109 protein-coding genes, 1 tRNA gene and 2 pseudogenes (1 of these 112 running past the window's edge) are annotated in these 115,343 nt (G+C 49.0%); 27 read left to right on the top strand and 85 right to left on the bottom strand.

Translation table 11 applies throughout. The features are described 5' to 3' along the window. The 8 genes from H8S80_RS29550 to dnaA form a co-directional block, all read right to left on the bottom strand. On the bottom strand, positions 1-761 hold the 5' portion of the coding sequence (locus tag H8S80_RS29550) for a sodium ion-translocating decarboxylase subunit beta (protein ID WP_002605418.1). The gene continues 376 nt to the left of window position 1, outside the view; the window shows 761 of its 1,137 coding nt (coding positions 1-761); its start codon is at positions 759-761; its stop codon lies off the left edge, out of view. 34 nt (positions 762-795) lie between these two features. Then, positions 796-2,127, bottom strand: coding sequence for a hemolysin family protein (locus H8S80_RS29545; protein WP_002605417.1), 1,332 nt, complete (start codon positions 2,125-2,127; stop codon positions 796-798). 330 nt (positions 2,128-2,457) lie between these two features. After that, positions 2,458-4,980 carry a DNA gyrase subunit A gene (gene gyrA, locus H8S80_RS29540; RefSeq protein WP_117633064.1) on the bottom strand — a complete coding sequence of 841 codons (2,523 nt, stop codon included), beginning with the start codon at positions 4,978-4,980 and terminating at the stop codon, positions 2,458-2,460. Between the two features lie 36 nt (positions 4,981-5,016). Beyond that, positions 5,017-6,927, bottom strand: a complete 1,911-nt coding sequence (gyrB, locus tag H8S80_RS29535) for a DNA topoisomerase (ATP-hydrolyzing) subunit B (protein ID WP_117633065.1) — start codon at positions 6,925-6,927, stop codon at positions 5,017-5,019. Positions 6,928-6,936: 9 nt separating this feature from the next. Further along, entirely contained in the window at positions 6,937-8,022 is a 1,086-nt protein-coding gene (gene recF / locus H8S80_RS29530; protein WP_002605414.1) for a DNA replication/repair protein RecF, read from the bottom strand. Positions 8,023-8,031: 9 nt separating this feature from the next. Beyond that, on the bottom strand, positions 8,032-8,241 hold the full coding sequence (locus H8S80_RS29525; protein WP_002605413.1) for an RNA-binding S4 domain-containing protein: 210 nt from the start codon (positions 8,239-8,241) through the stop codon (positions 8,032-8,034). Positions 8,242-8,269: 28 nt separating this feature from the next. Beyond that, the gene (gene dnaN / locus H8S80_RS29520; RefSeq protein ID WP_002605412.1) at positions 8,270-9,391 is read right to left on the bottom strand and encodes a DNA polymerase III subunit beta; all 1,122 of its coding nucleotides are present in this window, start codon (positions 9,389-9,391) and stop codon (positions 8,270-8,272) included. A gap of 273 nt (positions 9,392-9,664) precedes the next feature. Beyond that, entirely contained in the window at positions 9,665-11,047 is a 1,383-nt protein-coding gene (gene dnaA / locus H8S80_RS29515) for a chromosomal replication initiator protein DnaA (RefSeq protein ID WP_029466959.1), read from the bottom strand. Positions 11,048-11,547: 500 nt separating this feature from the next. On the opposite strand from dnaA, the gene H8S80_RS29510 reads away from it, so the two are divergent. Further along, the gene (locus H8S80_RS29510; RefSeq protein WP_002605410.1) at positions 11,548-12,177 is read left to right on the top strand and encodes an ECF transporter S component; all 630 of its coding nucleotides are present in this window, start codon (positions 11,548-11,550) and stop codon (positions 12,175-12,177) included. Positions 12,178-12,268: 91 nt separating this feature from the next. Here the strand turns inward: H8S80_RS29510 and H8S80_RS29505 are convergent, their stop codons facing one another. Beyond that, positions 12,269-13,279, bottom strand: coding sequence for a Gfo/Idh/MocA family protein (locus H8S80_RS29505; protein ID WP_117633066.1), 1,011 nt, complete (start codon positions 13,277-13,279; stop codon positions 12,269-12,271). Positions 13,280-13,705: 426 nt separating this feature from the next. Here H8S80_RS29505 and H8S80_RS29500 point away from each other — a divergent pair, with 426 nt between their 5' ends. The 10 genes from H8S80_RS29500 (at position 13,706) to H8S80_RS29455 (ending at position 22,748) form a co-directional block, all read left to right on the top strand. After that, on the top strand, positions 13,706-14,605 hold the full coding sequence (locus H8S80_RS29500; protein ID WP_117633067.1) for a hypothetical protein: 900 nt from the start codon (positions 13,706-13,708) through the stop codon (positions 14,603-14,605). Between the two features lie 282 nt (positions 14,606-14,887). Then, entirely contained in the window at positions 14,888-15,022 is a 135-nt protein-coding gene (gene rpmH / locus H8S80_RS29495) for a 50S ribosomal protein L34 (protein WP_039891277.1), read from the top strand. A gap of 202 nt (positions 15,023-15,224) precedes the next feature. After that, positions 15,225-15,572, top strand: coding sequence for a ribonuclease P protein component (gene rnpA / locus H8S80_RS29490; RefSeq protein ID WP_029466960.1), 348 nt, complete (start codon positions 15,225-15,227; stop codon positions 15,570-15,572). Between the two features lie 4 nt (positions 15,573-15,576). Further along, on the top strand, positions 15,577-15,792 hold the full coding sequence (gene yidD / locus H8S80_RS29485) for a membrane protein insertion efficiency factor YidD (RefSeq protein ID WP_080552254.1): 216 nt from the start codon (positions 15,577-15,579) through the stop codon (positions 15,790-15,792). Positions 15,793-15,881: 89 nt separating this feature from the next. Beyond that, on the top strand, positions 15,882-17,168 hold the full coding sequence (locus H8S80_RS29480) for a YidC/Oxa1 family membrane protein insertase (RefSeq protein ID WP_002605406.1): 1,287 nt from the start codon (positions 15,882-15,884) through the stop codon (positions 17,166-17,168). 12 nt (positions 17,169-17,180) lie between these two features. Then, positions 17,181-17,849, top strand: coding sequence for an RNA-binding cell elongation regulator Jag/EloR (gene jag / locus H8S80_RS29475; RefSeq protein ID WP_002605405.1), 669 nt, complete (start codon positions 17,181-17,183; stop codon positions 17,847-17,849). A 69-nt stretch (positions 17,850-17,918) separates the two neighbouring features. Further along, positions 17,919-19,298: a tRNA uridine-5-carboxymethylaminomethyl(34) synthesis GTPase MnmE gene (gene mnmE, locus H8S80_RS29470; RefSeq protein ID WP_187049084.1), complete on the top strand. Its 1,380-nt coding sequence runs from the start codon at positions 17,919-17,921 to the stop codon at positions 19,296-19,298. Between the two features lie 17 nt (positions 19,299-19,315). Next, complete coding sequence (mnmG, locus tag H8S80_RS29465) at positions 19,316-21,316, top strand: tRNA uridine-5-carboxymethylaminomethyl(34) synthesis enzyme MnmG (RefSeq protein ID WP_117633068.1); 2,001 nt, start codon at positions 19,316-19,318, stop codon at positions 21,314-21,316. Beyond that, positions 21,300-22,031, top strand: coding sequence for a 16S rRNA (guanine(527)-N(7))-methyltransferase RsmG (gene rsmG, locus H8S80_RS29460; protein ID WP_117633069.1), 732 nt, complete (start codon positions 21,300-21,302; stop codon positions 22,029-22,031). Before mnmG ends, rsmG begins: the two co-directional genes overlap by 17 nt. Positions 22,032-22,055: 24 nt before the next feature. After that, complete coding sequence (locus tag H8S80_RS29455) at positions 22,056-22,748, top strand: CDP-alcohol phosphatidyltransferase family protein (RefSeq protein WP_243010364.1); 693 nt, start codon at positions 22,056-22,058, stop codon at positions 22,746-22,748. A 1,314-nt stretch (positions 22,749-24,062) separates the two neighbouring features. Here the strand turns inward: H8S80_RS29455 and H8S80_RS29450 are convergent. Beyond that, entirely contained in the window at positions 24,063-25,013 is a 951-nt protein-coding gene (locus H8S80_RS29450; protein WP_117633071.1) for an alpha/beta fold hydrolase, read from the bottom strand. Between the two features lie 242 nt (positions 25,014-25,255). On the opposite strand from H8S80_RS29450, the gene H8S80_RS29445 reads away from it, so the two are divergent. Genes H8S80_RS29445 through H8S80_RS29435 form a run of 3 tightly spaced genes read left to right on the top strand, consistent with a single transcriptional unit; the run spans position 25,256 to position 27,500 of the window. Continuing rightward, positions 25,256-26,026 (top strand): ParA family protein, encoded by a 771-nt coding sequence (locus H8S80_RS29445; RefSeq protein WP_002605400.1) that lies wholly within the window; start codon positions 25,256-25,258, stop codon positions 26,024-26,026. A 2-nt stretch (positions 26,027-26,028) separates the two neighbouring features. Continuing rightward, positions 26,029-26,970, top strand: coding sequence for a ParB/RepB/Spo0J family partition protein (locus tag H8S80_RS29440; RefSeq protein WP_117633072.1), 942 nt, complete (start codon positions 26,029-26,031; stop codon positions 26,968-26,970). 26 nt (positions 26,971-26,996) lie between these two features. Further along, the gene (locus H8S80_RS29435) at positions 26,997-27,500 is read left to right on the top strand and encodes a DUF4446 family protein (protein ID WP_002605398.1); all 504 of its coding nucleotides are present in this window, start codon (positions 26,997-26,999) and stop codon (positions 27,498-27,500) included. A 71-nt stretch (positions 27,501-27,571) separates the two neighbouring features. Here H8S80_RS29435 and coaW read toward each other — a convergent pair whose 3' ends face one another. From coaW to H8S80_RS29405, 6 genes are all read right to left on the bottom strand, one after another. Further along, on the bottom strand, positions 27,572-28,417 hold the full coding sequence (gene coaW / locus H8S80_RS29430) for a type II pantothenate kinase (protein WP_117633073.1): 846 nt from the start codon (positions 28,415-28,417) through the stop codon (positions 27,572-27,574). Between the two features lie 218 nt (positions 28,418-28,635). Further along, positions 28,636-29,424 (bottom strand): sulfite exporter TauE/SafE family protein, encoded by a 789-nt coding sequence (locus H8S80_RS29425; protein WP_117633074.1) that lies wholly within the window; start codon positions 29,422-29,424, stop codon positions 28,636-28,638. Then, positions 29,412-30,761: an amidohydrolase family protein gene (locus H8S80_RS29420; protein WP_117633075.1), complete on the bottom strand. Its 1,350-nt coding sequence runs from the start codon at positions 30,759-30,761 to the stop codon at positions 29,412-29,414. The genes H8S80_RS29425 and H8S80_RS29420 overlap by 13 nt, the downstream gene beginning before the upstream one ends. Positions 30,762-30,857: 96 nt before the next feature. Then, complete coding sequence (locus tag H8S80_RS29415; protein ID WP_002605393.1) at positions 30,858-31,304, bottom strand: hypothetical protein; 447 nt, start codon at positions 31,302-31,304, stop codon at positions 30,858-30,860. A 15-nt stretch (positions 31,305-31,319) separates the two neighbouring features. Beyond that, the gene (locus H8S80_RS29410) at positions 31,320-32,150 is read right to left on the bottom strand and encodes a DUF3100 domain-containing protein (RefSeq protein ID WP_002605392.1); all 831 of its coding nucleotides are present in this window, start codon (positions 32,148-32,150) and stop codon (positions 31,320-31,322) included. Positions 32,151-32,417: 267 nt separating this feature from the next. After that, positions 32,418-32,621, bottom strand: a complete 204-nt coding sequence (locus H8S80_RS29405; RefSeq protein WP_002605391.1) for a cold-shock protein — start codon at positions 32,619-32,621, stop codon at positions 32,418-32,420. 265 nt (positions 32,622-32,886) lie between these two features. Here H8S80_RS29405 and H8S80_RS29400 point away from each other — a divergent pair, with 265 nt between their 5' ends. Next, positions 32,887-33,597, top strand: coding sequence for a Crp/Fnr family transcriptional regulator (locus H8S80_RS29400; RefSeq protein ID WP_002605390.1), 711 nt, complete (start codon positions 32,887-32,889; stop codon positions 33,595-33,597). A gap of 210 nt (positions 33,598-33,807) precedes the next feature. Further along, on the top strand, positions 33,808-36,423 hold the full coding sequence (gene adhE, locus H8S80_RS29395) for a bifunctional acetaldehyde-CoA/alcohol dehydrogenase (protein ID WP_002605389.1): 2,616 nt from the start codon (positions 33,808-33,810) through the stop codon (positions 36,421-36,423). 75 nt (positions 36,424-36,498) lie between these two features. Here the strand turns inward: adhE and nudC are convergent, their stop codons facing one another. Then, complete coding sequence (gene nudC, locus H8S80_RS29390; RefSeq protein WP_117633076.1) at positions 36,499-37,347, bottom strand: NAD(+) diphosphatase; 849 nt, start codon at positions 37,345-37,347, stop codon at positions 36,499-36,501. Positions 37,348-37,459: 112 nt separating this feature from the next. Next, positions 37,460-38,059, bottom strand: coding sequence for a biotin transporter BioY (locus H8S80_RS29385; protein WP_117633077.1), 600 nt, complete (start codon positions 38,057-38,059; stop codon positions 37,460-37,462). 277 nt (positions 38,060-38,336) lie between these two features. Here H8S80_RS29385 and gdhA point away from each other — a divergent pair, with 277 nt between their 5' ends. After that, positions 38,337-39,671, top strand: a complete 1,335-nt coding sequence (gdhA, locus tag H8S80_RS29380) for an NADP-specific glutamate dehydrogenase (RefSeq protein WP_117633078.1) — start codon at positions 38,337-38,339, stop codon at positions 39,669-39,671. A gap of 137 nt (positions 39,672-39,808) precedes the next feature. Here the strand turns inward: gdhA and H8S80_RS29375 are convergent, their stop codons facing one another. The 3 genes and pseudogenes from H8S80_RS29375 to H8S80_RS29370 form a co-directional block, all read right to left on the bottom strand. Continuing rightward, positions 39,809-41,365: a response regulator transcription factor gene (locus tag H8S80_RS29375; RefSeq protein WP_117633079.1), complete on the bottom strand. Its 1,557-nt coding sequence runs from the start codon at positions 41,363-41,365 to the stop codon at positions 39,809-39,811. Next, positions 41,358-41,423, bottom strand: a pseudogene (locus H8S80_RS35205) (DUF6783 domain-containing protein); the annotation flags it as partial. The gene H8S80_RS29375 and the pseudogene H8S80_RS35205, both read right to left, overlap by 8 nt. Then, positions 41,424-43,265, bottom strand: coding sequence for a sensor histidine kinase (locus H8S80_RS29370; protein ID WP_181988026.1), 1,842 nt, complete (start codon positions 43,263-43,265; stop codon positions 41,424-41,426). Between the two features lie 200 nt (positions 43,266-43,465). Here H8S80_RS29370 and H8S80_RS29365 point away from each other — a divergent pair, with 200 nt between their 5' ends. The 8 genes from H8S80_RS29365 to H8S80_RS29330 all read left to right on the top strand — a co-directional run bounded on the left by H8S80_RS29365 (position 43,466) and on the right by H8S80_RS29330 (position 53,349). Next, positions 43,466-44,740: an ABC transporter substrate-binding protein gene (locus H8S80_RS29365; RefSeq protein WP_243007983.1), complete on the top strand. Its 1,275-nt coding sequence runs from the start codon at positions 43,466-43,468 to the stop codon at positions 44,738-44,740. A 131-nt stretch (positions 44,741-44,871) separates the two neighbouring features. Continuing rightward, a complete protein-coding gene (locus tag H8S80_RS29360; RefSeq protein WP_117633082.1) occupies positions 44,872-45,753 on the top strand; it encodes a carbohydrate ABC transporter permease in 882 nt (293 codons plus the stop codon). Positions 45,754-45,765: 12 nt separating this feature from the next. Further along, positions 45,766-46,599, top strand: a complete 834-nt coding sequence (locus H8S80_RS29355) for a carbohydrate ABC transporter permease (protein ID WP_002605381.1) — start codon at positions 45,766-45,768, stop codon at positions 46,597-46,599. A gap of 40 nt (positions 46,600-46,639) precedes the next feature. After that, the gene (locus H8S80_RS29350; RefSeq protein ID WP_002605380.1) at positions 46,640-47,479 is read left to right on the top strand and encodes an MBL fold metallo-hydrolase; all 840 of its coding nucleotides are present in this window, start codon (positions 46,640-46,642) and stop codon (positions 47,477-47,479) included. 22 nt (positions 47,480-47,501) lie between these two features. Next, positions 47,502-48,848 (top strand): MFS transporter, encoded by a 1,347-nt coding sequence (locus tag H8S80_RS29345; protein WP_117633083.1) that lies wholly within the window; start codon positions 47,502-47,504, stop codon positions 48,846-48,848. Further along, on the top strand, positions 48,805-51,738 hold the full coding sequence (gene pgmB, locus H8S80_RS29340; RefSeq protein ID WP_117633084.1) for a beta-phosphoglucomutase: 2,934 nt from the start codon (positions 48,805-48,807) through the stop codon (positions 51,736-51,738). Before H8S80_RS29345 ends, pgmB begins: the two co-directional genes overlap by 44 nt. Positions 51,739-51,948: 210 nt before the next feature. Continuing rightward, positions 51,949-52,836 carry a DUF3881 family protein gene (locus H8S80_RS29335; protein WP_002605377.1) on the top strand — a complete coding sequence of 296 codons (888 nt, stop codon included), beginning with the start codon at positions 51,949-51,951 and terminating at the stop codon, positions 52,834-52,836. A gap of 436 nt (positions 52,837-53,272) precedes the next feature. Continuing rightward, positions 53,273-53,349, top strand: a tRNA-Arg gene (locus tag H8S80_RS29330). A gap of 348 nt (positions 53,350-53,697) precedes the next feature. Here the strand turns inward: H8S80_RS29330 and H8S80_RS29325 are convergent. The 41 genes and pseudogenes from H8S80_RS29325 to H8S80_RS29125 all read right to left on the bottom strand — a co-directional run. Then, a complete protein-coding gene (locus H8S80_RS29325) occupies positions 53,698-55,089 on the bottom strand; it encodes a tyrosine-type recombinase/integrase (RefSeq protein WP_007862346.1) in 1,392 nt (463 codons plus the stop codon). Continuing rightward, positions 55,067-55,504, bottom strand: a complete 438-nt coding sequence (locus H8S80_RS29320) for a helix-turn-helix domain-containing protein (RefSeq protein WP_002569113.1) — start codon at positions 55,502-55,504, stop codon at positions 55,067-55,069. The genes H8S80_RS29325 and H8S80_RS29320 overlap by 23 nt, the downstream gene beginning before the upstream one ends. Before the next feature lie 104 nt (positions 55,505-55,608). After that, positions 55,609-55,836 (bottom strand): helix-turn-helix domain-containing protein, encoded by a 228-nt coding sequence (locus H8S80_RS29315; protein ID WP_002569114.1) that lies wholly within the window; start codon positions 55,834-55,836, stop codon positions 55,609-55,611. 30 nt (positions 55,837-55,866) lie between these two features. Further along, the gene (locus tag H8S80_RS29310) at positions 55,867-56,247 is read right to left on the bottom strand and encodes a type II toxin-antitoxin system PemK/MazF family toxin (protein WP_002569115.1); all 381 of its coding nucleotides are present in this window, start codon (positions 56,245-56,247) and stop codon (positions 55,867-55,869) included. A 487-nt stretch (positions 56,248-56,734) separates the two neighbouring features. Beyond that, positions 56,735-57,283, bottom strand: coding sequence for a sigma-70 family RNA polymerase sigma factor (locus tag H8S80_RS29305; RefSeq protein ID WP_006059623.1), 549 nt, complete (start codon positions 57,281-57,283; stop codon positions 56,735-56,737). A 300-nt stretch (positions 57,284-57,583) separates the two neighbouring features. After that, positions 57,584-58,120 (bottom strand): hypothetical protein, encoded by a 537-nt coding sequence (locus H8S80_RS29300; RefSeq protein WP_187049083.1) that lies wholly within the window; start codon positions 58,118-58,120, stop codon positions 57,584-57,586. A gap of 104 nt (positions 58,121-58,224) precedes the next feature. Next, on the bottom strand, positions 58,225-58,839 hold the full coding sequence (locus H8S80_RS29295) for an ImmA/IrrE family metallo-endopeptidase (RefSeq protein ID WP_117440304.1): 615 nt from the start codon (positions 58,837-58,839) through the stop codon (positions 58,225-58,227). 11 nt (positions 58,840-58,850) lie between these two features. Further along, the gene (locus tag H8S80_RS29290; protein WP_002569119.1) at positions 58,851-59,219 is read right to left on the bottom strand and encodes a helix-turn-helix domain-containing protein; all 369 of its coding nucleotides are present in this window, start codon (positions 59,217-59,219) and stop codon (positions 58,851-58,853) included. A 131-nt stretch (positions 59,220-59,350) separates the two neighbouring features. Beyond that, complete coding sequence (locus H8S80_RS29285; RefSeq protein ID WP_117440303.1) at positions 59,351-60,313, bottom strand: helix-turn-helix transcriptional regulator; 963 nt, start codon at positions 60,311-60,313, stop codon at positions 59,351-59,353. 148 nt (positions 60,314-60,461) lie between these two features. Further along, the gene (locus H8S80_RS29280) at positions 60,462-61,340 is read right to left on the bottom strand and encodes a DUF4261 domain-containing protein (RefSeq protein ID WP_117440302.1); all 879 of its coding nucleotides are present in this window, start codon (positions 61,338-61,340) and stop codon (positions 60,462-60,464) included. After that, positions 61,337-62,212, bottom strand: coding sequence for a spondin (locus H8S80_RS29275; RefSeq protein WP_117440301.1), 876 nt, complete (start codon positions 62,210-62,212; stop codon positions 61,337-61,339). Before H8S80_RS29275 ends, H8S80_RS29280 begins: the two co-directional genes overlap by 4 nt. Before the next feature lie 26 nt (positions 62,213-62,238). Further along, positions 62,239-63,018, bottom strand: coding sequence for a hypothetical protein (locus H8S80_RS29270; protein WP_117440300.1), 780 nt, complete (start codon positions 63,016-63,018; stop codon positions 62,239-62,241). 20 nt (positions 63,019-63,038) lie between these two features. Beyond that, complete coding sequence (locus tag H8S80_RS29265; protein WP_002592908.1) at positions 63,039-63,398, bottom strand: hypothetical protein; 360 nt, start codon at positions 63,396-63,398, stop codon at positions 63,039-63,041. Positions 63,399-63,421: 23 nt separating this feature from the next. Next, entirely contained in the window at positions 63,422-64,171 is a 750-nt protein-coding gene (locus H8S80_RS29260; protein WP_117440299.1) for an SMI1/KNR4 family protein, read from the bottom strand. Positions 64,172-64,207: 36 nt separating this feature from the next. Further along, positions 64,208-64,597, bottom strand: coding sequence for a hypothetical protein (locus H8S80_RS29255; protein WP_002592906.1), 390 nt, complete (start codon positions 64,595-64,597; stop codon positions 64,208-64,210). Between the two features lie 34 nt (positions 64,598-64,631). Then, positions 64,632-65,111 (bottom strand): hypothetical protein, encoded by a 480-nt coding sequence (locus H8S80_RS29250; RefSeq protein WP_002592905.1) that lies wholly within the window; start codon positions 65,109-65,111, stop codon positions 64,632-64,634. Positions 65,112-65,135: 24 nt separating this feature from the next. Beyond that, positions 65,136-71,339 carry an immunity protein Imm33 domain-containing protein gene (locus H8S80_RS29245; RefSeq protein ID WP_117440298.1) on the bottom strand — a complete coding sequence of 2,068 codons (6,204 nt, stop codon included), beginning with the start codon at positions 71,337-71,339 and terminating at the stop codon, positions 65,136-65,138. A gap of 3 nt (positions 71,340-71,342) precedes the next feature. Further along, on the bottom strand, positions 71,343-71,813 hold the full coding sequence (locus tag H8S80_RS29240) for a DUF4259 domain-containing protein (protein ID WP_006059608.1): 471 nt from the start codon (positions 71,811-71,813) through the stop codon (positions 71,343-71,345). 42 nt (positions 71,814-71,855) lie between these two features. After that, entirely contained in the window at positions 71,856-72,833 is a 978-nt protein-coding gene (locus tag H8S80_RS29235) for a hypothetical protein (protein ID WP_117440297.1), read from the bottom strand. An 11-nt stretch (positions 72,834-72,844) separates the two neighbouring features. Then, positions 72,845-73,255, bottom strand: a complete 411-nt coding sequence (locus tag H8S80_RS29230) for a DUF6966 domain-containing protein (protein ID WP_117440296.1) — start codon at positions 73,253-73,255, stop codon at positions 72,845-72,847. Next, complete coding sequence (locus H8S80_RS29225; protein WP_117440295.1) at positions 73,255-73,569, bottom strand: DUF6881 domain-containing protein; 315 nt, start codon at positions 73,567-73,569, stop codon at positions 73,255-73,257. Before H8S80_RS29225 ends, H8S80_RS29230 begins: the two co-directional genes overlap by 1 nt. 10 nt (positions 73,570-73,579) lie before the next feature. Further along, positions 73,580-73,843: a hypothetical protein gene (locus H8S80_RS29220; protein WP_006059604.1), complete on the bottom strand. Its 264-nt coding sequence runs from the start codon at positions 73,841-73,843 to the stop codon at positions 73,580-73,582. After that, the gene (locus H8S80_RS29215; protein WP_020225636.1) at positions 73,840-74,280 is read right to left on the bottom strand and encodes an immunity 51 family protein; all 441 of its coding nucleotides are present in this window, start codon (positions 74,278-74,280) and stop codon (positions 73,840-73,842) included. The genes H8S80_RS29220 and H8S80_RS29215 overlap by 4 nt, the downstream gene beginning before the upstream one ends. A 10-nt stretch (positions 74,281-74,290) precedes the next feature. Continuing rightward, positions 74,291-74,536, bottom strand: a complete 246-nt coding sequence (locus H8S80_RS29210) for a hypothetical protein (protein ID WP_020225637.1) — start codon at positions 74,534-74,536, stop codon at positions 74,291-74,293. 2 nt (positions 74,537-74,538) lie between these two features. Continuing rightward, positions 74,539-75,138: a hypothetical protein gene (locus H8S80_RS29205; RefSeq protein ID WP_117440294.1), complete on the bottom strand. Its 600-nt coding sequence runs from the start codon at positions 75,136-75,138 to the stop codon at positions 74,539-74,541. 29 nt (positions 75,139-75,167) lie between these two features. After that, a complete protein-coding gene (locus H8S80_RS29200; RefSeq protein WP_117440293.1) occupies positions 75,168-75,767 on the bottom strand; it encodes a hypothetical protein in 600 nt (199 codons plus the stop codon). A gap of 13 nt (positions 75,768-75,780) precedes the next feature. Continuing rightward, on the bottom strand, positions 75,781-77,061 hold the full coding sequence (locus H8S80_RS29195) for a hypothetical protein (protein ID WP_243007984.1): 1,281 nt from the start codon (positions 77,059-77,061) through the stop codon (positions 75,781-75,783). Between the two features lie 228 nt (positions 77,062-77,289). After that, complete coding sequence (locus H8S80_RS29190; RefSeq protein WP_117440291.1) at positions 77,290-78,237, bottom strand: DUF4241 domain-containing protein; 948 nt, start codon at positions 78,235-78,237, stop codon at positions 77,290-77,292. A gap of 5 nt (positions 78,238-78,242) precedes the next feature. Then, positions 78,243-78,569, bottom strand: a complete 327-nt coding sequence (locus tag H8S80_RS29185) for a DUF5713 family protein (protein WP_117440290.1) — start codon at positions 78,567-78,569, stop codon at positions 78,243-78,245. 36 nt (positions 78,570-78,605) lie between these two features. Further along, complete coding sequence (locus tag H8S80_RS29180; RefSeq protein ID WP_117440289.1) at positions 78,606-79,109, bottom strand: DUF2004 domain-containing protein; 504 nt, start codon at positions 79,107-79,109, stop codon at positions 78,606-78,608. 13 nt (positions 79,110-79,122) lie between these two features. Beyond that, complete coding sequence (locus H8S80_RS29175; protein ID WP_024739409.1) at positions 79,123-79,962, bottom strand: DUF2262 domain-containing protein; 840 nt, start codon at positions 79,960-79,962, stop codon at positions 79,123-79,125. A 12-nt stretch (positions 79,963-79,974) separates the two neighbouring features. Continuing rightward, positions 79,975-81,054 carry an ankyrin repeat domain-containing protein gene (locus H8S80_RS29170; RefSeq protein WP_117440288.1) on the bottom strand — a complete coding sequence of 360 codons (1,080 nt, stop codon included), beginning with the start codon at positions 81,052-81,054 and terminating at the stop codon, positions 79,975-79,977. A 173-nt stretch (positions 81,055-81,227) separates the two neighbouring features. After that, on the bottom strand, positions 81,228-81,401 hold the full coding sequence (locus H8S80_RS34470) for a hypothetical protein (RefSeq protein WP_243272862.1): 174 nt from the start codon (positions 81,399-81,401) through the stop codon (positions 81,228-81,230). A gap of 41 nt (positions 81,402-81,442) precedes the next feature. Further along, positions 81,443-81,985, bottom strand: a complete 543-nt coding sequence (locus H8S80_RS29160) for a hypothetical protein (protein ID WP_050005812.1) — start codon at positions 81,983-81,985, stop codon at positions 81,443-81,445. 13 nt (positions 81,986-81,998) lie between these two features. Beyond that, positions 81,999-82,232, bottom strand: coding sequence for an immunity 17 family protein (locus tag H8S80_RS29155; protein WP_006773021.1), 234 nt, complete (start codon positions 82,230-82,232; stop codon positions 81,999-82,001). Continuing rightward, positions 82,233-82,742: a hypothetical protein gene (locus H8S80_RS29150; protein ID WP_243007986.1), complete on the bottom strand. Its 510-nt coding sequence runs from the start codon at positions 82,740-82,742 to the stop codon at positions 82,233-82,235. Between the two features lie 18 nt (positions 82,743-82,760). Continuing rightward, on the bottom strand, positions 82,761-83,039 hold the full coding sequence (locus H8S80_RS29145) for a hypothetical protein (RefSeq protein WP_009298997.1): 279 nt from the start codon (positions 83,037-83,039) through the stop codon (positions 82,761-82,763). A gap of 12 nt (positions 83,040-83,051) precedes the next feature. Next, a complete protein-coding gene (locus H8S80_RS29140) occupies positions 83,052-84,434 on the bottom strand; it encodes a DUF6138 family protein (RefSeq protein WP_117440286.1) in 1,383 nt (460 codons plus the stop codon). A 14-nt stretch (positions 84,435-84,448) separates the two neighbouring features. Further along, entirely contained in the window at positions 84,449-85,396 is a 948-nt protein-coding gene (locus H8S80_RS29135; RefSeq protein ID WP_434062754.1) for a hypothetical protein, read from the bottom strand. Between the two features lie 183 nt (positions 85,397-85,579). Continuing rightward, the gene (locus tag H8S80_RS29130; RefSeq protein WP_008723379.1) at positions 85,580-85,750 is read right to left on the bottom strand and encodes a hypothetical protein; all 171 of its coding nucleotides are present in this window, start codon (positions 85,748-85,750) and stop codon (positions 85,580-85,582) included. A 107-nt stretch (positions 85,751-85,857) separates the two neighbouring features. Continuing rightward, positions 85,858-86,331 (bottom strand): annotated as a pseudogene (locus H8S80_RS29125) (SLOG family protein); the annotation flags it as partial. A 226-nt stretch (positions 86,332-86,557) separates the two neighbouring features. Between H8S80_RS29125 and H8S80_RS29120 the strand changes: the two are divergent. Beyond that, positions 86,558-86,872 (top strand): helix-turn-helix domain-containing protein, encoded by a 315-nt coding sequence (locus H8S80_RS29120; protein ID WP_002576937.1) that lies wholly within the window; start codon positions 86,558-86,560, stop codon positions 86,870-86,872. A gap of 188 nt (positions 86,873-87,060) precedes the next feature. On the opposite strand, the gene H8S80_RS29115 is transcribed toward H8S80_RS29120, so the two are convergent. From H8S80_RS29115 to H8S80_RS34465, 9 genes are all read right to left on the bottom strand, one after another. Beyond that, positions 87,061-88,473 (bottom strand): relaxase/mobilization nuclease domain-containing protein, encoded by a 1,413-nt coding sequence (locus H8S80_RS29115; RefSeq protein ID WP_006059595.1) that lies wholly within the window; start codon positions 88,471-88,473, stop codon positions 87,061-87,063. Positions 88,474-88,527: 54 nt separating this feature from the next. After that, complete coding sequence (locus H8S80_RS29110; protein ID WP_006059593.1) at positions 88,528-88,854, bottom strand: hypothetical protein; 327 nt, start codon at positions 88,852-88,854, stop codon at positions 88,528-88,530. After that, a complete protein-coding gene (locus H8S80_RS29105) occupies positions 88,851-89,705 on the bottom strand; it encodes a nucleotidyl transferase AbiEii/AbiGii toxin family protein (protein WP_006059592.1) in 855 nt (284 codons plus the stop codon). Before H8S80_RS29105 ends, H8S80_RS29110 begins: the two co-directional genes overlap by 4 nt. Beyond that, positions 89,702-90,298, bottom strand: coding sequence for a type IV toxin-antitoxin system AbiEi family antitoxin domain-containing protein (locus H8S80_RS29100; RefSeq protein ID WP_002595843.1), 597 nt, complete (start codon positions 90,296-90,298; stop codon positions 89,702-89,704). The genes H8S80_RS29105 and H8S80_RS29100 overlap by 4 nt, the downstream gene beginning before the upstream one ends. Positions 90,299-90,419: 121 nt before the next feature. Then, on the bottom strand, positions 90,420-90,719 hold the full coding sequence (locus H8S80_RS29095; protein WP_008816745.1) for a CD1845 family protein: 300 nt from the start codon (positions 90,717-90,719) through the stop codon (positions 90,420-90,422). Positions 90,720-90,874: 155 nt separating this feature from the next. After that, on the bottom strand, positions 90,875-91,213 hold the full coding sequence (locus H8S80_RS29090) for a plasmid mobilization protein (RefSeq protein ID WP_006773030.1): 339 nt from the start codon (positions 91,211-91,213) through the stop codon (positions 90,875-90,877). Positions 91,214-91,215: 2 nt separating this feature from the next. Continuing rightward, positions 91,216-92,034: a DUF3848 domain-containing protein gene (locus H8S80_RS29085; protein WP_117440284.1), complete on the bottom strand. Its 819-nt coding sequence runs from the start codon at positions 92,032-92,034 to the stop codon at positions 91,216-91,218. A gap of 1 nt (position 92,035) precedes the next feature. After that, positions 92,036-99,580 carry a helicase-like domain-containing protein gene (locus H8S80_RS29080; protein WP_502709022.1) on the bottom strand — a complete coding sequence of 2,515 codons (7,545 nt, stop codon included), beginning with the start codon at positions 99,578-99,580 and terminating at the stop codon, positions 92,036-92,038. A 110-nt stretch (positions 99,581-99,690) separates the two neighbouring features. Then, complete coding sequence (locus tag H8S80_RS34465; RefSeq protein WP_425516118.1) at positions 99,691-100,035, bottom strand: TnpV protein; 345 nt, start codon at positions 100,033-100,035, stop codon at positions 99,691-99,693. Between H8S80_RS34465 and H8S80_RS34460 the strand changes: the two genes are divergently transcribed. Next, positions 100,034-100,801, top strand: a complete 768-nt coding sequence (locus H8S80_RS34460; protein ID WP_118090812.1) for a hypothetical protein — start codon at positions 100,034-100,036, stop codon at positions 100,799-100,801. The genes H8S80_RS34465 and H8S80_RS34460 overlap by 2 nt on opposite strands. A 95-nt stretch (positions 100,802-100,896) precedes the next feature. On the opposite strand, the gene H8S80_RS29075 is transcribed toward H8S80_RS34460, so the two are convergent. The 14 genes from H8S80_RS29075 to H8S80_RS29010 form a co-directional block, all read right to left on the bottom strand. Continuing rightward, positions 100,897-101,112 carry a transposon-transfer assisting family protein gene (locus H8S80_RS29075; RefSeq protein WP_002576226.1) on the bottom strand — a complete coding sequence of 72 codons (216 nt, stop codon included), beginning with the start codon at positions 101,110-101,112 and terminating at the stop codon, positions 100,897-100,899. A 1-nt stretch (position 101,113) separates the two neighbouring features. After that, positions 101,114-104,482 carry an LPD28 domain-containing protein gene (locus H8S80_RS29070; protein WP_117633087.1) on the bottom strand — a complete coding sequence of 1,123 codons (3,369 nt, stop codon included), beginning with the start codon at positions 104,480-104,482 and terminating at the stop codon, positions 101,114-101,116. 6 nt (positions 104,483-104,488) lie between these two features. Next, complete coding sequence (locus H8S80_RS29065) at positions 104,489-104,767, bottom strand: immunoglobulin (protein ID WP_117440281.1); 279 nt, start codon at positions 104,765-104,767, stop codon at positions 104,489-104,491. Continuing rightward, positions 104,764-106,872 carry a type IA DNA topoisomerase gene (locus H8S80_RS29060; protein ID WP_117440280.1) on the bottom strand — a complete coding sequence of 703 codons (2,109 nt, stop codon included), beginning with the start codon at positions 106,870-106,872 and terminating at the stop codon, positions 104,764-104,766. Before H8S80_RS29060 ends, H8S80_RS29065 begins: the two co-directional genes overlap by 4 nt. Further along, on the bottom strand, positions 106,859-107,557 hold the full coding sequence (locus tag H8S80_RS29055; protein WP_117440279.1) for a conjugal transfer protein TraG: 699 nt from the start codon (positions 107,555-107,557) through the stop codon (positions 106,859-106,861). The genes H8S80_RS29060 and H8S80_RS29055 overlap by 14 nt, the downstream gene beginning before the upstream one ends. Positions 107,558-107,704: 147 nt before the next feature. Beyond that, on the bottom strand, positions 107,705-108,457 hold the full coding sequence (locus tag H8S80_RS29050) for a DUF4366 domain-containing protein (protein ID WP_117440278.1): 753 nt from the start codon (positions 108,455-108,457) through the stop codon (positions 107,705-107,707). Beyond that, the gene (locus H8S80_RS29045; protein ID WP_002589133.1) at positions 108,447-108,698 is read right to left on the bottom strand and encodes a DUF4315 family protein; all 252 of its coding nucleotides are present in this window, start codon (positions 108,696-108,698) and stop codon (positions 108,447-108,449) included. Before H8S80_RS29045 ends, H8S80_RS29050 begins: the two co-directional genes overlap by 11 nt. A gap of 29 nt (positions 108,699-108,727) precedes the next feature. Beyond that, positions 108,728-110,437 (bottom strand): CHAP domain-containing protein, encoded by a 1,710-nt coding sequence (locus H8S80_RS29040; protein ID WP_117470827.1) that lies wholly within the window; start codon positions 110,435-110,437, stop codon positions 108,728-108,730. Beyond that, positions 110,430-110,804, bottom strand: coding sequence for a DUF3851 family protein (locus H8S80_RS29035; RefSeq protein WP_002569211.1), 375 nt, complete (start codon positions 110,802-110,804; stop codon positions 110,430-110,432). The genes H8S80_RS29040 and H8S80_RS29035 overlap by 8 nt, the downstream gene beginning before the upstream one ends. Positions 110,805-110,806: 2 nt before the next feature. Further along, entirely contained in the window at positions 110,807-113,206 is a 2,400-nt protein-coding gene (locus H8S80_RS29030) for a VirB4-like conjugal transfer ATPase, CD1110 family (protein ID WP_117633089.1), read from the bottom strand. After that, positions 113,163-113,618: a PrgI family protein gene (locus H8S80_RS29025; RefSeq protein WP_002589059.1), complete on the bottom strand. Its 456-nt coding sequence runs from the start codon at positions 113,616-113,618 to the stop codon at positions 113,163-113,165. Before H8S80_RS29025 ends, H8S80_RS29030 begins: the two co-directional genes overlap by 44 nt. A 14-nt stretch (positions 113,619-113,632) precedes the next feature. Further along, positions 113,633-114,178, bottom strand: a complete 546-nt coding sequence (locus H8S80_RS29020; RefSeq protein ID WP_002589060.1) for an MT-A70 family methyltransferase — start codon at positions 114,176-114,178, stop codon at positions 113,633-113,635. 13 nt (positions 114,179-114,191) lie between these two features. Beyond that, on the bottom strand, positions 114,192-115,061 hold the full coding sequence (locus H8S80_RS29015) for a VirB6/TrbL-like conjugal transfer protein, CD1112 family (protein ID WP_024724981.1): 870 nt from the start codon (positions 115,059-115,061) through the stop codon (positions 114,192-114,194). A 69-nt stretch (positions 115,062-115,130) separates the two neighbouring features. Beyond that, positions 115,131-115,343, bottom strand: coding sequence for a Maff2 family mobile element protein (locus tag H8S80_RS29010; protein WP_347565849.1), 213 nt, complete (start codon positions 115,341-115,343; stop codon positions 115,131-115,133).

Below are 115,343 nucleotides of genomic sequence, written 5' to 3'. Positions count from 1 at the left end.
TGAGCCGTGTCGGAAAGATTGCCGAGAACGCCGCATTCCCTCAACAGGTTGCCAAACATTAAGAATCCCACAAGGGCCACCGACATCGGGGCGATCATACCTACAATAATAGTCACAACGATTGGAAATGCTATCCTCATGGCCTTCGAAACGCCACCAGGCTTATACTCCATATGGATGGTTCTCTCCTTCTTTGTCGTGACCAGCCTGATGGCAAATGGCTGTACAATCGGCACCAGGGCCATGTAGGAGTAGGCGGCCACCGCTATGGCTCCAATATATTTTGAATGGAGAATCTGGGACACGAGGATGGAGGTCGGTCCATCTGCCGCGCCGATGATTCCGATGGATGCTGCGTCTTTCAAATCAAATCCCAGCAGTACCGCCGCACAGATCGCGATAAAGATTCCCAGCTGAGCGGCCGCACCGAATAAGAACATCACCGGCTGGGACAGCAGGGGGCCGAAATCGATCATGGCTCCGATTCCGATAAACAGGAGGATGGGAAGCGCCTCAGACGCTTCAATCCCCACATGAAACAGCCATTCTATAATTCCGTTGGTGTCGCCGACACCGGCCAGCACCTGATTGATGACCCCTGTATTCGGCAGATTCACCAGAATTGCACCGAATCCCATGGGCAGAAGCAGCGCCGGTTCATACTCTTTTTTAATTGCAAGCCATATCAGGATGATTCCCACCAGATACATGAGTATTTGCTGCCAAGTAACAGACATAATTCCCTCTAATAAGAATTCCATTTCCATCCTCCTGTTTTCTCTATTGTCCTAATTTTTATTGTCCCTTTTCTTTCTCCCGGTTCAGTTCTATTTTTACCGTCTTTATCACCTTTTCATTCATCTTGAGGATGGTGTAATGGATGCCATCCTCATACAGCTCTATAGGCATCTGTTTGTCATTCGGTATGTATCCGAGACATTCGATCAGATAGCCTGACAGGGTATCGCAGGAGCTCTCGATCTCCTCGTGAAGAACCTCATTTAAATCGTACAAAAGGATGCTTCCGGCCGCCTGGTACACATGGGGTTCCACCTCCACAAGCTCCGGCTCCACGTCTTCATACTCGTCGTGTAAATCGCCCACAATCTCCTCGATTAAGTCTTCCATGGTCACAATACCCGACACGCCGCCGTACTCGTCGACGAGCACAGCCATCTTCAGCTTGTTCTTCTGCATCTCCTGAAATAATTTATCCGTCTTCCTGTTTTCAGGAATAAAATACGGTTTCTGCATGATAGCGCGAATATCGATTTCCCTGACGGGCTTCTTATTCGCTTCTATGATAAAATCCTTCATAAACAGGATTCCCACTATATTGTCAATCTCATCCTCATAAACCGGGATTCTGGAGTGTCTGCTGCTTAGTATTTCGTCGATGCTGGACAGCAGAGGCGTACTTAAATCCACGGCAATCATATCCTGGCGCGGAGTCATGATTTCTCTCGCCTTCTTATCGTCAAATAAAAAGATGGAGGTTATCATATCCTGTTCAATTTCATTGAACACGCCGCTTTCCCGGCCGGTCTGGAGCATGGAACGGATCTCTTCTTCAGAAACCTCCTCTTCCAGGTTCTCCGTCTTAAGTCCCAGAAGCCTTAATATTCCGTTGGTGGACGCGGACAACAGGGCGATAAACGGGGCCATGATCTTAGAAATGATATAAATCGGCTTAACAGCAAACAGGCTGAAGGCCTCCGCCTTCTGCAGCGCAACCCTTTTCGGCACCAGTTCCCCAAACACCAGATTGAAATAAGACAGGATGATCGTAACCACCACCATCGCTATGCTCTGGCTGTAGGGAATTCCTGACTGCGCCATGCGGTTTCCCAGTATCTGTGAAATACCGGTCGCCGCGGATGCACTGGAAAAAAATCCGGCAAACGTGATTGCTACCTGGATGGTTGACAGAAATCCTGTGGAGTTTTCTGATAGTTTTTGAATCAGGGCCGCCTTTTTATTGCCATTGTCGGCGAGCATCCGGATCTTGTTTTTGTTGACAGATACAACTGCCATTTCTGCCCCTGCGAAAAATGCATTCATCATGGTAAGGGCTATTAATAGTAAAATCTGTGCGGCTATCGCAGCCGCGCCTGGGTCACTGTCCAAGCTTAATTCCTCCTTTAATTGGGTTGGGTATTCCGGCATTTTCCTAAGAAAAAAAAGACTTTTATTACAGCATGGATTACTCCACACTGCAATAAAAGTCTTGCCATTTCAATTCCCAGCGGATTATTTGTTTTTCAATCCACGCCCGGTAATTCGACAGAGTGCGACTACATCTTATCTCACTTGTCTTGTTAAAGCGTTCATTAATCGTACTGACGCACAGGAATCCATAAGGTTATGCCGGCTACTCCCCTTTATTGATGGTATTATTATAATATAAAGAACGGGAAATTTCTATTAAAAAAATGTTAAGTTTTCCGCTGCGGCCTTTTATTCTTCGGTTTCCGGAGCGGTCTCTTCATCTTCCAGATCCAGATCTTCCATGCCTTCGCCCTCTGATTTGCTTCCGTCATCACGGACTTTGGCAATACTTGCCACGCGGATATCGGATTCCTGGTCGATATTCATAAGCTTCACACCGGAGGTGTTGCGCCCGATTACGGAGATGTCTTCCACGGTAATTCTGATTACAATTCCCTCATTGGTGATAATCATAATATCGTGATCGTCATGCACCAGCTTCGCTCCCACGATCGTACCGGTCTTCTCTGTGATCTTATAGCAGAGTACGCCCTTTCCGCCTCTCTTCTGCGGAGTAAATTCGTCGATCGGGGTACGTTTGCCCATACCGTTTTCGGATACGATTAACAGCTTCTCACCCTGCGTATCCATCTGCATGCCAACGACCTCGTCATCATCGTTAAGCTTCATGCCGATTACGCCCATGGATACACGTCCCGTTACACGGACATCGGTCTCATTGAAACGGATACACTGGCCCATCTTTGTAATCAGGAAAATATCCTTTGAATTATCGGTTGCCTTTACCTCGATGAGTTCGTCATCCTCGCGGAGTACAATGGCCTGAAGTCCGTTCTTTCTGACATTGGCGTATTCCATCATCGGGGTCTTCTTTACCATACCGTTCTTTGTCGCCATAAATAAGAACTTGTCGTCGTCGTATTCCTTCATCGGGATGATGGCGGTAATGCTCTCTCCCGGAAGCAGCTGAAGCAGATTAATAATCGCCGTGCCTCTGGCCGTCCTGCTTCCCTCCGGAATCGCATACGTCTTAAGCCTGTATACACGTCCTGTATTGGTAAAGAACATGATATAGTGGTGGTTAGTGGTCATAATCAGATCTTCGATATAATCCTGATCGATGGTCTGCATTCCCTTGATTCCCTTACCGCCTCTGTTCTGGCTCCTAAAGTTGTCCACGGACATTCTCTTGATATAGCCCAGCTTAGTCATGGCAACGATGGTGCTCTCATCCGGAATTAAGTCTTCCATGGACATGTCGAATTCATCGAATCCGATGGAGGTTCTTCTGTCATCCCCGTATTTATCGGAGATCAGCATGATCTCTTCCCGGATTACGCCAAGAAGCTTCTTCTCATCTGCAAGAATGGCTCTCAACTCCTCTATCTTCGCTTCCAGTTCCTTAAATTCGTTCTCCAGCTTCTCGCGTTCCAGACCTGTAAGAGCACGGAGACGCATATCCACGATCGCCTGGGACTGAACATCACTTAAGCCAAAGCGCTCCATGAGTTCTGCCTTCGCAATCTGAACGTTCTGCGAATTACGGATAATCCGGATAACTTCATCGATATTATCAAGAGCGATCAGCAAGCCCTGTAAAATATGAGCGCGCTCTTCCGCCTTGTTTAAGTCGTACTGGGTCCTTCTGGTTACAACTTCCTTCTGGTGCTCTAAATACAGCTTGAGCATCTGCATCAGGTTTAAGACACGAGGCTCGTTATTGACAAGCGCCAGCATAATGACGCCGAATGTATCCTGTAACTGGGTATGTTTTAAAAGCTGGTTTAAAATAACATTGGCATTGACATCACGGCGAAGTTCGATGACGATTCTCATACCGGTACGGTCAGACTCATCTCGTAAATCCGTGATTCCATCGATTTTCTTCTCTTTTGCAAGCTCCGCCATCTTTTCAATCAGACGGGCCTTATTAACCATGTAAGGAAGTTCTGTTACGATAATACGGCTCTTTCCGTTGGGAAGTGTCTCGATATCCGTTACGGCGCGGACTCTTATTTTTCCGCGTCCTGTGCGGTAAGCCTCTTCGATCCCCATCTTTCCCAGGATGGTTGCACCTGTGGGGAAATCCGGCCCCTTGATGATCTCAAGAACCTCTTCCATCTCGGTCTCTCTGTTTTCCTCTACCTGATTATCAATAACTTTAACAACAGCGCCGATCACTTCTCTTAAGTTATGAGGCGGGATGTTGGTCGCCATACCTACGGCGATACCCGATGTTCCGTTGACCAGAAGATTCGGGAATCTGGCCGGAAGAACAACCGGTTCCTTCTCGGTCTCATCGAAGTTCGGTGTGAAATCAACGGTATTCTTGCCGATATCGGCCAGCATCTCCATGGAGACCTTGCTCAGACGCGCCTCCGTGTATCGCATGGCCGCCGCTCCGTCACCATCGACAGAACCAAAGTTGCCATGGCCGTCTACCAGAGGATATCTGGTGGACCACTCCTGCGCCATATTTACCAAAGCTCCGTAGATAGAGCTGTCGCCGTGCGGATGGTATTTACCCATGGTATCACCGACGATACGGGCACATTTACGATGGGGTTTATCTGGTCCGTTATTCAGTTCGATCATTGAGAATAAGACTCTTCGCTGAACCGGCTTCAAACCATCCCTTACATCAGGAAGCGCACGGGCAGCGATAACACTCATGGCGTAGTCAATATACGACTTTTCCATGGTCTTTTTCAAATCTACCTCATGAACCTTATCAAAGATATTTGGTTCCATATTTCTTCTCCTTTATAACGCAATATTAATTGTTTTTTAGATATCCAGATTGCCGTACTTGGCGTTGGCCTCGATGAATTCACGTCTCGGCTCTACCTGGTCTCCCATCAGTGTCGTAAATGTCAGATCAATCTCCGATGCAGTCTCCTCGTCGTAGGCAACACGAAGCAGAATCCTGCGCTCAGGATCCATGGTCGTCTCCCAGAGCTGCTCGGCATCCATCTCTCCCAGACCTTTATAACGCTGTATCTTATTATTGGTGTCACGTCCGATTTCCTTCAGGATGTTGTTTAACTCTTCATCGCTGTACGCGTACCATACCTTCTTGTTCTTTTCCACCTTGTATAACGGCGGCTGAGCCAGATAGACATGACCCTGTTTGATTAACTCCGGCATGAAACGGTAAAGGAAGGTCAGAAGAAGCGTACTGATATGCGCTCCATCCACATCGGCATCGGTCATGATAATAATCTTGTTATAGCGAAGCTTCGAGATATCGAAATCCTCATGAATTCCGGTTCCGAACGCTGTAATCATTGCTTTAATTTCCGCATTGGAGTAGATACGGTCCAGTCTGGCCTTCTCCACGTTTAAAATCTTGCCTCGAAGAGGAAGGATGGCCTGGGTATCTCTGGAACGGGCTGTCTTTGCGGAACCGCCGGCGGAATCTCCCTCGACGATATAAATCTCACAGTTTTCCGGATTCTTGTCAGAACAGTCTGCCAGCTTGCCCGGAAGAGCCATGCCCTCGAGTGCCGTCTTCCTTCTCGTCAAGTCTCTGGCCTTTCTTGCGGCCGCTCGGGCACGCTGAGCCAGGATGGACTTGTCACAGATCGTCTTGGCCACCGTCGGATTCTGCTCCAGGAAATACGTAAACTGCTCCCTTAAAATACTGTCCACGGCGCCTCTCGCCTCACTGTTGCCCAGCTTCTGCTTCGTCTGGCCTTCAAACTGAGGTTCCTCGATCTTCACGCTGATGATGGCGGTTAAGCCCTCCCGGATGTCCTCACCGGAAAGATTGGACTCGCTCTCCTTCAGCAGCTTGTTGTTTCTCGCATAGTCGTTCAGTGTATTGGTAAGGGCATTTTTAAATCCTGATAGATGGGTTCCGCCCTCAGGTGTATTGATGTTGTTCACAAAGCTGTAGATATTCTCCGTATAGGAGTCGTTGTGCTGCATGGATATCTCCACGTACACACCGTCCTTGGATCCCTCACAGTAAAATACCTGATCGTAAAGCGCAGACTTGCCACGGTTTAAATAAGTGACAAACTCTTTGATACCGCCTTCGTAATGGAATACATGCTCGTGCTTCTCTTCCCGGTTGTCTCTCAATATAATCTTTAAGTTCTTTGTTAAGAACGCGGTCTCCCTCAGACGAATCTTCAGAGTATCATAATCAAACACGGTTTCCTCGAAAATGGTTTCATCCGGAAGGAAGGTAACCTTCGTACCATGTTCATCCGGTCCTGCCTCTCTGATGACCTTAAGGGGGTACATGGTTTTTCCCTTTTCATAACGCTGCTTATACGTCTTTCCATCCTGAGTGATCTCGACTTCCAGCCATTTGGACAGCGCGTTAACAACGGATGCGCCAACGCCGTGAAGGCCGCCGGACACCTTGTATCCCCCACCGCCGAATTTACCGCCCGCGTGGAGGATGGTAAATGCTACCTCTACCGCTGGTATTCCGGCCTTTTTCTGGATGCCCACCGGGATGCCCCGGCCGTCATCGACAACCGTAATGGAATTGTCTTCATTAATGGTTACATAAATTGTATCACAGTAGCCGGCCAGAGCCTCATCCACCGCATTATCGACAATCTCATATACAAGGTGATGGAGTCCCCTTACGGAAGTACTGCCAATGTACATACCAGGTCTCTTTCTGACCGCCTCAAGCCCCTCTAATATCTGGATTTGATCTGCACCATATTCTTCGCTCATATTTTCCTCCTAATTCTCACTGTAAACTTCACCACTCACAACCTTGAAGATCTTATCGATCCGGAACCGGTTATTGACAAAATCCTCCAGTCCCGTGCAGGTGATCATGGTCTGTATATGATTAATTCCCGATAACAAGTGATTCTGTCTGCTGCCATCCAGCTCAGATAACACATCATCCAGCAAAAGGATTGGATAATCATTTACTATTTTTTTGACGAGTTCAATTTCTGCAAGCTTTAAAGATAACGCAGCCGTCCTCTGCTGTCCCTGGGAACCAAACCGCCTGATATCGATATCATTGATGATAAAGCTTAAATCATCTCTATGGGGTCCAGTCAGCGTCGTCCTCTGCTTTAAATCCGAAGGCCTGCTTTTTCTTAATGTATCTTCAAACATATCGACTGTGACATTTGGCTCATAGCTGATATGTAAAGATTCTTTTTCTCCTGACAACTGCCGGTGGATGCCGCCGATCAAATCGTTTAACTGACCTACAAAGGCCTCCCGGCACCGGATTACCTCCCGTCCGTACTGGACCAGCTGCATATCCCAGATATCCAGAGTCTCCTCATAGTCCGGCCGGAACATGATGTCCTTCAACAGCTTGTTTCTCTGGGTCACAATCTTATTGTACTGAACCAGAGAATGAACATACAGCTTATTTAGTTGACATAACTCCAAGTCAATAAACCGCCTTCTTTCGGCGGGGCCGTTTTTTATGAGATTTAAGTCTTCCGGAGAAAAAAATACAACATTGACAATCCCAAACAGTTCACTGGCCTTCTTGATCGGAACGCCGTTGACCGCCACGCCTTTTGCTCTGTTTTTCTTTAAATGCATGTCGATCCTGTATGGGACATCTCTTTTTCTGACGTTTAATTTGATATGCGACTCATCCCTGTCAAACTGTATAATTTCCTTATCTTTGCTTCCCCTGTGGGATTTTGTCGTAGCACAGACATAGATTGCTTCTAAGATATTGGTTTTCCCCTGGGCATTATCTCCATAAAGGATGTTGGTCCCATGACTGAAATCCATATGTAGTTTATCGTAATTTCTGTAATTTTTAAGCTCTATTGACTCGATAATCATGGACTTCTCTTATTCCTCGATTTTAATCGTCTTTCCGTCGTACTCGACGATGTCTCCGGCTCTCAGTTTTTTGCCGCGCTGAAGCTCAGTCCTGCCGTTTACTTTGACTAAGGCTTCCTCTATTACGTATTTTGCATCCACGCCGGAGCCGACCAGACCCGCTGCTTTCAGGGCCTGGCCAAGCTTGATGTATTCATCTCTTAACTTTATTATTTCCATTATTTCTCCTTTTTTTCACTCCGTCATCCTAAACGGATGCGGCGTTGAAGTTGACCGGAAGAATTAAATAGATATATTTTCCTTCTTCATCCCTGATAAAGCATGGGGATTTCGGATTCAGCATATAAAGAGTTACTTCTTCGTCATCAATAATTCTGAGCGCATCAATCAGGAACTTTGGATTAAAGCCGATCATGATGTCGCTTCCTGTCTTATGGGCCGTCACTTCGGCATTCATGGATCCGAAGCTGGAATTCATCTTAAGCTGCAGCTCCTGATCCACCACATTGATGATTAAGGGCTTCTTATCGTTCTCACGGATCAGGATGGTCGCTCTCTCGATGGAGTCTAAGAGTTCCCGCTTATTGACCGTGATCTTGGTCTCGTAGTCGCTGGAGAGCATCTGGTCGATCCGGAAATACTCGCCCTCGATCAGTCGGGATACCACGATGGTATCGTCAAATTCAAATAAAATATGGTTGCTGCTGAAGAATATCAGCACTTCTTTTTCGTTGTCGCCGCCCAGAATCTTGCTGACCTCACTGAGAGTCTTGCCAGGAACAATGACTTTTATATCATGGTACGTATCTTTTAATTCAACGTTCCTGATGGAAATACGGTGGCCATCCAGAGAAACGACCTTTAACTGGCTTCCCGATACCTGGAATAATTCACCGGTCATCATCTTATTGCTGTCGTTGGGAGCAATGGAGAAAATGGTCTGGCGGATGACTTCCTTCAGCGTGAACTGGGAAAGGCAGATGTAATTATCTCTTTCTATATAGGGAAGGTATGCAAATTCTTCTCCGTCACGTCCCTGGATATGGAATACGGATTTTTCGCAGGAAATCGTGGTGGTGAATTTCTCATCGCTTTCAATGGTAACGACAGAGTCACCTGCGGATGAAAGCTTTCTAACGATTTCGGATAACAGCTTGGCATCCAGAGCGATCTTTCCGCGTTCATGGATGGTTCCTTCTACTTTAGTTTCAATACCGAGTTCCATATCATTGGCTGTCAGTTTGATCTCTGAACCGCTGGCATCGATGAAGATGCATTCTAAGATCGACATGGTTGTCTTGGATGGAACTGCTTTTAAAACGATGTTGATGCCGTTTAAAATGGCATCCTGTTGAAATGTCAGCTTCATAATTGTTGATAACTCCTTTTCAGTAAATTCACGAATTTTATAGATAGATAAATAGATAAATTCCGTCGTATTAGTAGTAGGGGCTGTGGGTTTGTGTAAAAGCCTTAAAACCTTCGAGGGGGACAGGCTTTTCCCTGTGAATAAGAGTGTGTATAACGTCCACAATACTTCAGGAAAACTCTCAGGTTATCCACATGAGCCTGAGAGCGGAAAAGAACCCCTTGGTTATCCACAGGTAATCAACATCCAATTCACATGAAATTGTGGATGAAGCTACTGTGGGCTGAGTTTTTTCTTGAGGATATCAAGAGTGTTTATTAAATTGGAATCATTCTTGCCAATATCGGCCTTTATCTTTTCAATTCCATGGATAATGGTCGTATGGTCGCGGCCTCCCAGATACTTTCCGATCAGCTGGAGCGGCGTTCCAACGATCTCGCGGCATAGGTACATGACAATCTGGCGCGGATAGACGATCTCCTTGTTCCGTTTCTGGGAACAGATATCGAGGGGGGTGATTCCGTAATGGTCCGCCACCACCTGGATGACCAGTTCCGGCGTCACTTCCCGCTTGTCATTAGGGGAAATGATGTCCTTTAGGGCTTCTTCTGCCAGCTCCACGGTGATTTCCTTGTTGTCCAGCCTGGAAAGAGCGACGATTTTCGTCAGGGCGCCTTCCAGCTCACGGATATTGGATTTAATGTTGGTGGCAATGTATTTGATTACCTCGTTATCGATGTTGTAGCCTTCCATCTCTTCCTTTTTTCGGAGGATGGCCATCCGCGTCTCGTAGTCCGGAGACTGGATGTCTACGGTCAGGCCCCATTCGAACCGGGAACGGAGACGTTCTTCCAGCGTCTCAATTTCTTTCGGCGGCTTATCTGAGGAGATAATAATCTGTTTTTTGGATTCATATAATGCATTGAACGTGTGGAAGAATTCTTCCTGTGTACTTTCCTTGCCGATAATAAACTGAATATCATCGATCAGCAGAACGTCGTTCGTCCTGTACTTATCGCGGAACTCAGTAGGAGAGAAGTTGTTCTTATTACGGATGGCATCAATCAGCTCATTGGTGAATTTCTCACTCGTTACATAAAGAACCTTTGCATTCGGGTTATTTTTCAAAATAAAATGACCGATGGAATGCATCAGATGCGTTTTTCCGAGTCCCACGCCTCCATAGATAAAAAGCGGGTTGTAGATTTCTCCTGGGGATTCGGCAACCGCCAAAGATGCAGCATGGGCCAGATTGTTATTGGCACCGACTACAAAGGTATCGAATGTATATTTCGGATTTAAATTGGCGTTTATGATGGCCGACTGGCTGACCGTGTTAAGCGCGTTATTAATCAGCGTATTCCCGGTCTGGGCCTTTGGAACTTCCTCCTGCGGAACCTGGTTTTCCACAACGAAGTCCACGTTACATTCAAATCCTGTTACCTCTTCAATGGTAATTTTTAAAAGGAAACCGTACTTTTTACGGATATACCCTAAAAATTCCACGTCCGGGACGGTAACCGTTACGGTGTCTCCGTTTATGGAATGTACTTTCAGTGGGAGAAGCCAGGTTTTGAAGGAAACATCGGTAATTTCGTGCTCTTCCTTCAAATTCAGTAAGATTTCGTCCCATTTTTCTTTTAACTTTTCTAACATCTCAAGTCTCCTACATCTATCAAAATGCAAATAACGGAAAGTCCCCCTCACACCTGTTTGGGGGAATAGTGCGCATTAGCCCAATCTAAAACCATTTTATACTATTTCGGAACAATTTTCAATGATAATAGAAAATTTTTGTGGATAAGTATGTGTAAGACATGTGAATTTGTTGTTTATAGTGTGTTGATAATTATTTTGAAGGGGAGTTGTCCACAAAAATGAGGATATTTCTAAGTTCATTTATACACAGACAGAAAGATTTGAATCTAAGAGGCCTTCTGAATGGGGGGTGTGAACAAAAAACAGGTTATCAAGAGCTTATCCAGAGAGTTATCAACAACTTATCCACATTTTGGGGATAACATTATGTAAATTAACAAAATGCATGTGAAAAAGTACACATAAGACCATTGACGCGTCGGCCTCCGCCCGGTATAATGCGCTTGTAACCGTTGCATTGTATCTTGAGAAAAGAACAGTAGCACAGGAGGAAAAAAATGAATATTGAGAACAAAACCCGCAACCTGGTACTGGCCGCAGTCTTTATGGCCATTATCATCATCATGGCATTTACGCCTTTCGGGTATATCCCGCTGGGATTCATGAATGCCACCATCATTCACGTTCCGGTCATAATTGGAGCCATTATACTTGGACCAAAATATGGCGGATTCTTAGGATTGGTGTTTGGATTGACCAGTCTGTGGAAAAACACGTACATGCCGAATGCCACATCGTTTGTCTTCTCTCCATTTATTAAAATAGGAGAGTACGGCGGGAATTTCTGGAGCCTGGTGATCTGCCTGGTGCCGAGAATTCTGATTGGAATCGTGGCGTATTACGTATTCAGAGGTATTATGAGGACCCTGAAAGCGAACAAGGCAAGAAGAAGCATCGCTCTGGCTGCGGCGGCAGTTGCCGGATCATTAACCAACACACTTCTGGTAATGAATCTGATCTACTTATGTTTTGGAAAAGAGTATGGAGCAGCGGCGAGAGGACTGTCTGAGGGAATCTATGCAGTCATCCTGGGAATCATCTGTATGAATGGAGTGCCCGAGGCCATTGTGGCGGGAGTTTTGACTGTGGCCATTACGCAGGCGCTGTTTAAGGCGATGAAGAGATAAGTGATATAATGGAAGATAAAATTAAAATTTATGTTGGAACGCCGGCGGATGCCGGCGTTCTTTTTTTGAAATCGTAGCATTTATATAGATGCTATGATAAATGCTGTTTTATCATGGAATCCGCAGTAAGCATGGTTTCAAAAGCATCCATTACCTCCTCCATGCTGGGGACAGGCGGCAGATCTTCTTCAATCATACGGATCAGATAATCAAATTGTTCTCCGGTGGGTTTTCGTTTGCAGGGGACATTAATTACTTCATATTTTTTCTGAGGGTACTGGTAATACTCGATGAAATCACCTTCCTCCTGATGCTCGTGCCTGTCTTTGGAGAAGATCAGGCGTATTCTTCCTTTTGGACCCACAAATTCCTTGATATTCTGGGCGGACAGGGTGTTGCTGTAGCCTGCTTCATAATATCCGATGGAGCCGTCCGACATACGCAGGGTCACGAGACCGTAATTATACTGGCCCTCCGGAACATCCGGTTCACTCCGGGTGCCGATAGCCTGTATATCCGTTACTTTGGCGCCGGTAAACCAGTGAATCACATCTGCATAGTGGACGCCGCAGTCTATGAGAGGAGATACTTCACGAAGCATGGATAAGTAGCGCTCCCAGTTCATGGTGTGATGGTTCTGAACCATCCGGAAGATGATGGGAAAACCAATGGCGCCATTTTGAATCATCTCTGCCGCATGCTGATACGTTTTGTTGAAGCGCAGGAGATGGCCAATTAATACTTTGATTTCTGGATGCTTTTTGACAAGTTCCATGAAGGTACGACCGGATTCCAGGGTATCACAAATCGGTTTTTCGCAGAGTACATGTTTTTTTGATTGAATGCAGGCCTGCAGAATCTCCAAATGGCTTTTGGGTCTGGTGGCAATTATGACAATATCAACTTCATTCGAAGATACACATTCCCGGTAGTCATCGGTAACATGGTCAACACCGTACTTTTTCTGAAACAGCAGGGCCCTCTGGATATCACAGTCGCATACATATGTAAAATGTACCTCGTCTTTGTAGTAATTTTCCTGGATATGAGCCTCCCCCATGCCGCCGCAGCCGATCAGAGCGGCTCTGTATTTCTTTTGCATTGCAGCTTTCCCCTTTCCTGTTAAGTTTATGATGTTCTTATCTTATAATAATTGAAAGAAGATGAAAAGGGATACATTTCCGTACTCCGTTCTAAACCAGCAGGAGCATGCATTGGCTGATTGGAAAGGGAGCAGGTTTTGTGTTTACGATAAAGACGGAATGTGGTATGATTATCAGGCAGTATTACAGAGAGATTTTAACGTTAATCTGTTCTTTCATAAGAACATCTGATCAAATCGCCGGTTAGGCTGGTCAAAACCGGTTGTCAGGGAATTCCATGGAGGTTCCTCCGAAAATTCTCAGCAAATTTTTAATTTTATACGGGCAGTAAAGGGAAAGGCGGCGGATGCGTATGAATGCGTGGCGGTGATGTTTTTTTGTGCTGCAAAAAAGGCGAAGTATTGATGAAAGGGGAGAGTGATCGGATGAATGAGTATCACGACATGTATGACCGGATGGCTAAGCGGTGTTTGATGCTGTCAAACCGTGCTATTATTCAGTTTATCAATGGCATTTACGAGGTAAACCATCCTCTGGACAGTGAAGTAACGTATAACTGGACGGAACATGAAGATGATGATTTGAGAAAGACGCTGGCAGATACAATCATTACAATTGGGGGAGTCAGCAGTTACCATCTGGAGTTTCAGATGTCGGAGGATGGAAGTATTACGTTTCGAATTCTGGAATATGGATTTAATCATGCTATAAAAAAACAGAAGGATGAGGCGGTTCTGGAATTTCCGGAGCCGATTCTGATCTGTCTCTATGAGGCGAAAGCAGTGCCGGCAGAGAAGACACTGGAGATTCGGTTCGGAAATCAAGGTGTCTATCATTACAAGGTTCCGGTGATCAAATATCTTGCCCTGTCTCAGAAAGAGCTGCATCAAAAAAATATGATTATTTTAATCCCGTTCCAACTCTTAAAACTCAGGAAGGAAATTGAAAAAGAGAGAACTGAGGAAAACCTGAAGGCGTTGAAATACCTGGTCACACATGATATAATTAATTCCATAGCAATGAATGTGGAGGCAGGTAATATTACACCGACTGACGGACGTAAATTAAAGAGTCTGACTCTGCAGTTATATCATCATATCTACGACAAATATCAGGAAGTAGCGGATGAAGGGGTGAGTGAGGCAGTGGAAGAGGCATTGATTCTGGATATTGATATTATTGAGCTGGAACATAAAAAAGAGATGAAGAAGAAGCAGGAGGAAGTTGATGCATTAAAGCTCCTCTTGCAGGGGAAGTCTCCGGAAGAGGCTGCCGAAATCCTGCATATATCTATGGAGCGGATGGAAGAAATCATGAAATCGTAACGAAATAAAACAAAAAATATTATAAAATCCCAGAAAATCAGGCGGCCGGAAGCAAATAGAAAGGCTGCCTGCATTTTTTTTGATACAAAATGTAGTAAATGAATTTATGAGTACCTACATTTTATGGTATAACCCTTATTTTATAAGAAAAAATCGCATTTTTAGCTTGACGAACCTTTATTTCTTCTATATAATTGAAACGATGTTTAACTAAAATAGTCTCAATATGTTTATTCATATTGCTATGATAAGCTATTGTAATAAGAGGAGGTGTCCGTAGATATGAAGATGACGTTTCAGCCGAAGAATAGACAGAGATCTAAAGTTCATGGTTTCAGAGCCAGAATGAGCACTCCAGGCGGAAGAAAAGTTTTAGCTTCCAGAAGAGCAAAAGGTAGAGCGAAATTATCAGCTTAAGGAAAGAAATCCCCTCGCATCTGTACAGGGGAATCATGGAAAGCCCCTTCACATGCGTTCAGGGGAAATGATGGACCAGGCCGCAAGTAATTGTGGCCTTTTCTTTTCTTCATTTCCGTGAGCAGCGAGTCAGGCGGACATGTCTATCTGACGACTGCCGCGAGAGTCGAATACCCCGCCTCGGGCGGTAGTGAGGGAGTTCATGAAACATTTTAATTCGATTAAAAAAAACCGGGATTTTCAGGAGGTTTACCAGACTGGAAAATCCTATGCAAACAAGTTACTTGTCATGTATGTGAAAAAGACGGACAGGCCGGAAACCAGAATCGGGATTTCGGTCAGCAAAAAAGTTGGCAACAGTGTGGTCCGGCATCATATAACCAGATTATTGAGAGAAAGCTTCAGGCTTCATGAAGACATGACAGAGACCGGGTTAGACATCGTGGTTGTCGCCAGAGCGGCAGCAAAAGAAGAAAGCTATAAAACAATCGAGAGTGCATATTTGCACTTGTGCGGACTGCATAACATTTTAAAAAAAGAATCGAAGTGATCTTATGGTAAAAAAAATCATGATTTTGTTGATTCGGGGATATCAGAAATTCCTTTCCCCGCTGAAAGTAAGAACTCACTGCATCTACACGCCTACGTGTTCTCAATACGCCATTGAGGCACTGCAGAAGTACGGCGTGTTCAAAGGTACATTTTTGGCTTGTAAGAGGATACTTCGGTGTCATCCTTTTGCAAAAGGCGGTTATGATCCAGTTCCGTAACAGACAGGAAAGTCCCCATTGGATTCGCTCAGGGGAATTAAGGAAAGTCCCCATCGCATTCGCTCAGGGGAAAATGAGGAGGTAGTTCATTGGAATTTTTAGTACTCACGAAAGTCGGAGGCATTTTGGGGCCGTTCGCAACTGTTCTGGGAATCATCATGGATTGGCTGTTTAAGCTGACCAGTATTTTCGGTATTCAGAACATCGGTTTATGTATTATCTTATTTACTCTTGTAACAAAACTTCTTATGTTCCCACTGACATTAAAACAGCAGAAATCTTCCAAGCTGATGAGCATTATGCAGCCGGAACTGAACGCCATTCAGGCAAAGTATAAGGGAAAATCAGACCAGGAATCCATGATGAAGCAAAACGTGGAGATCCAGGCATTATATGAGAAATACGGCACTTCCATGACAGGCGGATGTTTGCAGCTTGTGATTCAGATGCCGATTCTGTTTGCATTGTATCAGGTTATCTACCACATTCCGGCATATGTATCCAGTGTAAAAGACGTATTTATGAACGTTGTAACGTCCATTACTGCTCTTGGCGTGGATCATGTGGGAATGCTGACTCAGTTTGCTACTGATAACAAGGTCAACATGGCCATGGTAAAAGATATCGCTACGAATAACGGCCTTGTAGACTTCCTTTATCAGTTAAACCCAACTCAGTGGGCGGCTCTTCAGGATTTATTCCCAAGCATCCAGGGAACGATCGTTGAAAATGCGGCCAAGATTGAGCATATGAACTCTTTCCTGGGAATCAACCTGGCCAGCACACCGTTCAGCGTTATGTTCCCGAATGGATTTGCAGGCGGATTTAATTTCAGCCTTGCTATTTTAATTCCGATTCTTGCAGGTTTATCCCAGTGGCTCAGTGCCCGTTTAATGACTGTAAATCAGCCGACTGCCGGAAAGGATGACGGCAATTCCATGGCTCAGTCCATGAAGATGATGAATACCATGATGCCTCTTATGTCCGTATTCTTCTGTTTTACATTTGCTTCCGGTATCGGTATCTACTGGATCGCATCCAGTGTGTTCCAGGTAATCCAGCAGGTATTAGTGAACCGCTACATGGACAAGATTGATGTTGACGAGATGGTAAAACAGAACGTTGAAAAGGCAAACAAGAAACGTGCCAAAAAGGGACTTCCTCCGCAGAAGGTTTCTCAGAATGCAACTGCCAACTTAAAGAGCATCCAGGCAGCGAATGAGAGAGAAGAGACTGAGAGACAGGAAAAGATTGAGAAAACACAGGAGCAGATGAAGGCTTCCAATGATTATTACAGCAGCGGAGCAGCTAATCCCAACAGTATTTCTGCAAAGGCACGCATGGTTCAGAAATATAACGATAAGCACAGTAAATAGGAGGGGTTCCGGATGGATATGATTACAGTTTCAGCTAAAACCGTAGATGAAGCAATTACAAAGGCATTAATCGAATTGGAAACAACCAGTGACAAGCTGGAGTATGAGATTGTTGATAAAGGAAACAGTGGAATTCTGGGATTCATCGGTTCCAAACCGGCCATCATTCGTGCAAGAAAGAAAGAGACTATTGATGATAAAGCGATTGCATTTCTCGGAGAGGTATTCGGCGCGATGGATATGGGTGTGAATATCGAGACCGCTTTTAATCAGGAAGAAAAAGAGCTTTCCATCAATCTGGCAGGCGACGATATGGGAATCCTGATCGGAAAGCGCGGTCAGACCTTAGATTCTCTGCAGTATCTCGTAAGCCTTGTTGTAAACAGGGAGAGCGAAGATTATATCCGGGTGAAGCTGGATACAGAGAATTATCGTGAGAGAAGAAAAGAGACACTGGAGACACTGGCTAAGAATATTGCTTATAAAGTGAAGAGAACGAGACGTTCCGTATCGTTGGAGCCTATGAATCCATATGAAAGAAGAATTATTCATTCCGCACTTCAGAATGATAAGTATGTCGTGACACGAAGCGAGGGTGAAGAGCCATTCCGTCACGTAGTCATTTCTTTAAAGAAGGATTATTCGAAGAAGGAACGCTATCAGGATAACAGAGATAAATAGAGTAACGTCGATTGAGGGGTTGGGGCTGTCGGAAGGCACCTCACCCCTTTTCTTTTTCAGGTGAAAAATATGAAGATGAATACAATTGCAGCAATTGCCACTGCCATGAGCAGCTCGGGAATCGGTATCGTCAGGATCAGCGGCGACGAGGTATTTACAATTATAGATAAGATTTACAGAGGGAAAGGAAAACACCGCAGGAAATTATCGGAGGCACCTTCCCATACCATCCATTATGGATATATTGCCGATGGAGATGAGATCATCGACGAGGTTCTGGTCATGTTAATGAGGGGACCGAAGAGTTTTACTGCCGAGGACACGGTTGAGATTGACTGTCACGGCGGAGTCTTAATTACGAAAAAGATATTGGAAACAGTATTAAAATATGGAGCCCGGCCTGCGGAGCCTGGAGAATTTACGAAGAGGGCATTCTTAAACGGGCGGATGGATCTGGCCCAGGCGGAAGCGGTCATCGATGTGATCAATTCCAAAAATGATTATGCGTTAAAGGCTTCTGTCAGCCAGCTGGATGGCGCGGTCTCGAAGGCGGTAAAGGCGCTTCGGGAGCAGATTATCTATCAGATCGCATTTATTGAATCTGCGCTGGATGATCCGGAACACATCTCTCTGGATGGGTATGGAGAGTCGCTCTTATCCGCGATCAAGGGGCTGAAAGAAGGCTTATGGAGGCTGATTCGCTCGGCTGATAACGGCAGAGTGATGACGGAGGGAATCAAGACTGTAATTCTGGGAAAACCAAATGCAGGGAAATCTTCCCTGATGAATGTTCTCGTGGGAGAAGAGCGCGCCATCGTTACGGAGGTGGCGGGAACCACGAGAGATACGCTGGAGGAAACCATCCGGCTGGAAGACATCACTCTGAATGTGATCGATACGGCAGGTATCCGTGACACAGACGATATTGTGGAGAAGATCGGTGTGGAGAAGGCCAGAAATGCCGCCGATGCCGCTGATTTAATCATCTATGTGGTGGATGGTTCCTGTCCTCTCGATGAGAATGACGATGAAATTCTGGAGTTTATCAGGGAGAGAAAGGCAGTCGTCCTTTTGAATAAATCGGACCTGACGATGGAGATCAGCGCGGAGATGCTGGCATCCAGGACGACACACCGGGTTATCGCCATCTCTGCGAAAGAGCGGGTGGGGATTGAGAATCTGGAAGATGAGATTAAGGCCATGTTTTACCATGGTGAGATTGATTTTAATGATGAAGTTACGATTACGAATGTCAGACATAAGAATGCGTTGGAACAGGCATACAGAAGCCTGGAAATGGTGGAGCAGAGCATCGAAAACGCTATGCCGGAGGACTTCTATTCCATTGATCTGATGGATGCTTATGAGCAGCTGGGCCTGATTATAGGAGAAGCGGTGGAAGACGACCTGGTCAATGAGATATTCAGTAAATTCTGCATGGGTAAATAGAGAGAAGGAAGGTTGTTATGCCAAATTTAGAAGAATCATATGACATTGTGGTGGTTGGAGCCGGGCACGCCGGCTGTGAGGCGGCGCTGGCGGCAGCCAGACTGGGCCTTGAAACCATCATGTTTACAGTCAGCGTGGACAGCATTGCGCTGATGCCCTGTAATCCTAATATAGGAGGAAGCTCCAAGGGCCATCTGGTGAGAGAGCTGGATGCCCTGGGCGGAGAGATGGGGAAGAATATTGACAAGACCTTTATTCAGTCTAAAATGCTGAATGAATCGAAGGGGCCTGCCGTCCATTCCCTGCGTGCGCAGGCGGACAAGCAGAATTACTCCAGAGAGATGAGAAATACACTGGAGAATACGGATCATCTTACGATTCGCCAGGCAGAGGTTTCCGAAATTATCGTGGAGGATGGAGTCCTTACAGGAGTAAAGACATTTTCCGGAGCGGTATATCACTGTAAGGCGGCTGTTCTGGCTACGGGTACGTATTTAAAGGCAAGATGTATCTACGGCGATGTGAGCAATGCCACAGGGCCTAATGGTCTTCAGGCGGCGAATTATCTGACGGAATCACTGAAGGCACATGGGATCGAGATGTACCGTTTTAAGACGGGAACCCCGGCGAGAGTGGATAAGCGGAGCATCGATTTTTCCAAGATGGAAGAGCAGTTCGGTGATAAGAAAATCGTACCGTTTTCCTTTTCCACGGATCCTGAAACCATCCAGAAGGATCAGGTATCCTGCTGGCTTACGTATACCAGCGAGAAGACCCATGAGATTATCCGGGCCAATCTTGACCGTTCCCCGCTGTTTTCCGGTGCGATTGAAGGGACGGGACCCAGATACTGTCCGTCTATAGAGGACAAGGTGGTAAAATTTCCGGATAAGAACCGCCATCAGGTCTTTGTGGAGCCGGAAGGATTGTATACGAATGAAATGTACTTAGGCGGTATGTCGAGTTCTCTTCCTGAGGATGTGCAGCATGCCATGTACCGGACTGTTCCGGGACTGGAGCATGTAAAAATTGTGCGAAATGCATATGCGATCGAGTATGACTGTATCAATTCCCGTCAACTGAATGCTACGTTGGAATTTAAGGCCATCAGCGGCCTGTTCAGCGGCGGTCAGTTCAACGGTAGTTCTGGTTATGAGGAAGCGGCAGTCCAGGGCTTTATGGCCGGTGTAAACGCATCTATGAAGGTGTTGGGAAGAGATAGCTTTGTTCTCGACCGGTCCCAGGCTTATATCGGCGTTTTAATTGATGATTTGGTAACGAAGGAAAGCCATGAGCCGTACCGCATGATGACTTCCCGTGCGGAGTATCGTCTGCTTTTACGTCAGGATAATGCGGATCTGCGTCTGATGGGAATCGGTCATGAGATAGGACTTGTCACTGACGAACAGTATGAGAAGCTTCAGAAGAAGGAAGCCGCCATTGACGCCGAGATAAAACGTCTGGAAGGCACTAATATAGGAGCTTCCAGGGAAGTTCAGGATTTCCTGGAGAGAAATGGAAGCACACTCTTAAAGACAGGAACGACATTGGCTGAACTGATCAGAAGACCAGAGCTGAACTATGTTATGTTAACTGAATTGGATCCTAAAAGACCAGAGTTACCAACCGATGTAATTGAACAGGTTGACATAAATATAAAGTACGACGGCTATATCCGCCGCCAAAAACAACAGGTGGCCCAATATAAGAAGCTGGAAAATAAAAAGCTGGACGCGAATTTTGACTATAGCAGTGTAAAGAGTCTGCGGAAAGAAGCCGCTCAAAAGCTGGATTTATACAGACCCATGTCCATTGGACAGGCTTCAAGAATATCAGGAGTATCCCCTGCCGATATCTCGGTTCTTCTTGTTCATTTAGAGCAGCTGCGTTATCAGAAGCGAATGGAAATGGATTCCATGCCAGAGCCAGAGCTTGAGCCAAAGGCAGAGAGACTGGCGTCATCCAGGGGAACAGAAGAAGTGACAGGGAAGGAAGTGTCAGATGACTGCAGAATTTAAAGATAGATTAAATCAAGAATTAAATCAATTTTCTATAAAAATAGAAGATTCACAAATAATTAAATTTTACGAATATTATGAAATATTAGTTGAGTGGAATAAGGTAATGAATTTGACAGCGATTACAGAGCAGAATGAAGTGATTACAAAGCATTTTGTCGATAGTCTTGCTTTAATAAAATCAGTAGAAGAGATATCACTTAATTCTTATCGTATCATTGATATCGGCACTGGAGCTGGTTTCCCTGGAATTCCATTAAAAATCGCATTTCCACAATTAAAAGTAACGCTGATGGATTCTCTGAATAAAAGGGTTAAATTTTTAAACGAAGTAATCGAAAAATTAGATTTAAAGGAGATCCAGGCTGTTCACAGCAGAGCAGAGGATCTGGGAAGAGAAAAAGAATATCGTGAGAAATACGATCTTTCAGTTTCCAGAGCGGTTGCGAATTTATCGACACTTTCGGAATACTGTATGCCTTTTGTAAAACCGGGCGGCTTCTTTATCTCATACAAATCAGGAAAAATAGATGAAGAACTTACATCGGCAAAACATGCGATTTTTCTTTTAAGTGGTAAAGTATCAGGCGTTGAAAGCTTTACACTGGATGGAGCAGACGCAGAGCGTACCTTAGTTAAAATAGAGAAGGTAAATGAAATATCAAAAAAGTATCCACGTAAAGCAGGGGTACCTGCTAAAGAACCTTTAAAGTAATCAAACCATGGCCGGATGTTTCACGTGAAACATCCGGCTATTAATATACTAAACCATCCAGAAAATAGAAAGGAGAGAGTCATTAAAAACCTGGCTAATATTATAACATCCTCACGCATTATCTTTGCCATTGCAATTCTATATATAAAACCATTTTCGATAGCCTTCTGGATCTGTTATTTTCTGGGAGGCCTAAGTGATCTTCTGGATGGTTTCGTTGCCAGAACTTTAAATCAGCAAAGCGAAAAAGGAGCAAAAATTGATAGTATAGCAGATTTCGTCTTTGCTGTTTCTATATTCATAATAGTACTTAAAAATATATTTTTGCCAGGAAGGTTATGGTGCTTTATAAGTTTGATTTTTCTGATTTGTATTATTACATATAGTATTGGATTTTATAAATATCGTACGTTTTCTTCACTGCATACTTACTTTAATAAAGCTTCGGGATTGTTGATATTTATGTTTCCATTATTATATGTAATTTTGAAATTGGATGTCGCTGGAGGTATTGTGTGTGTTGTATCATTTGCTGCGTCAGTTGAAGAGTTGGTGATCGTTATGAAAAGTAGAAGATTGGATAGAGACTGTAAAGGTTATTTTTTAGGGAAGAGAGATAGCATAGTTATTAAAAAAACTGTGCTATCTTTTTTTCTATGTTGTATTATAACGTATTATATTAGAAAAAATGTGATGATGGTGGAGTTTGGAAAGTAGTGTAGAATATTTGATTCATAATATGTATAGAGACAGCATGTAAATAATATTTGAGTGCTTAGTTTTCTTTAGCCGAAATAAGATTATTATGTTCAGTCATAAACTACTATATATATTTCCGTTTTTTTGAATGGTAACCATCTTATCTTTATTAACTGATGGCTCTGACAAAAAAGTTAAACCATTTAGAATTATATAAAAAATAGATTATTGAATATATAAATATATTATTTATCAAAAAACTAATAATGCTTATTTTAAAAGAGAAAAAGAAAATATATAAAAGTATGCGGATTCATAGATTTATAGATCCAAAGTTTTATAGATTTATAGATTTAAAGAATCAAAGATTTAAAGATTCAAATATTCGAAGATTTAAAAATTAAAAAATAAAGAGCAAAGACCGAAGACCGAAGACCGAAGACCAAAGATTGAAGTGCAAAGACCGAAGATTGAAGTGCAAAGACCGAAAATTGAAGACCAAAGACAGTAGGTCGAAGAGCAAAGAGCAAAGAGCAAAGACCAAAGACCAAAGACCAAAGACCAAAGACCTAAGACCTAAGACCGAAGATCGAAGACTAAAGAGCAAAGACCAAAGACCTAAGACCTAAGACCAAAAAGCAAAGACCATAGATCATAGACTAAAGATCTAAAGACCCAAAGAATGAAAGACCAAAAAAAACAACAATTAAAGATTATAGAGTCTAGGATTATAAGAACTAAAAATTCAAAAAACTATAGATCTAAAGAATAAAAGAGAAGAGATCAAAGGCTAGAAATCAAATATTGAAAATCAAAGACTAGAGATAAAAGACCAATAATTCAAAAGATCCAAAGCTCCAAAAGAACCAAAGATAAAAAAATACCAAAAGAAATAAAAGATTAAAAGGTTAAGTGATTAACACCAAAATATATTTATTCCAAAAATACAAAAAAATAAAAACAAATTAACTATAAATTACGCTGTCTAATTTTTTTTTACCATGAGCCAATACAGGTGAATGACTCAGTAATTCTAAATATTGTGAAATAAGCGAAAGAGTAAACCATTTTTTTTCACGGTTCATAGTAATTGTAGCAGGACGGCAGAAAGAAGAGTAGTGAAATATAGTATCAAAGCTTGATTTTGAATAAATATAAAACAAATGCCTTTTAGAAATTCTTCAAAAAACGCACAAGTTTTACATTTTCCTAACTTCCTGCTTTAGCTCCTGACTTCCAAAAAGAAACTAAAGCAAGAAGCCATTTACTCTTTTCTTCCTTTCGCCCTCATCCACTCAACAATATCTATAGTCTAATCTTCATTTACATGCATCAAACAAAAAACATCTGTATCGTCTTATACAGCTCCATCGGATTTTCTAATTGTGGTAAATACTTCGATTCGCTGACCAACGAACTCTCAATAGCCGGATTGTACTCATGATACTCTCCAATTAACTGCCTGATCGAATCCATCGCAGCTCCGCCAACAATATAAATACTATTATCTATTTTTTTCAATGCATTTACAATATTACATTTCGTATAATTACACTTCACACTTGCATACAACGATTTCGGAGACTCACCCAGATGTGCAGCTTCATAATACACATCTACATAAGACGACTTAACCGAATAGGGGTTACAGTAATAGTCCCTCGTAAATTCCTCCGTAATCGCCTGTTTACTGGATGCTATATGATACAGCAAAGTCCCAACAATCGGAAGATCGAGAATAAACTTGTAAAGCTTCGCATGCTTATTCGGTATCTGGCTGCATGTGACAAGACTGTCCGGATTAATCAGCATGATCTGGTCAAAGAGTTCTGGAGCTTGATTACAGGCCATAATCACAAGAGCAGAAGAAGCACCTGTAGCGATAATATTAGTCCGGTGTCCGATCTCAGACTTAATAAAATCCGATAGCAGTTGTACGTACAGGAAGTTCGTGTAAGTTAAATCCGGCTTCTCAGAGCGTCCACATCCGAGTAAATCAATCGTATACACCGTATATTGATCCTTCAAATAGTTGACTAATTGTGTCCATTCGTAGCCACTGGAAAATGCAGTCAAATCATGAACCAATAAAATGGGTTTTCCAGAGCCGGTTTTCGTATAGTGAATGTTGCCGAAACGCCATTTATAGCAAAGAGATTTTGTTTCTGCCAGAAGATTTTTGGAGGTGGCAGATACTTTAATGCATTTATTTATCACTGCAGTAGCAGTAGCAGCACCGGCTGCCAGAGTCAGCAGTGTGAGTAATTTATTTTTTGCTTTCATGATTTCCTCCATTCAGTGCACTAGTCCGCACAGATATATTCCTATTATAATATAATAGAATCCCAGTTACAACGGGGAACATATTAAAAAATTCTTAATCTTAGGCAAAATGTTTCACGTGAAACATTTTTGTCCTATTTATCTATTTTTTTCATATAAAGCATAGGAAAAAGAATTGAAATGTGCTATACTCTATTTTGAACCGTAATTTCCGGTTGTTACAGGGAGAGGAAATATAAAAAATGGGTAGAATTATTGCAATTGCAAACCAAAAAGGCGGTGTCGGTAAGACGACGACCGCAATTAATCTGTCCGCATGTCTGGCAGAATCAGGACAGAAAGTACTAACTGTTGATTTCGATCCGCAGGGAAATGCCACTAGCGGCCTTGGAATAGAGAAGGGCGAAATAGATAAAACCGTTTATGATTTGCTGGTTGGAGAGTGTGATATTGAGGAATGTCTCATTTCTAATATGCAGGAAAATCTGGATCTACTGCCCTCCAATGTAGATCTTGCAGGAGCTGAAATAGAGCTGTTAGAAATAGAGAACAAAGAATCTCTTCTAAAGACATATCTTTCTAAAATCCAGAACAACTATGATTTTATCATCATAGACTGTCCACCATCATTAAACTTATTAACGATCAATGCCCTGACGGCCGCCAATACTGTATTGGTTCCCATTCAGTGCGAATATTATGCATTGGAAGGGCTAAATCAGGTACTAAAAACAGTCAACCTGGTTAAGAAGAAGTTAAATCCTTCTCTGGAGATGGAAGGAGTCGTATTTACCATGTATGATGCCAGGACAAATCTGTCACTGGAAGTTGTGGAAAGCGTAAAAAATAATCTGAATCAAAATATTTACAAAACAATTATACCGAGGAACGTCAGACTTGCAGAAGCGCCGAGCCATGGAATGCCGATTAACTTATACGATTCCAGATCGGCGGGTGCGGAGAGTTACCGGCTGTTGGCAGCCGAAGTAATTAGCAGAGGGGAAGATATATAGCTATGGCGAAAAGAACAGGATTAGGAAAGGGTCTTGGAGCAATATTTGGAGATGAAGTGATGGAATCTGCGGCAGAAGAGCAGGAAGCAAAACATCAGGCAAAGAGTAAAAAGGCTCAGGAACCGGAGAAAAAAGAGGAAGACAGCGACATTGGCAAGGAATTAATGGTGAAGGTAACATCCATAGAACCGAATCGTGAACAGCCCAGAAAGGACTTTAACGAGGAAGCAATGGGGGAACTGGCTGAATCCATGAAAGTATATGGAGTTTTACAGCCCCTTCTTGTACAGAAAAAGGGTGATTATTACGAGATAATCGCAGGTGAACGCCGCTGGAGGGCCGCTAAACTGGCTGGTCTTAAGGAAGTTCCGGTCGTTATCCGCGAATATACGAAACAGCAGACAATGGAGATTGCTCTTATAGAAAATGTCCAGCGTGAAGATTTAAATGCTATTGAAGAAGCAAAAGCATACCAGCGATTGATCCAGGAGTTTGAATTGAAGCAGGAAGAGATCGCAGCCAGAGTCGGTAAGAGCCGTGTTACCATTACGAACAGTATGAGATTACTGAAGCTGGATGAACGTGTACAGGAAATGCTGATTCAGAATCAGATAACCGGAGGTCATGCACGCGCACTCTTAACTGTAGAGGATGGCGAGCTTCAATATAAGCTGGCAGGCAAGATTATTGCTGAAAACTTAAGCGTCCGTGAGATAGAAAAGATCGTCAAATCACTGTCAAAGAAGAAAAATCCGAAGGAAAAGAATGTGGAAGATGAGAGTCTGACATTGATTTTCCGTGATCTGGAAGAGCGGATGAAATCAGCGATGGGCACCAAAGTGAGCATCAACAGAAAAGATAAAAATAAAGGAAGAGTAGAAATTGAGTACTATTCTGAGTCAGAATTGGAAAGAATAGTAGAATTGATAGAATCCATAAGATAGTAGTAATGGAAGTGAGGACGAAAGAAATGGATAACAGTATGATGGATTTATGGCCGGTCGACCCGGGCTATATTATTCTGGGGTTGGCTGTACTTACACTAATATTGTTGATTATCGTAATCATCTGCCTGATTCAGATGAGAAGGCTTTACCGCAGATACGATTATTTTATGAGAGGTAAAGACGCGGAAACCCTTGAGGAAATCATCATGGAACAGATGGGAGATATCGAGGCGCTGAAGGCGGAAGACCGTGCGAATAAAGACTCAATCCGCAATACGAATAAGAATTACAGAAGCGCTTTCCAGAAATTTGGTCTCGTGAAATACAATGCTTTCAAAGGTATGGGCGGAAATTTAAGCTTTGCCATGGCTCTTCTCGATTATACCAACACTGGATTCGTCTTAAACTCCGTACACAGCAGAGAAGGCTGCTACGTCTATATTAAAGAAGTAGAGCGGGGAGAAACAGATGTGCTGCTGGGAAGTGAAGAGAAAGACGCTCTGGAGCAGGCACTGGGATATCATTAAAGTAAAAACCCCATTTCATTTGGGAGGAGATTATTCCTCACAAATGAAATGGGGTTTTGTAATTGTCTATATCATAACAATATCTGAGACATATTCGCATGATGGGATTCCGTCAAAGCGGCACCAATCGCAGTACCATATTCAGCCTGTTCCGGTATAATAAAATGTACATCGAACATCGTTTCCAGAGAGCAGAAAATATCCTTACACTGAGGAAACTTAGCGAGATTGCCAATCATAACAAAGTTGTTAATCTCACTGTTGAGAGAAGATAGTATAGCGGATTTTCCGATTGCCTGAAGTACCATATTAATGAGGCCTATGGCAATATCCTCTTCGCTAACTTGACTCCTCACCTTGCCGAAGTTAGAAGCAGTAGCGGTGAGTGGGAGTCCAGGAAGCGCCTCCTTGGAAATATCACAGATCTGCAAATCTACGTGGCTTAAATCGCCGCCGCTGGCCAGTTCCATGATCTTGCTGATCTCCTGTGTCTTTAAAAGTAAACTGGATAAGCCGATGATGGTTCCGCCTCCGATACCGATTCCGCCGGTATGTACGATCTTATCGCCGTTTACCTGGACAAAAGAGGTGCCGGTACCCATACTGACCACAATTAAATCATTCATGCCGGTAAAGTAGCGGCCTCCCAGTCCGTTGGAAGTAAACTCATCTACCTTGAAAGTAGGAATACCATAAAGCGGCTGTTCTACATTAGCGCTTCCGACTCCTGTAATCATAATCTTCTCTATATCACTTAACTGTATTGTATTGTCATAAATAAATTTCCCAAACGCGCCAAAAAGAGATGCGATAGGATTATTAGCTTTCACGAATGTTGGAATTTTCAGGTTATTATTTTCAAAACCAACAATTTTGGTGGTGCTTCCTCCGATGTCAATTCCTATGATAATTCCCATGGTCAAGAATCTCCTTTGATCGATTACGGTGACTCGCGGCACTTCACAGAAGCATGCAGTATGCAAATAGTACAGCGCTTCGTGCATAAAGCTTAAAAGCATAAAAGTATAAAGCCTAAAAGCCTAAAGCCTAAAGCAAAACACACAGCTTATAGTGCAAACGAGTAACCATTTTCAGTGACCCTAGTATATCATAGATTAGCAGGAATGCAAAGTTTTTAAATCAATCCAATAATCATATAAACGGCAATAGCAATTGAAAAAACAGCCACGCCCTTTTTGAGAACCCTTACATTTATCCGTCCCGCCTGTCCTGCTCCGAAGAAAACGCCGATGGCCTGGCATACAAAGCTGATCAGACAGAGAACGAGAAGTCCCTCCTTCGGGCAATTGGAGAGATATCCCACACAGGCCGGAAGAGCAATGAAAATGGAGTCAAACAGGCTGACACCCACAGCAGTCCGAACCGGCATTCCAAGCGTAACCAGTATAGGCATGACGAGAATCGGTCCGCCTGCACCGGAAAGAGCGCAGATGGCACCTGTGATAAAGCCGAACAACAGTACGAATGGCTTGTTGGCAAGTAACCCGGTATAAACTGGAGAGCCGGACGGTAAAGTGGCAGAAGAATCACCAGAGGAAGCAGCCTCCGGCTTATCCTTCTTAACCAGAATTGAGAGGCCGGACGCCAGCACTACGAGGTAAAGGAACATCTTAGCGGTAGTCAGAGGAATCATAAAATTCAGCCTGACGCCGAGCACAGCCCCCGCGATACTTCCGATTCCCACCAGAACACCAAACTTTAGATCCATCTGTCCCTGCCTCTGATAGCGGTAGGAACCGATGATTCCCGAGGTGAGAAAAGAGATAAAGCTCAAGGCCAGAGACAGGCTTAAATCCATGCCTAAATAGCCAGTGAATACAATGGGAAGCAGGAATCCGGCGATGCCGGAGACTCCTACCAGGGTGCCGACAATCAGGTTCATTACAGCTATTACCGGTAACATAATTCGTCCTCCATAAGATGGTTTTTCGTAAGCCAGGAATGCGCTTCAAAGCGTATTTTTTCTTCGTCCAGCGTGAGAATCTCTCTGTTCTTCATCAGGAATTTCCCAGCGGCGATGGAATGGATCACATCCTGCGATGAAACACTTTCTACCAGGGTGTGTACCAGATTGTTTGTAGGGTAAAGATGAGGCTGATCTAAATCAACCGCAATTAAATCGGCACAGAAGCCTTCTTTCAGCTGACCTGATTTATTATGTAAACCGAGTGCACAGCTTCCGCCTTCCAGAGCCATGGAGAGAAGCGTCTCTGCAGGCATAATTACCGGGTTGGACTCCGGGACGCCGTAACGGATGTTCATGATGGAGCGGAATATCTTCATCTCCTGGAAGAGGCTCATGCCTCCGTGTGCAGTTCCATCCGTTCCAAATGCCACGGATATTCCGCTTTCCAGAAGTCTGGGGGTGTTGGGGACGCCTTTCCCGCAGTTGCTGAACGGGCAGTGGACTGCCTTAACTCCTTTAGCAGCCATAAGCTCAATCTCGTGCTCTGACAGCAGGATGCTGTGTGCACTGACAAAATGGTCTGAAAGCACTCCGAGGCTGTCTAAATACTCCATAGGCCGCATCTGATAGCGCTCCAGGTGGTAGTTGATCTCATTCGGATATTCGTTCATATGGGCTTCCACCATGGCGCTGCGCTCCGAGGCCGCCTCAAATACACCGCGAATCAGTTTCTCGGAACAGGAAATCAGGGAGCGGAGAGAGTAGTAGACGCTCAGCCTTCCGTCGCCGGAGCCGTTCCAGGTGTTGTAGTACTCATTTAAACGGGAAATGGATTCTGCCGCGTCAGCCCTCATGGAATCAGAAACTTTCGTATCATCCATGGTAGACAGTGTAAGTGCGCCTCGCAGACCGGATTTTATGTAAACTTTGGCCGCCTCATCCATGTGAATTCCTCCTGCATCGAGGAAGGAGGTGGTACCGCCGCGGATCATTTCCAGGGAGCAGAGAGCGGCGCTTAAGGATACAGCCTCTGGAGTCAGGGTGCTTTCAAATGGAAGCATAATTCGTGTCCAGATCATCGGCAGAGCATCCAGAATCTTTCCGCGAAGCAGCTGCTGACAGGTGTGCATATGACCGTCTGTCAGGCCAGGCATCCAGAGGAGGCGGCTCCCGTCTACAGTCTGCTCGGCCTCCGGGCAGGAGAGGGAGCCAGCGCTGCAGATCGAGGAAATCATACCGTCTTTTATGGCGACATCCACACCGGAGCGAATGGCCATATCCGGCGTCAGGATGCGTGTATTTTGAATCAGTATATCATAGATGGGTTCTTTCATATAATAATCTCCATAATTCTTTTGAGTTGAAACGAATTAAATGTTGCAGTTCACAGCCCGGTCGGTCTCTGCTTCCCGGTCTGTGAACTACAACGTCTAAATTGCGTGAGTCAGAGACAGAATCACATTGGCAACCAGGGCGGAGCCAAAGAATGTTCCTGTCATGACGAGAAGAGCGATGATTATCATCTTCCAGCCCTGTTTTGCGAAGGCCTTAATCTCATTTCCAATAGAAATACCGGCAAACGCGCCTACCATGGTCAGAGGAGCCGTAAAATTGATCTTGTTGGCGGACTCAATTACAAAGGAAGAGATCGGTGAGATTGGACATGCCGCTAAGAGTCCCACAATCGAGCAGTAGGCCACGATTGGAAGCTTTAACGGGATAATCTTGCTTAATACAACTCCAATGCAGGAGATGACAAGGAGCACGCATACACCTGGCAGAGAGTCGAGAAATGCTACCTTAAATCCAACAAAGTTTGCCGTCATGATGCCAAGGCAGGCAATAACCAGTAAAAATCCCCATTCTTTATATCTCATAATCGTCAGTCCTCCTTATTTTTCTCCGCGCAGACGTGCAATCTTTGGTTCCAGGAACGCATACAGCTTGTTGCAGAGCGGAATTCCTATAAATATAGCAACGTAGATACCGGTGATTCCGGAAAGGGTCTCACTGGTGCTGGCAAGCGCCGAAATCTTATCGGCCATAGCCGGGTAAATCTCTGTTAAGCTGGCCGTAGCTGACGCCATCATGATGCCGGCACCGACGCCGGAGGCCATTCCCAGTGCGTATGGGTGGAAAATATTTAAAGCAGCTACCATGGTAGCCATAAATCCGAAATAAATGGTTCCGATCATGCCGCCGACTATGTAAATGGATAAGCTGCCGCGGGCTTCCGGTGAATCCGGTCCATACATATCTGTAATCAGGGCCAGATTGGTTTCACGGTTGATGGAATGTGTTGCACCGATTGCCTCACGCTTTAAGCCGAGGAGAAGTGCGAATGGCAGAGCGAGGAAGATCGTTCCCAGGTTGCCGATTTCCTGCAGTAAGAGAGCCGGACCGGCCTGAATAACCGTTGAAAGGCTGGCGCCTGCATTGATGCCGAGCTTTGCGATAAAGGGGCAGATAGCCACGATTACCAGCTTTGACGCTGCGGTTACTTCTTTTTCTTTCATGACCTTTAAGATCTGCGGTCCTGATAAAATACCCATGAAGAGAGAGTAGAAGATCGGGAACAGGATCAGCATTCCGGGGCCGAGAGGAATCTTAATCTGGCCGATGCTGTCTGCAATCAGGATAAAGATAAAGGCTATGATGTACACACGGTACTCTGTCTTGATCCGCTCCTTTAGGGAGGAATACTGGAAGGTTTCTTTTTTCATACACTTACGCTCCTTTTGGTAAAATGGTAACATTCGCTTCGGATATGTTTGATAGCTTCATTCTAGCGGAAGAGAAGCAGATAAAAAAGGACAAATGAGATATTTTGCACAAAAATAGGGAAAAATGTTTTTATAATTATAAGATAGTACTAAATTGTACGAGATTTGATGAATAAACAGGCAATAAAAAAAGGTCTGTACAGATAACGGGGAGTACCCGTTGCTCTGTACAAACCTTTTTTGAATCAGTTCAGAATCTGAAACTGATTAAGCTGCGTATACGTTGACAGCCTGGATTCCACGGTTGCCCTGAGTGGTATCGAAAGTAACTTTCTGGCCATCTTCCAGAGACTTATAACCATCTGTCATAATTCCGGAAAAATGAACGAAAACTTCTTCTCCTGTCTCGTCGTTTGTGATGAAGCCGTAACCCTTTGAGCTGTTAAACCATTTTACTGTACCCTTATTCATGAGGTACCTCCTAATATAATATTATTATATTTGTTCTGAAACTAAAAATCACATATTTTTGTAAAGCATTATTAACAAATAATGACTTACAAAAATATGTGAATCAAAATCTCATTAAAATACTCTATTATGATATCATAGTACGAAAAAATTGTCAAGCAATTCTGAAAATTATTTTATTTCTGTTTTTGGTATCAATATTTTACATTTGTTTTTTCGCGCTGTATAATAAAAGAAGCGAAAACATCGGAAAAGGAGCCGGAACATGAATTGGGAGGAATTGCTGAAACGAGCGCCAAAGCTTGAGGCATATATCAAACATATGCCGCCGGATATCAAGGCCCGCAGTGTCATTAAGGTGATACCGCCGGGACAGATCATCCACCAGAAGAATTACGAGCTGGACTATTTTGCATTTGTCTGCTGCGGAGACCACCGGGCCATCAATGAATTTGAAAACGGTAATGTGTATATGATTGAGAAGAACGAGGCCATAGACTTTGTGGGCGAGGTAACAATCCTGGCGGGGCAGGAGCGGACCTCTGTCACCCTGGAGACCATTACGGAATGCGTTCTCCTCCAGATGCCGAGGAAGGATTTTGAGCGGTGGATTAAGGAAGATATTGATCTTCTCTATTTAATAGCCAGCAAGGTGGCGTTTAAGCTGTACCGTTCCTCGTCAAAGAATGGGGCGACGCTGTTCTATCCGCCGAACTTTCTGCTTCTGGAGTATCTGGTACAGTACGCCGATAAGCATATGACGGGAAATAAGACGAGCATTACAGTTCCATTTACCAGGAATCAGCTGGAGGAGGAGCTGGGAATCAATATTAAGACCTTGAACAGAACTGTTAAGAAGTTAAAGGATACCGGCATGATCGGGATCACGAAAGGAAAGCTGACCTTTGATAAAGAGCAGTATAACAAGGCCGTTGCGGAGCTGGCTGTGCTGAGAAAGGGGGCAAATCACTGGTAAAACAGCTGGATGAGACTGGAAATTATATCAGTATAAAAGTATTTATTAGATTTGAATAAAAAAGGGGGTGATATTGTTATTTTTTTGTCAATTCTATTATTGACAATTATTTAACGAAAACATATAATGATACTACAAAGTTCGTTAAAAAAATATCGAACATAAAAAAAACCTATTAAACTTATTAAAAAAAACTGGAGGTAAGTCAGGATGGCAAAGAAAGAAGAACAGGTAAAAGTTCCGGAAATCATTGACAATGTAGACGCTTTGGTTGCAAAGATGGAAGCAATGAGAGAAGCTCAGAGAGAATTTGCAACCTTCACACAGGAACAGGTGGACAAGATCTTCTATGAAGCAGCTAGTGCAGCCAATAAAATGAGACTCCCTCTCGCCAAGATGGCAGTGGAAGAAACCGGCATGGGTGTTGTGGAAGATAAGGTTATCAAAAACAACTACGCAGCTGAGTACATCTACAATGCCTATAAAGATACAAAGACCTGCGGTGTTATTGAAGAAGATAAGGCATACGGAATTAAGAAGCTGGCAGAGCCGATCGGTATCGTAGCAGCCGTTATTCCTACAACAAACCCGACTTCAACCGCGATCTTTAAGACACTGATTTCTTTAAAGACAAGAAACGCGATCATCATTTCCCCACATCCGCGTGCTAAGAATTCCACGATCGCTGCCGCAAAGGTAGTTCTGGACGCAGCTGTTAAGGCCGGCGCACCGGAGGGAATCATCAGCTGGATCGATGTTCCTTCACTGGAATTAACGAACGAAGTAATGAGAAGCGCAGACATCATTCTGGCCACAGGCGGCCCTGGAATGGTTAAGGCTGCTTACTCTTCAGGAAAACCGGCACTGGGCGTAGGCGCAGGCAATACACCGGTTATCATCGACGATACAGCCAATATTAAGCTGGCAGTAAACTCCATTATCCATTCCAAGACCTTTGATAACGGTATGATCTGTGCTTCCGAGCAGTCCGTTACCGTTCTGGAAAAGGTATATGATGAAGCGAGAAAAGAATTTGCGGCAAGAGGCTGCTACTTCTTAAAGGGTGATGAGATTGAGAAGGTTCGTAAGACTATCATCATCAACGGCGCTTTAAATGCCAAGATTGTAGGGCAGACGGCTTACACCATTGCAAAGCTTGCAGGTGTCGAGGTACCGGAAGCGACCAAGATCTTAATCGGCGAGGTTGATTCCGTTAATATAGATGAAGAATTTGCACATGAGAAGCTGTCTCCGGTTCTTGCCATGTATAAGGCAAAGGATTTCGACGACGCGCTTGCAAAAGCAGCTCAGCTGGTTGCTGACGGCGGCTACGGCCACACGGCTTCCCTGTACGTAAATGTAAATGAGCATGAGAAGATCATGAAGCATGCCGAGGCTATGAAGACATGCCGTATTCTGACCAACACTCCATCTTCTCAGGGCGGTATCGGTGATATCTACAACTTCAAGATGACTCCATCCCTGACATTAGGCTGTGGTTCCTGGGGCGGAAACTCCGTATCTGAAAACGTAGGTGTAAAACATCTGTTAAATATCAAGACCGTTGCCGAGAGGAGAGAGAACATGCTGTGGTTCAGAAATCCTGAAAAGGTTTACTTCAAAAAAGGCTGTATGCCTGTTGCACTGAGCGAATTAAAGGATGTATACGGTAAGAAGAGAGCATTCGTTGTAACAGACTCCTTCCTTTACATGAACGGTTATACAAAACCGATTACAGATAAATTAGACGAAATGGGCATCGTATACACGGTATTCTCCGATGTACAGCCAGACCCGACGCTTGCCAACGCACAGGCAGGTGCAAAGGCTATGAGAGCATTCCAGCCGGATACCATCATCGCTCTGGGCGGCGGTTCCGCTATGGACGCAGCCAAGATCATGTGGGTAATGTATGAGCATCCGGAAGTAGACTTCCAGGATATGGCTATGCGTTTCATGGATATCCGTAAGAGAGTCTACACCTTCCCGAAGATGGGTGAGAAAGCATACTTCATCGCGATCCCGACCTCTTCCGGTACTGGTTCCGAGGTTACCTCCTTCGCAGTTATCACAGACCAGGATACAGGCGTTAAATATCCGCTGGCTGACTACGAATTAATGCCTAAGATGGCGATTGTCGATGCAGACAACATGATGAGCCAGCCGAAGGGCTTAACAAGCGCTTCCGGTGTGGACGTTCTCGTTCACTCTCTTGAGGCTTACGCTTCCGTTATGGCTTCTGATTATACAGATGGCCTTGCATTAAAGGCTATGAAGAACGTATTTGATTACCTGCCGACTGCTTATAATGAGGGAAATAATGTTGAGGCGAGATGCAAGATGGCCGATGCTTCCTGTATGGCTGGTATGGCGTTCAACAACGCATTCCTGGGAATCTGCCACTCCATGGCGCATAAATTAGGTGCGTTCCATCATCTGCCGCACGGTATTGCAAACGCATTACTGCTCAATCTGGTAATGGAATTCAACGCTTCTGAAGTACCGACCAAGATGGGTACCTTCCCGCAGTATGAGTATCCTCATACACTGGCAAGATATGCAGAATGCGGACGTTTCTGCGGCGTAACCGGTAAGGACGATGCGGAAGTGTTCAAGAAATTCCTGGTTAAGATCACGGAATTAAAGACAGCGGTAGGCGTTAAGCCAACCATCCAGGCTTATGGAGTCGATGAGAAGTACTTCTTAGATACTCTTGACGCTATGGTAGAGCAGGCATTCGATGATCAGTGTACAGGGGCTAACCCGAGATATCCGCTGATGAGCGAACTCAAAGAAATGTATTTAAAGGCTTACTACGGTAAATAAGTTTAAATAGGTTGCAAAGGGCCGTACCCGATTCGCGGGACGGTCCTTTGTGTTTTTCGTATTCAGACGGCGGTTTTATCGCTGTTCAATGGTTCCGCCATTTTTAAAGAGGAGAATCATCTCATGGGTCAGACTGACATTCGTATAGTCGCCGGGGATATCTTCACGTTTCATCCAGACTGCTGTGGATAACTCGGTTTCATCCAGATGTATCTGTGGAGAACCATCCAGCTCGGCAAAGAAACCTACCAGCATGGAGTCGCTGAAGGCCCAGGGCTGGTTTTTGTAATAGCGGATGTTTTTTACCTTCAGACCGACTTCTTCCATGACCTCACGGCGCACGGTTTCCTCCAGCGTTTCACCAAATTCGGTATAGCCGGCTACCAGGGCGTAGCGGGTGTATTCTCTGCCGGCGTATTTGGTGAGGAGAAGCTTGTCTCCGTCGGTGATGGCTACGATAATGGCCGGCGCGATCTTTGGATAAATGGTGTTGCCGCAGGAAGGGCAGACTATCGCCCGCTCTTTCCTGCTCTTCATGGATTTCGTGCCGCAGCGGCCGCAGAAACGGTTATTGCTGTAAAAACGGTGGAGTTCCGCCCCATTGGCGGCGGCAAAGGCCATCCAGAGCGGCTCTAAGTCGCGGATCACCGAGGTTTTATAGAGCGCCAGAGCTTCATTTTCGGAGAGCGTGACGCTGGTTTCATCAATTAAATAGTATTCCGCAGAGTCGATGGAAAAGAGATAATCACAGTGGCCTTTGACGGCGTCGCCGTCAGATAGCTCTGAAAATCTCGGAATTTTTAACGCGTCGGTGTGTTCCAGAAGGATGGAACCATCCTGGAAATATAAAAAATAACTGTTTGGAGACGGTGTTTTAACGTGAAATTCGTTCCGGAACCGGTGAGGTTTGATTTCCTGAATCATGCGTGAGATGCCTTCTTTCTAATTATATTATCGTATTATTCAATCATATCACGGTTGTATTCAGGAAATCATAGCAGATGAGCGTAGGAAAGTCAATGGATGAGTTATGATATTACGTCGTCAGAAAACCGGCGCGTATAAGGAGTCTGCGCATCTGAGTGCCGAGGATGACAGCCAGAATGGTGAGTACGATATCTTTTGGTACGAACGCAGTCATGGAATAGATGAAAACACCGCCGACGCTCATGTCCCCGGCGAGAAATGCCCATTGGAGGCCACCGGCCGCTTCGTTGATGGCAAGTCCGATTAAGGGGAACAGGTAGGAAAGGACGGTGCCCATCTGTCTGTTGGCTGTCTTAAAGCGCAGACCGCATAACACAGACATCAGAGGCCATGACCAGATGTATCCGCCTGTAAAATCGACCAGGACTGAGAAGCCGCCGCGGAAATTGGCAAAGATGGGGAGTCCGACGGCGCCCAGCAAGATATAGGAGAGCGTACCCAGGAGTCCCAGCCTCCAGCCGAATACGACGCTTACCAGAGCGATTCCGAAGACCTGGATGGTGATGGGAACGCCTGTGGGCATGGGAATGGAAATCTGTGAGATTATGGTGAGTATGGCGGCTATCATTCCGGCAAGAGCCAGATCCCGGGTGGAGATGCGTTTGGCCGGTGATGCTGAGGTGACAGCGGCGGATTCTTTTAAATGCATAGTGACAAGACTCCTTTCAGCTTTTTATTTCGATTTGAGTGTATCATAGAGAAAAAACAATGTCAACTAATTATAAAAAAGAGTTTACAATTAAATTAATAAAATAAAGTTTCATCATTTCTTGACTTTATTTTATTTACTTGCTATAATTTCTATCAGTTACAAAAGGCAAAGGGGCCGGAACGTATGTTCTGGCCCCTTTTTGCCCTTTTGGAAGCAATATTCACTGATGTGAAGTCGTATGGTAAATGTGGAAAATCACAAGGAGGAAAAATCTATGTCGTATGTTGATGAAGTTTATGAGAGAGTGGTAAAACAGAATCCGGGAGAAGCCGAATTCCACCAGGCAGTAAAGGAAGTGCTCGATTCTTTGAGACTGGTCATTGACGCAAATGAGGAGAAGTACCGTAAGATGGCACTCTTAGAGCGCCTCGTAGAGCCGGAGAGAGTCATTTCCTTCCGTATTCCGTGGGTTGACGACAACGGGCAGGTACAGGTCAACAAGGGATACCGCGTGCAGTTCAACAGCGCAATCGGGCCGTACAAGGGAGGCTTACGTCTTCATCCGTCCGTAAACCAGGGTATCTTAAAATTCTTAGGTTTTGAGCAGGTATTTAAAAACTCTTTAACAGGACTTCCGATCGGCGGCGGCAAGGGTGGTTCCAACTTTGATCCAAAGGGCAAATCTGACAGAGAGGTTATGGCATTCTGCCAGAGCTTCATGACAGAGCTTTACAAGTACATCGGCGCAGACCAGGATGTTCCGGCCGGCGATATCGGCGTAGGCGCAAGAGAGATCGGCTATATGTACGGACAGTATAAGAGACTGACCGGCTTATATGAAGGCGTTCTGACCGGCAAGGGCTTAACATACGGCGGTTCACTGGCTCGTACACAGGCGACTGGCTATGGCCTCGTATACATTGTAGATGAGATGTTGAAGCACAACGGAAATGAACTGGCTGGAAAGACAGTAGTCGTATCCGGATCCGGCAACGTGGCAATCTACGCGACAGAGAAGGCACAGCAGCTGGGCGCCAGGGTGGTTGCATTAAGCGATTCCAACGGATACATTTACGATAAAGACGGCATTAAGCTTGATATTGTCAAGGATATCAAAGAGGTTCGCCGCGGACGTATCAAAGAGTACGTGGATGCAGTTCCTACCGCTGTTTATACAGAAGGAAAGGGAATCTGGAGCATTCCATGTGACATCGCTCTTCCATGCGCGACGCAGAACGAACTGAATTTAGACGATGCAAAGGCCTTAAAGGCAAACGGCTGCTTCGCAGTGGCAGAGGGCGCTAACATGCCTTCTACAAGAGAAGCAACGGACTTCTTCCAGGAGAACGGCATGATGTTTATGCCTGGCAAGGCAGCTAACGCAGGCGGCGTGGCGACTTCCGCACTGGAGATGAGCCAGAACAGCTTAAGACTTTCCTGGTCATTTGAGGAAGTGGATGAGAAGCTTCATGGCATCATGGTAGGCATCTATGCGAAAGCAGCGGATGCGGCTGAGAGATACGGCGTAAAGAGCAACTATGTGGCCGGCGCCAATATCGCGGGATTTGAGAAGGTTGTGGAAGCTATGATGGCTCAGGGAGTTGTGTAGGATTCTGAGGATTTCTATTAGACTGCTTATGAGACGAATGTGAATAATTAATAACCGGAAGACAGGAAGGGATACCGATCCTTTCGTGCTTCCGGTTTTTTGATTTTGCAAATCGCAGAAATAACAATTGATACAAATCACAATGAATTTTTATACTCCGTAGGACTGATGCCCTCCACCTCCTTAAATGCCCGCACAAAATGCGCCGGTTCGGGATAGCCCACCGCGTCGGCCACCTCATAGACTTTCAAGTTTCCCTGACGGATCAGCTCCTTGGAGGTCTGGATGCGGAAATCCCGCAGGTACTGGCGGAAGGTGATTCCTGTCTTACTTTTGAACAGCGTGCTGAAATAGTTAGGGTTTAAGTATACATAAGCGGACACATCGTTCAGGGTAATGGTATCCCTGTAATTATTCCGGATATATTCCTTGGCCTTTTTTATGACGAAGTCTTCTTTATTATTAAGGGAATCCATGGCCTTTTCCACATAAAAGTTCAGCGTGGCAAACATGGAGGTCTGAAGCTCTTTTAAGCTGGAAGCATCCTCGATCTGCGCCAGAATGTCATAGTCTGTCAGGCTGGACTGGCTGACGACCGGGATGAAGTTGGCGTTGCGTCCCATCAGGTCATAAATACCATTGGATAACGTTCTGCGCAGATGCGCGACTGGGGGGCGGCGGCTGTTAAAGTACGCGAACAGCCGGGAGAGGTGTTCGAGGGCGCCGGCATAATCGTATTCGGCCAGGGCGGCGGTCGTTAAGTCTAAAAGCTCCTGTTCCGCCGCCCGGTGCCGCTTCATACCGGTCTGCTCTCCTTCCTCTGAGCCAGTCCACTCCTTTGAATCAGCCGTATAGGGCAGGTCGAAGAAATACCGCTCAAAGCCCCGCAGGCATTCCGCCTTTAAAAAGGATAAGTCGGCCAGGGGCAGAGGGCTTAAGCTGGCGCTCACGAAGAGTCCCTCGTCTTCCAGCTGCTTTAGAAAGGCGGCTGTAAGGGCGGCGCATCTGGCGGTCTCTCCCAGTTCAAAAAGCAGCAGAATCCAGTACTGGCCGATCTCACCGTATACCGGGCAGTAGGAGGATGAAGGAGGAAAACAGGACTCAAAGCGGGTCTCGATAAAATTACGGATGATTTTCTTGCGGGAATAGAGGCCGTGGGACATATCGACGTACAGAACGCGGCAGGGCGTATCCCGGTTGATGTGGCTGCGCGTCAAAAATGCCTCTTTCTCCTCGTCTACCGGGGCGGATCCGAAGAAGCCCTCCAGAAGAATCTGATTCTTTAAATCGGCCTCCAGGGCCGGTGGATTTAAGGAATTGATCTCCAGCGATTTAAAGATGGAATCCAGGGCATTTAAGAGTAGTCCCTCGTTGACCGGTTTTAACAGATAATCGATGGCTCCCAGCTTTAAGGAACTGCGGACCAGATTATAGTCGTCATATCCGCTGAGCACCAGTGTCGGAGGAATGACGTATTCTTCCTTTAAATGCGTGAGCAGCTCTAAACCGCCCCACACAGGCATCTTGATGTCGGTGATGACGGCATCAAAATGAAACTTAACCACCTGATCGAAGGCGATTCGTCCGTTTTCCGCGGTGTCCGTAATGACGGTGTCCGGATAAGCATTTTGAATCATCCGGGACAGTCCGATCCGGATGTTGGGATCATCATCAACCACCAGTATTTTATACATGATTTTCCTCCTCCTTGCTGGAGCGTGTCTTAAAATTCATTCCTGTCATCTGCACGCCTCATTTCGCAGACGTAAGCGGAATTTTAATGCAGACTGAGGTTCCGCGTCCCTCCTGGCTCTCGATCGTCAGCCCGTAGCCGATTCCATAATATAGCTCGATCCGGCGGTGCACATTCTTTAAGCCAATGCTTGTAAATGCCTCATTTTCACCTCTGATATAGCCGTTCAGTGCCTCCACCTGTTCCGGCGCCATCCCCACGCCGTTATCCGTTACCTGAAAATAGAGGATTCCCTCTTTCTGATATCCGAAGATACCGATCCGTTCATTTCCTGTAAAGCCCTCGAATCCGTGGTTCAGCGCATTTTCCACGAGGGGCTGGAACATGAGTTTTAATGACAGGAATTCATATAAGTCCTGGCTCACCATGACATTGATCTTCACGGCGTAGTGGAAGCGGTACTGCTGGAGTGTAATATATTCCTTTAAATGCTCGATTTCCTCCTGCAGAGTCACCAACTCGGTCGGTGAGGAGACCCCGTAGCGCAGGACATCGGCCAGCAGCAGGCACATCTGGGAGATATCGTGGGCGCCTTCCGTGTAGGCCGCCATACGCATGCTTTCCAGCGTGTTGTAAAGGAAATGAGGATTAATCTGATTACGGAGCATCTGAAGCTCCAAATCGCGTTCTGCAATATCCTTTAAGTAAACTGTATTGATCAGATGCTCCACCTGTCCGGCCATCTGGTTAAAAGAGTTGGTCAGATATCCCAGCTCCGCATCCGGCGGAATCTCCACACGGACGGAGAAATTCCCCTGTCCGATCTCTCCGCAGGCGGACACCAGGGTCTCGATCGGTTTCGAGATACCGCGGAAGGTGTACTGGACGAAGAGGATGATCAGAAAGAGCAGAAGCAGTAGGGACACCAGGATCGTTACCAGCGGCATATAGGAGATTACGGCGGCCGGAGTGGATATCACACAGGACAGGCCGGTGGAATGATCGGTCACCATATGGAAGAAATAGCCGTTTCCTTTGAGACTTATGTTCCCTTTGAAGTTTACATAAGTATACGGAACTTCGGATGACGCACTGGAGATCCCGGTGGCAGGCATCCGGCTGGACATGGTTTCCAGCGGAAAACTGTCAGAGGAGGACAGCAAACCGTTATCTGCATCTAAGAGGGCATAGGACTGGCCTTTATAGGAATGCAGGCGGGTAAAGGAGGACTGGAGGTCATTGATATCCAGCTGGGCAAGGACGAGGCATAGCGGGGCAAATGAGCTGCGCAGATTAATGAGGACACGGGTGCCGTAGAGGTAGTGCCGGGAGGCTCTGCCGGATGGATCTTCCTCGGATTCATTGAAATCAGAGGGGATCTGGTCCGATTTCAGCAGTACAAGTTTGCCTTTCCGGTCTATGACATGCTCCCGCCAGGGGGCCTCTGTGAGAGAGGACGCGTTGAGGCGGGTGAAGTCCCTGCTGTCGAAGATGATGGGATCACCGTCGTTGGTGTAGAGATAGAGGCCTTCCAGGGAGGGAAATAGGTAGAAGAGCTTTCTCGTGGCAGTGGTAAATGTCTTGGAGAGAGCGGCACTCGTCTCCTCTGAAGTGGCATAATCCGATAAATAAGGGAAAATGGAACCGTTTCCGTTATTCTGATAATGCTCCTGAAGAAGATAGGAAGTCACCTTATCCAGAGTATCCACCTTGCCGGAGGCCTGTTCCAGCAGAGTCGCAGCCGTCTGATAGGCGGCGGTGTCCAGCCGGGCATAGGTCTGCCTGCGAAGTGTTATGAAAATATAGGTAAAACAGCCTGCCATCAGCAGGACGATTAAAAACAATATAATGAAGAGACGTTTGCGGACTCCTAAATGCTTCAGTGATATCTTCTTTTTCATGGTGTTCCCCAATCTGACCGTTCTGTGGTACAGACCTATTATAGCAACAGAAAATGACAGGATGCAAGCCGGCGGAGCGAGGATGTGAAGAAATGGTAAGAAATATAAAATAGGGGTATTCATTTCCTGTCTGAAATTGATTATGATTAGATCATCAAAAAGACGTGCACGTTTGAAAAAAGGGAAAGTGAGAAAAGGTTATGAGATATCGGAAAGTAATGGCGGTTTTATCAGCAGCTGCACTGGCAGCAGGCATTATAACAGGATGCGGCGGAGCATCCGATCATACAGGCGGTGAGAGTTCTAAAGCGGTGGCGGGATCTGTCACACTGGATTTCTTTCAGATGAAAAATGAAGCTAAATCCGTTTATGATGAGATCATCGCAAAGTTTGAGGCGGAAAATCCCGGTGTCAAGATCAATCAGATCTCCCCGGCAGACTCCGAGACCGTATTTTTGACCAATATTTCCACCGGCGATATTCCGGACATCATGAGTGTCTATCCGGCGGAGGCGACGTATAAGAGCATTATGGACGAAGGCATCATGGCGGATATGACCGGTGAGAAGGTACTTGAAAACGCGGAAGCCACAGCCGTGAAGATGTGCGAGCATAACGGAAAGGTATATACCATGCCATTTGCCCTCAGCTCATTCGGCATTTTCTGTAATAAGGACATGTTTGAGGAACAGAATCTGGAGCTTCCGGAGACCTGGGATGATTTGATTAAGGCTTGCCAGACCTTCGAGGCGGCGGGTATTACTGCCATCGCCTGCAATGATAAGGACTCTGTCGCACTCGGACAGGAGGCGGAGCGAATCATCGGTATCATTAAAAATGATGTTTACAACGATTTTGAGACGGTTGGAACGAGTGACGCTTCGTTTACGGACGCTAATCTTCCTTACGTGCGTACCATGGCGGAAGCCATGCTGGAGCTGAGAAAGTACGGCCCCAAGGATTCTCTCGCAATCGGCAGAGAGCAGGCCACCTCTGACTTCGTCAATAACAAATATCCCATGTTCATCAGCGGAACCTGGGGACTGGCGGCCATCTTAAAGGCAGCGCCTGAAATGAACCTTTCCATGGTACCGATTCCTAATCCCGCAGGGGAAGCGCAGTCCCTTCCGATCAATGTGGACATTGCCCTGGGATACTCTGCGACGACAGAGCATCCGGAGGAGGCGCTCAAGTTTATCGAATTCTGTGCAAGACCGGAGATCAACCAGCTTCTGGCGGACAATGAGGGAACACCTACGGTCATTAAGGGCGTAGAGTACCACATTGAACCCCTGGCCCTGATGAAAGAGAAGATGGCGGGAGACAAGACCTTCCTGACCCTTGTCAACTACTGGCCGGCCGGCATGCGCAACGAGTGGGCAATTCCGATGCAGCAGCTTCTGATCGACCAGAATGTCGATCATTTCCTGGAAGAGACCGACAGGATTGTTAAACAGTACTACAAAGAATCCTAGAGTGTATTTGAACATGAATTTTCAGATATACTTGAGAGCAGATGTTGAATACGCTCTATAACAAAAGGTGTTGTGCTTACGTTTCCCAAGGAAGCAGGCACAACACCTTCTTTCAAAAAGAGAGGGTTTTTATGAAGAGTAAGAAAAAGATAAACAACAGGGATATCACGCTGTTTCTGTTCGTGATACCGGCAGTGGTGCTCTACTGCATGTTTTTTATTTACCCCATTATCAATGGTTTATATTACAGCATGACGGACTGGAACGGGATCACGAAGAAGTTTCATTTTATCGGACTGGGCAACTATCTCTCCATCGTGCAGGATGCCCGTTTCCGCGGGTCCTTCCTGTTTACCCTGGTCTACGCGCTGATGCTCCTGGCTCTGGTTCTGGTGATCAGCATGGTGCTGGCGCTCCTTTTGAACAGCAAGATTAAGTATAAATCGGCCTTCCGCGCCATTTATTTCTTCCCGGCCGTCATCAGTATGCTGACTGCGGGCCTGATATTCAACGAGTTCTTTTACCGGGTGCTCCCGGGGATTGGCGGGCTATTTGACATCGAAGTGCTGAAGACCAGCATCCTGTCCAATCCCAGCCTGGCGAAATACGGAATTCTGTTCGTTCACGTATGGCAGAGCGTGGCCATACCTACCGTACTTTTGATGGCGGGGCTTCAATCGATTCCGCAGGAACTGATTGAATCGGCTTCTTTGGACGGCGCGAATAAATGGCAGCTGTTTAAACACATCACGCTGCCCTTCGTGCTCCCGGTGGTGACTGTGGTGGTCGTTCTCATGTTTAAAGACGGTCTGATGCTGTTTGATTACGTGGTGGGCCTGACGCAGGGCGGACCTGCGGGTGCCACGGAGAGTGTGGCGCTCCTCATCTACAACCACGGGTTTAAGGAAATGAAGTTCAGCTATGGTATTGCGGAATCCATTATTCTGTGCATTCTGGTGTGTACGATTTCCTTTATCCAGATTGCCGTCAACAATAAGAAGAAAGTCTATTAGGAGGGAGGACCTATGAAAACACAGACGAAACGGGCAGCCGGCACGTATCTCATTCTGGGAATTGGTATCCTGCTCATCATCTATCCCCTGTTTTTGACAGTCATTTCGGCCTTCAAGACGGAACCGGAGATTACAAAGAATTTTCTGGCGCTGCCGGAAAGCTTTTACCTGGGGAACTTCAAAAATATACTGAGCCGTCCCGATTACTATCAGGCGGTTGGAAATACCTTATACATAACGATTCTGTCTCTGGCCGGTATGATCGTGGTTCTTCCCATGGTGTCCTATTCCATTGCCAGAAAGATGGATGTCAGCCGTTTTTATAAATACCTCTATTTCTTCCTGCTAGTCGGAATCTTTGTGCCGTTCCAGGTAAAAATGATGCCCTTAATCAAGACGATGAGCCGCCTTCACATGCTGACTCCCACTGGAATCATCATTGTGTATGTGGCCAGCTCCATCTGTGAGGGCGTGTTCCTCTACGTGGCGTTTATCCAGGGCGTACCGACGGAGCTGGAGGAGGCAGCCTACATTGACGGAGCATCCACAGCCAAGACGTATTTCCAGATTATTCTGCCGCTCTTAAAACCCATGACGGCCACGGTGCTGATCAAGATGGGCTTATGGATCTGGAACGATTTCTTTCTTCCCCTGCTGGTATTAAATAAATCGACGAAGTACTGGACGCTGACGCTGTTTCAATACAACTTTAAGAGCACCTTTACGGTGGATTATGCGCTGGTGTTTGCCACCTTCATACTGTCCATGCTCCCGGTGTTCCTGGTGTACTTAGTCCTGCAGAAACAGATTATCGGCGGGCTGACCAACGGGGCGGTTAAGGGCTGAGTGATGCGGCGGCTTATACCGCTGGAAAGGAGATTATACCATGAAAATAAAGTATTTGGGAACCGCGGCCGCGGAAGGCTGGCCGGCGCTGTTCTGTGACTGCCCATCCTGCCAGATGGCGCGGGAGCTGGGCGGTAAAAATATCCGGACACGCGCCCAGGCGGTGGTGGATGGCAGACTGTTAATTGATTTTGGACCGGATACGTATCTGCATGTGATCAGAGACGGTCTGAAGCTTCATGAAATAAACCATTGTATCGTGACTCACGGGCACTGCGACCATTTCTATGCCACGGATCTGATGATGAAGGCCAGGCCCTATGCCCAGTCCGGAAGTGCCGCGCCGTTTCATGTCTATGGTACAAAGCGGATCGGGGAACTGTATAAACGCATGCGGGATGTGGATGACGACTGTGAAAATCTGGATGACTGTGTAAAACTCTCTGAAATTTACCCGTTTCAGCCATTTTCCGTCTTAAATTACCGGGTGACGCCTCTTCGGGCCGCCCATGATCCGGCGGAGTGCTGTCTGATCTTTCTGATCGAGGATGAGGCGGGAAAGACGCTTCTGTATGGAAATGATACGGCGTATTTTCCGGAGGAGACGTGGGAGCAGCTGCGCGGCCGGCGGCTGGATCTGGTCAGCCTTGACTGCACCATGGGTATTCTGGGGGACGGAGCGACCCATATGGGCTGGAATGGGGACGTGAGAACGAAGGAAAGGCTGGAGGCTATGGGTTGTGTCCATGACAATACCGTGTTTATCCTCAATCATTTCTCCCATAACTGCGGTCACGGGCTCTCCCATGAGGAGATGGAGGCGCTGGCGGCGCCAAAGGGCTTTCTGGTAGCCTGCGACGGGTTTACAGCGGAAGTATAGGACGAAAGACGGGAGAGAGAAGATGCAGAAAAAATTAAATCGGATTTATGACGGCCATATGCAGGCGCTTTTATTCTGGATGTGCTGGCTGGTGTATTTTGCCTCCTATATCGGCAGGCTTAACTATTCATCGGCCATGCCGGCCATGATCGGCGGATCTGTGATAACCGCCTCGCAGGCCGGATTTATCAGTATGGTCTACTTTTTTGCCTACGGAGCGGGGCAGTTTCTCAACGGTATGCTGGCAGACCGCCTCCATCCGGGGAAAATGATATTCGCCGGGCTGTTTGCCTCCGGTCTCTTAAATCTGGCCATGGGTTTCTTATCGGGCTTTGGGATGATGGCGCTGTTCTGGTGTGCCAACGGGTATACCCAGGCGATGATCTGGCCTCCGATCATGAGAATCTTTGCAAAGATGATGACCGAAGAGAGAAAAGTAAAATACTGCGTGCATATCACCTCCACCATGGCGGTGGGAACGCTTGCCTCCTACCTGTTGTCTGCGGCGATGATCGCGGCTGCGGGCTGGCGGTTTGTGTTTTATGCTGCCGCCGTATGCATGTGCGGGGCAGCGCTGGTGTTTTGGCGCGGGTTTGCAAAGGTCGAGGCGTATTCGATGGGACATGGGGATGCAGAAGCATATGGGGGTGTGGTAGAATATGAAAAGAGGACAGAACAAGGGAAAACGGCAGACACCGGCTCCATGCCATTTGGACGGCTTCTGACCGCATCTGGCCTTCTGTTCCTTCTGATCCCGGTGGTGGTTCACGGCGTCTTGAAGGACGGTGTGACTTCGTGGGTTCCAACGTATATCAGCGAGACGTTTATGGCCTCGCCGACGCTGTCCATACTGGTGACGACCATGCTTCCGGTCATTAACCTGACCGGGGCCTATGCCGCTCAGTTTATGTACCGGAGATTCTTTCAGAAGCATGAGGTTAAGACGGCGTCCTTTTTCTTTCTCATTGCCACCGGCGCGCTGGTTCTGCTCTGGCGGTTCAGCGCGGTCAATATGTTTCTGACGGCGGGGCTGCTGTCCGTTATTACGGCGTCCATGATGGCGGTCAATACGCTGTTTGTTAATCTGCTCCCGCTCCATTTCGAAAAGGAGGGGAGAGTTTCTACCGTTTCGGGATTTTTAAATGCGATGGCCTACCTGGGATGCGCCATTTCCACCTATGGAATTGGTGTGCTGGTGCAGCATGTGGGCTGGCAGGTGACGATCTTCGGCTGGCTGGCCATGACTGCCGCGGCTCTGGCCGTGTGCTTTATTTTAAGAAAACGGGTATTCACAGTAAAGATGAGCATGAAGGAGGAGACAATCCATGAGCAAATGGGTCTATCAGGCAGACGGGTTCAGCCCCGATGAGGAAAGCTGCGTGCTGCACGAGACCGTGTTCCATAACGGGAACGGCTATATCGGTGTGCGGTCTAATTTTGAGGAGGGGTATCCGGAGGGACAGAAGACCATCCGCGGCTCCTATATCAACGGATTTTACGATTTTATGAAAATGCCCCAGGCGGAAAAACTCTGCGGCTTTGTCGAGGAAAAGCAGACCATGGTCAATGTGGCCGATACGCAGACAATCCGCTTAAAACTGGGCAGTGAGGAATTTTCCCTGTTTGAGGGAACCGTCCTCCGGTTCTGCCGCCGTCTGGATATGGAAAAAGGTGTGACAGAGCGCAGTATGGTCTGGCGTTCTCCCGAAGGGAAAGAGGTGGAGATCACCAGCCGGCGTATGGCTTCTTTTGTTAAATTACCGCTTTTTACAGTGGAGTATCAGGTGAAATCCTTAAATTACAGCGGTGAAGCTGAAATAATCTCGGATCATAACGGGGAAGTGAGCAATTACTGTAATCCTGACGATCCGAGAGTCGCGGGGGAAAGCATCTCTCACCTGCACCCGGTAAAGGCAGTGGTGGAAGGAGATGTGTCCTGTCTGGTCACGGCGGCCGCGGCTTCCGGCCTCCTGGCCTGCAGCGCGGTATGCCATCGGCTTTCCGTCCCGGCCAAGGAGACGAGGGAGACGGCGGGACACCGGATCACCCGGACGTATGCTTTTCAGATGATGGCGAGTGAGACCATTTCCCTGACGAAATACACGGTATTTACGGATTCTGTGCGCCGTCCGGATGCGTTGGCCTGGGCCATGGCTGAGATGAGTGAGGCCGTGGAAATGGGACTGGAGTACTGGTATCAGAGGCAGCAGGAGTACCTGGCGGAATTCTGGAGGCGTTCGGATCTCGATATTGATGGGGATGAAGAGACAGCTGTGGCGGTGCGCTACAATCTCTATCAGCTGCTTCAGTCCGCGGGCCGGGATGAGTTCTGTAATATTGCGGCAAAAGGGCTGTCCGGAGAGGGATATGAAGGCCATTACTTCTGGGATACGGAGATGTATATGCAGCCGTTTTTCACTCTGACGAATCCGGATATCTCCAGAAGGCTTCTGTCGTTCCGGTACAGAACGCTCGACGAGGCCAGGAAGAATGCCCGGATCGCCGGACACGAAAGCGGGGCATTATATCCGTGGAGAACCATTATGGGAAAGGAGTGCTCCGGATATTTTCCGTCTGGAACGGCCGCATACCATATCAATGGGGACATTGCCTATGCGGTGGCGGCGTATTACCTGGTGACAGAGGACCGGGAGTTCCTCGCGGATATGGGCGCGGAGATTCTGTTTGAGACAGCCAGGCTCTGGATGGATGCAGGAAATTTCCATGAGGGCCGTTTTGAGATTCATGAAGTGACCGGACCGGATGAATACACGTGTCTGGTGGATAACAATTACTATACAAATGCGTGTGCAAAATACAACCTGCACTGGGCCGTAAGATCCTGGGAGATTTTAAAGGAAGCGGGAACACTGGGGCCGGTGGCGGAGAAGATCGGGATGACGGATGAGGAAGCGGCTCTTTTCCGGCAGGCGGAGGAGGCCATGTACCTGCCGTATGACGAGAAATTGGGCATCAATCCGCAGGATGAGACATTTCTGTCTAAAAAGATCTGGGACTTAGACCATACGCCCAGGGAAAATTTCCCGCTTCTCCTTCATTATCATCCGCTGTATTTATACCGCCATCAGGTGTGCAAGCAGGCGGACACGGTTCTGGCCCACGTACTGTTTGAGGACATGCAGTCCAGGGAGACCATGGAAAAGTCGTTCGACTACTATGAGAAGATCACAACACACGATTCCTCGCTGTCTACGTGTATCTTCAGCATCATGGCTTCCCGTCTGGGCAGAAGAGAAAAGGCATACAGCTATTTCGGAGATTCGGCAAAGCTGGATCTGTTCAATACGCACCATAACACTGGGGATGGAATCCATACAGCCAACATGGGCGGCGTCTATATGGCGGTTGTCTATGGCTTCGGCGGCCTGAAGGTTAAGGAGCAGGGGCTGTTCCTTGCCCCGTATCTGCCTGAAAAATGGAACGCCTACCGTTTCCAGTTTGTTTATCTCGGAAGCCTGATTTCGGTGGAGGTGAACCGGGAGGGATGCAGGCTTACTCTGCTGGAAGGAAATCCGCAGACGGTGACGGTTTACGGAAAACAGTGTTCTTTAACGGGAACGGCTGCGTTTTCCATGGGTGAGAAGAATGTGCCACAGTATGACGCGGTAATCTTCGACCTGGATGGAGTCATCTGCCACACGGACGCCTACCATTATCAGGCGTGGAAGGCGCTGGCGGACCGGCTGGGAGTGCCGTTTGATGAACAGGTCAACAATCTTTTACGGGGCGTGTCCCGGGAGGAGAGTCTGGAGATTATCCTAAAGCATGGCGGGCTGACCACATTGACGGATGAGGAGAAACGGCGGGCCTGTGCTGAGAAAAATGAGATCTACAAGGGACTTTTAGATGAGATGTCACCGGCCGATTTAAGCGCGGAGGTGAAGGACACGCTTGACGGCCTGCGAGCCTTGGGAATAAAGCTGGCGATCGGTTCCTCCAGTAAAAATGCGAAAAAGATTTTGGAGCGGATCGGTCTTGGCGGCTATTTTGATGCCATTTCTGATGGAACGAATATCACGCGATCCAAACCGGATCCGGAAGTATTTCTACTGGCGGCGCAGTACGCGGCGGCTGATCCGGAGCGTTGTCTGGTCGTCGAGGATGCCAGGGCAGGCATCGAGGCGGCGTGCCGTGCCGGGATGGACAGCGCCGGTATTGGTGATGCGGCATTGTGCGAAAAGGCAAGTTACGGCATGGAGACATTTTCACAGCTGCTGACAATCTGTGGAAAGCCGTAAAATGGGGATAAAATCATAATAATTTTATAAAATATTACTGGCATTATCTCATATTATAGTATATAATAAGCGATAAGACTTGAGGCGGAGTTTTCTTCGCCTCATTGTTTTCTTTCCTGAAATGTGAGAAAATAGAGACAGGGGAACAGGAAAGCAGTAAATTTGAGCAAAGAAGTAAATCTCAGTAAAGCAAAGGCAGGTGACGACATTATGCATAAATTCTTAAGGTCTATTGGATTCAGCCTCTACCAGAAGGACCGGGATATCGATAAATTGTTAGATCAAATGACAGAAGATTTATCCGGCATGAAGCGGATTCAGCTGGATGAGGAGACGAACCTCTGTGAGATCAGAAAAGAGGTTGCGCCTGGAATGGGAATCGCCGTATTTGGCCAGATGGACCGGGAGGGAGTATTTCGCCGGAATTATTACTATCCATTTTTGAGAAGCGAGGATATGACATCGGATGTGTCCTGTTCCATTCAGCGCCATACAGAGCGTGAGACGTATGCGGGACTGCTTGATGAGTATAAGGTCGGTATTTCCCTGATTTTTTATATCGATAATTCATTCGAGTGCAGGGAGAGAATCATGGATAAGAGTTCCCTGGAGACAAAGCGGGCCAATTTAACCGGGCTGGCGGTCAGCGGTAAGATTCTTCTGCCGATTCAGAAGACAGAGAAGCAGCGGGAGAATGCAAAGGTTACGGCAAAGGAGCGGAACACGCTTCTGGAGGCAGCCAAGAACGGTGATGAGGACGCCATGGAGACTCTGACCATCGAGGACATCGACATGTATTCCCAGATTTCCAGACGGGTGATGAAGGAAGATCTGTATTCGATCATCGATTCCTGTTTTATGCCGTGCGGAATTGAATGCGACCAGTACTCGGTAATCGGTGAGATTACGGAAATCGTGGAAAAGAAGAACCAGATTACCGGAGAAGAGGTTTATGATTTGAAGCTGGAATGCAGCGACATCGTATTTCATGTGGGAATCGCAAAGCAGGATTTGACCGGAGAACCGGCGGTTGGCAGACGGTTTAAGGGACAGATCTGGATGCAGGGCAATGTGGTGTTTGATGAGGCGGCGGACTAGAGTGTGTTTGAATATGAATTTTTAAACACACCCTAAGCCGGGGGATTTTGAAAGATTCTTCAAGTAAAACTTGACGAAACGCCTAATTGTTAATATAATAATATACAGCCTGTTCGCGGAAGACCCGCGGCACAGGGGATGTTTCTGTAGCTCAGCAGGATAGAGCGTCCGCCTCCTAATAATCAGATAACCTGAGTCCTGTGAGGTAAGTTCGCTCTCTCCTTTCTATAAAAATTGCATATGTCCTCGTAGCTCAGCTGGATAGAGCACACGCCTCCTAAGAGAACTTAGAGCGCTCGCTTTTTGGGGATTCGCCCCGCAAAATTTAATACGTGTTTCTGTAGCTCAGCAGGATAGAGCGTCCGCCTCCTAAGGTTGTGCTCTACCAGCTGCCTTACGGGGAAAAGTGATCGTTGCCAGTCTCAATTTAATATAAGTCTCTGTAGCTCAGCAGGATAGAGCGTTCGCCTCCTAAGCGAAAGGCCGTGGGTTCGAATCCCGCCAGGGACGCCAGCAAACACGCCGAAAACCTTTGATTTATCAGGGTTTTCGGCTTTTCTTATTTCTGCGGCTTTTGTGACTTTTTTGCAAAAAACCTTGGTTTGCTAACATTTGCTAACGAGATTTGGCCTTTTGCTAAGAAAGGCGGTAAGTCAGAGGTTCGATTTTTACCAAAGGAACTTGCAAACATTTGTTAGCAGAAATCAGAGGGATTTGCAAACAAAATCGTGAATTTGCTAACATCGCTCAAAAATGCCTTCAGAACCTTGCTAACAAAAAAAGTGTTTGGTCACTGTGCAAAGTGGTTCAAACGAAGAAAACCTCTCACAAAGTGAGAGGCGTTCTTCTGAGGTGGGGACTTTATAAAGCTTTTGCCAGCTGCTTGAGCAGTGCGGCAGTTTCGGGATTTTTAAGCAGTTCCAGTATCTTCGCTGCATCACTTTCATCACTTTCAGTGACGGCAGTATCCGCAGTTTTAGGCTCTGTATCTTCAACAGGGTCAGGAGTCTTGGATGAGTAAAATGCTTCCTCCAATCGCTGAGCGTTTATGCAGCGATCCTCGTCGATGATGTGAGAGTAGACATCTGCAACCATTTTTACCTGAGCATGACCAGAGTCGCCCTGGACGGATTTCATATCGCCACCATTGAGTTTCAGCTTGTAGGTGATACTGGAGTGACGGAGAGAATGGAATACAACATGAGGCAGTCCGTTTTCTTTGATAAGTTTATTGAAAGCACGGTTAATCACCTGGCTTTCCATCGGACGGCCATTGCTGGAGCAAAAGACCAGGTTATTGTCGATGTATTCATCTCCAAACAGATCCATCAGCTCATCAATTTCTTTTTTTCTCTCTACCAGCATATAGGCAACTGTTTTCGGCAGGTACACGCGGCGAATACTGGTTTTGGTTTTAGGCTCTTTCAGGACCAGAGCAGTATGGGTACTGGCTATGCAAGGTGGAAACTTCTTAATAACACCTTTGTCGCTCAAATCGTCCAATGCACCTCGTGTAACCCGTTGCAGCTCTTTGTTGACGAATATATAAGCTGAACCATTTTCTATGCTCTGTGGTGCAATATCAATGCAGTCCCAGGTAAGGCCCAGCATTTCACCAATGCGTAAAGAGCAGGAGAACGCCAGATTTAAGGCAAGGGAGAGGATAGGATCATCACAGACTTCCATAGCCTTGCTCAGCGTTTCGGCAGTCCATATATCCCGTTCTTTATGTTCTTCTTTGGGAAGTGTCGCATTCAGGACAGGGTTACGGCTGATTAGTTCCCAACGCACCGCCTGATTAAAGGCACTGCGAAGTAGCTTGTGAATTTCTCTTACTGTATGCGGGGTCAGATATTCGCTTGTGGGTTTGCGGTTGTTGACGCTTACCGTTTTCACAGAGAGCAGATCACGGTAATACTTATCCATCATCCTTGGAGTGATGTCGGATAGTAACATATCTCCGATAATAGGAGTTATGTAGTTTCTCGCCAGACCACGGCGGCTTTCATATGTTGACATTGCCCAGGTATTTACACCATAGATGGACATATATTCATCGAGCAGATCGTTCAGGGTCTTTGCCGTAGGAATAAAGAAGGTTCCAGAGTCCTGCTCATACTCAATTTGCTTTTTTCGTTTTTTTGCTTCTGCATTTGTGCTGAAGGTTTCCCAACGCTGTCTGCGTTTTCCGTTTTCATCTGTGTAATCATACACCACAGAATATTTGCTTTTACGCTTCACGATAGATGCCATTTTCATTGCTCCTTTCTGAGATTTTCACATAATGAGTTTGCTTTTGATACCAGGCTTCAAAACTGCTGGTAATGATACGAATTCTTCGATCAATCAAGGTCGTCTCAAAATAGCCCCTTTTAACAAGGTCATAAGCTGTGCCAGATTTCAGCCCCAAAAGATCCGCCATTTCCGGAACTGACATCGTAGTATGCCTCCATTTCTCTCCGGGCGGTGTACCATCCACTTTTTTATAGTGGAACTGGCCGGCATACCAATCTTCAAAGCTATCCAGCATAACTCTCATTCGTCCGGCCACTTGAATTGTTTTGAAATAGTTCTTTTTAACCAACCAGTAGGATTCTACTTTACCAAGCCCAAGCATTTTGCCCATCTCTGGTACAGACATACTGGTCTTTACTCTTTGTTTTTGCATGGCTTTTGCCTCCTCTATAAAGTTTTTCTTGCTATGGCCTCATTGTAAGAGAAAGCAGAAAAAAAGTTAAGGATGTCGATTTGGAGATCGGCATCCTTGACAAATCATTCATCTGCGTGATCCAGCCAGTCATCAAAGCTCTTTTTGGAAATGCGGATATGACCGCCGACTCTGACGCTGTGGAATACACCCTGTTTTACCAGATTATATGCTGTGGGACGACTGATACCCAGAATGTCCTGAATCTCATCGACCGTATAGGTTCTTTTGTCATAGCTGACAGGATTTTGTTCATTAAAGCGGTTCAATTCCGCAATTCTTGCTTCAAACATAAAAACGCCTCCTTTATCCGGTAAGTGGCCTTACGGAGCCTCCATTTCCTCCGGAATATGAATATCTAAACTAACTTGCAGAGCATCATCAATCGCTCTCATTTCTTCGCGAGATACGCGCCCAATGTACGATAAAACACGCCTTTTATCAATCGTTTTAATTTGCTCCAGCAGAACAACAGATTTCAGTCCAAGCTCTGGAACGCTCTCCAGTGCATAGTGTGTGGGCAGCTCCTTTTTCTTAATCCATTTACTGGTGAGTGGAGCTACGATCAAAGTGGGGCAGAAAAAATTCCCCACATTGTTTTGAAGAACCAGGACAGGACGGGTGCCGCCTTGCTCTGATCCAAAATAAGGGTTCAAATTGGCATAATATAAATCCCCACGCTTATAAATCCAATCTTCTTTCATGTTCATCCTCCTATGTTTTGAGATTTGATTATGTAAGAAGGAGGCTCTGCAAATTACAGAGTCTCCTTCAATTTAGCGCCTGTTTTATCCCTTACTTGTCCACGACACCCCAGGGATTTGGGTAATCATTAAGCCGCAGGTGGCTGGCCTGCTTCTCAGGAGTTTCACCTCCACTTCGTTTGGTCTTACCCATGGCCTGCGACGGTTATTATCACGCTCGGACTATGGCTGTAAGAGAGCTTTCCTCCTTGTTATGCCATGACCGGATGCCATCCGATGTATTCCAGCCTGATATATTTCTGATAAACCGAAAACTCATCTATACAGCAAAAATGGGTTGGCCTGTTATGCGAGTGGCAGCTCTCAGAAAATATACCGCTGATGTAGCGGCTATTACGCCCAAAGAGGATCAAACTTAATGATTCGTATATGAGGTTGTCAAGGTGCAAGTGAAAGGATTTCCCTCTCACTTGCTACTGCCACTTTTTTAGAAAATCGCAACCAACTTTTTTATTTTTTCTTCAATTTTTTTCAATCGCTTATCTGCGGCTTGCCGAGTAATACCATATCGTTGGGCTAAACAAGTTGCATTTGGTATTTTCATTTCATAATAGGACAATATAAAATCTCGTTCTGCTGGACTCAGTTTCAATAGAGCTTGGTGTAAATCCTCAAGAAGTAAATTCTGAATAGCTTGTTCCGCAGTATCAACAGATTCATCCACAAACAAATCTGTATCCTGATAACCTTCCTCTGTGCCGTCACGATCTCCCACATGAGAAGCCGGGAATATAGAGCGACTTTTCTCATGTTCCTGGAGATAGCGGCTGTGGCGGTCCTCCTGTTGGTATTTTTCAAAATCTTTGCGAGAACATTCCATGATAATGCGGTCATCTTCATCACGGAACATTTTGACTGTTTCAACAAAAAAGCGCCCAGTAAAGCAACCATTGCGGCGTGCCTTACTGAACGCTGAAAAACTGATTTCCTCCCATTCCTGTGGGCTGTTATTTTTCCAAATGAATACTCTCGTCATATCCTTTCCTCCGTTCAAATTCTTGGTAGTCAGCGAATTTGAACGGTGTCATGGATATTTTGCTATGTACGCCTCCCAGCGCATACCGGCCTCCTAATACCGGGCAAAGAAAAAGGCCGGAAGTGTTTTCACCTCCAGCCATGTTCCTGCCGCCATATTGCAGCAGGAATGAAAAAAGCCCGGTTAATGCCGGGCCTTATGTAGAAAAGTATTCAATTTAGCGCATTCCTGCCACTATAACAAGTATAGCAGGTCGGAAGTCGGAAGGGAGTAGGGATTAGGTCGGGGACTTGTCGGGATTTAGTCGGAATTTAGTCGGGGCAGCTCCTCCAGGACTTCTGGAATAGAATATCCAAACAAGCAAACAGAAAATAAATAGATGGCTTCTCGTTTTCGGTCATAAAAGACACTGCGCTCTATATTTAGTTCTTCCAGCAATTCTTTCTCTGTGCTGTTGAACCGATAGATGAATTGCTTAGTCAAAATTTCATAGTAAAGTTCTCCTCGATCCGGATACCGTTTCAGACGAAGGAGTGCACGGTCAATAATATTGACCAGCATTTGATTTTGAACAAGGCAGCAAACTTTTTCTTCAAAGGCTTGCAGTTCAATATCTGGTGCAAAATTTTCAAGATAGCAGAGGCCAGACTCTATATCTTGTTCTCCCATAATCCAAGCGGTTTCTTGTAATTCTTCTGCCCGCTCACTCAGAACCCAGACTACATCACGGTAAATCTTTAGAATCAGCTTACTTCTATGAAACGCAGCGTCGCTGTTAAGCCCCAAAGCTGTTAGCCTGCTGTTATATTTTTGGATTGTTGTGCTTTCTTTTCTCATAGAACATCCCTCCTTGTTCGCAATATTGCGAACATATTAGGTACAAAATAGCATAGCAGAGGAGCGTGAGAGAGGGCAGTGCCTCTCTCTATTCCCCCATTTGGTTATATCAGGTTTCTGGATTTTAGACGAATCTGCATTGCTTGCTTGGAAACCTCAAAAATATTTGCCATTTCAGCAATGAGCTGTTCATCTGTCCGGCCTATTCTAAGCCGGTAAAAACATTTTTTGATCTGCGGTAAAGGCATCAGCAGAGCAGAGGCCAGGGTATCCGCCTGATGCTCAATTATGCCATGACTTTCGTCGGAAGAAACATTTCCGTTATAAGCAGCAACATCTCCAGTACCGGAGTATAACTTCTTATGTAGTACCCAATGAGCCAGCTCATGGGCACAGGTAAAACGGAGCCGCCCTAATTTTGATGGATCACAAAGCCGTTCATCAATTAAGATTGTACCAGCTCTTACTGCAATCATTCGATACTGTCTCTGTATCTGATCATATAAAACAACGGCACCGTCATCGAAAATTGTTTCCCCTAATATCTTGGGGTTTTTTCTTAGTGTATGAAACTCCAGGATTAGATCAAACTTTGTCTCGATAATGGTTTCGATTGGCACAGAACATGGTTGCCCGGATAGCAGAGAGGGATCATATTCCATCAGGATTTTTCGCCCTACCGCCTCGATTGCTTCTGTACGGATTTGTGGAATTGACAAAGCTATCCCCCCTATCGTTTACGCTCCTTTAGCATTTTCATAAATGTCTGCCATTCTTCATCGGTAGCGTCTACTTCTTTTGCCACACGCAAGGCTGCCCGAACAATATCTTTTTCCATGATATAGTCTGGCAAATCAGCAGATACTGTATTGCGTGATTTTGCAGCCAGATCCAAAAGCAACTCATGTTCTGATTTATCCAAATTCAGAAAGGCGGAGATGCGTTCCACAAAATCTCCATTGGGTGCAGGACGGCGGCTTTGTTCAATATCACACAGATAGCCGTAAGCAATATTCAAATGCTTGGCTGTATCGCGTAAATTGAATTTGTGCGCCTTGCGTTTCTCGGCTATAAATGATCCAAAAGTTATATTGCCCACAGCATTCACCTCTCATTTGTTCGACGAACTGCGAACATCTTGCTTATATTGTATATCGAACATCTGTTCACTTCAAGGATAAAAATTTCATTTAAAAAGAGGTGTTAAAAATCAATAACACCTCTTTTGCGCTATATAAATTCCTGAGCGATTTGCTGCATTTCTATAATGCACTCTTTTGGGGATAGAATTTTTATTTTTCCCTTAAATTTGAATATCCAGCCATAAAAAGTTCCACTGGGGTTCACTTCAATTTTTGCTGTGAAGTGCGCGTCATCATATCTCTCAACAGGGGCATCTTCTCCATAATGATCTATGATTACTCTCATCAATTCGTTTTCACATAGAAGGGTTACTTCCTTCGATGACTCCGATGTAAACATATCAACCATTTTATTTGTATAGGAGGCTACATCAAATCCCTCTATCGGCATAAAGCAAGTTTCAAGATTTTCTATGCTTGTTAGACGATCTACACGGAAGTGAGCAATTTTCTGATGCTTCAGAGAAAATCCAATCAGATAATAGTGGTCATTTTTCCATTCAAGCGCATAAGGATTTACGACATAATAATATCCATCATGCTTCAAGATTTTCTTTTTTTCCTGAGTATATTCATAGTATTGGAACCGAATTTGCTGATGGTTTCCAATTGCTGTTTGGATATTATCAATGATATAGTAAACCTTTTCATTATGCGGTTTGACACGGCTGGATAAAGCAGCAAATTTTTGAAGCTGCTCTGCCTGATATGTGCCGGCTAAACGGCATAATTTCTGCACCAGCTCCTCGGATTTCTTGGCAGAAATGATCTTCGAGGATGCTACTGCGTCTGTCAGCATTTTCAGTTCTGGATACTCAAACAGACGGCTTCCCATAAAATATTGGTTTTGGGTACTCTTGACCACCACAATATCAATCCCTGCATCGATCAGCGCATTGGTATCTGCGTAAACAGTCTGCCGCACTGCCTGAATTCCTTTTCCATTCAGATGGGCAATGATGTCAGATACTGTGGCGGGATGGTTTTCATCGGTCCGCTCATAGAGAAACCGGAGTAATTCCAGTATCCGCATATTTGTTGAATTCTGCATACTTCACCTCCTCGATTCTTAAAATGGCCTATTTTGTATGGTGTCCGGCCCCAAAGACCAGAAGCAGGCCGATCCAATTTCGATCTATAATCAGCTTGATCACCGCCACAAGCAGAAGTCCGCCTGCCAGGAGCACAACGCCGTTCATTCAGCGTCCTCCAGAGGCATGGTTCCCCATGTGGATGTCCAGCACCCCTCTGGGAGGCTGGATCAGGGAGTCCTCATACTGGCACTTCCACTGGACCTCCCGGCACATCTGGCCATCCGCCACGCCGTCTATGGTTTCCCCATCCTGAATGGGGTTATCATGCTCCAGAATATAGGACGCCACATTGTAGGCATGGTTTACTACCCAATTTGGGTCCATGTCGTGGAAGTGGTACTGGAGATCCGGCAAAAACAGGGTGCTCATGCCCACCGTGTCGATGAGCATATCCTCCGTGCCCTCGATGTTGAAGAAACGGACATTGACGCCAAAGCGGATGAACCGATCCGGCCCCTCAATCTGATGGGAGCGCACATCCTCTGCCAGAAACAGCTTGCCGCAGTTCTGGAAATAGAACGCCTCACAGGTGGGGTACAGCTCTGCCAGAGCCTCCAGAAAGTCGGCATCCAGGTTGGCACGCTCCAGCGCTGAAAGCGCCGCAGTCAGCATATCGGTGGCCACCACCTGATATTTGCACTCCCGGAAGATCCGGTCACGGTCCTCCTGGCAGTCCCACATCTGGCTCATCAGAAAGGCATCAAAGCCTTTGCCCTTGAACTTGTCGCATTTCATCACCATCAGCTGTACCGGGCACTTGCCGTCCTGAAATTCCGCGACATGATCCAGGGCGGCAAAGCCGGCCATTTTCTTATCATAACAGAAGCACTCTGTTGATCCGATGTGCTTCTCCATTATGGCAGTCATTTTTTCTTTATCCGGCATTTCTACCGGCTCTTTGAACAGCATCTGAATGAGATAGGGACCTCCGGGCTGGGGGCCTTTTTTGTCGTCCAGATTTTGCTGGAAAGCTTTATTGCTCATTTGGTTTCCTCCTTCTTTTCTGGGAACAGTTTCCACCGAAACTCCAGCTCTTTCTGGACAAACTCTTTCGGCAGGCCGCGGGGGTTGGCGATGAGATACCATACCCGAAAGGTGCGCTTCTTCGGATCTGTTTCCTGCCGGTAGAGCTGATAGCCCGCCTCATCCTCCTGTGTCCACTGTCCTGTCTGCCGCTTGGCCTGCACAAAGGGTTCCACCACCTGGTCCAGTTCCTCTCTGGTGCGGCTTGAGGCCCAGGCTTGATCCACATCATTGGCGTGGGAGAGGTGGAACAACATCGAACCCATCCAGTTCTTTGCCTTGTGTCCAGGCGTTCCGCGCAATTCCGCCTGACGGCGGTACTCCTCCATCTGCTCCGCCGTTCCGTACCGTTCCACCATCTGCTCCCGCACATAGATGAACCAGCTGTAGTCCTCCGCCTCGGTGAAGGGGGCGCAGACCGGCTGTAATGCCTCCACGGGGTCTGCCTCGAAGCGGTCGATGAAGTCGAGGTAGTTGGCTTTGACCAGGGGCAGAAAGGTGTCCAGCAGCCCGGTGTTCAGCCGCAGGTCCTCTGTCAGCATCCGAAAGAATGAACCGCCTGTTGTGGGTTCAATTCTGAAAGAGTAGAGGTAGTCATCTCCCTGCTTTATGATACAGCTGAAGCCCACCTCCACATTCCCATGGCCGATTTCGTAGTCTATGTAGTTGTAGCGGCTCCGGTCAAACCAGATCTGATAGGTCAGCCCGTTTTTCATTTTCTTTTTGAAGTCGCCCTTTTTCAGACGCTTCCAGCCCTTTTCCTCCAGGCCCAGGCCGTTCCACAGGTAGTCCAGAAGTTCCTGAATTATATCTGCCGGCCGTTTTTGTTCCACGGTCTCCACCCCCTGACGAATTCTCTTTAATAGTCAAGCAGGATAGGCACCTGCTGTTCCTCGGCAAACCGCATGGCCCGCCAGAACACGGAGAAGGCAAACTTGGCCAAGGATTGGGTGTCATATTGGGTGTGTTCTGGGATGTCTGCCTTGCTGTACTGTCCATCTGAGTCTATGGTTCCGTCTACCGGGTATCCTTCAGTGTCGGCCCAGCCAAGGATGGTGTCCTCATCGGCCTGCCATGCCAGCTGGTTCAGCTTCTCCAGTTCCTTTCGCAGACCGCCCAAAGTGGCGATCATCGTTTGATCATCGGTGGGCAGAGGGCCTTGGAATAGAAAGCTGTCGGTGAGGGGAAGCCACCAAGTCGCGCCCCGAAGCAGGGACCACACCCGCTCCTCGTCCGATGCAAGGCGGGCAATCAGGGGATGCTCCCCGAAGTCCCAGTCCTTCTCCACGGTGAGAGGCACCGGTTCCTCGTATGTATGACAGGCGGCCACCAGCAGCATAGCGCCAAAGGCATCCCAATCCGGCTTATCGGTGTAATAGGGCCGCTCGTTGTCCTCCGGCCATGGAGTGTAGGGCGGTTGGTTCGGCTGGGAAATGGCGGCTAAGATCTGATCCCGCCAGTCCTCCACTGCCGCCTGGATCTCAGCCGGGGACAGCTCCTCCTCGTTGTCGGCGGGTTCTCCATCCGGGGTGATCCGGTTAAAGGTGTATCCGTTTTCCTCCGCCCACTGCTGAACAACAGTTTTCCAGTTGTGAGAATAGTACCGGGTCAGCGTCCCGGCGTAAATGTCAAGTCCCATAAGTTTCACTCCTTTTTTGTCTATATCATTTCATACAGCAGGGCAGCGTCGTCCTGCACCAGTTCCAGATGGGAGCGCAGCGTTTCCAGTCCGCTTTGCACCGCCTCGGTGGGCAGGTCCCAGTCCGGGGCAATTTCAGCAGCCAGTTCCGGGAGGTCCCGCTCCCGCAGAGCTGCCAGCAGTTTAGACGCCAGCTCTCCCTCCAGCAGAGCGCAGTCCAGGGTGTCCTCGGTCTGGGGAGCAGGAAAACGGACATCCATATCCAGCACGCTCTCACACCAGTCCCAGATGGCCATATAGACCGCACCGGAGCAGTCGCCGTTGGACAGTTCCTGCCGCCGGTTATTTTTTATCAGATAAAAGGACGCAATCTGTGACATGGCAGTTCCTCCCGAATATATTTTCAGTGTTCATTGAGATACCTCGCCAATTTCTTCTCCAGCAGTTCTGTCATATCGTTGCAGAGTCGCTTGACCTTGTCCTGCTCATGGGCGTAGTACCAGATGGTTTCCTCTCCGGGGCGGAGCAGGAGCTGGTCGCCGTCCGCTTCTTTCCAGAACTCGCCCAGCACGCAATACCGCTCTCCGTGGATGGTCAAATTAAATGTTCCAGAGAGTTCAACGATTACGCCTGTGAATACATTGATGCCTGCGGTCAGCAGGAAAAACTCCCGCACCTGGGCCGGGAGCGTGAAGTCCATCACGCTTTCTTGATTCCCGATTTGCTCCTCCGTGGTGGCGGGCTTGATCTCATCAGAGGGGTCCAGCACCTTTGCCAACGCCTTGGAGAACTTGGGGTATCGGCCAAATAGTTCTGGGTGGCTGGCCTTGAATTCCTTTTGCTTTTCCCGCTGCACTCGCTTCTGCTTCTTGCAGAACGCATCCAGCTCCGCCAGATACCGCTCCTGGTAGAGATTGCTGGCCTCAAATGCTGTGCCGCTCTTTTCCAGAATGGCGATGGCTCCCTTTTGGCTGCCAAACACCGGGACCCACTGGAAACCATGCCGGCAGGGCTTTAGCTTCAGAAATTCGCCCCGACTCAGCAGGGTTTCCAGTTCCGGCTCATGCTCGTCCCACCAGTTCCGCCAACTTTCTGGTGTTTCCCGGCCTTCGACCAGGTCCAGGAGCTTTGCTGTCAATGATTCTGTGTTCATAGGTGTCCACGCTCTTTCTCCGCCATCACTTCCACATTACTCGGTAGCACAAAGCTCATTCATTTTTGGAATCAGTATTTTATCCATCCATTGACAAACAACCTCAAAGGCAATGTCAATTTTTTCTTCATTTCCTATATCAAGATATATTTCATTGTCTCTCAAACTGTAAAACAGTGGTTGTGTGTTGGCGTCTGGTTTGGCATAACCATAAGGGTCGTATGGACGGGTGTTGATTATATAGCAAACCTCTATGCTTATGCTATCCTTTGTGTTCCCGCCGAATGAGGAAAACGCAATCATATAGGTGAAATTTTTACTGTGCCTCGTAAGTGTTTTGTCGGATTTTTTATACTTGAATCCTAAATGCCCGTACTTTCCTTGCAACTTGGTTCCAAGCATTTGCATTGCTTCGCTAAAGTTCATTGTGCCCCCTCCATATTCTCATCATAGGTGCTCCTTATGTCTCATGCAAATCCGCATCCCGGTATCTCGGCCCGATAAATACAGAGATATGGACCCCAGCCTGATTCCACTCGCCCGGCAGATAGATCAGGCAAGTGAAACTATCCGCTGTCTGGCTGTTGGACGCTCGGAAATCATACCGTCCCAGTTCCTGCTCATTGGCAGGAATCCGCTCCACCTCATCCAGGCCAATGGCTCCCGCAAACGCCTGAAAGTGATTCCAGATCTGTTCTGTATCAGAGCGGTTCAGCGAAACGCCAGAATGGTAAGAGGGCCCGCTTGCGGTTCGCCTTCTTTTCTTGGAACCATCTGAGCCACAAACAAACACTCGCTTTTTCTCTATAATCCAGTCTGTGTTCTTTAAGGAAGGGATGGCATCCGAGAGGAGAACGGCAAATTCATTCAGGTGTTGCTCCCATAGTGCGATGGCCACTTCTAACGACTGGGGCAAGCTATGTTGATTTGATTTGTTCATGCCTTTCTCCTCCCGTGATGTTACTCAATCCCACCAGAAGTACCAGACAGTGGACTGCCACAGAACATCTGCTAAATTGCCCACCGTCGGGTCATCTTGCTCCTGATCCACAATGTCTGGGCAGAACCCATACTGCTCCGCGGCCAATTCCATGGCCTTCTCCTTGGAAACGGGGACCGGGAGCAGGAACTCCAGCTCGTCATGGGTCATAGCGGCAGGGACCGCTCCATGCTGTTCAAACCAGTATTTCGCCACCGCCATCAGCTCCGGCGTGTCGGGACACTCGTTCCAGTTTCCAAAGGGCAGGTAGGCGAAGATCTCCCAGGGGTTCTTGACCGGAATTTTGGCCAGAATGAGCGGATAGGTCATGTGGCTATCCGAATCCCAATAGCAGGAGAAGCGGTCATTGTCATAGCCGCCCTCCATCTCGCCCAGGACTTCCTCCTCCCAGTCCATGTCATCGTCCTCGGCTTCTTCCTTGCGCTGGCCGGTCAATTCCTCCAGAACCGCCTTTCCGTCCTTGACGGGAGCGGAGAGCATCTTCTTTCGATACTCCATTACCGTTTTGAGGTCAAATTCATAAAAGTCCGCATCGTTCTCCGGGTCGGCGTTCATCACCAGACACTCCAACAGCGTTTCATCATCCGCCTTGATGAGCACGGGAACAAAGCCCTCCCGTACCCCCAGCCGCTGGGCGTAGCTGTATGCCGACATGATGGGGTCATCATCTGCCATGGATGGGAAATAGGTACACTCGCAGTCCAGATACTCCATGATGGCCTGAGCAACCTCGGAAGGCTCCAGCGTGTCCTCGTCGAAGTCCTGTCCCTGCCAGTTTTCAAACCGTTCCCCGATCACCTCTGCCATAGCCTGATAGTAGTCCTCGTCAAAGGGGATGAACAGGTAGGCTTCATCCTGGAACTCATCAGAGTGATACCGCTCCGGGCCGAAGAAGCGGAGGGCATTGTCGTCAATGTCGGCGGGATAGTAGGGGCTGTCGCCCTCTCCATAGTAATAGCCTGCAAAAGCACGGCCTTGCTGATTGAATAGCACAGAGAACAGACAGCCGTCCAACTCATCCCGGATAAACTCCCGCAGATCCACACTGGCAGGATCAGCTTTGACCTGTTTGGCCACTTCGCTGTATTCTTTCAGGAAGTCCTCACCCATCAGGTCGTGCTCCATGCACCAGCGCAGGTAGATGGCCATGTGGTTATAAGCATTGATGGGGTCAATAGGCAGTTCCTTCTCCTCAATGCTCTCAAGGTGATAGGAAGCGTCGTCCATCTCACCGTCAAAATTATCATTGGAAAGGGTGCCACGGGTGATCGCATTCTGACGAGTGGGGTTTACAACAAAACTGATCCCCCTCATCTTGTTCAGCAGAGCGTCTACATCATGTTCCAGTTTATAGTCCAACTCGTCCTCATAAAGCGGAATGACCTGATAGAAGTTGACCTCCTCGCCGCCCGGCAGGGTGCAGACCTCGCCGCCCTCCTCTGTACTTTGGGGGCCGGTGAGAATGGCGGCACACAGCTTCGTATTTTCCGCAAAGTTCTCCTTGTTATCCATGGTATGTCCAAAGCCCAGCCAAGTGTCGCTGGCAATGGGCAGACGAGCTAAAACTTTCAGCAGACGGATAGGCCAGTACCACCGCTCATCCTGCATAGATTCCTGAACCAACTTCCAGTCCGCAGGCAGCGCGATAGCCAGCTCCGCCCGCTCCAGCTTATATTCCGCCAGTTCCTCCGGCACATTCATCCGGTGAGCGCCCATGCCCATGGTGACCAGGGTGCAGTAGTCCCGCTCCTCAGAGGGCGGCACCACGCAGATGTCCACATGGATGTCGGGAGAAACCAGCTCATGGAACACATTCTCGAACTTGCCGAAATACTGCTCAATGTGCTCCTCGACGGCTTCCATCTCCTCCTCGGTGTAGACTTCGGGATTACTGAATTCTTCCTCATCCTGCGTGTCATCATTGTCTGAGTGGTCGCAGCTGTCATCCTCCGGATCTCCCTTTATAGGCTCGTGACCGATCTTCAGGGTCATCTGTTCTTCTGGCAGAGAGATGCCGGGGCTGCGGGTGATGGTGTGCTTATCGTCCGCAGAAAAACCGATGGTCTCGCCGTCTTGCAGCGTCACATCACACGCCAGCACATAGGAGGCAAGGCTGGCCAAAAAGTCCCGCAGTTCCTCCGGCTCAGCGTCGGTGTTCAACACCTCCATTTCCTCCTTGCCAAACACATCCATGCCGTAGGTGTAGCCGTTTAGGCCCCCCTCGCTCCGGTACAGGCCGAACCAAACCCAGTTGAAGATGGGCAGTTCGTCCTCTTTGAGCATATCGGCAAGGCCCTCATAGAAACGAGGCTCAAATACCACGCCGCTGGTGTAGACACCGGTGGCATATTTCTGCTTGCAGCACACTGCCATCGCCTTGGTGAACAGCTTACCTCGTTCCAGCAGTTTTTCCTCCTCGCCCAACACAGCCACCATGATATGGGCCTTGTGCGCTTTGGCCACCTCTACGGCCTCTGGCCACATATAGTTGTTTTCGGCGTTGATCTCTGCTTCATTGTCAGGGATGTGACCGTGGAATAGTGTCACGATCAGCATCATATTGCCGACCCGCATTACCACAGCGTCATCGCTGTTCTCAACATCTTCGTCGCCCTCATCCGGCTCCTCATCTACGATACCCCATTCTTCCCGCAGATCTCGAATCAACTGCTCCTTGTCCCACTCTGCTTTGGAGAGGAGCACAGATCCGGCAAAGGAACCCTTATGGTCGGTTTCCTCCTCGTCGGCGTCATCCTCAAGACCCTCTGCATCTTCATCCGGATCATAGAGGGATTCATGCTCCAGTCCGCGGATAAATTCCTCAAAGCTATCTGCCAGATGGGTAATTTTATAGTCATTTTCCTGATCCACATGGACTACCGCAGGCTCTCCCTGGGGACCGCAAGCCCGGTAGTCCAGGAAAATCATATCGTGTCCGGCGCTTGGACAGTCGCAGATGGTCACACCGATGGCAGGATACTCCCACTCATCGATCATAAACTGGCTGCCCAGCTCTCCACAGAGGGAGCAGTTCTTTTCCCGTCCGATTCCGAAAATGCCGGTGATGGCCACATGATCATCTGACCAACAGGTAGGCTCATCGCAGGGATAGCAGGTGTTCACCGGAATGCCGCCGTTGTGCTGCTTCATCAGCCAAATGTAGGCGGCGGGCAGCTTGTAGCCCAGTTCCTCCTCCACGCTGGCGATCAGCTCATCGGAAGGCGGATCACTGACATATTCTTTCAGTGCATACCAATTATCATCCCAGAAGTTGGTGAGGTCGAAGCCCTCAAATGGGGTATCACCGGGCACGAATTTGGCCTTCTTCTTCCGGCTGCGCTGGCGTTTCCGGATCTCCGCCTTACACTCCCGAATTACCGCCGGAGCATTTTCATCCTCCGGGTCCAACTCTGCCCACCGCTGGGCGTAGGGAATGGCCTTTTCCTCCTGGCCGTAGAGATACTGATAGCCATAGGCCATCCGCATATTCCACTCCGCCTTGTCCTGGCCTTCCTCCCGGACGGACTCCAGCACCTCAATGGCCCTCAGAAGGGCTTTGTCTCCCTTGGATTTCAAAGTACCTTCGTCATGGTCCCCGATGATGGCGTAGTTCTCCAGTGCACGGGCCAGGGCGTAGGCGGTGCGGTAGTTCCTCCAGTTCTCCGGGATGGCATTCAGTGCCTGGATACAGCGGGTGTACTCGTCTTCGTCGTTCCACTGCTCCAGCTGAGCGAAGAATGCTTCGGCGTTCTGTTGGGTGTAAGGAATATAGTCCATGCCCGTCAGCGTTTCGTCCAACTCGTCATCCTGATTCTCAGTTTCTGTCCCATCATCTTGTTGCTTTAGGGGTACAGAACCGGCTTCACGGCGGAAGGTGTGGAAGATGGCCCATGGGATGTCCGTGCCTTCAAAGAACTCTTTCGCCATGTTCAGCGCCTCTTGGATGTCCCAGGCGATGAAGTCCACATAGCCACAGTAGAGGCCGGTAGCCCCGCCGGTGAGAGTGAGCACTTCCGATCCTTCATCAGTGGTAAACACTTCTTCCAGCTTGTCCCGGAAGTCAAAGATCTTCTGGGTTCCTTCTTCCTCCCGCAGGGTATCCAGGGGATAGCAGAAGAAGCCCGCTACCGTGCCGTCGGCATGGAGATCATCCATGAAGTCATTGTCGGCATTCAGATAGCCGTTGATGAGCGGCACACAGCAGGTGGAACCCACCATGGTATCCAACCGCCAATCGGTGTCGGGATCTTCATTGGGTTCCATTTTGTAGCCAAGATAGCTCTCCAGATAGGCATTTGGATCAGTGGAGAGCTCCAGGCCCTGCTCCCGCAGTTTGTCGGGCAACTGGGACAGGAGGAAGGACGGCTCTGCCTTGGGTTCCTCCAGCACATCAAAGCTGTCTATGTATCTCATGTGGGGGATCTCGCCCAGCACTTGGTCGGTGAGGGTGGTGAGCATCCACCAGGCCCGGCCTTCCTCATCCCGGAGCATAGGCAGCAGCTTTTCACAGTAGGCGGAGATGGCGAAGCTGTTTTCACCCTGCTCCTCCAGCCAGATCTGCACATCATCCCCGGAGATGTCCCAGCCATTCTCAGTACGCAGACCGATGTTCTGGAGGGGCTGACGGCCCACAAGGATGTTCCAGTGCTCCAGCACCTCCTTGGGGGCGTGCTTCTGGAAGTAAATCAGCTCAAACAGCTTGACCTTGTCGCCCTCCGGGGTGAGGATCAACTCATGCTTTTCGCCATTGAAGCCCATCTCGAAGGAGATTTCGTCAAACGCCTGGTTCAAAGCCCCTTCCATTTGGGCCACGAGTTCTGCGCCGCGGGTGTGATCTTTGTCCTCATCCATCATCTGGCGCAATTCTGCTTCCATCTCGGCAAAGGTTTCCCACCAGTTCTCTGTCCGCTCCCGGAAGCACTCCCAGAACTGCGGCAGAGAAATACCCTGCTTGCACCGGTCGATAAACTCTTTGGTGTCATCGTCACCAGGGCGGACTTCCAATGCCTTTTCAAAATATCGCAGAGCCCGGCCCTCCTGATCCAGATAAAAGTAGGAGTAACCCATGCGGAAGTTCCAGTAATAATCGTCCTCGAAGTATTCCTCATGGGGCTTTAGCAGAGCGAGGGCCTTTTTGAGCATTTCTTTGCAAGTTGGCTTATGTGGGTCTGCCAGATTGTTATAGGCACGGGCTAACTCACTGTCCATCTCAGGGGTACGCTCCTCGGCGGGGATGGCCTCCAGCGCATCAATAATTTTATGTTGTTTGCTCTCCTCATGCCACTTCTGGCACTGCTTCAAAATGTCCATATCAGGGTCCTCCTCGTCCTCATCCGGTTTCCAGTCTTTGATCTGCTGGAACACACCGTTCTCATCCCGCTCAAAGGCGCAGGGGGCGGGGGTGTTCAGCAGAGGAATGATGTCGGGATCGTCGTTGCAAATTGTGTTCAGCTTGTAAATCCCGGCGTTGTTGGGGTCGTCCATGTACGCCTCGCTCTCGTCACCAGCGGTGAAGCGCCAGCCACTGTCCCAGCCGCCGTCCGGCTTCTCCCTGTAGCAGTAGCCAACCTTGCAGCCCTCCACTGTGATGCGGTTGGTGGCGATACAGCCATCGGCACCCTCCCAGTCGGGGAGCAGATCTTTTACATCTTCCGCCTTTACATGGTAGTTCCGGTTGCGGCCAGAGGCTTCGTACAGCTCCTTCCGCAGCATCTCCACCTGAGAAGCCATATCCGTGATTTCATCCTCGCCCATCATCTCGCTGATGTCGTATTCCAGCGGGGCATGGACAAAGTCCGCCAGGGCCTTGTCCATGGCCTCGTGCTCCTCCGGCGTAGCAGTGATGCGGATACGGCGGGCGGGGGTGTTGTACTCGTCCAGATCCTGAAGGTTTACACTGCCACTGACGCTGCACTCCAGCAGGATGGCGGCCAGGTCGGTGACCACATCAATGGCGAAGTGGAAGTCCATCTCCACGCCGTCCGAATGGGTGAACTCCAGATACTCCACGGTCTGGCGGAAGTCCCAGTTCTGCTTGTCCAGACCAATCTTGGCGAAAATCTCGCTGAGGGGGATCTCCTCTTGTTTCTGATCCTCCAAAAATGCCACAAGGTTCAGGCTGTCGTCCGAGCCTCCGATAAAGTTGCCCCAGTATTTTTTGATATACATGCGTCATGCCTCCTGTTCCGAGATCAGCCGCTTGATGAGCCAGTCCAAATGCTCTGACCACACAGGAGCGATCTCACCGCTGTCCTCGTTCTTCCAAAGATCCACAATCTCACGGATGCCGTCCTCGTCCGGCACCTCGTTTTTGATGTCGGTGAGCTGCCGCAGCAGGAAAGCAAGGGCTTCTTTGGATGCTGTGAAACCGGTGACTTTATCCCATATAGCTTCTTCATAATCGTAGTCCAGCTTGCCATTATCCTTCCATTGGAAATACAGCTCCGCCAGAGCCATCGCAGTATTGTCAAAGAGGAAGTCGATTTGTGAGAAGTCAGCTCCCAGCATGACTTCCTCTTTCATCAGTTCGATCATCTCGCCCAGATCCATTACCGGATGCTCCGGTACATATTCATTTTTGAGGATGTCCAGTACATCCAGCCCTTCGTCACGCTCTAATGCTTTTATGCCCCATGCTCCCATGTCGGCACCTCTCTTTCTTTATTTTGTATCAAGCTTCTATTGTCAATCATGGTTCTCCAGCCGAATGATAGGCCGATAAAAGTCATAATCTCCGTTTAGTTCATTGTCCTCCTGCACTTCCGGCTTACAGTGGGGCGAACAGGGTAGGAAACCGAGAAATGGGCCCAGCCCACCGCAGATATTGCATCCGCCATCGCCGCCACAGGTGGTAAGTCTATCAGCCTGCACCACTTCCCGCATATAGGGATCGTAGGCGATGGACAGGCCGAAGAAGTTGGGTTCCTCCATGTCATAGGGCCGGTTCTCATCCTCATCCATGTCCTCAAACCAGCGCAGACGCATGGAGTAGTCTAACCCATCTCCCCACGGGAACAGGGTCCGACACCCGCCGCCACACAGGTAGGACCACTCGTCCGCCGTAGGCAGCGAAAGCCCCTGCTTTTCCAGCCCGGCAAGAAGCGCATCGTAGTCTGTGCGGTTATAGATGCAGATCTGAAAGCCCTTTTCCGTCCGCTCAATGCGGGCCGACTGATGCAAGGTAAGACTGCTGCTGTCACTCCAGGCAAAATCACGAAATTCCTTCAGCCAGTCAGGGTGGGCGGTCAGCCTGGGATCGTCCATCTTGACTGGCTCCCAGCAGAGTTCCTCCAGCTCCCGGCCCACCAGCATGGGGCCAATGGCCGCCTGCCGAACGGGAGCCATACTTTCCCGGATCATCTCCTCCGGGTTCTGCGGTTCCATTTCCCATTCCCGGAACAGATACTCTAATTCCTCCCGGCTCTCCTGATTCAGTCCCACGGCAAACTGCTCCCAGCCCAGGGTGACGGTATCGCCGGGGACAAAGACGAACTCCCGGCCATCTTTCTTGAAGATGCCGGTGGTGCAGTTCTGGCCCCAGCGGTCAAAGGTATGTAGACCGAGAAAGGTCATATCATAACGAGCAGCCAGGCTTTCCATCAGCGCCTGCTTCTCGGTGGTGTCCATTTGATTGAATTGGGTGCGGAATAGTCTTTCGTTCATAACAAGTCCTCCTACAGCCTATCCAGGTTTTCCTGTAAATCGCCCTGCATCAAGTGCTGGGCAATGGCTTGGTTCAGTACCTTATGGGGGTGATAGGCTGCCTGCTCTACATCGTGGAGGCACTCCTCCATCAATGCCTCTGGCAAAATGCCCTCCCGCTTGCCATAAAGATGGCCGAAGGCATAGCACACAGACTTTAGAAAGTCAAAAATGTAGTCGTGATTTCCACGCATACTGGGCAAATCATTGAAAGAACCCATGCCACCATATGCCCGAAGATGGTGGGTAACCTCCCGCCGCTGGTTCCAGTCCAGAATGTCCCGCTCCAGCCAGTCGATCCAGTTTTGAAATTCTGAATGGTCTGTCAGAAGGATGGAGCGCAGACAGATCAGAGCCTCGGTATAAATATCTGTCTGTTTCATCAGAATCCTCCTGATTCTTTTAACGCTCCATCATAGGTGTGGCTTTCCCAGGCGGCCTCAAATTCCGCCTGCTCTATGACGCAGGCGTGGAACTCCTCACCCCAGACATGGGCGTTCAATTCCTCCACGGTGGGGATCGGCGTGATCTCGATGGCGCCGTCGTAAAGGTCAGGGATATTGCGGGTGCGGCCATCTGCAAAGATGTCAATGGAGTGGAGGGCCAGCCGCTCATTTTCTGTATCCACTTCATAGAGGATCACCGACGGTTCTCCCTCCGGTGCGTCCTCCCCAAAAAGCTTGATGTACTCCATCATTCCATTTCCCTCATTTGAACCAATGCCACCCCGTCATGGTGCCGGTTACCTCATCTATCTGTATTGCAATATCATAATTGCCGCGACAGCCCAGCAAGGCCGCAAGATGATCATTTTCCATAATCAAATCATAAAACTCAACCGCTATACCTTGGAATTCCTCTGGGATCTCCAGCACAGAAAAGAAATCCACTGACTGAGCATTTTGGAAAAATTCAATGGCCGTTTTACTGCATTTTACTACTATCCCTGTTTGAGTAGTTAACTCTCTCATGCTTCCGCTGCCTCGCTCATGTTCAGATACATCCGCATCGTTTTTTCATCGGCACAGGCCGCCCGGATCATTTTGGCCAGCATCATCAGGTCGTCGATGTATTGGGAATAGACGCAGAACACATCCTCGTCGGAGTCAAAGTGAAACAGATCCTCACCACTATTGCTTTCCTCAAACTCCCGGATCACGCCCCGGACCAGCCGTTCCCAGTCTCCGCTGCTGCCGGTCAGTCCCAGCCGGCAGAATTCTTCTGTCCGGAACCCGTCACTGATCTTCAGCAGAAGGGAGATGGCATAGGGGTGGTGGGGAATGAGAAAGAATGGCGCGATCTGCTCCGGCTTCACCCAGATTTTGAAGGGCGGGCGCGGATCAGGTATCCAGGGCAAGATTTCCCATTCGTCCTCCGGCCGGTTTCCGTATTGGCAAAGGTCTTTCATAGTGTTCTCCTCATTCGATGTCGCTTAGTTCTTCTTTCACATCCAGTGGAGCGCCGTCCAGAGATGTGATCTGTGCCAGTTCTGTTTCCGTCAGATTTTTCAGGAAAATGCAGTATTCGTCCGGGTGGCCTCCCACAAACTCCATTTTGGGCATCTCGATCTGCTGTGGGTCGGTGATCCACAGGCAAGGTTCTCCTGTTGCCCAAAACCGAGTCAGAGTAAGAATTTGGCCGTTGTAAATTACTTTCTGTTCCATCCTCATTTCTCCTGCATTTGCCTCAGCAGCTTCACGATCCGCTCCCGGTTCTTTGCGGTTTTCATAAAGGTGGGGAGATGGTCGGCCTGGGTCATTTTCGCTCTTCCCGGCGGCTTTTCCCGCAGTCCGGCGCTGAGATAGCCGATCAGATAGGCAAGATGTTCTCGGTTGAGTGCCCATACAGGTTTTCCCTGAAATGAAGTCAAAAACCATAGTTTCAACCCGAAATAAGGTTCTCGTCCATCTCTGATTTCGCCAATATATGAAAACGCCTCCGCTGTTTTATGAACTTCTCCCGACATGGTTGTTCCGCAATAGGGGCAGGTCACATGGAGGACGGGAAAATGCTGCTTTGCCGTATCTTCAATATCCACTCGGTAGTACCTGCCGCAGTTTTTGCACTGGTTATGGACATCATAACGGTAGATCGTCCGATCCTGCGTCATCCGGTGGCCGCAGCTCAGGCACCGGAAATAGGCGTTGTCATCATCCGCTGTCACCACACCTGCGCCATGGCACTTGGGGCATTTCACCTGAATGCCAGAGGTCAGGGCGTTGTATGCACTGTATGTAAAGTAGGGTTCATCAACAATTCGGCTCATGCGCCCACACTCCTTTCAGGAAATTGCTTTCACAGCCGAAACCGGAACGGTTTCAAATCTTTTGTTTTGATTGTCAGATCCGAAACGCTCTCTTGCAGGACATTTACCTGTTCCAAATACTCCGCAGGTGCGTGGATCTGCTCCAGATAGCCTGCATAGCGGATAATCTGATCCAGCGCCCGTTTCCTGTATTTTGCGATTTCCCCCAAATGGGAATAACTGCGGCCTGACACATAGCTTGGAACATTGATAGACCGAATTGTTTCTATATCAAGCGTCCCATGCTCCTCTTTCTCAGATTTAATGGTGGCCAGCATATCTTCCGCAGAAAAACGGATGCCGCGTTCGCAGAGAAACCGCAGTTCATCAAACAGGTGGTTCGCCACAAAATGTTCAGCCAAGGGCTCAAAAATTACATCATCCTGATACCAGCCTCCGTGGGCGCAGGAAATTAGTTCACGGTAACGCTTTTCTGTGATCCACTGGCGCAGTATCTCTTTGCTCCCGTGCATCCATGCGTCCAGCCGGGCCTTTGTTTCTTCGGGGCTATCATTGGCTGTCCCATAGCAGGGCAGACCATTGTCTTTCAGCCACTTGGTTACTTCTTTGCTGAATTTTGTGTAGCTCAATGTGACACCCCTTTCAAAAATCCCTCAACTGCTCAAACTTCTCCATCAGGGCATCCTTCTGGAGCGTGCCATCCGGCAGGGCGTCCAGGATGCCCCGCAGGGCCATATAGATTTCATCCCGCTCCTCGGTTTCGATAAAGCCCATCTTGTTGAAGGTCTGGGTGTAGGCGGCCACCGCATCCAGCGCCTGGGCCTGGGCGTCCTCGCCCGGTTCAGCGGCCAACTTCATCAGCTGGGAACGGGTCTTGCGGTATTGATTGGCTGCCTTTTTCGCAGCGGCGGCAGGAATATGCTCCGCACCGTCCCAGCCCCGGAAGGGATTGTCCAGATTTTGCGCCAGCCACTCCGGTTTCCGGGGTTTGGTGATCCGCAGATCCATTCCCGGCTTGCTTTTCCAGAGCTGCTTTGCCGCTTTTGCCGCCGTCTCCGGCAGGCTGGTCATCCAGAACCAGCGAAGCTCCGGCATCTGCTCCGGGGTGGGGATGTCATCCGCGCCGAAGCCAAACAGGTCGAAGGTGGAGAGGTTCGTCAGTTCCCGGAACCCTCGCACAGCGGAGAAGTTCTCCAGGTTTCCCTGCGCGCCCCAGAGCCGCAGTTCCTTTAAGTGGGGATGGACAGCAGCCAGTCCGCTCAGATCAAAGTCCTTCAGCTCGATGCCATGCAGCCCCCGTAGGTTCGGCAGTTCCGTGTGCGGGCGGTATTCCCCGATAAATTGGAGGGTCAAACCGCTGCCATCTTCGGGGGCATGGATGGCACAGGCGTCCGGCCCCTTGTTCTGGAACAGGAGCAGCTCCGTTCCCTCACACAGCCACAGTTCCTCCAGCCCGGTCATATCCAGCATCAGCTTTCTGATGCTGGTGCCTCGCAGATCAAGTGTCCTCTGACCGTGGTTCAGCAAAGTCACTTCATCAACAAAGGGGGATTCCCGCAAAAACTCCAGCAGATCCGGGTGCCACCGCTCGCAGATGAGTTCGGAGAGGCAGGGCAGAGCCTTTAGTTCCAGCGCCGAATCGAATGGTGCGTACTGGTCCATCACCCGATGGTTGTTGACCTTCAGCTGGATACCGCCGATCTCCGTTTGCTCGTCACTGTCCATGGCCTCCTTGAAGGCCCGCCGCCGTTCCTCCGGAATGGCCTGCCACCGGATCTGGAGATACACATCATAGCCGTCACTCCAGCCTCCGTAGGAGCGGCAGGGCTGGTCGGTGAAGGGCGGAAGTGTGCCCACCAGTTTATATTGGGGCGGGACCTCCAACGGCACCCGCAGCAGGTGGAGGTCGCGGGACCAGTACATGAAGTCCTTGTAGAGCGGGCGGAGATGGGGCAGTTCCTCCGCAGTTAGAGGGGCGTCGCCCACCCAATCCAGAGAGAGGATCACCGCCCAAGACTCTTTGCTCACCGTGTCTGGCGGCGCAATATAGGCCACCTGGCAGGCGGTGTAGCGTTTCAGATATTGGTTATAGACTGTATAGACCTCTCCGGCGGTGGCTTTCATGGCGCTCTCCTTTGTTCTGTCACATTTTTAATCCTGCTCTCGATAACTGGCTTCAATGTCGATGAAGCGCACATACACGGCGCAGACTTTGCCCTTTGCGTCATAGCCGAAGTAGACGGGATAGTAACCGTCACCCCAGCCAGAGGAGAAGATGGGCAGGTTGCAGTCCGTGTCCGGCACGGTCCAGTTGAGCCAGTCGCCGCAGTCCCCCTGATATTTAGGGTGGGCTTGGGCGTTTTCCTCCAGTAAGTCGCAGAACAGGTCGTTGTAGGGGTCGATGTCCGGGTCCTCCTCCAGCCGCTTGGCCCAGTATGTTTTGAAAGCCGCCTGGGTCTGGATGTCTGCAATACACCCCATTCCGGCATCTACGCCGAAACCGAAGTAGTCATCATCTCCCAGTGCCGCGTCCAGATTCTCGTTGCCCACCATGCCCAGCTCATGGCGGACAGGCTTTTCCCGGCTGACCTCCACCTTGACGCAGGCGTAGCGGTCGCCGTATTGTTCGCTGGGTACCACGCAGATTTTCACGGGATAAGTTCCGGCGGGGATCGTTTGAAGGAACGGCAGAGTGTCCTCCAGTTCCACCAGCGGATCACAGGCGAAGATCTGCCCGGTGGGGAAATGGACGACACCGATGTCCAGTACATCCACCGCCATGTTCCCAATCACTTTCTCTGTGAAATGGGCCTCCAAGTCATCTTTACAGGTCAATTTATCCTTGATTGCTTCGTATTTGTTCAACCATTCAGTTGTAGGCATATCAGTTTCCTCCTGTTGGTTCTGTTTTTTGATATACGCGCTCTTAGAGCCGTCCCAGTAGCAGTTCACACATCGGCCATTCTGGAAATGATGGTCACAATTCGGGTAGCCATAGAGAACATGGGCACATTCCGGGCACAGCCCCATCATCTGTGAGGAGCCTTTGAAAAACAGCCTTCCGCACTCATCACAAAGGGCCAGTTCTTTTTCTGCCATAGGGTTCACCAGTCCCGTTCCCGGATGGCCTCCTCGGTGTCAATAGGAATGCCAAACCACTCCAGAATGTAGGCCACGGTTGCCGCGATACATTCCCGTGCCACCGTTTCGATCTCGCTGTCGTGCTCGTCAAACTCCTCCTGGAGATCATTGATGCCGCAGACCGCCTCGTCCAGCGTTTCCTGCACCACTTCGGTGTCGGTTTCGCCACTCTCCAGCAGGGCGATGACCTTCTGAAGCTCGTCTTTTACCTTGTCCACCAGAAAAGTGGGATAGTAATAGTCCTGATACATCTCGTCCAGCAGCTTGTAATTGGGGTCAAATGCTTTCATAGGGATTGCTCCTTTCCTCGTGTATGTCAGTCACGCTCAGCTCTCATGTGTGATACAGAAAATCTCCTTGTTCAAATCAAAGTAGATTACCATCAGTTCGTCGGTAATCTCCGGGTTAAAGGACAGATCCAGAATGAAAACTTGCTGGTTCATCTCGCTATCCACCAGACTGCCGAACCGCTTGAGCTTCAAAAAGTCAACCATCTCAGCAAAGGACAGTTTGGCCGGGTCGGTTCCCGGAAAGAGTTCCGCCGCAATATCCGGGCCTACCTCGTCTCGGTGGAACTCCATGAAAAAGGTCACAACGCTATGGTAGCGGCTGTCCTCGTCCGCCAGCGCCGCTTTGATGGCGGCTTTGGCCTTTTCTGCCAGTTTTTCCGCCTCATCCAGCATTTCTCCCACCGTATCCATGGCAGCAGGATCGCCGGTCAGTTCTTCCTCTACATCGAAGAGAAAGGGTAGTCCCGATTCCTCGGGAAAGTTGAAGATTTCCTCGCCGGGTATATATGTAAAATCAATGCGTTTACAGTTCAGTTTCATAATGTTATCCTCCTTACCCCTCAATGTTGGCAGTTTTGAGGCCCTTTTTCAAGGAGCCGTAGACAGTCACCGCATGGTCGGTGAACATCTCATCGCAGTCAAACCAGGCTGTGAAGCTGCCGCCGGAGGTGACGGACAGGCTCGTCATGCTGATCCGTCGGGCAAGTTCTTCCTCTGTGATAGGGTCTGTTTTCGGATTGCGGGGATTTTCCTCATCTTGAGAAAGCCAGTTGTCGGCCAGCTCGGTCAGGTTCTTGGCTGCAAGCTCCCGCATGGCTTTGTCCCAGGTTTCACAGTCGGCCAGCAGCTTCTTGGCGGCACTGCGGGCGCGGGTCCAGGAGGGCTTGCTTTCAGCATTGACCTCCAGAGAAAGGAGCACATCCTTTCCGCACCACTGGATTTCTCCCTCGAAGGTATCATAGTCCTTGTCCAGCTTCAGTTCACCCAGCACCTGGTCCTGGATCACCACCGGCTTGTGGTACTCGTCCAGAACGGCTTGAAGTTCCGGACAGTCCTCGTGGGCCTTGACCACCTGGGAGATACACCAGGGCCATGCCACCAGATCTTTTGCCCATTCCTCTTTCATCTGGCGGATCTTCAGGCGGCAGATCTGCTCGTTTTGAAAGCGTTCCCAGCCCTTTTCGCTGTTACGCTCCTCATCGGTGACCGGCCACTCCAGCCGCTCCTCTTTGGTGCTGACCTTGCCGGTGTCACAAAATACCACGCCCAGCGTCACAACGGTCATTTCCCAAAAGTTGCCTTTCCAGTTAAATCCGCCTCCGATGCAGCGATTGATCAGAGCGACCACTTCCTGCTCCTCGGTCTCATACATCTCATAGAATTCTTCGAACATAGATCATTCTCCTCATTTCTCAAACTCGCCCTCGATCATCCCGTTCAGATACCGGCCGGGATCTGTGATGAAGTCATCCCATTTGGCCAGAGGGTGGAATTCCTCATGCTCTATGTCCAGATACCACAGCTTTTTGTCCCTGGGGCTCCACAGCAGCAGATAGTTGCTGTAGTTGTCCATCTGCACCATGAGGGAGAGCAGCTTCTTCCGTTTCCAGGTCATCTCCTGCACATCCATGAAGGAGTAGAGCTCCGCCCACTTCACCAGTTCCCGCTCTGGAAATTCCAGCCGCAAGGGGCCGGTCTTCAAGTATTCCACCAGCTTGGCAGGCAGCTTGTAGGGCATGAGCTGCCGGACTTTTTCCTGTTCGTTGTGCCATTCCTCCGGTTCCAGGGCTTTTAAGTAGTCGGCCAGCTCCTGATTTTTGTTCTGCACCGCCACGGTGTAAGGCCGGTCACCGTATTTGTCAGCAATGGTGATGTCGGCTCCTTGCTCAATGAGCCAGCGCACCATGGGGAGATTCTTATGCCGAGCCGCTTCGGTGACAGCGGTAGAGGCGTTCGGAAACACCATGTCCGGCTTGTGGTAATTGATGTCTGCCCCTTTTTCCAGAAGCAGCTGGGCAAGTTTGGTATTGCCCTCAGACACAGCGGCCCGGAATGCCTCGCCGCCAAACTTATCCACTGTGATCCCAGCCTGCTCCAGCACCGGGATATTCTCCGGGCGCTTGCCCCAGCGTACTTCCTGGAAGGCCCGCTCTTTCTGCTTCGGGCTGAGTTTTGCGGCCTGTCCAGCAAAGAGCGCCACCACCTCCGGCCCACAACAGCGGGCGGCAGTGAGCAGCAGGGGCTGTTCCTCTGCCAGACCGGGATCAGCTCCATGCTCCAGCAGGAAGTGGATCATGGGCACATCATTCCGAAAAACCGCGATCTCCAGCGGCATCAGCTTGATATATTCGCTGAGCTGGATGGGAACATCTAAATCCAGACCGCCTTGGAGCATTGCTTCCAGCTTGGGAGTATCATGGTCACAGATGGCGGCAGCCGTTTCCGGGAGGGTCTCCCAGCGGCCAATATATGCAATTTGGTACATAAGGCACCTACTTTCGTTGTTGTTTCACTTTATAGGGAACGGTTCGGCCCAGCACCCGGCCCTTGCCAACGGCATTGGCTCCCTCATAGATCAAAAATTCCGCATTGTTTTCCAGCGGGGCATAGTCAATGGTATCTGGATATAGGGGTTGGGCATTTCCCAAAGCTGGTGTATCAAATGTACACTCGGTTCCGTCCAGAAAGCATACACCCAAATATTCTGTAGTTCCTGTGACCAAAATGGGGACAATACTTTCCGCTGACCAGGCTGGGTGGTATTTTTCGTTTGCCGCTCCAGAAGATGACCTCCACATGGAGCACCGCCCGGTTTTCATCTGTCCCGATCACGCTGTCGCCCTCCTTTATCCCGTCATCTGGCTGCGGTATACTCAGGCCAGCTCTGCGTCCAGGATCTGGACTGGTTTTCCTTTCTCGTTCACATAGTAAAGGGCGATATAGTCGATGCCGTCCCGCTTGGCCTGCTCCCACGGCATCCGTTCACCGTTGATCAGTTCCACGGTATCCGCCTCATCCGGTTCAAAGTTCTCTTTTTCGTCCTCATAGTCCACGCTGTACCCCAGCTCCAGCACCAACTTGGAGGCGGGGATCTCATACCGCTTGAGGGGGCGGTGCTCCAGCTCGGATGGATCATGTTCATCGCAGAACATATTGTCGTAGCCATGCCGTCCACCGTCAAAGATGACGAACTCCTCGCCGCTCTCCGGGTCACGGGCTGTCACCAGTCCGGGGGCCTCGTCGCTATCTATGATATAGGATTGGGGTTCTCCTTTCACCGTGAGCAGATCTCCGTAATACCAAACCTCCAGCAGTTCATTGCCGGTGGTGGAACAAAGTATCACGGTGGGCAAACGCTTCTCCGCCCATTCTTTCACATGGCCGATGAGCCAGGTGGGATATTTCTCAGTCATCATAGTCTTTCTCCTCCTATTTCAATTTCAGCACAAATCCCCAGATACTCACCACAATCAAGAGGACACCCAGCAGAAAGAAAACCACACGCCGGTATCCTCTGCTGTGTCGATGGGCATCCCGCGTACCAGTGGGGTCGCAGAGCCAGTTCCAGTTGCGGATCGCTCCAAACAAAATCACGGCCCCGATGAGCACCGAGGCAATGTACCAATGCTCTTGTAAAAATGCTGTGATCTGTTCGCTGTTCATTTACAGATACCCCCCCTTTACATCATCGGGAGTTTCCTTTCGGATGATTTCCTCCCGCTCTTTTAAATCCAGCTCCAGAGCTTTTTCCTCCTCCAGATATTCCTCGCAGTCCCGAACCAGTTTTTGGGCGGCTGGGTCATCCGGGACCAGGGCCAGCCAGTGCTTGGCGTATTCATAGGCGGAGGCGGCGGAACGGTATGCCATCAGGCAGGAATAGCCCATCCGGGCGTTCCAGTAGGGATCGTTCTCACCCTGGGCGCGGACGGACTCCAGCAGCTCAATGGCGTGTCGGATGAGATCCCCGTCCACTTCACCGTCGGTCCCATGCTCTCCATGATCTCCCAGCACCGCCAGATTGCTGTAAGCCCGACTCAGCTTGACGGTCAGCAGATAGCCCCGCTCCTGTTCCGGGATGGCTTCGATGGCCCGGATACACCGGGAATACTCGTCCTTCTTATTCCATTGCTCAAGCTGCTCCAGCAGCTCTGCTTTTTCTGCCTGATTCATCATTTCACCGCCTTTTCCGTGTCATCCTTTGCCTTTTTTGAAGTGTCCGCTGCCTCGCCAGGTGTTGACCACACAGGTGAAGATCTGGCCGCAGTGCTTGCACCTAATCATGTGAGCCATAATTTCGTCTGCCCAGCCATCCTCTGTCTTTACCTTCTCCAGTGGGCAGGTGGATTCCTCTTGCATCAGTTCAAATTCCCCCTCCGACACCAACTGCTGAATGTAAGCAATACAGGCCAGATAGTCCTTTGGGGCGTCAAATTTTCTCCATGTTTGAATGTTTCGGCAGTGCTCGCACATACAGAGCCCTCCTTACGCAAATACTTGCTGGTATTTCTCTTTCAGTTCCTTGGGCGCTGTCTTGATGACCTTGCTGCCGCCGTTTTCAGAGGCTGTGCCCCAGATGGCCCAGAGCACATCACGCCACAGGTAGGCCAGCGCCCTTTTGTCATTGCCGGATTCTTCCGGCAGGTAATATTCCAGATGCCCTTTGATCTCCAGCAGAGCATCCAGGCTCTCCTCATTGGCGATCAGGGCGCGGAACTCCTTTGCGGGCTTCAGATTCTGCATGGACTGTACTCCGTGGACCAGCACCGGCAGGGACTGGGCAGTGAACCCGTACTGCTTGAACAGAATATGCAGGAACTTCTCCTGCAAAGAGGAGTGCTCGTCATCACATCGATCCAGGTAATCGCACACCAGCCGCCACCACTTCGGCCCTTCCAGTCCCAGGGCGAACACGGCAAAGGTGCCAGGCATGGCGCAGGCTTCATCCGCAAGGTTTTGATACCACTCAAACTCCCGCATAGCCAAACGAGCGTATCGCTCCATAGCCGGATGAAGATCAGGGTGCTGCACAGCACAGGCAAAGAGCTGATTGACGCCCTTTTGGGGCAAGCCGGGAATGGGCAGATAGAGTTTTTCCTTCCCACGGAACTCCACCGAGTAACTGCGGGGAAATTCCTCCTGCTCCAGCACCGCACACAGGTAGTCCAGGATTTCAGCATAGCACTCCTCCGTGGAGTCCCTGGCGGTGATGCGGATAGTGGCAAACGCATCATTGGCCGATGCGTTGAAATGCTCCGTCTTACGCTGCTGGATGTCCTTTGGTAATTTGCCGCTGCCGGCTGTTTTCAGCTGCTTCACCATATCTGGGCGAAGCTGGGAGACCAGGCCGAGGATGTGCTCGGTGGTGAGGGATTCAAAACTCTGCCCGTACACCGTATGGCAGACCGCCACATAGCAGGCAAAGCGCAGCAGGCCTTCATCCACATCCTCCGGCCGCAGCTCCGGCCACACAGTACAAGGCGGGTAAGGCGTAAAATCATCCTCTTTTTCTCCAGCCTCAAAATACCTTTCCTGCACCTGCTTTTCTATGTATTTCTCCAATGTATAGCGGATCTCCTGCCAGCCCACCAGCCGCCGCATGGCGTCGCAGAGAGAGGCAGCATCCTCACAGGGAAATCCTTTCAGCGGCAGCCCGGTCAGATACCGCTCCAGCAGCTGATCCGGGAGAAAGGGTGTTCCGTTATGATTTCGCACCACAGTCGGGTAGGCGGAGTGATTTTCACGAGCGGTTCCGTTCAGCACATCCTGAATGCAGAGATCCGCCTCCGCCAGCACCTCCAGGGAAGTGTCCGGCTTGTGGATCAGATAGTAGCGGTCATGTACGCCATCACGCTTTGGCAAACTCATGGCAAGGTCTCCTCTCAGGTTTGCTGATGCTGCATGGATACGATTTGGCAGTCTGGACAGAATTCCACATAGAGCGTGCCCTCCGCACAGTCAAACACCGTATCCCACTGAATCTGGGCCAGATATTTCATAGGTTTCCCACAGTGGGGGCAGGTCGTATATTCCGCGTCCTGTACCCAGTTGGCAAAGCCACCCACCGTGTTCACATCCTGGCGGGCCGCACCGTAAAACAGGGGCACGGGCGCTTCGCCCAGCACAAAGGGATTTTCCGTGAGGGCCTTGTAGTCCTCGGGACTGACATAGCAATCCGTTTTCTCCGCCCCGTCAAAGAGCTCGGAGGGAAAGACTTCCACGCCGCCATCCAGGGTAAAACTGTTAAAGGCTGGACCTTTCAAGAATCCCACACAGTTGGGGCAGCAGGTGGCAGTCAGAATACCATCCAGCCCCAGGAACCGGAGCCGCTCATCCCGGCCATCCAGCACCAAAATATCCACCATCCGCCCGCCGCAGTGGGGACAGGTGTCCTCCCGTGCCCGGCCAATGCGGACGGGAGATTTCTCGCTGGTGGTTCCTTTGACCATAGGATAGCAGGTATCGAAGTTGAGCTGGATTTTCTGGCCCTCCTTGTCGAAGGTCCAGCCTCCGATCTGCGCATAGCTGGATGGGTCTACATAGAGGCCCTTGCGCCAGGGCCGGGGATTTCGCTCCAGCTCCAGCAGAGTCTCCATTGCCTTGTCATCTCCTTGCATAGCAAGGCAACTCATCAGGTTGGAGGCCGCGCTGGAATATTCTGCGGACAACAGCGCATGGATCAGACCATCCCGCACATCGGCGGGAGCATGATAATAGATCTCACAGGGCCAGAACACCTCTGCGGCCAGTGCCACTCGCTGAATCTCCGGGGTGATGGCATCATGGTAGCTAAGCAGCTGCCAAAAGTCGGCGAACTCTGGGTCCTTCATATCAGCCAGCCTCTGGATGTTCTGTATCAAGTTTCTTTGTTTTTCGACAATTTGTTCCGGCATCCAGGCCAGAGCAGCTTGCCGTTCTTGCTCGCACTTACATTTCCAACACAATCCCTCATAACCCAATGGGGTTCCACAGCTGGGGCAGGTATATTTCAGACTCATGTTCTCATACTCCTTTCAGGCAATAAAAAAGCCCCACGCCGCACTGTCATAAAGACAGGCTGACGCAGGGCATGAAGAAGCCGCGTTGAAGGAGCCGCATCCACCAGCAGATGTAGTTTCTTCAACAACCAAAATATTTTTTTCGTATCTTAAAGCAGCAAATTGCTGTCCAATATATTTGTTCATAGCGGCACCATTTGTTCTGAGCGTAGTTTTATATCTTATTATATCACAGCACCCCTTCAATGAAAATATTTTGTTGGAAATGCTAATGAAAAATTTTTGTGAATTTGTTAAGGCGCAGGGGCTGTTATCTCCATAGTGTCTGGATGGATCAGAGTGATTACTTTTCCCTGATGCAAGGCATAGTTGACTGTCTGTGCTGTACCTGAGCGCAGCTTTTTCTGATTATCAAACACACCGATGATGTACTCTGCATGATCGACCATATAGTAATTCCTTTTTTTATAACCGGAAACATCCGCAGAATGTGAAATAACAATAGAATCGTTTGCGTTTTGGATCAGCTTTTTCAATCTATGTCTACTCTGATCCGGCCATTTAGAGTCATAGCCGATGAAGGGAATTACAACGATAATTTTAATATCCTCGTATCCCGTTTGTGCTCTCAATGTCAGCAGCTGTTCTCCAGCCCACATATCCACACCAAGAGCACCGCCGACAAAAAAAGTACGGACAAATTTCTCGTCATGAAGTATCCGAAACTGCTCCAGGAGACATTCTTTTAATTTTTGGCATAGGGGATCTTCCTCATTATATCAAAAGCAAAATCTTGTTGGTCGGTGGCCGGTAATGGCGCAGGCATACTGATTCATATAAATCACCCTTGATAACTGCCTTGATTACGCATATAAAGCAAAAATAACGCAAATAATAATGCGTATAAAGGTTGTATTATAAAATTATAACACAATACATACGAAGTATCAAGAATTGCTTTCTGCTATGCTAAAAGTGCAGAGAGGTGAGCGTATGGACGAAGAATTTATCCGCAATCGGATCACAGAATTGCGATTGAAAAAAGGTGTTTCAGAATATCAGATGAGCATGGAGTTAGGGCAGAACAGAAGCTATATTCAGGCGATTTCCTCTGGGCGTTCTATGCCGTCTATGAAGCAGTTCCTCAACATCTGTGAGTATTTTGAAATCACACCGCTTCAATTTTTTGATGCACAGGAAAATAACCCTCAGCTTATCAAGAAGGCTTTGGACGGAATGAGAAAGATGTCAGATGACGATTTGATTATGCTGATTGGTTTTATAAGTCGCTTAAACACAGAAAACTAACGATAGGAGGCAGTAAGCGTCCCGTCGTTAGTTTTTCATTTTATGCGCAGCATATTGTGGCAAGCAATGCTTGTGGCTATCCATTTCGCCACAAGCTGCTTGTTGAGGGCAGCGCCCCCAAGCCCCTTTGAACACAGAATTTCATTCTGTGGCTGCGCGTTCTGCGAACGCTTTTGACCAGGACCAGCTTACCGCTGGCCGTGGTCTTTTTCTTTTTCAACATCCTGTTCTACCTCCATTTTCAGCACTCGGTCTACATTAGCCTTTGCCGTTAAAAGCTCCCGCATTTCTTCACGGGAACGCCGGTACTCGGCATAGGTCTTTTTCTTTTCTTCCAGCAATTTCGCGTACTCCGTCTGCAACTCTTTGACCTTGGGCAGCTTCTTGACGCCCATCTCATCAAAGGCATTCTTAGCAGCCTGGTGGAGCAGAATTTCTTCCTCATGTTCCTCCCGGAATTTCTTAGAGTAGCCGGCCTTGCGGTAGTCCACATAGACCTCACGGGTCTTGGCATAATTTACGATGTGAGTACGCAAAACAGCGATCTCTGCCATACGCTTTTCAGCCTCCTTAATTTGCGCCGAAAGCTCATTGTGATGTGCCGTGGCGGCCGCAGCCTTTTCTTCCAAAACCGCATACTCCAGCAGGTTATGCTCTGATAGGTAGTTCATGGTCTGCGCCATTTGCTTCAGATTGAAAACTTTAGCCCATCGCGCATAGCCAGCACCTTTTCCTGCCTGCAATTTTGCCTGAATGTCCACCAGCAGATTGACCTTCTGCGTCTCTGCCTGTGTAACTATTTTCTTTCGTGGGGTATGCGTTTTCTTCCCGGAGAGAACCGCCTGCAAATCATCTAATCCATATCCTTCGCCCAGGCTGTCCATTCGGGCGGCTTTCTCCCAGCCGGGGAGTTTCAAACGATACGATTTTCCGCGCTTTGATACTTCACAGCCGGACTCTTGCAGCAGCTTCAGCAGTTCCTCAAAATTAGCAGGACTTTGTGATAATGCGTTGTCAATCGCTACACGCAGCAGCTCTCGGTGAGAGGGCTTTGCCTGATCGCCCAGCCACTTGTTATAGCTCTTTCCGTGAGGTTTCGGATTCTCCACAATGGACAGTCCGTTTTCGACGCAGATGGTGTCACTTAACTGTCGGACTGCCTTGGTGCTGCCCCAAAAGTTTCGGAATTTCCGGTCATATTCTAAGCTGACCGATGACCAGATAATGTGATTGTGAATGTGCGACTTGTCTATGTGGGTGCAGACCACAAAGGCATGATTGCCCTTGGTGAATCGCTTGGCAAATTCCACACCCAGCCGGTTCGCTTCTTCCGGAGTGATCTCACCGGGGCGGAACGACTGGCGCACATGATAGGCAATCACATCATCCGCACCTCGCACTCGTCCGGTAGCGGCAATGTACTGCCGCTTTGCCAGAAGGAACTCCGCATCCACAGTCCGGCTGTCACACGCATAGCCGGTAATGAGTCTGCCGTCATCTGTTTTCTTTGGGTTGGCCACATAGTCGATGATGTCACTGATCGCCCGACTTTCTGTGCGGCCCTTGCCGACATGAAGCGGCATGATTCTTGTGGTTGCCATAGGTCAGACCTCCTTCCCGAAAAGAAAACGGCCTGCCATAGCAGACCGCTTTCACTATTCTATAAAACTTTCTTCATCGAAAAAATTGAACTCATCATCTTCTAAGTGTCTTGGTGGAAATCTCATTTCATATTGCTCTTGCGCCAATGCACGGACATCAGGCCGCCTATCCTTTAGTCGATTTTTCAGCCAGGACAACTGCTCTTTCGATAGCCTCCATGGAAGATTCAAAAGACGATTCAGTGTCATCAGTTCAGCCTGCGTTTCTGCTGGTAGCGAAGCACAGGATTTACAAATGTGGGATGCATGACCTTTGCCTGAAAATTTTTCGTTGGCTTTGTATTCACCACAAACTTTACAATAGTGTCCATGCTTTTTCATAAGCTGATGCCCTTCTCGCAAAGAACATATAACCTGCGAATTACTTTCATAATCACATCCCATTCCAAATCAGAAGCATAAGAAAACTTTTTACGGTATGCCTCCCAAAGTTTTTGCATAACCGAATCATTTTCCACTTCGTCAAAAACTTCTTCAGCCTGGTTAAGATACTTCTCCGATCCCCGTTTATGAGCAGTTGCCAGAAGCGCATCATGTAAAATTTTCGGGTTCAGCGTGGTTCCATGCAGCTGTTCTAAAATGTAAATATCGTAGAAATCTCTCATGCGGGTATTGGTTGTGGTTCTGGTAATAATGGTTTCCAGTTTTTCTGCCAGCACAGTTTCTAAATTATAAGCCCAAATATCAATGGAGCGATCTTCCAGCATAAGTTTGAATGAATACCGAACCTCTCTTGGAGTGATTGCATCTCCCGTAGAAATATCAATTTTCAAAGGGGTCACTACACCATCGAATGTTGTACTCATGCTGACACGAATCCCCGGATACTCTGCTTCATCCATAATCTCCGAAATACTTTTCAGCTGAAATTTAACACCATCATCAATCGGAACAGTTACGATTGATGAAATTAGATTCTCAATATCCTCCACATTAACATTAGCTCCTTTTATGGTTGCATCCAAATCCATCGTAGAGCGGGCATCCAATCCAACCATAGCCGCTACCAACATACCACCCTTCAAGATAAACTTATCACGATACTCAGAAAGAGAAATACGCTCCAAAAAACGCTCCATCATGTAGTTCCTCATTAAAATCTGAGCATCTGCGGATTTTTCTCTGGAAAGGTTTCGTATTAAATCTTTAAGCTGCCTTGCTGTTTTTATCATAAAAGTACCTCCAAATACTGTCGTAAAATTTTTTCCACCTTGAACATCCCAGCATATTGCATTAAAGCTCGCAGGTTCTTATCTTTTCTACGGGCATACGCTTTCAGTGCTCCCTGAAAGGTCTGAATTTCAATTCTGCTACGGCTTCTGAGCAAATCACAGATCGTTCGCTCCATATCATAAACCGGCACAGTATGCCCGAACGGAGTTTTCGCTGTTGTAAGTCCTACATCATGTAAGTCTGCTTTAATCGTAAAAACTTGAATGCCTTCTGCTTTCATTTTGCTTGGATTGCATCCAGTTTTGACCGTAACTGTATATTCTATTGGTTCACGGTCTGTCAGATCGTGAAAAAATAAAGCTGTTTCATGTGAAAATACTGCTTGTTCAAATCGCAAATGAAGCAGATACATGGCATCCACCCAGGAATCTTTGGACAGATAAATCCCATGTGCAACTCTATCCAAATCTCGTGAACGCACATAATCATAAAATACCGGCTTTGAAATTCCAGAGGATACGACCTGTGATGTTCGCAGCATTCCTTCTTGTGCTGTTAGCATCTGATCCAGCTGTTCAAATTGTCCCATCATGTCACTTCCTTTCGTACTAATATTATATTCAATATTAGTTCAAAAGTAAAGTTGTGGATATATAGTTTCTCTTTCCAAATTTAACAGACGGTGTTTGGCATTTTGTGGCTTTGCGTATTTTTTATCCATAAACCCAATCCTGAATGGCAAATTTCAAACTCTGCACCTTACCCATCAGCCAGATTGCAGCCAACGGCAGCCCCATAGGGCTAATCAAAAATGCCATAACCAGCAAAATCACACCATTCTGCGGGGAATAGGTAATAAGCACAGCCACGCCAAGCAGAGCAATTACAGTGCTGAGCAGACCAAGCACCAGACCGGATATGTAGATCAGCCCCGTGCAGAGCCAGACAAAAAGCGTCAGCACCAAAATGACCGGTGCAGTTATAATCATCAAAAGCCCTTTCAAAATCTTCATGTCATTTCCTCCTTGCAGCGTTCTTGGTATCTTTTCTAATCATATTATCCGGCATGGGCAGGCAAAAGACAAGGATACCGATAAAAAGAAAAAGCGGAGAGAGGAGCAGCGAAGTAATGCCGTTCCTCCCTCCGCAAATGGAGTATCTATCCCTGTTATAAAAGTTTGGAAAGCTGAGTAAGGATTTCCTCTACGCCCTCCCATAACTGTTCCTGCCGCTGGGATATATCCTCCAAGTCAGCATCATAAACCCGCCCAGTCTCATGCACTTTACGGGTCAGCTGGTTTAAGTTGTTGCTGCTTCGGCGCATCAGGGAAACAAGCTCCTTCAGCTCCGGCAGCTCCAGCTTGACTACATACCCATCCAGCGCCATTTTTCTTAGATAGGCTTCACGGTTGGAGGTTCCAAACTGAGACATTTTTTGCTCAATCACAGCAAGCTCCTCCGCTGAAACTCTAAAGTTTAATTGCATATCCCGCTTACGCTTTGCCATAGTTATCGCTCCGGCTCCCGTTTCTTCGGGGCGGCAGGCTTATGGGCAGGCAGCTCCTGTTTGAGCTTATCCCGTACTGAGGGGCGGGACGGTTGCAGTTTTTCTCCCTGAGTACGGCTACGCTGCTGTTCTTCTCGCACCAGATCAATAAAGCCATCCAGCACAGCAGGGTGGCTGTTCAGGACATAACCACAACGGACGGTTTCGGGGTTCTCGTTGGGAATGGTCTTAGCCCATTCCTTATTGCGTCGGGAGTAGCGCCCATCCCAGTCCTGAAGCTGAACGGTGTTAGCCAGAACCATAGCCACACGCTCCATGCCATAGGTCTCGATCACACCCTTTGCCGCATCGTGACTGAGATACATTCCGTCGAAGTGTTCCCGCACCGCCGCTTCAATGGACTCCTTGCATTGGAGATTTGCATTGTTGGAAGCCCGGTACTGCTCCAGCTCCCCATGTTCTCTCGCATAGGCGGCAGAGTGGGGATAGACCGGTGTTGTTCGCAGTTCCTCTTTAGCTCTGCACACATCGTCGGCACGGTTCTCAATACTGTCCCGGATCACATCCATGTAGCCGGTCTCCAGCTTTTCAAAATAGCGGTACACATCCGCCAATGGAGAGGGAGATTCCAAAAGTGCCTTGGCCTGGGCGTCGGTCAGCTCCAGCTCCTCCATCGCCATCACAATATCCTCACGGACAGTATATTCATAGGTGTGGTGCAGGATTTCTTCCGGGGGCTGGCTTTTCAGCCAGTCCCGGAACTTATCCTGTTCGGCAGCCATCTTTTCATAAAGGGCTGTATTCAGATCGTTAGTATTCATGTTATCGCACCTCCTCATGCTGTTTTGGTTTCTTGTCTGTACTGCGGGGTGGCACCGGGCGTTTTAGGTTATCCAGCACCGAAGGCCGTGTGCTTTTGGCAACAACAGACTCGGTGTGTGCCGGTCCCTTTCCGTCGATGTTGAGCAGGGTATCCAGCTCCACCAGACGGGCGTTTTTGCTTCTCAGTTCTTCTTCATAAAGAAATGGCTTTCCGACTTCCTCCTTTGCGGCAGCCTGTTGCTGATAGAGGTTATCCAGCTGGGCCTTTGCCGCCTCCAGACGCTGGGGCATCTGAGCAAGGGCATTGTCGATACGGGTAAGATTTCCGCGAGGGTCTGTACCAAGGGTTGCCCGGTGGGTCATCTGTCCTTTCAGCAGGAGCGTATACTCCTGTTTCCAAGCGGAAAATTCCACGGACATGGCATACCCCCGGTAGTTGCCGATCTGCACCGGATCGGAGGTTTTAACCTCCTTGCAGGCATCCAAAAGGGCTGCACCGGCGTTCTCCTTATCGGTCAGCAGGTCTCCACGAATCTCCATACCGGCAAAGCCGTCCTCCGGGTGCGGGTGAGCTGCCAAAACCTCCAGGTCAGATTCAAAGCCCTTGATAAAGCCCTTGTGCTTTTCAATCTCCTCTGGGAAGTATTTGAGCAGCTGGTCCTCCAGACGGTACTGCTTGCTCTGGTGGTCAGCTTTCATCAGCTTCAGGCGGGATACCTCCACATCCAAATCCATACGCTCCTTGATACGGGGATCTCCGGCACACAGAGCCTTGATCTCGGCAAAACTCAGGGCGGTTTCATCCACATCATCGCAGGAGCGAACCGGACTTTTGCTGGTCATGATCTGGCTGATAAATTTCTGCTTGTTCTCCACCGTCTGCCAGAGGTATGCGTCAAAAGTTCCTTCTGTCACATAGCGGTACACATGGACAAGGGGGTTCTGGTTGCCCTGGCGCTCGATACGGCCCTTGCGCTGGGCAAGGTCTCCCGGTCTCCACGGACAGTCCAGGTCATGAAGTGCCACCAGACGGTCCTGCACATTGGTGCCTGCGCCCATCTTGGCGGTGCTGCCCAAAAGGACACGAACCTGACCGGTACGGACTTTAGAGAACAGCTCCTTTTTCCGCACTTCGGTATTGGCTTCATGGATAAAAGCGATCTGGTCGGCAGGCATCCCCTGGGCAATGAGTTTCTGACGAATATCGTCATATACCGTAAAGACCGGTTCCTGCTCCGGCAGAGGCACAGCGCCTTCCAGTGCGTGAAGCAGTGGATTATCCAGCGTTTTCGCCGCCTTGCTTACAGGAGCTTTTGCCTGCGGGGTAGAAATGTCGCAGAACACCAGCTGGGTCAGCTTGTCAGCTTTGCCGTCCCGCCAGATCTGCATGATGTTGTCCACGCACTGATTGACCTTTGTGCCAGGTTCATCCGGCAGCATCTGGTTGACGATTCTCTGGTCAAGCCCCAGCTTGCGGCCATCCGAGGTAATCTTGAGCATATTGTCCTGAGACGGGTCAACGGTTCCGCTGTGTACCAGCGATGCACGCTCCGAAAGAGCTTTGACCATTTCCTGCTGATGTTCGGTGGGCTGCGCCACAACATTGTGGTATTCCACCTCCGGGGTAGGCAGATTCAGTTGGTCGGCGGTCTTGATGTCCGCCACTTCTTTGAACAGGTTCATCAGCTCTGGGAGGTTGAAAAACTTGCTGAATCTCGTTCTTGCCCGGTAGCCGGTTCCCTCCGGTGCCAGCTCCAATGCTGTGACGGTCTCCCCAAATCGGGAAGCCCAGCAGTCGAAGTGGGTCATGTTCAGTTCTTGCAGGCGTTCATACTGAAGATAACGCTGCATGGTGTAAAGCTCGGTCATGGAGTTGCTGACCGGCGTTCCGGTGGCAAAGATCACGCCACGGTTTCCGGTAATCTCATCCATATAGCGGCACTTGGCAAACATATCGCTGGACTTTTGGGCATCGCTGGTGGAGAGACCAGCCACATTCCGCATTTTTGTGTATAAAAACAGGTTCTTGTAGTTGTGGGCCTCGTCCACAAACAGCCGGTCCACACCCAGCTGCTCAAAAGTTACCACATCATCTTTTCGCCCCTCGGCTTGCAGCTTTTCCAGTCTGGCTTCCAGAGACTTTCTGGTACGCTCCAGCTGCTTGACGGTAAAACGCTCGCCGCCGCTGGCCTGCACCTCTGCGATGCCCTCGGTGATCTCGTCGATCTGCTCATAGAGAAGCCTTTCCTGACGCTCCCGGCTGATGGGGATACGCTCAAACTGACTGTGTCCCATGATGATGGCGTCGTAGTCACCGGTCGCAATACGGGCGCAGAACTTTTTGCGGTTATGGGTCTCAAAGTCCTTTTTGGTTGTGACTAAGATGTTGGCAGAAGGATAGAGGCGCAGAAACTCTGATGCCCACTGCTCAGTCAGGTGGTTGGGAACCACAAAGAGAGATTTCTGGCACAAGCCCAGGCGTTTGGCTTCCATCGCAGCGGCCACCATCTCAAAGGTTTTGCCCGCGCCTACTTCGTGTGCCAGCAGGGTATTTCCGCCATACAGCACATGGGCGATGGCACTTTTCTGGTGTTCCCGCAGGGTAATGGCCGGGTTCATGCCGCCAAAAGTGATATGGCTGCCATCATACTCGCGGGGACGGGTAGAGTTCATTTCTTCGTTATACTGGCGCACCAAAGTCTGGCGGCGCTCCGGGTCTCTCCAGATCCAGTCCCTAAAGGCTTCCCGGATAGCCTGCTGTTTTTGGGCAGCCAGAGTGGTCTCCTTGGCGTTTAGTACGCGGCGCTCTTTTCCGTCTGCGTCCTCTATGGTGTCATAGATACGGACATCCCGCAGGTTCAGGCTGTCCTCCAAAATCTTATAAGCATTGGCACGGCTGGTTCCATAGGTAGTGTAAGCTGCCACATCGTTGTAGGATACAGAAGATTTCCCCTTGATCTGCCATTCAGCAGTAAAGGAGGAATAGTTGACCTCAATGCTGCGCTGGAGATAAAACGGGGTGTTGAAGGTCTCGTACATAAACTGCTGGATGTACTCCTTGTCAATCCAGGTAGCGCCCAGACGCACCTCAATTTCCGACGCATCCAGGTCTTTGGGCTGGGCGGCGTTAAGAGCTTCCACATTGACTGCAAAAGAAGGGTCCTGCTGTGCCGCCCGCTGCGCCTGACGCAGTTTGCGGCGTACATTGCCGGAAAGGTATTCATCAGCAGTCACATAATGGGGTGTGCCGTCCTGTTCCAGCTGTCCCGGCACACGGAAGATCACGCCTTGCAGTTCTCCGGCCAGTGCTTCTTTTGTTTTTCCGGTAAGCCGACTCATATAGCTCATATCTACGCAGGCTTTTTCCGAGATGGACACCGCCAGTGCTTCGCTTGCCGTATCCACAGTAGCCACTGCCTGATGGGGCTTGATGGTTCGTTTGGTGAACATATCCGCCTTACGTTCCAGTTTCCCGTCCTCGTCGATGACTTCCAGCGCACAGAGCAGGTAATAGGAAGAATCATCTGCATAGGCCAGCCGATTTGCACGGTCATTGATAAGGCCATATTTTGCAGAAAAGCTGTCATAGAGGCTGTTCAGTTCCGCCTGCTTTTGGGTAATGGTGCTGTCTGGAACCGCTGCATCCATCTGAAGGTCGATCAGTTCCTGCACACAATCACGCAGTCCCACAAGACCTTTCACGCGGGCTTCGGCGGTGGCGTTGAGGTCAGGGCGCACCATGCGGCTGTTTTCCCGATAGTACACCTGCCCGTCTACAATGGCATAGGAATAGTTCTTCACATTGGGGTCGGCAGGAATGGAGGTGTCAATGGCTTCGCCTTCGCCCAGCTCCGGCAGCTCTGCCTCCTGATAAGTGCCATGAATGTACTTCACAGCATCATGCAGCTGGTCGGAAAGCTCCAGTCCCTCGATGGGGTTCACGGTGTAGTCCATACCATGAGCAGTGCTTACCGGCTCCTGTCTGCCCAGCACCATTTCCGGGTGGTCGATAAAATACCGGTTGATGGCAAACCCGTCCTCCGTCTGTCCGGTCTGGGTCCATTCCGGCACGATGTCCAGCGGGCGATCCCGCTTTTGGAGGAAGATGATGTCCGATACAACCTCGGCACCGGCATTCTTTTTGAACGCGTCATTAGGCAGACGGATCGCTCCCAGCAGCTCGGCACGCTGGGCAAGATAGCGGCGCACGGTGGAATCCTTGGCGTCCATGGTATATCGGGAGGTCACAAAAGCTACCACGCCGCCGGGACGCACCTGGTCGAGTGCTTTGGCAAAAAAGTAGTTGTGGATGCTGAAATTCAGCTTGTCATAGGCTTTATCTCGAACCTGATACTGACCGAAAGGCACATTACCAATGGCAAGGTCAAAGAAGTCACGCCTGTCGGTGGTCTCAAAGCCGCCTACTGTGATGTCCGCCTTGGGATAGAGCTGCTTTGCGATACGCCCGGAAACCGGGTCCAGCTCCACACCGTATAGACGGCTGTTTCGCATTTTCTCCGGCAGCATACCAAAGAAATTGCCCACACCCATAGACGGCTCCAGAATATTTCCGGTCTCAAATCCCATACGGTCCACCGCTTCATAGATGGCCTGAATGACCGTAGGGTTGGTGTAATGGGCGTTGAGGGTAGAGCTTCTGGCGGCAGCGTATTCCGACCGGGTCAGCAGCTCTTTCAGCTGGGTATACTCGGAAGCCCATGCCGGTTTCTCTGGGTCAAAAGCATCAGGAATACCGCCCCAGCCCACATACCGGGAAAGAATCTCCTGTTGTTCGGGGCTTGCCTGCTGTCCGGCAGATTCCAGCTCTTTCAGCAAACGAATGGCATTAACATTTGCCTGGAACTTGGCTTTTGGACCGCCTTCACCCAAATACTCATCGGTAATGCGGAAGTTCTGTGCATTGCGGCGCAGGTTGTCCTTGTATTCCTTATAGGAGGCTTCCTCGGCAGCTTTGGCATTGGGGAAGGTCTGCCACTGGCCGTTGACCTGAATGGAAACCGGGTGTTCATCCAGCACTTCCTCAAAGGTTTTCTCCGGCTCTGTTACAGGGGCTGGCGGCTCCGGCTCCTCAATATGCAACCGTTCCACCACCACATCATAAGGTAGATGGTTCTTATCGCCCGGATAGACGGCCACGGTCTCGGAATGAAAGGCCGGGGATTCAGCAGACGGTTGGGGCTGTTCTTGTCCAAAGCCATCCAGCTGACGGGCATACATCCCGCGCAGCAAAGGCGCAACCTCATCCCAGCGGAAATACAGCACAGCCAGACGCTTTTCCTCTGCATCCATGACTTCCAGCTCCATGCCCTGTGTCGTGGTACGGTAATCGGCAATATCGCCGGTCTCCAGATTCAGGGTCTCAATCTCATGAGGGTAGGCTCTGCTCAGCCAGTAGGCGATCTCACTGTTGCTCCTGCCGGATTGCAGCAGCGTGGAAAGCTGCTTTTTATCCGCTTCATCCATCAGTCCATGGGCCAATACATCCCGCAGATCCTGATCTGCCTTGTCCGGGTCAATGGGAAGAAACTCGGTATAGTAAGCATTGCGGCGGTCTGCCCGAAGCAGCTGCTCGAACTGTTCTTTGCGCTCTGCCCGATAGATGGGATATACCATCCCGGTAGGCAGAAGCTGCACGGTGTCATCCCGTAGCTCGGTGATCTGATAGGCGTCATCCTCGATATACACGGTATCACCCACGGCATAAACCGGGGCGGCAGGATCATAGGAGGTTCTTTGCGGAGTCGGGCGGCGAACTGCATCATATTCCTCATCGGAAATGGAAACCTCGGAAGTCTGTTCTGTCTCGGCAGCTGCAATCTGCTCTACATCCGACATTACCTGCTGGATAAATGAGGAATTGTCCAGTTTTTCCGGATCTGTCACCTGTCCGTTGACGATCCCTCTTTCCTCCAGAGCTTCCCGGATGGCAATAGGGTCGATATTGTCAAAACGATCCTGTTCTTCTTCGGTATAGAACCGGTCCTCCTGAATAAGCTGGGCAAGCCTGCGCTGTACCTTCGGCCAGGGCAGCTGTGTTTCCTCCGGGCTTCCGGCACGGACAACGAACGGGCTGTTGCCGCCACCGTATTCCTGAGCCAGCCATGCAGCGGTATCCTTCTCTCTTGCATGGTCTTTCATATAGCGGACGACAGCGTGTTTACTCTCGATATTGCCGTTCCATGCACAAAGGGCAGTATCAATATCTTCCTGAGACAGAGGGCGCAGAAGCTCATGGAGCTTTGGATAGGTTTCGTCGATTACTTCCCGGTGCAGACGCTGGCGGAACTCCGGCACATCCGAATAGAGTCGGATCAGCTCCATATCCTTAGAACCAAGAACCGCACGGCGCACAGCGGCATTGCCCTCGATGACAGCATTTTCATGGTCGCTGTGACCGCAGGCGTTGCGGTATGCGGCATCCTCGGAAATAGCGGCAGTCACCACAGGCTTATACTGCTCAAACTGCTCCCCAAGGGTAGGCTTTAGCGTTTCTTCCTCCATCTCCGGCTGCTGGGCTTGAATGGCATCTTCTTCGACCAGTTCCTTTTCAGCCTGGATTTTGTCATACTGAGCCTGTTCCTGTTCTGTAAGATAGCGGTCTTTCTGGACGAGAGATGTAATGCGTTTGGCAACCTTTTCCCAGTTCAAGTGAACATCCGGGCAGTCCTGCTTTTTATAGTGCAGTCCTTTCCCATCGTGATCTTCGCCGCTGTGTGTTGCACCGGACAAGGCATGAGAGCGTCCGCCAATGCCATACTCGTCTTTGAGGAATCTCACTTTCTCCTTATCCGTATGGTTTGCCATGAAGAACGCATAGATACGGCCTTTTCCTCCGGCGAAACTGCTGCCGCCGGTCATAGCGGCGTCGATCTCATCCTCGGTAATGAAGTGCTGGACAGTTGGCACTTGGGAAAGATCCGAAGAAAAGGTCCTGCGTGGCAGGTCAAGGTCCTTCAGGTTCTCCCAGATCTCCCTTGGTCTGTGATAGTGAAAACGCAACAGGTCACGGTTCTGCTGATAGGCAGTCCAGAAAGCAGCGTATTCTTCCTTGAGTGTCTGGCGGAAAGCCGGGTCACTCAGCTGCTCGGCAAGCCATGCAGTTTCTTCCGGGAACCCGGTTCTCTGAATACCGGACAGACAGGACAGATACCCGGAATCTCTGGCTTTATCGCTGAAATCGTGGTACAGATGCCAAAGTTTTTCTGCAAGGAGGGAGCGTTCATAGCCTGCCGCTTCTGCAAGCTCCACATTGGAGGCAAACTGGCCACTTTTCAAAAGCTCCCCGATACGCTCTGCGGCACTCTCCCAGGAAATGACCTGGGCAGACCTGTCATAACGGACAGACTTCCCGTGGGAAAGATGGATACCATCCTCGGCATACCATGCACTCACACTGCCAAGGCCGTTACCGCCGTGGTACAGCGTTTTCAGTATCTCGGCAATCTCAGCGGTGGTTTTCTGCTTTTCAAATGCTGCAACCACACGCTCCCTCTGACGATCTGTATTGCCTCCCAAACGCAGCACATGGTCAATATCATTTTGGGCAAAAGAAAAAGCAGAGGATGTATGCGCTACATTCTCTGCTTCATCTATGGATTGGATCTGCTCCGCTTCGGAGAGGAACAGGTTTAGGGTCAGCTGTTGATAAGCTCCGCCATCAGGATCTCCTCTGCCTGGGCTTTGCAGGTGTTCATCAGGCCCACCCACTTCATGGGATCGCTGGCTTTCAGTTCCTCGGTGGCTCCCGCTTCCTTCGCCAGCTGGGGCATCATCTGTTCCAGTCTGCTCTGGGCGGTCTCGTCGATCTCGATGAGGTGCGGGTACAGCTTCTCGCTCAGCAACATCTGGTTGTAGAGGATGGGACGGTGTTCCTTCAGGTAGGTTTTCCTCATCCTGCCGTACTTGCCCAGGGGTTTCTCCGGCTGCTGGCTCAGCTTCAGGTCGGGAATCTGATAGTCTCCGTTCTGGATGTAGGTCATGGGATTGTTCATCTTGCTTGCTCCTTTCTTGGTTGGCTTCGCGCTCTGCATTTCGGACGGTAACACCGATCTGCCGCAGCACCTGCTGGTTGATCTGGCTGACCGCTGTTCCCAGCGCCCCGATGGTGGACGGGGTGTTGAAATCAAAGATCGCCATGAAATCTTCGTGGTCGAAGTAGCGTTCCGGCTCCAGTCCACAGCGGGACATCAAAGCGTAAGTGATGCTGACGGTGGCGGCTGCCTTGAACTGCACTCCGATGTTATACTCATCATATTCCTCCAAAAAGGAACCGTCAACGATATAGAAGAAGTCCTGCTGATGCTCCGTCCAGTATTCCTCAGCCAGTTTTCCGGCTACCTCCGTGAGCTGTCCGGCAAGATCATCACCGGAAACATCATAGGTGCGCTCCAGCATGGCCTGCACGGAATCCAGATGGCGCTTCTCCAGCTGCCACAGCCAGGGAGTACGGGAATGTTCACGGGTTCCGGTGTCGGAAATGTCAAAGACATAGCGCAGGCGGGGCCTGTCCCCGGAATCGTCCACCAGAGCAATCCCTTTGGAGCCGCGCCTTACATACCGGCCCATCTTTTCATTCCACAAATCGTACTCTGCACAGGCGGTAGCGTCCGGGCGCTGGGCGTAGATCATCAACTGCTCATGGAACGGGTACTTGTAAAGTCGGGAAGCAGTGGTGAGAAACCCGGCCCATTCCTGCCAGCTCCCCGTGAGCTGCGTTGCCACCTTGTCCGCCATCTGTGCATATAGTTCAGCTTTGGTTGGCATAGTGTTCTGTCCTCCTTTCGGTTTTTGGGTAAAAGATGGGGTAGCATATTGCCACCCCATCCCTGCGATTATGGTGTTTACTGGTCAAAATCCGGATACAACTCCAACTCGGCAAACTCGGCATCACTCATGGCCTGGAGCTTGCCCAGTGCGCTGTCTGTCAACTCCCGCAGCTCGGTTTCCTCCGGGGCCAGCTCGCCGCGCATCTCACGCAGGCTGTCGATCAGTCCGGTGCGGCTGCCGGTATTGTAAATGCACATCAGGTTCATTTCCTCAAAAGTAAAGTTTCCCATATCAAATCTCCCTTTCCGCACTCTTTTTTGGCGCTATCTTTTTGTGTTCTGCCTTGGGCTGGCTTTTCAGCTGCTCCATGACGGACTTTTTCTTTTCCCGTTCCTCCCGATGGGTGGCGGCTGCCAACTCCATGAGGGAAATGGGCTGACCGCTTCGGGCCTGCTGTTCCAACTCTGCCACCGTGGGTTCTTTTGCGCCATTGTTGATGATACCGTCGATCATGCCGTAATCGTCCTCCAGGGCCATTTCCGCATTTTTCAGCGGGTTTTCTGGCAGGAATCCGGGGATCTGGGTAAAACCAACGCTGTCACAGTAATGACAGGATACCTTACCGTCCTGCCTGATTGCAACGATGTCGCTGACGCTCATGGAGGGACTGTGAAAGTCCACGGGCTTTTCCAGATTGAATTGCTGATAGAGTTTTTCCAGCTGCTCCGGCACAGTGCCAGACTCCCTCAGAGGAGCTGTGTAAATGAGGTCATAATTGCTGCGGTCTATGGAAATGTCATGGGACTTTAACCAATCCAGATTCATAAAGCGCACATTCTGCGGATCGTCACTACTTACCTGATAGATGGCAAAGCAATCTCTGTTCTGAGAGAGAAATGCCTGTTCGCGTTCCTGCTGATGTTCCTGACGCTCCATGACCTTTTCGTGGAACTGAGGGCTTTTCTCCCATTCCTCATGGTCCACACCGAAAAGACCGCCATGATCCATGATTTCCTGCGGGTCAAACACCATGCTCTCCGTATTGTCCTCATGCAGCACATAGACGGTCAAACCGGCGGCATCCAGTTCCAGCGCCCGTTCTCTGGTAACAGGGAGCATCCCATCATAGGAGTAGCCATATTCCTGCATATCCGGTGTGGATACCTGCTCATCCGGCATGGGGTATTCATCCAGTGCCTGCTCCTGCGCTTCCGGCAGCTGGGAAGAAGCGGTCATCTGACTTGCCTCTGCCTGCATCTGCTCATAAGCAGCTTCCTGCAAGGTCTCAACCATGGACAACGGTGCGTATTTTACCGAGTCTCTGCCCAAATCGTTGTCATCACAAATCTGGAGAACTGCCTTCATGCGGGAAAGCTCTGGCATATCCAGCTGACCTCCATCCAGCTCTTTCATGGATGCGGCATCGTAAAGGGTATAGTCCCATCCGCTGTCACAGGGCTGGATATAAAGATAGGTGGCATTGTCGATCAGAAACAAAGCCTCCTGCTGATTGGCGTCTGCCCCCAGTACCTCCATTTCCGGCATGGCCGCAGCCAGTTCCTTTACCGCTTTCTGTACCAGCGGATTGTCACGGTAATAGTCGATTGCCTGAATAGTGTCCAGGTCAATGGTCTGCCCGGTCAAAATCGGAAAAGGTCCTTCATAGTCGCTTCCATCTTTCAGCTCAAAGCCAATGCCCTTGATCCCATTCATTCGCTCTGCCGGAATCTCCTGATAAATGCGTACAGCTTCCTCCAAAGACAGGTTATCGTGGTATTCTCCGAGGTTTGGAAACTCCATGCACTCTGCTACATAGTAGGTTAGATTGCCGGTCGGCTGCTCTATCGGGGCGGTTTCCGGCTCTGCCTTTGCATGGGGATCAATCCCACGCTCTTTGCATATTTCCTTATAGTGGCGCTCAATGTCAGAGATCAAAGTGCCGGAGGTTTTGTTGATGGTCTCCAAACTGGCTCTCAGTTCTTTCAGTTCCTTGCCCTGACTCCAGCTTGCAATATAGCCGAAGCTGTTTTCTCCGGTCTCGATGCCAAAATATTTGCAGACTGCGTAGGAGATGCTTTCAGCCTCCACTTCCTCCGTGTGGCGGTCTTTCCTATGTTCTTGCAAAAACTGGGTGAGGGTAGAAAAGCCGCCAACAAAATTCAGCCCTTCTTCCTCGGTCAGCATCAGGCGTCCATCTTCCGCCAACTCCAGCGGCTCTGTCAGCAGAACGGAACCTGCATGGTTTACAACTACTTGTTCTTCTACACAGACCGGCTCTCCGGGGTCGTAGTCAGAACCGCGCAGGTCATAGCAATAAACGCCCTCCGGCAGATTATCACGAGCAATCCGCCCATTGGAGAACAGACCGGGTTTATCAAACAGCTCGATCTCCTGATATTGCTCGTCATTGGCAATCTGAATCTTTTTCTGATTGTGGAGCTTGCTGTGGGCAATCTCGTGTACTGTGGCCGAAACCGTCTGCACCTCACTCATGCCCTGACGAATGGCGATTTTCTGATGATTGGCAGAAAAATAGCCGTCCGTATCGGCGGCCATTGCTTCAAAAGTGATTGGCACCGGCGCACTGCGGCGCAGAGCCTCCATGAATGCCTCATAATTTGGCACATTGCCGGAAAGGGAGGAAGCAAGCTCCGGCAAAGGTTTCCCGTCGGTCTGGCTCACATCAAAGACCTTGACCGGGCGGAACATGGGAATCTCAATTTCTTTTTCCTCTGTGACGATCTTTCCGTCTTTATCCAGAATCGGAGCCTTGGTATCTGGGTCCAGCTTCTGCTCCTCGATTTTCTTCTTATACGGTGTTGGGGCAATGATGGTAATGCCATGCTCGCCCTTTTTTACATGACGCTCAAACTGGTCTTTCCACTTATTGTATCCGGCTACCAATGTAGCGTCCGGCTTCTGCATATAGATGAGCATGGTGTTGTTTACCGAATAGCGGTGGAAGCGGGACATGACGGACAGATAGCGCATATACTTTTCACTCTCAAACAGTTCCTTGATCCCCTGCTCGATGCCATCTGTGATTTCCCTTAGCCGCTCTCGGTTGGTGGGTTTGTTCTCAGCCATGATTTTCAATCTCCTTTCCAAGTGTGTGATTTCTGCTGTGTGTTCTGCAATCCATGCCTTTTGTTCTTCTTCACTTTCATAAAGAAAAAGGTCCAACAGGTACTCTACATAGGTTTTCTTCTGGATTGCTTCCACAAAACGGGGGTGCGGTTCTTCCTCCGGTGTCCGGGGAGAATTGTCGGCCTCCCATTTTTTCAGCAGATAGTAGTAATCAGACAGTACGCGATAACACCGCTGCCGGTCCTCCCGAAACTTTTGTGCCTCGGTTTTCTGCCGGACATATCTCCTACGGGGAGGGGCCTGACTGTCATAGATCAGGCCAAAGTCCTGTGCCAGTTTCTCCGCCGCTTCTTTTGGGGAGAGGTCAAAGAGCTTTGCGGTAAAGTCGATCACATCCCCATCTTCACCGCATCCAAAGCAGTGGAATCGCTGGTCTACCTTCATGCTGGGGTTCTTATCATCGTGGAAGGGACAGCAGGCCATGCCAGTTCGACTGACTTTTATCCCATAAAACTCTGCCGCTTCTCTGGTGCTGACCGACTGCTTGACTGCTTCAAATACATTCTCTGCCATGTGCCTTTAACTGCTGGACTTTCTCACAGGAGGCTGGTATCCGGCGGCTTTCGCACGCTCACTGGCGGCTTTGCGGCGTTCTGCGCTGTATGGCTCCCGGACTGATACACACCGCTTGGGGACGGTAAAGTTATGGGCGTCCTTTCGGGTGATCTGGTCGGGGTGCTTTTTTGCCAGCAGATTCAGCTTCTCCATCAGACGGGGATCATGAGTATAGATCTCAGCCATTGGTTCTGCCTGGTTATAGAGGAGAATGGTTTCCCGTTCCACTAAAGAGAGCTTCATCGGCTGCCTCCTTTCCGCTGGTCAAATTCCAGCTTGAAGTTGGCGTACTGTCCATCATCCTCCAAAACCACAGCGGCATCGTAGGTCTTGCCGGTTTTCTCCGAATATAACCCCGTCACACGGACACGGCCATCGTTCAGCAGCGCAGACACCACAGCCTTGGTCGGCTGTTTTTTCTTGGCAGCCCACCATTTGTTGTTTTTCCAGATTGCAAATTTGCAATCTTTGTTCTGACAGAAGAAGCCTTTTTGCAATTCTGCAACTTCACCGCCGCAGCGGGGGCATTTGCCCACCACCTCACGGGGCGGAGTGAACAGGTACTCGGTTCCCTTGATGACCTGATAAGTTCCCACCAGATCTTTCAGCATGGTGCTGATCCCGTCCAAAAACTCCTCCGGGGCAAGCTGCCCGCGCTCGATCTCGCCCAGGCGGTACTCCCACTCGGCAGTCAGAAGCGGAGATTGCAGCTGTTCCGGCAGAACGGTGATAAGGGAGACTGCATCGTGGGAAGGGAGAAGCTGCACCGTTTTCCTGCTCTTTTTTCGTTCCAGAAAACCGGCAGATACCAGCTTTTCCAAAATACCGGCACGGGTTGCCGGTGTCCCCAGACCTTTTCGTTCGGCATCCTCCGGCATATCTTCTTTTCCGGCAGTCTCCATCGCGGACAATAGGGTGTCCTCCGTAAAGTGCTGGGGCGGACTGCTTTTGCCTTCTTTGACGATTGCCGCAGAAACCGAAAGGGTCTGTCCTTCGGTCAGCTCCGGCAGGGCTTTCTCTGCGCCCTCTTTTTTTGGCTCTGCATCCTTCATTTTGGCACGGTAAGCGTCCTCCAGTGCTTTCCATCCGGGGTGCTTCACTGTTTTTCCTTTGGCGGTAAACTCCCCACCGGCACAGTCGGCAATCACAACGGTTTCCGAATAGATATGGGGCTGGGCTACGGCACACAGCAGACGCAGGGCCACCAGCTCCAGCACCGCTTTTTCTCCCGCAGGAAGGGCAGAAAGGTCTGCATCCTTGAGATTTCTGGTAGGGATTACTGCGTGGTGGTCGGTTACTTTCTTATCGTTGATGACTGTCTGCGGATCACAGGTAATGGCGATCCCTTTGCGAAACGGCATAGCATTGGCAACCAGATTCACCAGCACCGGCAGGCTGTCTGCCATATCACCGGTCAGATAGCGGCTGTCAGTACGGGGATAGGTGCAGAGCTTCTTTTCATACAGGCTTTGCAGATAGTCCAGGGTCTGCTGGGCTGTAAATCCAAGCAGGCGATTGGCATCTCTTTGCAGAGTAGTCAGATCATAGAGGGCAGGCGGCTTTTCAGACTTTTCCTTGCACTCCACCTTTTTGATTGTGACAGCTGCATCCTGGCAAGCTTCTTTCAGCTGCTCTGCGCTTGCTCGGTCACTTATGCGCTCCCCGGATACGGTAAGACCGGGCAGCTCCAGCGCCACGGTATAAAAAGGAACCGGCTTAAATGTGTCGATTTCAGCTTCTCGCTGGACAATGAGTGCCAGCGTTGGGGACATCACGCGCCCGATGTTGAGGGTGCGGTGGTACAGCACGGAAAAAAGCCTTGTGGCATTGATCCCTACCAGCCAGTCGGCCTTGGCACGGCAGAGAGCAGCTTTCCGAAGTCCATCATAATCTACACCTGGACGCAGGTTTGCAAAGCCCTCCCTTATGGCGGAGTCCTCCATTGAAGAAATCCAGAGCCTTTTCATCGGCTTTTGGCAGCCTGCCAGCTCATAGACGCTGCGGAAGATCAGCTCGCCCTCGCGTCCGGCATCGCAGGCATTTACCACTTCGGTCACATCTGGGGCGTTCATCAGCTTTTTGAGAATATCAAACTGCTTTTTCTTATCCTTTCCCACCACCATCTGCCAATGCTCCGGCAGGATAGGCAGGTCATCATATCGCCACTTGGCATACTTGGGATCATAACTGTCTGCATCCGCAAGACCAGCCAGATGGCCCACGCACCAGCTGACACGCCAGCCGTTACCCTCCAGATACCCATCCTTACGAGCAGTTGCACCGATTACCGCAGCCAGACTTTGTGCAACCGATGGTTTTTCAGCGATTACCAGTTTATATCTCATCATCTTCAGCCTCCCATTCATTCTGCCAATTATCAGACAGTTTTTTTGCAATGCTGTGTTCTGAGGCAAGTGTAATGTCATAGCCAAAGCGATAATCATATCGGTACAACCTGCCAATCAAATCATTGATTATGATATTGCAGGCCATAATCACACGCTCTTTATCCACCTGCATCAGTTGATAGCGTTGATAATTGTTGTAATATTCTCGATGTCTGTGGGTTCTGCTGACCGTATCTTCCATCAGACAATCTATGGCATCTTTTTCACCATCTTCTTTGCTGCCCTGTGTATAAGACAACAGTTCCTTAACCATGGGAAAACTTTGTTCATCTACCGTTGCTTCTTCGCTCAAAAAACCGATATAAGCTTTTAGTAACAGGCTAACTGCTGTTTTTTCAGCTTCAGATAAAGCGTTCATGGTCTCCGCTGCATCAGGCAACAGTTCCTTTTCCACAAATTCATCTATCTCACCAGAATAAAGCATTCGGATTGAGTCCACACATAAAGAGCGCTTTTGGGGTGCGGTCTCAATTTCAAAATCATAAAGATCCAAGTCATCGTTCTTCTTTGACTTTTTTTGAACTTTGCTTATAGCAGTGAAAAGAATGTCTCCTCCAAAGTAAATTCCGAAGGCGACCAGATCAAAAATAATCAGAAAGTGTAATAACCAGTTCCAGGTGTTCATTGTGAGGTCCTCCTTTCTTTGACCATGTGCTGATTTTGGGTGTGGATTTACAGTAAGAGAGTGAGTAGAGCAGCAGAGGACAGGAATTTCTCCCTGTCCTCTGTCCCTTATCCCGCAATGATTTGAAATACGCTACGCTCAAATGGTTCAATCTGCTCTATCGCGTTCCTCATTAGGGTCAGAACCCTCAAAACCATCCTCAAGGACTTCCTCATCTTCGGTTTCCCATTCCTCGGAATCTTCCTCACCATAATCATAATCGTCCAGACTGTCATTGCCCTTGGTCTTAGGCTTATTCTTAACGAGCTTCAAGTAGGCAAATACGCCACCGCCGCCCAGCAGAGCCAGCAGAAGGATCAGCGCAGCCGGGTTCAGTCCGGCAGGCTTCTCTTTTTCCGGCTCCGATGTTTCTGCCGGAGGTTCCGGTGCTTTTCCCGTACATTTACTCTTATCAGTTACACAGACCGGACAGGCCGTATTAACTGCCCCTGCTTCACATTTCTTCGTGCAGCTGCACACAGCAGGCGGCTCCTCTTTGGGTTTTCCATCTTCCATCAGCGCCATCAGGTCCGCTTCATCCACCTGGTTCAGAAAGTGAACAGCAGTCTTTTTATCCTCGTTGGCCCTGTCGATCAGGATATAAAAATAGTTGCCCGCCTTGGTGGTAACGGTAATGAGCTGTTTATTGCCCCCGAAATCATCCACCAGAGCGGCGTTGCCCTCCGGGGTCAGCGGAGGTGCTTTTTCCGTTTCTTCCACCACCACATTGCTGTCATTGGTGGTATCCTCTGCCGGGGGCGGCGCTGCGCCCTGGGCAAAAGCGGGAACGGTAAAGCCCGATGCCAGCACCAGCGTCAGGCAAAGGGCGGAAAGTGTTCGGAGCAATCGTTTATTCCTCATAGCTGTTTTCCTCCTGTTCGTTGTTGTCATCAGCAAAACTGCCGGGAACTGTGCCTCCGGACAGCATGGCGCTCAGCTGAGCCGGGGTCATACGCAGTGCGCGCACCATCTGGACGATCTCCAGATTTTCTGCCTCGGTTTTCTGTACCTCCAGCGCCTTGAGCTTTTCCTGATACTCTGCGATCTTCTCGCGGACCTTAGCAATCTCCTGGTCAATGCGTTCAATTTTGTTCTTTGCCATCGTCTATCACTCCTTCTAAAAAATCTCTGTTACCAGTTCATCAGGCCGTAGCCCTTGATACTCTGATAATTCAGGTCATAACTTTTGATCTTGCAGGCATCGCCGGAATTTCCCTCCACGGTATAAACACGGCTGCCATCGGTGCCGACAACAATTCCCACATGGTCTGCGGAACCATCCAGATCCCAATCGAAGAAAATGGCATCACCGGGGGCGATGTTTTCATATCCTCGTGCGCCCCACTGTCCATGAGACTGGAACCACGGAACACCCTGAGACTGACAACCAGCAAAGCGTGGTTCCGTTCGACCGGATTGACCATAGCACCATGATACAAAGCAGGCACACCATTCCACACGGGAGTCAAAGCCGTACCAGCTCCAATAAGGTTGTCCTCCCACATTGCCCACCTGACTTTTCGCCAGTTCCACCAGCTGCGGATTGCCGGGGCGGGTGCCATTGATAAATTCAACACCAGTCAAATCTTCAGAAACACCTGTATCGGGAGAACCGCCACCAAATAACAGCGGCTTATTGCCCATAGTCTGTCGGTAGACCTGGTACATCTCCATCTGCTCCGGAGTCAGTAGTTCTGGCGCAAGAGAGGCAATGGAACGGCTTGTTAAAGTTACATGGAGAATACGATATTCATATTCATGCTCATCACCATCTTCGTCAGTGTAAGTGCGAATCTGAATTTCTTCTCTCAGCGTAAGCTGATACTGTGCATCAAACACACGATCCAGCTCTGCCTGTGCGCTGTGGCGTGTATAGCCTTGCAAGACAGCAGAGAGAACTGCCGCCAGCTCATGGGGGTCATGGCCAATCATATCCAGGTTATAGCGATACTCGTCATACCCTGGGTGGCTGCTTTCGATGTTGTCGATTTTCTCCTGCAACCGAGCTTCTCTGTCTGCATAATCTGCCTCCACCGCCAGCATTTCCGGGTCATCCGATGGATAGGTAGTGCCGGAAATTACAGAACCAATACTCTGTGCCATCATAGAGCAGGAGGACATGGTATTCATCAGCATACAGGCGATGAGGAAAAAAACCCCTGCCATCAGGAAGCCCTTCTTGTGGCGCATGACGAATGCCCCTGCCTGCTGTGCCTTTTCTTTTACCGTCCTTGCGGCTTTTCCGGTTTTGGACGCAGCCTGGGCGGTATTTCCGGCAGTCTGACCGGTGCGCTTGGCGACGGCATACTGCTTTTTGATACTCTGTTTTTGCTGCCAGCGGGAGAGAGGGTTGCTGGTAAACTGAGGATTTTCCCGTAGGGACTTCTGGTACAGGGCATTTACATTTGCCTTTTCCAGCTTCTGCTCGGCCTGGGCTGCTTTGCGGTACGGCTTCAGCTTGTGGCTGCGATAGCCCTCCCGCACCAGATAAGCGCTGGTCTCCACCGCCTCCTCGGACTTGTGGGCGCTTTCCACGCCCACATTGTCCTGTTCTGTTTCCCGGATCTCTTTGTGAAACTTGCCCGCGACCAGATGGACGGGAGCTTCCTTAACCCCTTGAGAAAGTTTGGAAGGTGGTTTTTTCTTGTCCTCAAAGGTCAGCTTCGAGGTCTTTTTCCCGGTGTCCGGGTCAATGACCGTCTGTCTGACTTTTTTCTTTGGAATATTGGCCTGCGCCTTATCTGCTCTGGCCGTAGCTTTCTCCGTTTTGCGGATCGGCTTTTCCAGTGCAGGGTCAGCCCGTTCCTCATCAGTAAAGCGCAGGCGCGGCTCTTTATTCAAACCAATCACCCATTAGGATAGCATCCATCATGTGGTGCAGCTCCACATAGAGGGCCAAACCTTCCGGATCATATAGCGGATGCACGGTGAGATACGCATGGACTTGCGCCAGAATCTCAGAGAGCATTGTGATAGGTCTGCACCCTACAATGGTTGCTGCACCAGGGGCACACATCATATTCGCCCAAATCGAAAAGAGACGGGCAAGACCAATTTCGCCATCCTCATTCAAGGTTTTGAGTTCTTTGTCAGCGGTACGACACTCAACAACAGCGGAGGCCATTACCGGAAGCAACATGAATTCGTGAGCCTCCAATGCCTCACGGAAAAAAATCATGGTATCAAGTTCGCAAATATTCTGTTTCATAGTTATTCATCCTCCTTTTTCAGTTCCTGGGGTTTGGTGGTCATAATGCGGTAAAGCTCAGTATTCTTCGGGAAGTGGTCAACGAAGGGCAGGATGGTGGAGCCATAGAACAGCAGGCCCTCGCCCTCACCGGAGTGGGTCACATAGCTAAGCTGGTGCGTGGAAATGCCCAGCTGCTTGGCGAGAATCTGACGGTCTCCGCCTGCCTGGTTGAGCATATACACGAAGTCGGAGTTTTCAAAGATGTTCTCCACCTCGCGGCTGCTCAAAAGGTCTTTGACATTCTGGGTGATACCTGTCGGAATACCGCCCCATTTGCGGAATCGCTTCCAGATTTCCACCGTATAAGCGGCGGTCTGCTCCTCCTTCAAAAGCAGGTGCATCTCGTCGATGTAATAACGGGTGGACTTGTGGGCAGCGCGGTTAATGGTAACGCGGTTCCACACCTGATCCTGGACCACCAACATACCGATTTTCTTGAGTTGCTTGCCCAGCTCCTTAATGTCATAGCAGACAATGCGGTTATTGATGTCCACATTGCTCTGGTGATTGAACACATTGAGGGAGCCGGTTACATAGATTTCAAGGGCCGTGGCGATATACTGGGCTTCCTTTTCCTCCTGTGAACGGAGCAGGTTATATAGGTCCTCCAGTATGGGCATATTCTCCGGGCGCGGGTCATTGAGGTAGGTCTGATAGACCAGACGCACACAACGGTCGATGATGGTTTTCTGCACCGGCTGCAATCCGTCCTTACCGCCCACGATCAGCTCACACAAGCTGAGGATAAAGTCAGACTTGAGGGACAGCGGGCTTTCATCATCCGAATAGTCCAGGTTCAGATCCATCGGATTGATGTAGTTGGTTGAGGTAGGCGAGATCTTGATGACCTGCCCATGCAGACGATCCACCAGAGGTGCGTACTCCGCTTCCGGGTCACAGATGATGACATCATCATTGGTAAGCAAAAAGCAGTTGGCAATCTCACGCTTGGCGCTGAAAGACTTACCGGAACCCGGCGTACCCAAAATCAAGCCGTTGGGGTTTTTCAGCAGCTTTCTATCCACCATGATGAGGTTGTTGGACAGGGCATTGATGCCGTAGTACAGGGCTTCCTTGCCGTTCTGGAATAATTCCTGTGTGGTGAATGGTACAAAGATAGCCGTAGAACTGGTGGTCAGCCCTCGCTGAATCTCGATCTGATTGAGTCCCAGGGGCAGACAGCTCATCAGCCCTTCTTCCTGCTGGAAGTCCAGTCTGGTCAGCTGGCAGTTATACTTCTGGGCAATAGAGCCTGCCTGAAAGATGTTGTTGCCAAGCTGACGGGGGGTGTCCGCTGTGTTCAGCACCAAAAAGGAGACCAGGAACATTCTCTCGTTTCGGCTCTGCAAATCCTGCAACAGCTTTTTCGCTTCGCTGCCGTAGGTGGCAAGGTCAGAAGGAATGATGTCCATGTCGTATCCGGCGCGGACTGCTTTTTTCTGTTCCTCAATCTTACTGCGGTCCAGATCGGTAATCTTACGCTTTACCGTTTTGATGGCTTTCACCTGATCCACCGACTGAATGTGCATACTCACAATGAGCGAGCTTTCCATATCCAGAAAATCAGCCAGCAGACGGTCATTCAGCTCTGGGGCTAAAATCTGCAAAAAAGAAACAGCCCCGTATTTCTTGCCCATACGGAACTGCTTGCCGGTGCGGAACTCAAAGGAGCTTGGTGCAATAAAATCTTTCGTGGACAGGCCGGAAGGAGCCAGCCAGTCCCATTCAAACTGAAACGGGAGCTGTTCATCCATGTGGAATACCGCATGAAGCTGGGAAAGCCTTTCCTTACCGTCCAATGTTCTGGCGGCTACACCAAGACGCTTGAAGTTATTGAGTATATCGGTCTCAATACGCTCCAGACGGGGCTTGGCGGCTTTGATGCTGTCAGCGTTGATACCAAAGGTCAGGTATTTGGTCTTGATGAGACCGTTGTTGCCTCTGACCAGCTGATTTTGCAGCATCGTGGTATATTCCTCACGGATACTGTCAAAGGCATCCCCCTGGGGCGGAATGGAAATGGAGTTGGCAAAGGTCTCCTCCGATGCCGCAAGGTTCAAAAAAGACAGCTGGAAGTGAATCGAGCTGTCGAAATAATTGAGGAAATCACACCAGCCCTCAAAGATCGCGGTCTTATCTTCATTTTGGGAGAGCTGATAGTTGATGTCCTGAAACTGAATGGTCTTTGTGTAGTGGCTGTCCGATACGCGGCAGATCCCGTCCGGCCACATTCGTTCATAGGGGATACTGTCCTGTGCCGATTTTCCTTTTTTGTCCGTGCGGTTGGCGCGGGCAATGGCCGCTTCGATCTGCTTCTTATCGGCGCGGGACAGCTTTTTCTTTGTCCTTACCGGATGCACGGTCTTTTCTTCCGGTTTTCCCAGCAGACGGCGCAGCCAGCTTTTCATTGCGGTGAACAATGTCATACACCTCCTTATCGAGCATTTCCTGCCGCTTTAATACGGCATAAAAGTTATTGGTCTGGTAGGGACGCTGCTTGGGACGGATCACAGCTACTTTGAGGATGTTGCCGACGATCTTTTCCAGGGGCTGTCCATGCTTTTCATACATTGCCAGCAGGAAGAAGGGCATCATGACCAGCATCATACACATGGCAGCCATGCTGTTTCCCGCAGGCTCACGGAGCCACAAGAACAGCGGTACACCTACAAGCGCCCCGGCGGTAAAGCAGACCAGCTGCCTTCGTGTCAGATTGAACATGACCTTGGTTTTGACTTTGGTTAAATCTTTGGGTACGGGTACATAAGCCATATTATCCACCTCCTTTATGGGAATGAAATAGAGCTGTCCACTTCATTTCCCCACACATCCCAACCGGGTGTGGATTGACGAGCAAACAGTTCTATGCGCGGGAGATCACCCATCAATGAGACAATGCGTTCTCTGGCTTCCTGCGGTTTTTTTGAATGTTCTTCAATGTGAGAGACAATGACCTGATGAACAGCTGCGTTTATACGCTTGGGATGTCCTTTCGTTGCGAGGATACAAAGTTCCACATTGGAGCGCGTCCAATATCCCATTCCCCAGAACAAGCTATCTGCCTTTCGATTTTGCTTTACCCAAACAAAGCCGACGGTTTTATAGGTAAATCCCCATGCCTTCAGAACTGAGAGACCTTCCAGTAAACATGGAATCGTGACCCATAAAAACAAGGCACAGTCTTTATCCGCCAAGTTGCCTACTGGCAGCGCACAAATATCCTCGATACTCATGGTCGGATAGTGACTTTCTGCACTGCGTCCCAATCCTTTCTTGGAATATACTTTGTAGTTCCATGGCGGGTCTGCGTAAATGATTTGATATTTTTTCATACAGAACCCTCCTTTAGTGCGCCTGAAAGACTGATTTTGCGAGACTGCCGGTTTTGAACAGCGTAAAGCACAGCAGTACGGTGTAGCCCACGCAGCTCCAGATTGCCATGATGATGTCATCTTCCAGAGCGATGTTCTGCACCAGCACAGCATAAATTGCCACGCAGACGATAATGAGAAACGCCTGAAAGCCCAGCGCCAGCAGGGATCGGAGGTAATTCTGTCCCATACCGCCCCATTCTTTACCCATCATTGCAGCCATTGGAACGGGAGCCACCGAAGTCACAAGGTAGATTTCGATCATACGGCCATAAATAACGATAAAGATACAGATATATAACGCCCACATAGTAATGCCAATAAAGAGGGATTGGAACCACAGTCCGAACAGCGGTCCCAGATCCATTTCCATCAGCCTCGGTTCCAGATCGGTCATAACTGAGGAAATGTCAATGGACGCATCCGAATTGATAACCCCTGCCGCCTGCGCCACTACGCTCTGCGCCATATCAAAGACGCCCATCACGATATTCCATGTATTTGTGACAATGAGGATGGCAGCGGCTGATTTGAACACCCACTTGAAAATCATCCAGGTGTCCACATCATGCAGGTTGTTCTTGTCTGCGATCATCTGGATCAGGTCTACGGTCATCACGATAGCCAGGATCACGCCTGCAATCGGCACCATGATGGAGTTGGACAGATTCTCAATCATGCTGAAAATACTGCCATTCCATCCCTGTGGGGTCTGGCCTACCTGTACGGATATATCCGCGACCTGCTGGTTTACACTGTCAAACATCCCCGAAAGGTTGCTCATAATGCCGCCCACCAGCATTTCTTTCAGCCAATTTGTCAGGGCTTCAAGTAAGAAATCCATACGGTGTCAACCTCCTTTCCGCCGCCCCCGCAAAACTGCGGGAGCGGCAAGGATTTCATACGGAGACGCTTAGACAGAGAAAAGCCCGGAGAGCAGAGGTACAAGGACCATGCCTACCACGGCTACACCAGCACCGGCCATGAGCTGCTTCATGCCCTGGCTCTTTACTGATGTGTGATAAAGAAGTAATAGAAGTGTAAAAAATTTTGCCGTTCCTATCCGGCACATGAGGTATGTCGGATAGGTCGGGCGGTTATTCGGGCAAGTCCACCTTGCCAACAA

The sequence above is a fragment of the Hungatella sp. L36 genome, from assembly GCF_014288035.1.
The sequence above is the reverse complement of the archived record's forward strand: the minus strand, read 5'-3'. Positions and strand labels throughout refer to the sequence as shown.

What these genes read in the sequence shown, in the direction of transcription:
- gyrA (WP_117633064.1), bottom strand. Translation starts at nt 4,980, where the DNA reads ATGGAACCAAATATCTTTGATAAGGTTCATGAGGTAGATTTGAAAAAG.
- gyrB (WP_117633065.1), bottom strand. Translation starts at nt 6,927, where the DNA reads ATGAGCGAAGAATATGGTGCAGATCAAATCCAGATATTAGAGGGGCTT.
- recF (WP_002605414.1), bottom strand. Translation starts at nt 8,022, where the DNA reads ATGATTATCGAGTCAATAGAGCTTAAAAATTACAGAAATTACGATAAA.
- H8S80_RS29525 (WP_002605413.1), bottom strand. Translation starts at nt 8,241, where the DNA reads ATGGAAATAATAAAGTTAAGAGATGAATACATCAAGCTTGGCCAGGCC.
- dnaN (WP_002605412.1), bottom strand. Translation starts at nt 9,391, where the DNA reads ATGAAGCTGACATTTCAACAGGATGCCATTTTAAACGGCATCAACATC.
- dnaA (WP_029466959.1), bottom strand. Translation starts at nt 11,047, where the DNA reads ATGTTAGAAAAGTTAAAAGAAAAATGGGACGAAATCTTACTGAATTTG.
- H8S80_RS29510 (WP_002605410.1), top strand. Translation starts at nt 11,548, where the DNA reads ATGAATATTGAGAACAAAACCCGCAACCTGGTACTGGCCGCAGTCTTT.
- H8S80_RS29505 (WP_117633066.1), bottom strand. Translation starts at nt 13,279, where the DNA reads ATGCAAAAGAAATACAGAGCCGCTCTGATCGGCTGCGGCGGCATGGGG.
- H8S80_RS29500 (WP_117633067.1), top strand. Translation starts at nt 13,706, where the DNA reads ATGAATGAGTATCACGACATGTATGACCGGATGGCTAAGCGGTGTTTG.
- rpmH (WP_039891277.1), top strand. Translation starts at nt 14,888, where the DNA reads ATGAAGATGACGTTTCAGCCGAAGAATAGACAGAGATCTAAAGTTCAT.
- rnpA (WP_029466960.1), top strand. Translation starts at nt 15,225, where the DNA reads ATGAAACATTTTAATTCGATTAAAAAAAACCGGGATTTTCAGGAGGTT.
- yidD (WP_080552254.1), top strand. Translation starts at nt 15,577, where the DNA reads ATGGTAAAAAAAATCATGATTTTGTTGATTCGGGGATATCAGAAATTC.
- jag (WP_002605405.1), top strand. Translation starts at nt 17,181, where the DNA reads ATGGATATGATTACAGTTTCAGCTAAAACCGTAGATGAAGCAATTACA.
- mnmE (WP_187049084.1), top strand. Translation starts at nt 17,919, where the DNA reads ATGAAGATGAATACAATTGCAGCAATTGCCACTGCCATGAGCAGCTCG.
- mnmG (WP_117633068.1), top strand. Translation starts at nt 19,316, where the DNA reads ATGCCAAATTTAGAAGAATCATATGACATTGTGGTGGTTGGAGCCGGG.
- rsmG (WP_117633069.1), top strand. Translation starts at nt 21,300, where the DNA reads ATGACTGCAGAATTTAAAGATAGATTAAATCAAGAATTAAATCAATTT.
- H8S80_RS29450 (WP_117633071.1), bottom strand. Translation starts at nt 25,013, where the DNA reads ATGAAAGCAAAAAATAAATTACTCACACTGCTGACTCTGGCAGCCGGT.
- H8S80_RS29445 (WP_002605400.1), top strand. Translation starts at nt 25,256, where the DNA reads ATGGGTAGAATTATTGCAATTGCAAACCAAAAAGGCGGTGTCGGTAAG.
- H8S80_RS29440 (WP_117633072.1), top strand. Translation starts at nt 26,029, where the DNA reads ATGGCGAAAAGAACAGGATTAGGAAAGGGTCTTGGAGCAATATTTGGA.
- H8S80_RS29435 (WP_002605398.1), top strand. Translation starts at nt 26,997, where the DNA reads ATGGATAACAGTATGATGGATTTATGGCCGGTCGACCCGGGCTATATT.
- coaW (WP_117633073.1), bottom strand. Translation starts at nt 28,417, where the DNA reads ATGGGAATTATCATAGGAATTGACATCGGAGGAAGCACCACCAAAATT.
- H8S80_RS29425 (WP_117633074.1), bottom strand. Translation starts at nt 29,424, where the DNA reads ATGTTACCGGTAATAGCTGTAATGAACCTGATTGTCGGCACCCTGGTA.
- H8S80_RS29420 (WP_117633075.1), bottom strand. Translation starts at nt 30,761, where the DNA reads ATGAAAGAACCCATCTATGATATACTGATTCAAAATACACGCATCCTG.
- H8S80_RS29415 (WP_002605393.1), bottom strand. Translation starts at nt 31,304, where the DNA reads ATGAGATATAAAGAATGGGGATTTTTACTGGTTATTGCCTGCCTTGGC.
- H8S80_RS29410 (WP_002605392.1), bottom strand. Translation starts at nt 32,150, where the DNA reads ATGAAAAAAGAAACCTTCCAGTATTCCTCCCTAAAGGAGCGGATCAAG.
- H8S80_RS29405 (WP_002605391.1), bottom strand. Translation starts at nt 32,621, where the DNA reads ATGAATAAGGGTACAGTAAAATGGTTTAACAGCTCAAAGGGTTACGGC.
- H8S80_RS29400 (WP_002605390.1), top strand. Translation starts at nt 32,887, where the DNA reads ATGAATTGGGAGGAATTGCTGAAACGAGCGCCAAAGCTTGAGGCATAT.
- adhE (WP_002605389.1), top strand. Translation starts at nt 33,808, where the DNA reads ATGGCAAAGAAAGAAGAACAGGTAAAAGTTCCGGAAATCATTGACAAT.
- nudC (WP_117633076.1), bottom strand. Translation starts at nt 37,347, where the DNA reads ATGATTCAGGAAATCAAACCTCACCGGTTCCGGAACGAATTTCACGTT.
- H8S80_RS29385 (WP_117633077.1), bottom strand. Translation starts at nt 38,059, where the DNA reads ATGCATTTAAAAGAATCCGCCGCTGTCACCTCAGCATCACCGGCCAAA.
- gdhA (WP_117633078.1), top strand. Translation starts at nt 38,337, where the DNA reads ATGTCGTATGTTGATGAAGTTTATGAGAGAGTGGTAAAACAGAATCCG.
- H8S80_RS29375 (WP_117633079.1), bottom strand. Translation starts at nt 41,365, where the DNA reads ATGTATAAAATACTGGTGGTTGATGATGATCCCAACATCCGGATCGGA.
- H8S80_RS29370 (WP_181988026.1), bottom strand. Translation starts at nt 43,265, where the DNA reads ATGAAAAAGAAGATATCACTGAAGCATTTAGGAGTCCGCAAACGTCTC.
- H8S80_RS29365 (WP_243007983.1), top strand. Translation starts at nt 43,466, where the DNA reads ATGAGATATCGGAAAGTAATGGCGGTTTTATCAGCAGCTGCACTGGCA.
- H8S80_RS29360 (WP_117633082.1), top strand. Translation starts at nt 44,872, where the DNA reads ATGAAGAGTAAGAAAAAGATAAACAACAGGGATATCACGCTGTTTCTG.
- H8S80_RS29355 (WP_002605381.1), top strand. Translation starts at nt 45,766, where the DNA reads ATGAAAACACAGACGAAACGGGCAGCCGGCACGTATCTCATTCTGGGA.
- H8S80_RS29350 (WP_002605380.1), top strand. Translation starts at nt 46,640, where the DNA reads ATGAAAATAAAGTATTTGGGAACCGCGGCCGCGGAAGGCTGGCCGGCG.
- H8S80_RS29345 (WP_117633083.1), top strand. Translation starts at nt 47,502, where the DNA reads ATGCAGAAAAAATTAAATCGGATTTATGACGGCCATATGCAGGCGCTT.
- pgmB (WP_117633084.1), top strand. Translation starts at nt 48,805, where the DNA reads ATGAGCAAATGGGTCTATCAGGCAGACGGGTTCAGCCCCGATGAGGAA.
- H8S80_RS29335 (WP_002605377.1), top strand. Translation starts at nt 51,949, where the DNA reads ATGCATAAATTCTTAAGGTCTATTGGATTCAGCCTCTACCAGAAGGAC.
- H8S80_RS29325 (WP_007862346.1), bottom strand. Translation starts at nt 55,089, where the DNA reads ATGGCATCTATCGTGAAGCGTAAAAGCAAATATTCTGTGGTGTATGAT.
- H8S80_RS29320 (WP_002569113.1), bottom strand. Translation starts at nt 55,504, where the DNA reads ATGCAAAAACAAAGAGTAAAGACCAGTATGTCTGTACCAGAGATGGGC.
- H8S80_RS29315 (WP_002569114.1), bottom strand. Translation starts at nt 55,836, where the DNA reads ATGTTTGAAGCAAGAATTGCGGAATTGAACCGCTTTAATGAACAAAAT.
- H8S80_RS29310 (WP_002569115.1), bottom strand. Translation starts at nt 56,247, where the DNA reads ATGAAAGAAGATTGGATTTATAAGCGTGGGGATTTATATTATGCCAAT.
- H8S80_RS29305 (WP_006059623.1), bottom strand. Translation starts at nt 57,283, where the DNA reads ATGACGAGAGTATTCATTTGGAAAAATAACAGCCCACAGGAATGGGAG.
- H8S80_RS29300 (WP_187049083.1), bottom strand. Translation starts at nt 58,120, where the DNA reads ATGAGAAAAGAAAGCACAACAATCCAAAAATATAACAGCAGGCTAACA.
- H8S80_RS29285 (WP_117440303.1), bottom strand. Translation starts at nt 60,313, where the DNA reads ATGCAGAATTCAACAAATATGCGGATACTGGAATTACTCCGGTTTCTC.
- H8S80_RS29280 (WP_117440302.1), bottom strand. Translation starts at nt 61,340, where the DNA reads ATGAGCAATAAAGCTTTCCAGCAAAATCTGGACGACAAAAAAGGCCCC.
- H8S80_RS29270 (WP_117440300.1), bottom strand. Translation starts at nt 63,018, where the DNA reads ATGGGACTTGACATTTACGCCGGGACGCTGACCCGGTACTATTCTCAC.
- H8S80_RS29265 (WP_002592908.1), bottom strand. Translation starts at nt 63,398, where the DNA reads ATGTCACAGATTGCGTCCTTTTATCTGATAAAAAATAACCGGCGGCAG.
- H8S80_RS29260 (WP_117440299.1), bottom strand. Translation starts at nt 64,171, where the DNA reads ATGAACACAGAATCATTGACAGCAAAGCTCCTGGACCTGGTCGAAGGC.
- H8S80_RS29255 (WP_002592906.1), bottom strand. Translation starts at nt 64,597, where the DNA reads ATGAACTTTAGCGAAGCAATGCAAATGCTTGGAACCAAGTTGCAAGGA.
- H8S80_RS29250 (WP_002592905.1), bottom strand. Translation starts at nt 65,111, where the DNA reads ATGAACAAATCAAATCAACATAGCTTGCCCCAGTCGTTAGAAGTGGCC.
- H8S80_RS29245 (WP_117440298.1), bottom strand. Translation starts at nt 71,339, where the DNA reads ATGTATATCAAAAAATACTGGGGCAACTTTATCGGAGGCTCGGACGAC.
- H8S80_RS29240 (WP_006059608.1), bottom strand. Translation starts at nt 71,813, where the DNA reads ATGGGAGCATGGGGCATAAAAGCATTAGAGCGTGACGAAGGGCTGGAT.
- H8S80_RS29235 (WP_117440297.1), bottom strand. Translation starts at nt 72,833, where the DNA reads ATGAACGAAAGACTATTCCGCACCCAATTCAATCAAATGGACACCACC.
- H8S80_RS29230 (WP_117440296.1), bottom strand. Translation starts at nt 73,255, where the DNA reads ATGAAACAGACAGATATTTATACCGAGGCTCTGATCTGTCTGCGCTCC.
- H8S80_RS29225 (WP_117440295.1), bottom strand. Translation starts at nt 73,569, where the DNA reads ATGATGGAGTACATCAAGCTTTTTGGGGAGGACGCACCGGAGGGAGAA.
- H8S80_RS29220 (WP_006059604.1), bottom strand. Translation starts at nt 73,843, where the DNA reads ATGAGAGAGTTAACTACTCAAACAGGGATAGTAGTAAAATGCAGTAAA.
- H8S80_RS29215 (WP_020225636.1), bottom strand. Translation starts at nt 74,280, where the DNA reads ATGAAAGACCTTTGCCAATACGGAAACCGGCCGGAGGACGAATGGGAA.
- H8S80_RS29210 (WP_020225637.1), bottom strand. Translation starts at nt 74,536, where the DNA reads ATGGAACAGAAAGTAATTTACAACGGCCAAATTCTTACTCTGACTCGG.
- H8S80_RS29205 (WP_117440294.1), bottom strand. Translation starts at nt 75,138, where the DNA reads ATGAGCCGAATTGTTGATGAACCCTACTTTACATACAGTGCATACAAC.
- H8S80_RS29195 (WP_243007984.1), bottom strand. Translation starts at nt 77,061, where the DNA reads ATGTACTGGTCCCGCGACCTCCACCTGCTGCGGGTGCCGTTGGAGGTC.
- H8S80_RS29190 (WP_117440291.1), bottom strand. Translation starts at nt 78,237, where the DNA reads ATGGCAGAAAAAGAACTGGCCCTTTGTGATGAGTGCGGAAGGCTGTTT.
- H8S80_RS29185 (WP_117440290.1), bottom strand. Translation starts at nt 78,569, where the DNA reads ATGAAAGCATTTGACCCCAATTACAAGCTGCTGGACGAGATGTATCAG.
- H8S80_RS29180 (WP_117440289.1), bottom strand. Translation starts at nt 79,109, where the DNA reads ATGAAACTGAACTGTAAACGCATTGATTTTACATATATACCCGGCGAG.
- H8S80_RS29175 (WP_024739409.1), bottom strand. Translation starts at nt 79,962, where the DNA reads ATGTTCGAAGAATTCTATGAGATGTATGAGACCGAGGAGCAGGAAGTG.
- H8S80_RS29170 (WP_117440288.1), bottom strand. Translation starts at nt 81,054, where the DNA reads ATGTACCAAATTGCATATATTGGCCGCTGGGAGACCCTCCCGGAAACG.
- H8S80_RS29160 (WP_050005812.1), bottom strand. Translation starts at nt 81,985, where the DNA reads ATGATGACTGAGAAATATCCCACCTGGCTCATCGGCCATGTGAAAGAA.
- H8S80_RS29155 (WP_006773021.1), bottom strand. Translation starts at nt 82,232, where the DNA reads ATGAACAGCGAACAGATCACAGCATTTTTACAAGAGCATTGGTACATT.
- H8S80_RS29150 (WP_243007986.1), bottom strand. Translation starts at nt 82,742, where the DNA reads ATGATGAATCAGGCAGAAAAAGCAGAGCTGCTGGAGCAGCTTGAGCAA.
- H8S80_RS29145 (WP_009298997.1), bottom strand. Translation starts at nt 83,039, where the DNA reads ATGTGCGAGCACTGCCGAAACATTCAAACATGGAGAAAATTTGACGCC.
- H8S80_RS29140 (WP_117440286.1), bottom strand. Translation starts at nt 84,434, where the DNA reads ATGAGTTTGCCAAAGCGTGATGGCGTACATGACCGCTACTATCTGATC.
- H8S80_RS29135 (WP_434062754.1), bottom strand. Translation starts at nt 85,396, where the DNA reads ATGAAGGACCCAGAGTTCGCCGACTTTTGGCAGCTGCTTAGCTACCAT.
- H8S80_RS29130 (WP_008723379.1), bottom strand. Translation starts at nt 85,750, where the DNA reads ATGAACAAATATATTGGACAGCAATTTGCTGCTTTAAGATACGAAAAA.
- H8S80_RS29120 (WP_002576937.1), top strand. Translation starts at nt 86,558, where the DNA reads ATGGACGAAGAATTTATCCGCAATCGGATCACAGAATTGCGATTGAAA.
- H8S80_RS29115 (WP_006059595.1), bottom strand. Translation starts at nt 88,473, where the DNA reads ATGGCAACCACAAGAATCATGCCGCTTCATGTCGGCAAGGGCCGCACA.
- H8S80_RS29110 (WP_006059593.1), bottom strand. Translation starts at nt 88,854, where the DNA reads ATGAAAAAGCATGGACACTATTGTAAAGTTTGTGGTGAATACAAAGCC.
- H8S80_RS29105 (WP_006059592.1), bottom strand. Translation starts at nt 89,705, where the DNA reads ATGATAAAAACAGCAAGGCAGCTTAAAGATTTAATACGAAACCTTTCC.
- H8S80_RS29100 (WP_002595843.1), bottom strand. Translation starts at nt 90,298, where the DNA reads ATGATGGGACAATTTGAACAGCTGGATCAGATGCTAACAGCACAAGAA.
- H8S80_RS29095 (WP_008816745.1), bottom strand. Translation starts at nt 90,719, where the DNA reads ATGAAGATTTTGAAAGGGCTTTTGATGATTATAACTGCACCGGTCATT.
- H8S80_RS29090 (WP_006773030.1), bottom strand. Translation starts at nt 91,213, where the DNA reads ATGGCAAAGCGTAAGCGGGATATGCAATTAAACTTTAGAGTTTCAGCG.
- H8S80_RS29085 (WP_117440284.1), bottom strand. Translation starts at nt 92,034, where the DNA reads ATGAATACTAACGATCTGAATACAGCCCTTTATGAAAAGATGGCTGCC.
- H8S80_RS34460 (WP_118090812.1), top strand. Translation starts at nt 100,034, where the DNA reads ATGGGATTGTTCATCTTGCTTGCTCCTTTCTTGGTTGGCTTCGCGCTC.
- H8S80_RS34465 (WP_425516118.1), bottom strand. Translation starts at nt 100,035, where the DNA reads ATGACCTACATCCAGAACGGAGACTATCAGATTCCCGACCTGAAGCTG.
- H8S80_RS29075 (WP_002576226.1), bottom strand. Translation starts at nt 101,112, where the DNA reads ATGGGAAACTTTACTTTTGAGGAAATGAACCTGATGTGCATTTACAAT.
- H8S80_RS29070 (WP_117633087.1), bottom strand. Translation starts at nt 104,482, where the DNA reads ATGGCAGAGAATGTATTTGAAGCAGTCAAGCAGTCGGTCAGCACCAGA.
- H8S80_RS29065 (WP_117440281.1), bottom strand. Translation starts at nt 104,767, where the DNA reads ATGAAGCTCTCTTTAGTGGAACGGGAAACCATTCTCCTCTATAACCAG.
- H8S80_RS29060 (WP_117440280.1), bottom strand. Translation starts at nt 106,872, where the DNA reads ATGATGAGATATAAACTGGTAATCGCTGAAAAACCATCGGTTGCACAA.
- H8S80_RS29055 (WP_117440279.1), bottom strand. Translation starts at nt 107,557, where the DNA reads ATGAACACCTGGAACTGGTTATTACACTTTCTGATTATTTTTGATCTG.
- H8S80_RS29050 (WP_117440278.1), bottom strand. Translation starts at nt 108,457, where the DNA reads ATGAGGAATAAACGATTGCTCCGAACACTTTCCGCCCTTTGCCTGACG.
- H8S80_RS29045 (WP_002589133.1), bottom strand. Translation starts at nt 108,698, where the DNA reads ATGGCAAAGAACAAAATTGAACGCATTGACCAGGAGATTGCTAAGGTC.
- H8S80_RS29035 (WP_002569211.1), bottom strand. Translation starts at nt 110,804, where the DNA reads ATGAAACAGAATATTTGCGAACTTGATACCATGATTTTTTTCCGTGAG.
- H8S80_RS29025 (WP_002589059.1), bottom strand. Translation starts at nt 113,618, where the DNA reads ATGGCTTATGTACCCGTACCCAAAGATTTAACCAAAGTCAAAACCAAG.
- H8S80_RS29020 (WP_002589060.1), bottom strand. Translation starts at nt 114,178, where the DNA reads ATGAAAAAATATCAAATCATTTACGCAGACCCGCCATGGAACTACAAA.
- H8S80_RS29015 (WP_024724981.1), bottom strand. Translation starts at nt 115,061, where the DNA reads ATGGATTTCTTACTTGAAGCCCTGACAAATTGGCTGAAAGAAATGCTG.